Here is a 115,343-nt window from a genome sequence, read left to right on the forward strand (position 1 = left end):
TGAGTTCGAGTTTAGCTAAAGGTGTTTTTACACCGAGATCGTTGGGTCCAAAAGATTGCGGCAACAATTGAGGAAAGTCGTAGCTTTGCTGGTTAAAGCGTACTTTTAGCTGATTTGCGTTGGCTAGCTCATTAATAAATTGGCGGCAGTAACCACAAGGCGCCGCATTGATCACCAAATCTGTTAGCTCGTCTGCCTGATGACTAAGCGCGTTGAATATGGCACTTTGCTCGGCATGTAAACTACCGGAAAGCGGGCCGTACTCTAATTCATAGTTGGCGCCTAAAAACAGCTGTTGCTGTTTATCAATGGCGATAGCACCCACCTTAAAGTCTGACTTAGGCGCGAAAGAAAAACTGGCAGCTAATGGCAGCATACGCTCTGCGAGTTCAATGGTAGTGCAATTTAAGTTGTTACATAGTGCTTTGGTTTGTTGGCTGTTAAGCATATTGGGGATTTGCTTGCTGGCTAACACAGTTTGTAGGGCAGTAATTAGCGGTAGGTCTGCTTGGGTATTTTCTGACATTTCATCCTTCCCTTAATTTTGTCGAACCTAGCAACAAATGTTGATTACTTTGCTAAGACTTCGATTATAATCCGCCTAATTGTTGTTTAGTTAAAATATATCTTTGTTTTAGCGGTTTCTGCATAGCCTGTAATTTATTGTAACTAAAGGTGTTGATAAGTGTTTTCTAAACTTGATTCTGTTCTTCAATTGGTTCGACAGTGGCAACTAAGCTCGCCACAAAACCAAGGTTTGTATACGCCACAATGGAGTGGGGCGGAATGTGTAGTTAGGGTAGATAATTTGTCTGCTCATAGTATCAGCTTAGGACAGATTGATTTGTTCGACGGCCAGCTTCCTAAAGACGCTAAATTTCACGGTGAAGGCTTTCAGATGTTAGCGCAGAATTACGGCTCTGCAGATAATATTACTGCTATTGGCCGCTGCCCGGATGCCGGAGAATATCGGCTCAGCGAAGATGCCGATCACTTCACTGCGTATAATCAACTACTTATAGAAAGTGAAGGGCATTACACCTTACTCGGCTTTAGTTCTTGCCACCGTTTTAGTGGCTATTTTAAGGTCTATCCAAGTGGTCGCTTAGTGATTGGTATAGACAGCGATACCTTGGCTATTCCTGCTCGCCATTATCTGAATAGCGAAAGTCTATTTGTAGCGTGTGGCGAAAGCCGAGAAGCAGTACTAGAACAATTTTCCGAGGCGATTGAGCAACATCATGCTAGGCTTAGTTGGCCCAGTAAACCAAATGGTTGGTGCTCGTGGTATCACTATTATGCCGATGTAACTGCCGATGATATTGAAGAGAATCTTCAGCAGCTTATTAGCCCCCATGACCATCTAGATTATTTACTGATTGACGATGGCTACCAAGAGTTTATGGGCGATTGGCTATATCCGTCTGAGCGCTTTAGCGGTGGCGTAGAAGGTTTATGTAAACGCATTAGAGAGCAGGGCAAAGAACCCGCCATTTGGGTTGCTCCATTTATCGCTCAAGCAGAGTCTCGCTTGTTTCAACAACATCCTGATTGGTTTGTGAAAGGTCAAAATGGACAGCCTTTAGCGGCTGAAGAAGTCACTTATGGAGGGTGGCGTTGCACGCCTTGGTATGTACTGGATACTACCCAAGAGCAAGTAAACCAGTATCTACATCATGTGTTTAGCCACATGTATCACCACTGGGGAGTGAAGTACTTTAAGCTCGACGCCATTTACTGGGGAACCCTAGCTAAAGGCTATCGAGCCGATCCAAATAAAACCCGTATCGAAGCCTATCGAATGGGCATGGAAACCATCAATAAGGCCTGTAATGGGGATGCTTATATACTCGGATGTAATGCCCCAATGTGGCCATCATTAGGTTTAGTTCATGGGATGCGTATTGCTGACGATGTTGAACGAAATATTGGCCGATTCAAACAAATTGCCAAAGAAACCTTTTTCCGTAACTGGCAAGACATGCGTTTGTGGCATAACGATCCAGACTGCGTCACCTTGAACAACATTGAAAATCAACACACTAGCGAGGCTGCCTATAATTGGCACCGCGTGAGCTTATTAGCCAGTAGTGGTTTGGTGTTTTCTGGTGATCGCTTAATTGAGCTTGATGCTACCCAAGCTGAAGTACTTAATGCGCTACAGAAAAACCGAGCCGATGCCGCTCGTTTTGCTGATTTTAGTTTACAGCATGCCAAGCAATATCAGGATGATCACTTAGTCCGCCAATACTGGTTTAATTGGGACGAGCACAATAGTCTGGAGATAAGGCTAAACCTAGACGCGCAGTGGCAAGTATTATGGGCCGATAGTCAGTTTACTAGTGAATCTACAAAGAATGGCTTAACTATCTGTTTAGCGCCAAATAGCGCAGTGGTATTTGAAAAGAAAGCTTAGTGATAGCAGTGGGTTTAGTATTTAAATTCTAAGCCCACTGAAAAGTTACTGTCGCCATAACCTGGGATGTCATGGCTGGAAATAATGGTACGCATCGACATGCTCTCATTGAGCGGCGCTACAAATCCTAAGCCCACCGCAATATCGGATTTATCAACCAAGTAAGACATTTGGCGCTGGCCAAGGCTATGGTAAATAGAGTCTTTATGTAGCTGGTTATACACCGAGTATTTTGGATCGTAGATGTGGCTAAACAACTCTACTCTAAAGCTGTTAAAGGGAGTTTGTACTACCGGTACGGCGACCATGTCGTAAAGTGCTGAATCGGAAAAGTAGCTGTTAGTTAAGGTAGGTGAGAAGTCAGTTTCTTGATAGGTTTTTTCGAAAATTTCGCCCAGCACGGCGAATTGTTCGGCACTGAGCCTTAACAGTGAAGAGGGACGGAGGTTTTGCAACTCGTAGGTGGCGTTACATTTGGGCGCAAAACACAATGTCATCGCCACAGCAAAGCTTGCTGCAGTCGCAATCGACAATTTGATGTGTTGGCACATTTCCATTTGTATTACTTTACCTTCCCTAAACACCGTTGATTATAACTTAGGCAGCCAAATAAAATAGTCTTTTGTTCACGTTTTAAAGGTTTTCTATGTAGTTATAGAGACTTTTTAGTATATTTGTTTTATTAGTATCATTTTGATACTCACTCATCAGCATTTCTAACTCTGGAATTACCTGAGAAACTTGCTCGGTAATTGAGGCTTGGCGATGTGCTTGCCATTGCTGCAATTCACTTTCATTTAAACATTCTGGATAGTTTCTCGCCTTGTAACGCAAAATTAATTGGTTAAGCCTTGGGTCAGCAAACTGAAACTGTTGTTTGCTAATCAAGTTAGGATCGCTAGAGCGCAAAACTTGCATCAGGTTTTTATCCGCATTTCCAATAAAACCATTGTACAAAGCCGTATCGGGGTTGCCGTCGTGGTCAAACTCACGCTCAATGGCAAATACTTGCGATAACTTTTGTTCAACTTCAGCTTTGTTTTTTGCTAGTAAGTCTAAACTTTTACGGCATTGAACTCGGTCTAAGCAGAGTTCTTCGGCTCGTTCTGGCGTAAGGGTGCTGGCCGGCGCAAGCACCGGGCACTTATTGCTGTGAATAAGCTTCACAGGAATAGGAAATTCGTCGGCGGCTAATTCACTACGCGCAGTATAGAGGCGCTGATGGATTTGCTCAGCACTAAGTGACAATAAAACACTGGCGTCTTTATTAAGATCTACCACTATCATGGCGTTTTTGTTGATTGGATGCCAAGCAATAGGCAATACCCAAGAGGCACAGCCTTGCGCTGCGCCAAACATTCCCGAGATATGTACCAAAGGTTTGTTGTTGAGTAGGTCAAATTGTTGAGCAACCGATTTTTTGTTTCGAAGATTAAGTAAATAATTAAAAAGCTTAGGTTGCTTATCTTTAATTAACTTAGCCATAGCGATGGTGGCATATACATCTGATACCGCGTCATGCGCATTGGCGTGCCTTAAGCCGTTGGCTGCGGTAAGCAATTCAAGCCTAAAGCTGACTAAGCCATCGTCATTGGTGGGCCATTCAATACCCTCTGGCCTTAGCGCGTAACAAGCGCGAACCATGTCGATTAAATCCCAACGAGAGTTACCATTCTTCCATTCACGCTCATAAGGGTCGAGAAAGTTACGGTATAAGGTATAGCGAGTAACTTCATCATCAAAACGGATGCTGTTATAGCCAACACCACAGGTACCGGCTTGGCTAAATTCATTATTGATTCGTTCAATGAAGTCACTTTCAATAAGGCCCTTTTTCATGGCCAGTTGCGGGGTAATTCCTGTTACCAAACAAGCTTGCGGGTGAGGCACATAATCATTAGGCGGCTGACAAAACAGCTCAATGGGTTTTCCTATTGGGTTTAAGTCCCAATCGGTACGTATTGCAGCAAACTGACAAGGGCGGTCTCGCCCAGGGTGTACGCCAAATGTTTCGTAATCATGAAATAAAAAAGTGTTGTCGCTCATCGCAATAATTAGTCTTATTTTTCGCTTGTTCGTTATCCTGCCTAACAATACCACATAATGGCTGAATTTCTTGGTAGCTGAAGGCTTAAACGTTTAGTTTACAGCCAGTTGTTATTGCTAGCCGATGCTATTACCTTAGTTGTGTAGTGGCGAATAAACCAATAGTGCTTCTCTACAGATACTTATTTTTAGTGCTCGAAAACTTTTCTACTACACTGAGCGTAATGCTTGAGGTAACCACGACTATAAGGACATACAATGAAAACTTTTACTCTACTGGCTGGCTTAGCGCTTTCTTTTAATATTCATGCGGCAATGGTAAGCCAAACGGTGACCCATACCATCGGTGACAAAAGCTTTGAGTCAACCTTGGTATTCGATGATAGCAAGCAGGGCTTACCCGCAGTATTAATGGTGCCAAATTGGATGGGACCAACAGAAGGTTCATTGACCAAAGCGAAGAAAATTGCCGAAATGGGCTATGCGGTAATGATGGCAGATGTCTATGGAAGCGATGTTAGACCAACTAATGGTGACGAGGCAAAGGTAGCTGCAACAGCGTTACGTAGCGATCGTCAACTATTGCGTGAAAGAACCAAAGCCGCTTTAGAGGCAATGAAAAGTAGCCTACCTAAATCAGCAGATGCTTCGAAAGTGGCAGCTATTGGGTTCTGTTTTGGCGGTGGTGCAGTACTAGAGTTAGCGCGAGCCGGTGAGGAGCTTGGCGGTGTGGTGTCATTTCATGGCAACTTAGATACGCCTAATACAGAAGATGCTAAAAATATCCAAGCGCCCATCTTAGTATTACACGGAGCCATTGACCCTTTTGTACCAGCAGAGCAAGTGAGTAACTTTGAGAAAGAAATGAACGCTGCGAGTGTAGATTGGCAGTTGATTGCTTACGGCGGAGCGGTGCATTCCTTTACCAACCCAGCGGCTAAAAGAGCCGGAAAAGCAGAGTACCATCCTAAAGTAGCAGCCCGTTCTTTTGCCGCCATGAATAGCTTTTTTAGTGAGTCTTTTTAACTAAGAAGGTCTTTAGCGCAACTTAGGCATAACGATAAACTTATCGCGAAAAGCGTCTCCTCTTAGTGGAGGCGTTTTTGTTTTATGAGGCGCAGTTATAGGTTTGAAACTAATAGAATTTTGGCTTTTAGGGCGAAGAACTGTATTTAGTGAGCATTGGGCATTATAGTTAAATCATTCAATTATAAAGCCTCGTGCTAAATGGGTTTCTCAAGGATGGTTTATGTCGGTTGAGCAGTTGTTATGGGTACTTTTGGCCTTGTTGGGCTTAATCATGCTGTTATTAAACCGACTCCGTAAAACCAACCTCGAAAACATGAGCTTACTGCTCAGTTCTAAAAAAAGTATTTTGGTGATTGTAGCAATTTGTAGCGCTGCAGTTGCTGCTATCGCAGCGATAACCGGGGTAGGCTTAAAACAACTTAAACATCACCAATTTAATCAGCTGGAAGAAGTCATTGGTTCAGTACTTGATACCGCTGATGCTGGACTCGATGAATGGAAACAGGGCTGGCAATCAAAAGTTGATGCCATCGCTTTAGATCCCGCCTTCCAACATTATTCCTATGTACTTATCGAGTCGGAACACAGTAAAGTAGGGCTGCTGGCTAACCCCGCTTTAGCGAGTTTGCGTCAATCTGTAGACAATTACAGAACAGTGTTTGATGACTTAGGCTTTTTCATCATTTCGCGCGACCGCATAAACATTGCATCTATGCGTGATGAAAACCTCGGTGAAATAAACGTTATTACTCGCCATTATCCTCATTTGCTTAATCGTGTATTCAAGGGCGAAACAGTGGTTATTCCGCCAATTCGTCCTGAAATTACCTTTGATGGTATGTTACAAAACAAAGTTAAAAATGCACATTCAACCATGTTTATTGCTGCTCCCATTAAAAATGGTGATGGATTAGTGGTGGCTATTCTTACCTTAAGAATGGATCCCGAACGAGAATTTGCCCAATTACTTAAAGGTGCTCAAATTGGTAAAACCGGCGAAACTTATCTTGTAAGTCGTTCCGGTTACATGATTTCTCCTAGTAAGTTTGAAGACGAATTAGTAGCGCTGGGATTATTGGAGCCCCAACAGTCATCAGTACTGAACATTCGATTACAAGTGCCAAGCTTTACTCGGGAACAACCAGAGTGGACGGATAGTGGCTATGCGATTATTGCTAAATCTAACGGCTCCAATTTTCAAGGCTATTTAGACTACCGAGGTGTACCTGTAGTAGGGGCGTGGCGCTGGGATAAAGAATTAGAAATTGGCTTAGTCTCTGAAATTGATCATGATGAAGTGATGCAAGGTTACTTGCAGTTTCGAGATGTAGTGCTGTTGGTGCTGGGCTCGGCCTTAGCATTCTGCATTATTTTATTTGTGTTGGTGTTTGCCTTAGTACGTAAAATTAACCTGCGATTAAGTGAATCTAAACAAGAGCTAGAGCGCGAAGTCGAACAGCGTACTAGTGAGCTTCAAGAGCGCGAAAAGACCCTTTGGGATCTGTATGAATTTGCCCCAATCGCCTATGCCTCTGTTGATAGAGAAGGGCGTTTTTTACAACATAATCTCAGCTTTTCCGAGTTAATTGAAGTAGAGCGCGAGTGCTTCGAAGAGCTGTTTTTCCATGATTTTGCGGAAAACCAAGAGCAACGTCAAAAGTCTAAAGAACTTCTAGCAGCAGCTTTTGTAGGCCAAAACTTTAACGATGAAGTACTCAGCATTTTTACTGCCAAAGGGCAGAAAAAAAACCTCAGCATCAACATTGTGCCCAGCATTGATGAAAATGGGCATATTCATCTGGTTAAAGTGTCTCTCATTGATATGACAGAGCGTTATCAGGCGCGCCTTGCTTTAGCTGATAACGAAGAGCGGATCCGTACCATCGTAGATACCATTGCCGATGGCATTATTTTAATTGAACAATCGGGTATTGTGCGTAGCTTTAGCCCCGCAGCTGAGCAAATTTTTGGTTACAGCGAAGCGGAAGTGATTGGTAAAAATGTAAAAATGCTAATGCCAAGAGACATTGGTGATCAACACGATCGCATACTCGCTGGCTATAAACCGAAAAAAGAATCTACGGTTATTGGTAACGAGCGAGAGGTATTTGGTCTTCGGAAAAATGGTGAACAATTCCCAATGGAATTGGCGGTGAAAGAGGTGTTCTTAAAAGGAAATCGCCATTTTACTGGGATAGTACGAGACATTACGGCTCGTAGAAAAGCCCAGCAAAAACTTGCTGATAGTGAACGCCAATTTAGAACCCTCACCAATAATCTGCAGTGCGTTGTTTACCGAATTCGCCTCAAAGATGGTGAGTTTCCTGAGTGGCTATATCTTAGTGAACAAATTGTGGAGCAAACCGGTTACCCGGTGAGTGATTTCCTTGGCGTAAATCCTGTTCGTCGTTACAAAGAACTGGTTCACCCAGATGATGCAGAGGAGAGTTTAGCGCGCTCTAGAGGGCTTAATCAAAAGGGCGGAGCCATTTCACAAGAATTTCGTATTATCGATGCTTCTGGCAAAACCAAACATATGTTGCAAAAAGCCTTTGTATCAATGGATGAAGAAGGGCGTCCTGCTTTCTCCGATGGTGCAATTTTTGATATTAGCGAAATCAAGCAGGTCGAAGCGCAACTGCGGGAAAGTGAAGAGCGTTTAGATTCTGCGGCTTCTGGTGCAGGTTTAGGCATGTGGGATTATTACCCGCAAGAAGATCGCATTGAAGTGAACGCCATTTATGAGAGCATGCTGGGTTATGCCAAAGGAGAGTTACGTGATGGCGATGGTCTTTGGGCTCGCTTAAAAGGTGATACCGCCACCTGGATGAAGCTAATCCACCCAACCGACGTTATTACAAACAATGAAAAGCTTGAGCAGCACTTAGCTGGAGACAACGACGTACTACGTAATGAAATTCGCTTAAGGTGCAAAAACGGCCAGTATCGCTGGATCCTCACCATTGGTCGAGTATCCGAACTAGACCAACACGGTAAGCCTCTGCGGATTAACGGTATTCATGTTGATATTGAAGAAACCAAAAAGCTAGAAGCAGCCCTTAACGAAGCTAGGTCCTTGGCCGATAGTGCAAACCAAGCTAAGAGTGATTTCTTAGCCAATATGTCGCATGAGATCCGCACTCCAATGAATGCCATTATTGGCATGTCTTACTTGGCTCTAGAAACTGAATTAGACAATAAACAACGTAATTACATTGATAAGGTCCATCGCTCCGCCGAGGCTTTATTAGGCATCATCAACGATATTCTCGACTTCTCTAAGATTGAAGCAGGTAAGCTGGATATTGAGACCATCGATTTCCGCTTAGAAGATATTCTCGACAATCTAGCCAATTTAGTGGGGTTGCGTGCTGAACAAAAAAGCTTAGAGCTATTATTTGATATTGACCCAAGCATACCAACAGCCTTAATTGGTGACCCTTTACGCCTAACCCAGATATTGGTGAATCTGTGTAATAACGCCGTGAAGTTTACCGAACAAGGCGTAGTTGTAGTGAAGATAGAAGCCAAGCAGCAAGACGACGAGCAAGTGCAGCTGTATTTCTCAGTAAGAGATACCGGTATTGGTATGACTCCAGAGCAACAAGCCAAGCTATTTAAGCCGTTCTCGCAAGCCGATAGTTCCACTACACGCAAGCATGGTGGTACCGGTTTAGGTTTAGCCATCTGTTTAAAACTCACCGAGTTAATGGGCGGAAAAATAGCTTTAAACAGTGAGTTAGGAGAGGGCAGTTGCTTTTATTTTGAATTGCCAATGCGTATTCAGAAAAATGCTCAAACGCTGCGTGATACTAATTCTGCTCAACTTAGCAGCCTTAAGGCGCTGGTGGTGGACGATAACGCCAACGCCAGAGAAATTAATCAGCAAGTGATAGCGGGCTTTGGACTGCAGGTTGAGGTGGCATCTAGCGGCAGAGAAGCGATAGCTATGATTCAAGAATATGCCCAAAACGCCGCTTTTGATATGGTGTTTATGGATTGGAAAATGCCAGAGATGGATGGCATACAAACTGTTCAGCAGATTCAGGACCAAGGCTTCGAGCTTGATGTCATCATGGTCACTGCTTTTGGTCGCGACGAGCTCACCAAAGAAGCTGAGTCTATTAATATTGATGCGGTATTAACTAAGCCTGTCACACCGTCTCATTTGTTCGATACCATTGTGCAAGTTCGCAAGATAGAAGTATTTGAACAGACTCGCCGTGAGGCTCAGCAACAGGGCTCTAACTCAGATATTGCGCAGTTGCAGGGCGCTAACATATTGGTTGCAGAGGATAACGATGTAAACCAAGAGTTGATTACCGAGCTATTAAAATCCAACGGAATCAATTGCACAGTGTGTGATGATGGCGCCCAGGCTGTTGAATACCTAAAACAAAATAACGTAGATGGGGTGCTTATGGACTGTCAAATGCCAGTTATGGATGGTTATACGGCAACCAAAGTGATCCGCCATCAACTTGGTCTTAAAGAAATGCCCGTTATAGCCCTTACCGCAAATGCTTTGGCTGGAGATAGAGAAAAAGCCATTGAAGCAGGAATGAATGACCACATTCCTAAGCCCATTAATGTGAACAGCTTGTTTAGCACAATGGCTAAATGGATTACGCCAGCTTCACCAACTGCGATAAATCAAAATGGCGAGCTTGGCCACTCGCTTAATCAGCGAGAATTAGCTTTACCGGAGCTTGATGGTTTAGATACAGAAATAGGCTTAGCCAATGCAGCCGACAACAAAGCTTTATATCTCAAATTAATTGGCAAATTTTCCAGTGAAGAAAACACTCCAATGGATGATTTAAACACGGCTTATAGTGAAAAACGTGTTGATGACTTGCAGCGCATTGCTCATACCATAAAAGGTGTTACCGCTACGCTGGGCGCGCAAGATGTGTCAGATTTGGCTGCAGTTGTAGAGCAACAAGCCGAGGATAAAGCCCTTCAGCCAAGCAGTATTGAAGCCCTAGGCGAGCAACTAATACCGCTTCAACAAGGCTTGCAAGAGTTCGTCTCCCAAAGTAAATCTTTGGAGGCAGAAGAAGAGGGAGGTTCACAAAGCGTAAGTGAAGAAGAGTTGTTGAGCTACCTAGAGCAGCTAGCGCAGTTGCTTGATGACTTTGATGGTGAGAGTAATGATTTTCTCGATAGTCATGAATGCATATTACAAACGTTCCCGGCGCAGGCGAAAAAGTTACAAACGCTAATTGAGGAATATGATTATGAATCTGCAGGAGAAATTGTCCAAGAAATGCAGCAACAAGTGACTAAAAATGCGTAGTATTTATAGGAGGCCGCAAGACTTGTCAGCCAAGTTCGGGTAGACTTTGCGCCAATTATTTATACCTACCTAGGGGATAGTTGTGACTCAAACGCTTACTATAACAAGACCGGACGATTGGCATCTTCATTTGCGCGATGGCGCCATGCTAGAGGTAGCGGCCAATGCTACCGCTAAGCACTTTTCTCGTGCCATCATCATGCCTAACCTAACCCCGCCAGTCACTCAAGTTGCTGATGCTCAAGCTTATTATCAGCGTATTAAGCAAGCTTTACCAAAGCAAAGCCAGTTTGAACCACTAATGACACTCTATTTAACTGACTCCACTACGCCAGAGATAATCGCAGAAGCAGCGGCAAGCGGAATTGTTAAAGCATGTAAATTGTATCCGGCTAATGCGACCACTAATTCTGCCCATGGCGTTACTGATGTTGGCGCACTTCGCCCAGTGTTTGAAGCTATGGCCGAACACGGCTTGTTGTTATTGGTTCACGGCGAGGTTACTCACTCTGATATCGATATTTTCGATAGAGAAGCAGCCTTTATTGATGCACACATGCGTGGTTTAGTGGAATCACTACCTAATCTTAAAATTGTGTTTGAGCATATCACTACCGCTGAAGCCGCAGAATTTGTATTAAATGCGCCAGATAATGTAGCTGCCACCATTACCCCTCAGCATTTAATGTATAACCGAAATCACCTGTTGGCCGGTGGCTTACGCCCACATAATTACTGTCTGCCAGTACTTAAACGTCAAACACACCAACAAGCCTTACAGCAAGCCGTAGCCAGTGGTACCAAAAAGATATTCTTGGGAACTGATTCTGCGCCTCATGTTCAAGGTGCTAAAGAAAGTGCTTGTGGTTGTGCCGGTTGTTACAGTGCACCTGCTGCCATTGAGTTGTATGCCGAAATTTTTGAGCAACTAGGAATATTGGACAAACTTGAAGCCTTTGCCAGTTTTAATGGTCCTGACTTTTATGGTCTGCCAAGAAACACTGACACCATTACACTGAACAAAGAAGCCTGGCAGGTGCCTGGCTCGGTTAAAGTTGAAGACGAAAACTTAGTACCATTTTTTGCCAACGAAACCTTAAACTGGCAAGTTAAATAGGCAAAAAAAGAGCCCTTTGCTCAAGAGCAAAGGGCTTGCATAATCGTGTAATGTTTACACAGCAATAGGTAACTAAACGCGTGACTGAGTTAGCGACTCAGTCGAGACAAATAATAACCACACTGGTCTAATCAGGCTATTACCCAAATGGGTGAAATTTCAAAACTAATAAATTCTTCATAATTTTTAATACCTTGCATATTGCTTACTGTTTAACAATGCAAAAAAAAGCCCTTTTACATAAGTAAAAGGGCCTGCGTAAAATTTGTGTAAAGGTTGTACACAGCAATAGGTAACTAAACGCGTGACTGAGTTAGCAACTCAATCGTGTTAAATACTATCTTCGCTGCTGCATCTGCACCATTCCCCAAATGGGTGAAATAGTCACTTTCTATATTCAAGCCACTGAAATTAAAGACAAAAAAAGACCCTTTGTATTGGATAACAAAGGGCCTGCATAAATTTGTGTAAAGATGTACACAGCAATAGGTAACTAAACGCGATGACTGAGTTAGCAGCTCAGTCGGTATAAATACTACTCCTTGGCTTTTATTCTCACCATTACCCAAATGGGTGAAATTACACTTTAGCTAGCCCAATAAAGCGCCAATGGGGTTTGCTGGAGTAATTGGCCGAGTCCAACTAAGCTAACAGTAAGGCAAATAGCAGGAGTTATGGTTATGCCTGAGAAGCTAAAAGTTCGCGATTACATGCTAATGCGTCCGGTATGCTTTACCGCAAAACAACCTATTGCAGAGGTCGTGCATAGCTTGCTTGAGCATAAGCAGCTAGGCGCACCCGTAATTGATGAGCAGAAACACGTTATTGGTTGGATCTCTGAGCAAGATTGTTTAAAGAGTCTGCTTGAAGCCACTTATCACTGTGAAACCGTCTCCTTAGTAGAAGATTTGATGCGTAGTGACGTATTAAGTGTTGGCCCTGAAACCAGCATATTAGAGCTCGCTCAAAGCATGCTAATGCAGAAGCCCAAAATGTATCCGGTCATCGAACAGGGTAAGTTACTGGGCTTAATTACTCGTGAAGAGGTGCTGGCCGGCATCGATAAACATCTACATAGTTGTTATAAGCAGGTGAGTTAGGCTTGTTTTCTCAAGGATAGTTGATAGGATTTGCGCCTCGTACGCAATCCTACGAGGCTTTTTTCTTGCAGTCGGCTCTTTCTACCTATAAACAACAAATATCATTGGCCTTAGCCAAAGACCGTTTTCGCCTCCAGCGTCAGCTTGGCAAATTAAATGCGGATGATATAAAGAACAACAGTTCGTCATTACTTAAGTTTACTCAAGCGCTTGAGCGTTCAACTGAGCTTAGCGCGCGTCGGCGTGCTGCCATCCCAAGTATTGAGTACCCTCAACAGCTACCGGTTGCTGAGCAAAAGCAAACCATATATGACGCAGTACGCGACAACCAAGTGGTTATTATTGCGGGTGAAACAGGCTCAGGTAAAACCACCCAAATCCCTAAAATTTGTTTAGAACTGGGTTTAGGAAGCCGCGGCTTTATAGGCCATACCCAGCCCCGCCGATTGGCTGCGCGTAGTGTTGCCGCTCGAATTGCAGAAGAGCTAAATACCCTAGTGGGAGAGTTAGTGGGTTATAAAATCCGCTTTAACGACCAAATCAAAAATGACAGTCTGATTAAGTTGATGACCGACGGTATGTTGCTAGCAGAGATGCAGCAAGACCGATTTTTATCGCAATATGAAGTATTGATTATTGATGAGGCGCACGAGCGCAGTTTAAATATCGACTTCATTTTAGGTGTGCTTAGGCAGTTATTACCAAAGCGACCAGATTTAAAAGTTATTATTACTTCTGCCACTATTGATCCCCAGCGTTTTGCTAAACATTTTAACGATGCTCCGGTGATTGAAGTTTCAGGGCGTACTTACCCAGTAGAAACCCGTTATCGCCCCTTAAATGAAGGCGAACAAACTAAGGATATATTGGAAGGTTTAGCTGACGCAGTGGATGAACTGTATCGAGAAAAGCCCGGCGATATCCTTATCTTCATGAACGGTGAGCGCGAAATTCGCGACGCGACCGACTACTTGCAAAAGCGCCAATTGCGCGACACCGAAGTATTGCCACTGTACTCGCGCTTATCTAATGCAGAGCAGAATAAGATATTTTCCTCTCATCGCGGCCGCCGAATCGTTCTCGCTACTAACGTTGCAGAAACCAGTTTAACCGTGCCGGGCATTCGTTACGTGATTGACCCAGGTACAGCGCGGATTAGTCGTTATAGCTATCGTTCGAAAGTGCAGCGTTTACCTATTGAAGCAATTTCGCAAGCTAGCGCGAACCAGCGTAAGGGACGTTGTGGGCGAGTGGCCGAAGGTATTTGTATTCGCTTGTACAGCGAAGAAGATTTTGAAGGGCGGGCCGAGTTTACTGATCCTGAAATTCTTCGAACCAACTTAGCGTCGGTTATTTTGCAAATGCTTGGCTTAAGACTGGGTAAACTGGAAGACTTCCCGTTTATTGATATGCCCGACCAGCGAAATATTAAAGACGGTTTAAACCTATTAGAAGAAATTGGTGCGTTAAAGCAGCAACATGGCAAACCTAGCCTGAGTGCCTTAGGGCGAGAAGTCATTAAGTTTCCTATCGATCCACGTTTAGCTCGAATGATGGTTGCCGCCAAGCAATTTGATTGTGTACAAGAAATGATGGTGATTTGTGCGGCTTTGTCGATTCAAGATCCGCGTGAGCGACCAAATGATCGCAAACAGGCGGCAGATCAAAAACATGCTCGCTTTGTTGATAAAGATTCCGACTTCTCGAGTTATTTATTGCTATGGCGCTATCTGCAAGAGCAGCAAAAAGCCTTATCGGGCAACCAGTTCAGAAAACAATGTAAGCAAGAGTTTCTGGCTTATATGCGAATTCGTGAATGGCAAGATCTGGTCTTTCAGTTGTCTACCGTGGTTAAAGAGTTGGATTACAGCGTTAATCAAAATGAAGCAGACTATGACGCGATTCACCAAGCGATTACTGCTGGCTTGCTTAGCCATCTAGGTTTTAAAGATAAAGACCGAGAGTTTTTAGGCGCACGCAATGCTCGCTTCGTAGTATTCCCAGGCTCTAGCCAAGCGAAAAAGCCACCAAAATGGGTGGTTGCTGCTGAGTTGGTAGAAACATCCCGCCTATTTGCTCGCGGCGTCGCCAAAATTCAACCTGCTTGGTTAGAAAATCAAGCCAGTCATTTAATAAAGCGTTCATACAGCGAACCTCATTGGTCAACCAAGCAACAAGCTGTAATGGCCTACGAGAGTGTCCGTTTGTACGGCGTTGCTCTGGTAAACAAACGCCTGGTTAACTACGGGAAAATAGATCCCGTAGTGGCGCGTGAGGTATTTATTCGTTCAGCCTTGGTTGAAGGGCAGTGGCAAGCAAAACATGCCTTCTTCAAACAAAATCAGCTATTACTCGACGATGCTGAAGCTTTAGAGCAAAAGCAAAGGCGCCGTGATGTTCGGGTCGATGACCAAGTGCTGTATGACTTTTACGCTGAGCGTTTACCTGCAGACATTGTATCAGCAAGTCACTTTAATCGCTGGTGGAAAGAGGCCAGTAAAAAGCAGGCCGACTTGCTGAGCTTTTCCAAGCAAATGCTTTATCAGCATGATGCTAGCCATATTACTGAAAAGCAATATCCCGATCAGTGGCAGTTTGAGCAAGTCTCAGTGGCCTTGAGTTACGTATTTGAACCTAGCCAAGCTGATGATGGTGTAAGCGCGCACATACCGCTAGCTTTGTTGAATCAATTGGATTTCTCGCGCTTTGAGTGGCAAATTCCAGCATTTCGTGAAGATTTAATTAATGCCTTAATTAAATCTCTACCTAAGCCGATTCGCCGTAACTTTGTGCCAGTACCAAACTACGTAAAAGCCTTTGTACAAGCCGTACCGCATGCTGAAGGGAGTTTGTTAGAGGTTCTCACCAAACAGCTACTAAGAATGACTGGGGTGAAGATCCCTGAAGATGCCTGGAATATAGATTCGGTGGCCGATCATCTTAAAGTTAACTTTAAAGTAATGAACGACCAAGGCAAAGTGGTCGCGCAAGGTCGTTCTTATCAAGCTTTGCAAGAGAAACTGCAAGACCAAGTAGAGCAAAGTATTGCTGAAATAGCGCCAAGCTCTTTTGCCGAGCAGGCTAAAGTTAGTGAGTGGAGTTTTGGCGAACTGCCCGAGCTGATTGAAGAGCAGCGCCAAGGTTATCAAATCACTGCTTATCCAGCCTTGGTCGACGAAGGTAAAACCGTCGCGCTGAAGTTATTCGATAAACAAGAAGAAGCAGGCTGGAGCCAAACCAGAGGCTTAAGCAAGTTACTACAGCTTAACATTCCTTCTCCTATGAGTTACTTGCAGCAGCATTTACCCAACAAAGCCAAATTGGGTTTGTACTTTAATCCTTTTGGTCGGGTGGATGTATTGCTAGACGATTGTTGCTTAGCGGTTATCGACAAGTACTCTCAATTGGAGAGTGTGAATAATCCAGCAGCATTTCAAGCCTTATGCGATAAAGTGCGGGCTGAACTTGCTACAGAAACCCTAGATGCTGTGGTTTTAGTCGAACAAATTCTTAGTTTGCATTATTCAATTAATAAGCAACTAAAGGGTAAAGTGGGTTTTGATAGAGTATTGGCGCACGCTGACATTAAGGCGCAGTTAAACGCTTTAGTGCATAAAGGCTTTGTGCGTGAAGTAGGGCTGCAACGTTTGAGTGACTTGCAACGTTACTTAAAAGCCATTGAGCGACGCCTTGAAAAGTTAGCCATTGATTCCCACAAAGACCGCTTGGCGATGCAACAAATTGAGACTGCGCAAGAGCGGTATAAAGAATTGGCCTTGCCTGTGTATGATCAACAGGGCCAAGAGTTAAGATGGATGATAGAAGAATTGCGGGTATCGCTATTTGCTCAACAATTGGGTACCAAGTATCCGGTGTCATTAAAACGGGTACTTAATCATATTAGTGAATTGCAAAAAAGGAAGTAACAGAAGTGGAACAGCAAGACACAGTATTACCCAAAGTTGAAATTTATTACTGCAGTTTATGTGGTTGGTTATTAAGAGCCTCTTGGCTTAGCCAAGAATTACTCACCACTTTTTCGCAAGAGTTATCTGAAGTGGCACTTAAACCTGCTTCAAGCGGGCGTTTTCAAATCTACCTCGATGGCCAACTCATTTGGTGCCGAAAGGCCGATAATGGTTTTCCAGAAGCCAAGATCTTAAAACAGCGGGTGCGCAACATTATCGCGCCAGACATGGACTTGGGGCATAGCGACACTAAGTAGCGTGTAGTTTAGGCATTAAAAAAGGGCGCATGTAGCGCCCTTTTTCTATATTGCTGTCACTTATGCAAAGTTTGCAGAAGCGAATTCCCAGTTTACTAATGCCCAGAAAGCATTTAGGTAATCAGGGCGAACATTGCGGTAATCAATGTAGTAAGCGTGTTCCCATAGGTCACAGGTAAGAAGCGGAGTTACGCTTTCATCTGTAAGTGGGGTAGCTGCATTGCTAGTGTTTACAATAGCTAGGCTGCCATCGGCGTTTTTAACTAACCAAGTCCAGCTTGAACCAAAGTTGTTAATCGCGCTGTCAGTGAACTTTGCTTTAAACTCTTCAAAAGAACCGAAGCTTGCATCAATAGCAGCTGCTAGAGCGCCGCTTGGTTGGCCGCCAGCGTTTGGTGCTAAACAGTTCCAGTAGAAGGTGTGGTTCCAAACTTGTGCAGCGTTGTTGAATACGCCACCAGTAGAAGATTTAACAATCTCTTCTAAGCTTTTTTCTGCTAGGTCTGTGCCTTCAATTAAACCGTTTAGTTTTACTACGTAAGTATTGTGGTGCTTGCCGTAGTGGAAAGACAAAGTTTCAGCTGAGATGTGTGGCTCAAGTGCGTCTTGTGCGTATGGTAATTCAGGTAATGTAAATGCCATGTGTTTCTCTCCTTGTAATAATTGGCTTTATTAGCGCAATCTTTTATATAGTAAAAACTTTACAAAAGAGTTTAGCACTAGTGCTTTATGAGGCAAAGCAAAAATACTAAAAAAAATTGATCTAGAGCAAAGTGGTGAAATTGGCAACTATTGTTGCTAGGATACGCCCAACACCTAGAATAGACTTAGTGCAAAAATTAGAGAAGTTTAAAATGGAAACGATTGAAAAAATCAAACAGCAAATCGCTGAAAACCCAATTCTACTTTATATGAAAGGCTCGCCTAAATTCCCAAGCTGTGGTTTCTCTGCTCAAACAGTAGAAGCGGTAATGCAGTGCGGTGAGCGCTTTGCTTATGTAGATATTCTGCAAAATCCAGACATTCGCGCTGAGCTACCAAACTACGCTGATTGGCCAACCTTCCCACAACTATGGGTTGAAGGTGAATTAGTAGGCGGCTGTGACATTGTAATGGAAATGTTCCGCAGTGGTGAGCTACAACCTTTAATCAAAGAAACTGCAGCTAAGCACCCAGAGCCTGAAGCAGAGTAAATTTTTCTTCTATACTAAAGAAAATAAGCCGCTCACTAGAGCGGTTTTTTATTGGCCCATATCAAGATGGTCAATGTTTTTCTATAAAAAGCTAAAATCAATGAGACTTTTTGTGATCAAAAGCGTATAGTGCGCATCCTTTAAATAATTGTGGGCCAAATATGACCGAATCCAGCAGTTCAAGTTTTGAGCAATTCGCTCTACCTGAAACGATTTTAAACGCTATTTCCGAGATCGGATTTGAGACGCCGTCTCCAATTCAGGAAAAGACCATTCCGTTACTGCTGGAAGGACATGATGTACTTGGCTTGGCACAAACTGGTACCGGTAAAACGGCCGCGTTTTCTCTTCCTTTAATAGCCAAACTTGATCCAAAGCTTAATGCGCCGCAAATGTTGGTTCTTGCACCAACTCGCGAACTGGCTAATCAAGTTGCCGATGCAATTAAAGACTTTAGCCGCAATATTCCCGGCTTACGCGTATTGGCTATTTACGGTGGTGCCGATTACGGTCAGCAAATTAAAGAACTTCGTCGTGGTCCGCAAATTGTTGTAGGTACGCCTGGTCGTACTATTGATCACTTAGACCGTGGCAAGTTAAAACTAGACCAGCTTAAAGCGCTAGTATTAGACGAAGCAGATGAAATGCTACGTATGGGCTTTATTGATGATGTTGAGCGCATTATGCGTGATATGCCAAAAGAGCGCCAAACAGCTTTGTTCTCGGCAACCATGCCACCGGCAATTAAAAACATCACCAAAAACTACATGTCTGAGCCAAAAGAAGTAAAAATTGCGGCGAAGACTCAAACGGTTTCAAATATCGACCAGTTCTACTGGCATGTTGCAGGTTTAAACAAGATAGAAGCGTTGGCCCGCATTCTAGAAGTTAACTGCGATAGCGCTTCAATTATTTTCGCTCGTACTAAAACCTCTACTACCGATATTGCAGAGCGTTTAGAAGCGAAAGGCTTTAGTGTTGCAGCCTTAAACGGCGACATGAACCAAAGCATGCGTGAACGCACTATCACACGCTTAAAATCTGGCAAGTTAGATATCGTGGTTGCAACCGACGTAGCTGCGCGTGGCTTAGACGTAGAACGTATTGGTTTAGTCGTTAACTTCGACATCCCTTACGACGCCGAAGCTTACGTTCACCGTATTGGACGTACTGGCCGTGCAGGTCGTAGCGGTAAAGCGGTTATGTTTGTTGGTTACCGTGAGCAACGCTTGTTACGCAATATTGAGCGTGTAACTCGCCACAAAATTGAACAAATGCAGCTACCTACTCGTGAAGAAATCGAGAAGAAGCGTGTTTCTAGCTTCCAAGACAAGCTAGCCGCAGCTGTTGAAAACGCCAAGCTTGAAGATTACCAAAGCATCGCGTCTGAATTGGCCAGCAACCTAGGCATGAGCGAACTTGAACTCGCGACTGCTTTGTTGTTCCAAGCGCAAACCGCGCGCCCGTTCAAACTACCTGCTGATCCAGAGCCACGCTCTGCGCGCTTTAGCAAAGACAAAGAGCGCGGCCACCGAGGCCAACGCGGCGAGCGCAGTGAACGTGGTGAACGCAACCACCGTGGTCAACGTGGAGGTGAGCGCGATAGCCGTGGTGAAGGTGGCGCTAAACGCAAACGCCGCACTGCAGACGTAGAAATGAATACCTACCGCGTTGACGCTGGTAAAGAACACGGCGTGCAAACCAAACATATTGTTGGTGCTATTGCTAACGAAGCAAACATTAGCAGTGACTACATTGGTAGCGTTAAGTTGTTCGATAGCTACTCAACCGTAGAGTTACCGAGTGGTATGCCTGAGAAGACATTTAATCACTTAAAGCGCAGCTTTGTACGCCAACGTGCAATGCGCTTAGAGTTAATTGCCCAATAGGCAGTAAACTGATTAAAGAAAAGGTGAACTTAGGTTCACCTTTTTTTATATACTCGGCATATTGTTTATTAGAGTTTGGCAATTATGCGGGCTATTGTTAGATCTTCAATCTTCCTTTCCATCTTCCTTAAATCATTTGTTGCACATGCTATCGTCGAGCCCCCAGGTGCTTTGATTAGTTATGTTAGCCCAGACAGTTCGCAACACGGCGATATACTGCTAACACCCGCAAGTACCCTAAAAGTTGTCACTGCAACCGCTGCCTTAAAACAGTTAGGTAAAGACTATCGCTATACCACCTCGCTCAGTGTTAAACCCAGTGAACAAGGAATGCATATTCGCTTGCATATGCGTGGTGACCCAAGCTTTACTAGCCAAGACTTAGTTGCGCTATTGAACCAAGCTAAAACGCAATTGGGCAGCAAAGTAGCTTCTGTTCAAGTTGATGATGGCGAGTTTACTGGCCATAGCCGAAGCCAAGGACAGGTGTGGAATGACATCGGTATTTGTTTTGCCGCACCAGCCAGCTCCCTAAACATCGACAACAATTGTGTTAACGGAAATTTAAAGCCGGGCAAAGCAGGGCAGTTAAGTCGCTTACATGTGAGCGATTCAGGCTTAATCAATATCGATAATCAAATAGTTACCGTGAGTCCAAACCACCCTAGTTGCGAACAAAATTTGGTGGTGGGGGAGCATAACCAGTATTCACTAGAAGGATGTATAAAAGCTGACCGCTCTATGATGCCGCTACGTTTTTCGATTAATGATGAACATCGTTATTTTAGTACTAAACTAAAGCGCGGTTTGGCAAGAGCAGGCTTAAGCTATAAAGGCAGCATTGCTTACCAACAACAGCTCAGCTTATACCCAGAGCGTTTTAGCCACCAATCTGCTCCTTTGTTGGACTTGTTAGAGTATATGCTGGTTGAGTCTGACAATTTAACTGCCGACAGCATTTTTAAAACCTTGGCCAGAGAGCAGCAACGTGCAGGGACTTTTCAGCAAGCCAGCGAAATAGTAGTAGAGCAACTAAACGATATGGGCTTAGATCTCAATCGCGCTCAAATCCGCGATGGCTCGGGTTTATCTAGAGAAAACCTGATTAGCGCAAACCTGTTGTATCAGATTATGCAGCTATGGCAATCAGATCCACAGTTAAAAGCGCTGGTTGAGCGGCTGCCACTTGCTGGAGAAACTGGCACCTTAAAGTATCGTCGTAGTGTTACTAGAGCGCCTTTAAAAAAGCAGATTAGAGCAAAAAGTGGTTATGTAAACGGGGTTATAAACTTAGTCGGCTTTATCAAAAAAGGTGGGCAGTTAAGGCCATTTGTTCTTATGGCTAATGGTGTTTCTTTGAACGAAGCCGAAGCAACAGCAGTAAGGAAAAGACAAACCTTGCATCCCGTACTACGCTATGAAAAAGAATGGTTAGAGCAACAATGGCAAATGCTTAATTGATATTTCATGCAATAGTTAAGAATGGCTATTCAGTGTTTAACACCTACTGTTGAGCTATTTGTAGATTGCTTGTGCCGATTGACCGCATAATTTCAGCATAAAGATTCATTTTGGCTGTAAATCTCCTTTTGTTTATGCTTATATTGGCGGCCTAAAATCATGGACGCACTTAGCAAACACAATATAAAAGAGAAAATCATGAGTAATAACACTTCAGTGAGCAATCGCTGGTCAAGTAACTTTGCTTACATTTTGGCTGCCACCGGCGCCGCAGTAGGCTTGGGTAACATCTGGAAATTCCCGTATATTATGGGCGAGAACGGCGGCGGTGCCTTTGTTCTTGTTTATCTTCTTTGTATTCTATTCATTGGTATTCCAGTGATGATGGCTGAAGTTTACTTAGGTAAACAAGGTCGCTCGACTCCTGCCAACGCAGTTGCAAAAGTTGCTTTAGAAAATGGCCGTTCGAAGAACTGGGCATTTATTGGTGGCATGGGCGTATTAGCTGGCTTTTTGGTTTTAAGCTTTTACATTGTTATTGCCGGTTGGGCAGTTGCGTATATATTCAAATCAGCTGGTGGTGATATTACTGCCGCAGCGGGTGACGCAAAGCAAATCGGCGCTTTATTTGGCGACTTGACTTCAGATCCTAAGCAGCTGGTACTATGGGCGACTTTAGTTATTGTAGGCACTGTGGTTGTTTTGGCCAAGGGTGTCACCAAAGGCCTGGAGCGCATTGTTACTTTACTAATGCCTGCCTTATTTGTATTGCTGACTATCATCATGATTTACGCAGCAGTAACCGGTGATTTTGCTGCTGCAGTAAGCTTTATGTTCAGCCCTGATTTCTCGAAGTTAACCATTAACGGCGTGCTTATGGCGCTGGGTCATGCTTTCTTCACCTTGAGTTTATCATCAGGCATTATGATGGTTTACGGCGCTTACCTTCCAGAAGGCGCTTCTATCGCTAAAACCTCTATTTACATCGCAATTGCAGATACTGTTGTAGCCTTAATGGCCGGTTTAGCAATTTACCCAATTGTATTTGCTAACGGTATTGAGCCAAGCGCTGGTCCAGGTTTGCTGTTTGTATCGCTGCCAATTGCCTTTGGTACTATGCCACTAGGTGGCGTGATATCTACAGTATTCTTTGTGATGGTAACCGTTGCCGCCTTTACTTCAGCTTTAGCTTTGCTTGAGTCAACTTCAGCTTACTTGGTTGAGCGTAAAGGTTTCCGCCGTAACGTTGCTGCAATTGTTTCTGGTAGTGCGGTTTGGTTATTAAGCCTAGGTACTATTGGCTCATTTGCTGGTTGGGAATTCCTCCAGTTTGAAGAAAGCCCAATGGGTAAAAACTTCTTTGAAGTTCTAGATTACATTACTGCTAACATTCTATTGCCCTTGGGCGGATTGTTTATTGCTGTATTTGTAGGTTGGATTGTTCAATCAGATAAAGTTAAGCAGGGCATGGGCTTAGAAAGCCAAGCATTTGAGATGTTCTCGAAGAGTGTTCGCTTTATTTCTCCAATTGCCATTGCGGTAGTTTTCTTAAACGCTATTGGTTTAATATCGCTTTAAAACCAATGCGTATAAAAAGCCGGCTGATGCCGGCTTTTTTGTTTTTAAAGCAGCCACAAAGCGTTAGCTGCTGATACTAATATCTTTTACAATACAGAACTGCTTATACGTTTTGTTCGTTTCTCAAATAAGGAAGTGTCATGGCCGACTCATCAGCTCAACCCATCGCCAAGTATCGTTCAGATTATCAAGCGCCAGATTACACCATTGAAAATGTTTCCCTAGAGTTTGATTTAGATGCCACGGCTACCAAGGTGGTGGCGGTATCTACGGTTGTTAGACAGGCTAATGAGAGTGCCGACTTAATACTTGATGGCGAAAAACTAGAGTTGCTGAGCATTTCGGTAAACCAACAGGCTCACCAAGCTTATCAACTTAGCGATGGCCAGTTGGTCATTAGTGATTTACCAGAACGCTTTGAGTTAAAGATTGAGACCCAACTTAACCCTAAAGAAAATAAAGCCTTCGAAGGCCTGTATCAGTCAGGGGAGGCGTTTTGTACTCAGTGCGAAGCTGAAGGCTTTCGCCGCATTACCTACTTCTTAGACAGACCCGATGTGCTGGCCACATACACCACCAAGATTATTGCCGATAAAGCCCAATATCCGTTTTTACTGTCGAATGGTAACAAAGTAGATCAAGGTGACCTAGCAAACGGAAAACACTGGGTAAGCTGGCAGGACCCTTTCCCAAAACCGAGTTATTTATTTGCTTTAGTGGCCGGAGATTTTGACTTATTAGAAGACAACTTTGTTACTAAAACCGGTAGAACCATTGCCCTAGAATTGTTTGTAGATAAAGGCAATTTGGATCGCACAGAACATGCCATGGCTTCATTAAAAGAAGCCATGCGCTGGGATGAACAACGCTTTGGTTTAGAGTACGACCTCGATATTTATATGATTGTTGCCGTTGATTTCTTCAACATGGGAGCGATGGAAAACAAAGGCTTAAATGTATTTAACTCTAAATATGTATTAGCTAATAAACAAAGTGCTACCGACAATGATTTCCTAGGCATTGAAGCGGTAATTGGTCATGAATATTTCCATAACTGGACCGGCAATCGCATCACCTGTCGTGATTGGTTCCAGTTGTCGCTCAAAGAGGGCTTAACGGTTTTCCGTGATCAAGAATTTAGCTCTGATCTCGGCTCTCGGGCTGTTAACCGAATTAAAAACGTTCGCTTGTTACGCAGTCATCAGTTTGCAGAAGATGCAGGCCCAATGGCGCATCCTATTCGCCCAGATAAAGTTATTGAGATGAATAACTTTTATACCTTAACGGTGTATGAGAAAGGCGCGGAAGTGATTCGGATGTTGCATACCTTGCTAGGCGAGCAGAGCTTTCAAGCGGGCATGAAAACCTACGTGGAGCGCCACGATGGGCAAGCAGCCACTTGCGATGATTTTGTGAATGCGATGCAAGATGCCAGCGGTAAAGACTTAAGCTTATTTAAACGTTGGTATAGCCAGTCAGGTACTCCGGTACTTAAGGTGCAAACTCACTACGACCAAAATAAACAACAATTTTCGTTAACTATGGTGCAGCATACACCGGCTACTGCTGAGCAAGAAGATAAGCAAGCGTTGCATATTCCTGTTTCTGTTGAATTGTTAGCTAGTGATGGCAGCAGTTTAGCCTTACAGATTAAGGGAGAGTCTGTCTCGTCGGTACTGGAGCTAACTGAATCCGAGCAAACTTGGCTGTTTGAAGGTATTGGTGAACAACCTACTTTGGTGATGCTACAAGAGTTCTCTGCGCCAGTGAAATTAGAGATGGACTATAGCTCAGAGCAGTTGCTACTAATTATCAATAATGCCAGCAACACCTTTGCGCGTTGGGATGGTATGCAAAAGCTTGTGAGCATTTGGATGAAACAAGCTGTCGCGCAAGTTCAAGCGGGTAACAATCTGCAATTGGAAGAGGCGATAGTTAATACCTTTAAGCTGCTATTAGAAGATAGCGCCATTGATAAGGGCCTATTGGCTGAGTTACTTACCATTAGTAGTGAGAATGAAATTGCCGATGGTTTTGCCCATGTAGATATTGATGCGATTGCTCAAGCTCGAGACTTCTTCATTCGAAGCCTAGCACTCGCATTGCCTGAGCAATTTGCTGCCTTAGAGCAGGCTTGCGCAAAAGCTGATAAACAAAGCTTGGCACACGATGACATTAATCTACGTTCGCTACGTGCAGCGTGTTTGCAGTATGTGGCTCATAGCCAGCCAGAGTTGGTTGCAGCAGCCTATTTTGATAGCCCAACCATGACTAATAAACTGGCTGCAATGTCGGCGGCTAACAATGCCGATATCGAACAGCGAGCGGCAATGTTTAGAGACTACGAGCAAAATTGGCAACACGATGGTTTAGTGATGGATAAGTGGTTTGCCTTAGAGGCTAGTTATGCCAAAGAGGGCAGTTTAGCAAGAGTACAAGCCTTAGCTGAGCACCCAAGTTTTAGTATGGAAAACCCTAACCGAGTTCGCTCTTTGGTTGGCAGTTTTGCCAATAACAATGCCCGTCATTTCCATGCAAAAGATGGTTCGGGTTACCGTTACTTAGGCGAGATTTTGCGGGTATTGAATACCCAAAATCCACAGGTAGCATCACGTTTGATTACCCCATTGATTCAAACCGTGAAACTTGATGCCGAGCGTAAAGCGCTTATTATTGAGCAATTACAAGCTTTAGCTGAGCTTGAGGACTTAAGTAAAGATCTATTTGAGAAGGTAACTAACGGCTTGCAACAACTTCAGGCCTAGGCACAGTTAAGCAATGAAGCAGTACTTTTTTAACATCCATATTTCTTATCAAGAGTTTGAGCGGGTTTATCGAGGTACGGCCCGCTCAATTATTGCTACCGACAGTAATGGCATGCGCATTCAGATCCCTGCTTTGCGCTTTTTGCCTTTTTTAGACCGCAGTGGAATAAATGGTCGTTTTGTCCTGTCTACTGATAGCAATAATAAATTCCTATCACTTCAAAAAGTCTAGTTATCTATGTTGTAAATATGTAAAAACATGGTTTAATTGTTTGCAAGGTGAAAGTGGTTGTTTTGTCGATTATTTTGTAAAGCCAACTACACTGAAATAAACAATAAGCCATTGTTTTAAACAATAATAATATTACTCTACTAGGATAAGGAATGCGTTATGACAAGAGCGCAGCAACATGCCTCCGTACTGCTTAAAAAAGTCTATCAAATTGTAAATCAAAAGCTGGATAAAACGGCTGCTCCTTTGGCCGAAGAATTTCTCTCTCGACTGTTTTCTGGCATGGGCAGTGACGATTTAGCAAACCGTAGTGACAGCGATTTATATGGAGTAGGAGTGGGGCTTTGGAATGCCCTAAACCATACTGCCACCTGCGAACGCCACATAAAAGTTTATAATCCTGAGCTTAGCCGACATGGTTGGCAATCTAGCCACACTATTATTGAAATAGTGGTTCCAGATTCTCCTTTCTTGGTTGATTCTACCCGCATGGCCCTGGGGCGTAGCGGCATTAATACCCACTTGCTAATGCATCAGCCAATGCGCCTAGAGCGAGATAGCAACAATAAGATTACTGCGGTTCAAGACGTAGAACATGCTCAGCTAGGCAACCAAACTGTATTCATGATTGAGATTGATCGCCAAAGTGATGAAAAGGCTTTGCGTCGTCTTAATAAAGAACTAAACACCGTTCTAGATGAAGTTAACGTTGTAGTGAATGACTGGCAACCAATGCTAGAGAAGCTTAAATCGGTAGCTGAAGAACTGGCGATTAGCGAAGGTGTAAAAGATGACCAGTGTGTAGCGCAAAGTACTGCATTTTTGTCTTGGATGTCTGACAACAATTTTACCCTGATGGGTTACCGACATTATTCGCTTAAACAGCTAAAAGGCGACTTACAGCTAATACCGGATGAAACTGGCAGCTTGGGTCTGTATCGCGAATATGTCACCAGTCAGGTAGTATCTTTATCTAGTTATACCTCAGCCGGTAGAGACTTAGCCACTAACAATGTTCCACTGGTACTTAATAAGAGTAATCACAAATCGCGAGTGCATCGTCCAGCTTATATTGACCATGTTGGCGTTAAGATTTTTGATAACAAAGGCAAGGTAATTGGTGAGCATCGCTTTATAGGTTTGTATGCCTCATCTATCTATAACCGCAGCGCCTTAGAGATCCCATTAATCAACCAAAAATTGGCGAAGATAATGGTTAACTCAGACTTACCCGCAGGCTCTCACGCTTATAAGTCTTTGTTAAACATAATGGAAACCTATCCGCGCGATGAGCTTATTCAAGCTACCGAAGACGAGTTATTACATATCGGTTTGGGTGTAGAGCAAATTCAAGAACGCGATTTAGTGAAGCTATTTGTGCGTAAAGACATTTATGGGCGTTTTTATTCCTGCTTGGTCTATACCACTAAAGAGCGTTACAACACTGCGCTAAGGATCCATAGTCAGCAAATACTTAAAGACCACTTCAAATCGAAAGAAGAGGTTGAGTTTTCCACCTATTTCACTGAAGGACAAATGGCGCGCACTCATTACTTAGTGCGGGTAGAGAACAACGATCAGGAGTTTGATTTGAGCGACTTACAAACCAATCTTATTGAAGCCGCAAGAACTTGGGAAGATCGCTTAGTTGATTCATTGATTTCGAATTTTGGTGAAGAACGCGCTATTCAACTTAGCAATAAGTATCAAACGGCTTTTCCTCGCTCCTATAAAGAGAATGTACTACCAGGCTCCGCAGTGGCCGACATTATACAGTTTGAAGATTTAGGCGATGAAAATCAGCTTGGTATGTTGTTCTATCGACCACAAGAAGAAAACATCAATAGCAACCATGTGCGGTTAAAGCTGTTTCACTTAAACGAGCCGTTGCATCTGTCTGACATACTACCGATGTTGGAAAACATGGGCTTAAGGGTAATTGGCGAAACGCCTTATCGCTTAACCACTAGTGACGGAAAAGTATATTGGTTGCTTGATTTTGCCATGACCTTTGTTGCATCCACTGACTTAGATATTGAAAAGAACCGGGATAACTTCCAGCAAGCTTTGGCGCAAATTTGGTCTGGCGATTTGGAAGACGACGGCTTTAACCGCTTGGTATTAGCGGCTCAAGCTTCGGGCAGAGATGTTGCACTGCTGCGTGCTTACGCAAAATATATGCGCCAAATTGGCAGTAACTTTAGTCAAAGCTACATTGAAGAAACCTTTGCCAGTTACCCCGACATATCGGTGCTGCTATTAGAGCTGTTCCGACGTCGCTTTAACCCAAGCCTTAAACGCTCGGATAAAACTGAAGAAAAAATTGAAGCTAAGTTAATTTCTTTGTTAGACGCAGTAGAAAACCTCGATGACGATAGAATTATTCGTCGCTACTTAGAAATGATTAAGGCCACCTTACGCACTAACTTTTATCAGCTAAACCAAGATAAGCAGGTAAAAGATTATATCTCCTTCAAAATGAATCCGAGCGCAATATCAGAGATGCCTCAACCGGTTCCTATGTTTGAGATTTTTGTCTATTCACCACGAGTAGAAGGGGTGCACCTGCGTGGTGGTAAAGTGGCGCGTGGTGGTTTGCGTTGGTCCGATCGCCGTGAAGACTTTAGAACCGAAGTGCTTGGCTTGGTAAAAGCCCAGCAAGTTAAAAATACTGTGATCGTGCCAGTAGGCGCAAAAGGTGGTTTTGTATGTAAACGCCTGCCAAGCCCAAGTGATAGAGATGCCTGGCTAACAGAAGGCAAAGAGTGCTATCGCACCTTTATTCGCGGCTTACTGGACATTACCGATAACAACGTTAAAGGTGAGGTTGTGCCGCCTACCCAGGTGGTGCGTCGCGATGAAGACGACCCTTATTTGGTCGTCGCTGCCGATAAAGGCACGGCAACTTTCTCCGATATCGCTAACAAGTTGAGCGAAGAGTATCAATTTTGGATGGGCGATGCCTTTGCCTCTGGAGGCAGCAATGGTTATGACCACAAAGGAATGGGCATTACCGCGCGTGGTGCATGGGAGTCGGTTAAGCGGCACTTCCGCGAAATCGGTATCGATTGCCAAACCACAGATTTCAGCTGTGTGGCTGTAGGTGACATGGCGGGTGATGTATTTGGTAACGGCATGTTGTTATCTGAGCATACTTGCTTGGTGGCTGCATTCAACCATATGCACATTATCATAGACCCAACGCCTGATTCTGCCTCTTCCTATAAAGAGCGCAAACGTTTGTTTGAACTACCACGTTCATCGTGGACTGATTACGACAAGAGTTTGATCAGTGAAGGAGGAGGGATCTTCCTGCGCAGTGCTAAGTCGATTGCCTTAACGCCACAGATTCAAAAACTGCTTAATACCAAAGAAAAGAGTGTTACTCCCAATGCACTTATTAAGCTTATTTTGTGCTCCTCTGTGGATTTATTCTGGAACGGCGGCATCGGCACGTATGTAAAAGCCACCTCGGAATCAGATTCAGAAGTGGGAGATAGAGCCAATGATGCTGTTCGTATTAATGGCAATCAGCTTGGCGCCAAAATTGTTGGTGAAGGCGGTAACTTAGGCATCACACAATTGGGTCGGATTGAAATAGCAGCCAACGGCGGTCGAATCAATACTGATTTCACCGATAATGTGGGTGGAGTAGATTGCTCAGATAACGAAGTTAACATCAAAATCTTGCTAAATGGCCTAGTAAGCAATGGGGATTTAACCGAGAAGCAACGCAACAAGTTGCTGGTGGATATGACCGAAAATGTCAGCGAAATTGTATTAAACAACGCGTATCGTCAAGGTCAATCTATTAGCATCTCTGAGCAATTAGGAGCTGCTACGGTTAAAGAAGTGATTCGCTTTATGCATGCCTTAGAGCGAGATAAGTTGCTAGACAGAGACCTTGAGTTCTTGCCGAGTGACGAAGAGCTAACTGAACGTCAATCTAATGGCCAAGGTTTAACTCGACCAGAGCTCGCGGTGCTGGTTGCTTACGGGAAAATGGTACTCAAAGAGTGGTTTAACGTTGAAGAAGTAACTGAAGACCCTTATTTGAGTCAAACTTTAATCACCTCATTTCCACTTTTGTTACAAGAACGCTATGTGGCCGAGATGAACCAGCATCCACTTAAACAAGAAATTGTTGCTACCCGTTTAGCAAACAAGGTGGTGGACGATGTGGGCTTTAATTTTGTCACTCGATTAGTTGAAGAAACTGGCGCAAGTCCTGCTGAGATTTGTAACTGTTACGTCACTGCCTGTGAAGTATTTGGTGTCTGGGACTTGTTTGACAAAATTGAGGGCTTGGATAATAAAATTAGCGCCCAGCTACAATTGAAGATGATGGACAATTTACGTCGTATTATTCGTCGTGCTACACGCCGCTTCTTAACCTTGCGTGATCGTTCACTAGGCATCGCTCAGCAAATCGAGCGTTATCAGCCAAGTTATTTACAGCTACAAAAAAATCTCATGGATGTGTTGGCTGCCGAAGAAGTTAAGCTGGTTAACGATGAGTCAAAGCTCTTACAAGAACAGCAAGTACCGGCCGACATTGCCTGTGCAATGGCTAAAATGAACTCGCTTTACTCGGTGTTAGACCTAAGCGAGGTAGCAGAGCAAGCCGAACAAGACATTGTGTCGGTGGCGAAGTTGTACTTTAACCTAGGCACTAACATTGGTTTGCACTGGTTCTTAGATCAAATCAATCAGCAAAGTGTTGATAACCATTGGCAGGCTTTAGCTCGTTCGTCCTTTAGAGAAGATCTAGATTGGCAACAACGTCAGCTTACGGTGAGTGCATTGAAGTGGGCCAGTAAAATGGAAAGTAAGGATCCATTAGATGATTGGTTGGCCGCACATGAGCCTTTGTTAGACCGTTGGAACCACATGTTGGCTGACTTTAAGACCGGCAATACCCATGAGTTTGCAAAATTTTCGGTTTTATTGAGGGAATTGAACCTATTAAATTTAAATTGCTCCGTAAATTAGTATAAAATACTGCCCCCGAAGCCCTGCATCTTCGGGGGTCTTATACTAGGAGTTCAAATGTATTACCCACTCGCTCGAAAACTTATCTTTCAACTTGATCCAGAACGCGCCCACGATCTTACTATTGAGATGTTCAAACGTACTGGTGGCACCTTATTAGATCGTGTTTACCGCCAAAACATAGCGCCTAATCCGGTTGAATTAATGGGCTTAACTTTTCCTAATCCTGTAGGTTTGGCGGCCGGTTTAGATAAAAACGGTGAGTGTATTAAAGCCTTTGACGCGATGGGCTTTGGTTTTGTAGAGGTTGGCACTGTAACACCTCGCCCGCAATCGGGTAATGACAAGCCGAGAATTTTCCGAGTATTGGATGCCGAAGGTATTATTAACCGCATGGGTTTTAATAACTTAGGGATCGATAACTTAATTAATAATGTTGAACAAAGCCAATATAAAGGGATCCTTGGGATCAACATAGGTAAAAACTTTGATACTCCGGTAGAAAAGGGTAAAGATGATTATTTAATAGGCATGAATAAAGCTTTTCCACATGCCTCTTATATTGCGGTTAATATTTCTAGCCCAAATACTCCAGGTTTAAGGTCTCTTCAATACGGAGAAGCATTAGAAGATCTATTAAAGGATCTAACTGAGCGTAAAGATCAGCTTTCTCAGCAATATAATAAACATGTTCCTTTATTGATCAAAATAGCACCAGATTTATCTGAGTCTGAAATAGAACAAATTAGTGATTCTTTATTAAAGTATAAACTTGATGGTGTAATTGCTACTAACACAACGCTAGAGCGTTCAATGGTAGAAGGGATGAACCATGCCAGTGAAGCAGGTGGTTTAAGTGGCCGCCCATTGCAGTTAAAGTCCACAGAAGTTATTCGAAAATTAGATCATTATTTAAAATCTGAGATCCCAATTATTGGGGTCGGTGGAATTGATTCAGCAATGGCTGCAAAAGAAAAGATGGATGCCGGAGCTAAATTGGTTCAAGTATATAGTGGTTTTATTTATAAAGGCCCAGAATTAATTAAGCAAATAGCCAAGGCTATATAATATTTAATTAAATATATTTGTCTTTGTTGAGTTCTCGTAGTACATTTGTTTAATAAGTGAGCTCAACATGGACAGTTTTTCTTTTAAGCAATGTTAATTCAACCTAATAAACAATGGCACTGGGTATTTGATACTGACAAGGGAGTAATGACTCTTGAGCTAGGCGAAAATATGTTGTTTGTGTCTAAGTTGTGTAAAAAGCGTTGCGTTCAACATGCTCAAGAAGATAGCCCGTTCACTACCGAACATACCCAACTGTATTATCAATTCCTCGAGCAGCTAGAGCCCTTTAATTGGTCCGATCCGATTAAAGTACAGATTTGTTTAAATGCTGTAGCCTCTGCCCAGTTTTTAAAGCCCTTAATGCCGCAAAGTTGGTTTTTTAATACCAGCGCTTGTATTCAGCAAGAGCCTTTACAAGTAGGCGAGTTAGCTGTACTACAAACCGAAAGTGGTCAAGCACGCTGCGTCATTGTTGAGGTGAGCGAACAAAGCTATACCTTAATGGCGATTGAAGGTGGCCTGAAGCTAGATGAGCGCAAGTCACTGAGTCAATTCGAAGCCATTAAAGTGATGCAAGATAGGGTTATTCCGCTTTCTATGTTGCTACACAACCCTAATGGCTTGGCTCAAACGGGTTAGCCTGCCTTAATCAATTCTTTTAGTTGTTCTCTCATTTTCTGGCTAATAAGCGGCTGTGCTTGTTGGTTTGGATGTATTCCATCATTTTGCATTAATGACGAATTGGTCGCGATGTCTTCTATGAAGAAGGGTAAGTAACTAACTTGCTGCTGCTCAGCAATTTTGGGGTATAAACCTTCAAAAGCTTGGCGGTAACGCTTGCCGTAATTGGGTGGGATGCGAATTTGCATTAAGGCTATCTTAATGTCGTTTTGCTTAGCCAAGGCAATAATCGCGTTTAGATTATTTTCGATGTTGGTAGTTGGGTGGCCTTGTAAGCCATCGTTCCCGCCTAACTCAATCAATAACCAATCAATCTTATGCTCTTGAATCAACGAAGGTAATCGCCTTAAACCTCCGGCTGTTGTTTCACCACTTATACTGGCATTAATGAGATCGATAGCTTGCTCGGTTTCGTTGTAGTATTGCTGGGTTAAGGAAACCCAAGCTTGTTCTATTGGCATGCCATAGCCGGCGCTTAAGCTATCCCCGAGAATAAGAATAGATTTGGTGTTTGCAAAAGCCTTTGAACTCAATGTAAAAAAGAGTAAAACAGATAGTGTTAATAGCGTTAAAACTTTATTTTTGTGTCTAACCATCATTTTTGAGCACCTACTTTATGCCAACAGCCAATTCAGATTCAGCGACTAACATAATCATAAACGCCCGCGGACTCAATCATCATGTTGTCACTCCCGGTGGAAATTTAGATTTGCTGAATGATATTCACCTAAGTGTGCAAGAGGGTGAATCATTGGCGATAGTGGGAGCTTCAGGTTCAGGTAAAACCACTTTATTAAGTATTTTAGCGGGCTTAGATAGCGCCAGCGAGGGCAGCGTGGAGCTTTGCTCGAAGAAACTTGAAGAACTAGACGAAGAGCAGCGTGCGAGTTTACGACGAGACAATGTAGGCTTTATTTTTCAACAGTTTTTGCTGGTACCTGCCTTAAGTGCTTTGGAAAATGTCATGTTACCCGCTGAACTCAAAGGCTTACCCAACGCCAAAGAGTTGGCTGAAGAGTGGCTAGCTAAAGTTGGTTTAGCTGAGCGACACAACCACTATCCAAACCAACTCTCAGGCGGCGAGCAGCAGCGTGTTGCTATTGCCCGAGCATTTATCTGCCAACCTAAAGTATTGTTTGCTGATGAACCATCGGCAAACCTCGATAACAACAACGGCCAAATTATCGAAGATTTATTGTTTGAGCTTAACCAGCAATCGGGCACAACCTTGGTATTGGTGACTCATGAACAAAAACTGGCCGCGCGCTGTTTAAGGCAAATTACATTGCAAGCTGGTCGAATCATTCAGTCTTAAGGAGCCAAGGATGAAGAGTTTAATTTGGCGTTTATTCAAGGCTGAGCTAAAGCGTGGTGAGTTAACCATTATTTCCGCCGCTATTGTGTTGGCGGTAAGTTCGGTGTGGCTATTTACTAGCATTACCGATCGTATGGAGCAGGCCATTTTTAATAAAAGTGGCGATTTTATTGCCGCTGACCGGGTAGTACGAAGTGCCCATCCGGTTGATTTACCCTTAGCGGCTCAAGCTGAATCCTTAGAGTTAGCTTATGCCGAGCAGCTATTGTTCCCTTCCATGGTGTATGGCAACGACAATCTGGTACTCGCGAGTGTTAAGTCGGTTTCTCAAGACTATCCGCTTAAAGGGCGTTTACGAATAAGCCCCGATAAAACAGGGATAACCGCTGAATCCGCCAAAGGCATTCCGCAAGGAGAGGCGTGGATAGCAGAGCGTTTGTTCTATCAATTAAATATTGATATTGGCGATTTGATTGAAATCGGCGAAGCCGAGTTCAAGGTTACCGGACGCATTGTTACCGAGCCTGATGCCCCATTTAGTGTGTTTATGACAGCACCTCGGGTGATTATTCATATTGATGATGTGGCAAAAACAGAAGTGGTGCAGCCGGGCAGTCGTTTAGGTTATCGCTACATGTTTGCCGGAGAGAATAAGCAGTTAGATGCACTAGAAAGCTGGGTAAAGCCAAAACTTGCCGATAACCAGCGCTTGGTCACCGTGCGTAGTGGTAACTCTCCCTTAGCGGGTGCTCTAGAGCGGGCGCAGCAATTTTTGTTGCTAGCAGGATTGATTGGCATTTTATTGGCCAGCGCAGCGATTGCCGTTGCTAGTAGACTTTATTGCCAGCGTCACTACGACACAGTGGCAATGTTTAAGGTGCTTGGTGCTAGTAAACCGCAGATTCGTACTATCTATTTAGGGCATTTGTTTACAGTTGTACTGGTGTCAATTGTTATAGGTATTTTGCTTGCCATGTTTGTGCAATGGCCGGTTAGTCACTACGTGGAACAATTACTTAATATTGAGCTGCCAAGTGCTGGGGCAACACCTTATTTAATGGCAGCAGGCAGTGGCCTGATTTGCGGAATAGCTTTTACGCTACCAACCTTAGCTCAACTGTTTAACATTGCGCCGATGCGTGTAATTCGACGCAATAGCGATGATGCGGTGGTTAAGCCGGTGTGGGTAGCATTATGGATGTTAGTTAGTGTATTTGCCTTGTTGCTTCTATATAGCGGCTCGCTAACGCTAAGCGTTATTTTACTAGGAGTGGGTTTAGCGGCTGTAGCAGTTTTGCTAGTGGTGAGCCAATTGCTGCTGTGGGGCAGTAAAAAACAAGCGGAGAAGCTCAAGAGCCTTAGTTTAAAAATCGCGATTTCTTCTCTGTATAAACGTGCGAAACAAAATCGGGTTCAGCTGATTGGTTTTACCGTAGCAATTAAGTTGGCCTTAGTTGTCTGGGTTATTCAGCAAGATTTAATTAGCGAGTGGCAACAGCAACTGCCAGAAGGCGCGCCTAACCACTTTATGTACAATATCTCAGAGCAGCAAAAACCAGAACTGACAGAGCGGTTTAGTGGTGAACAGCTTGAGCTAACCACCATGTTTCCTATGTTACGTGGTCGTTTGGTGGCGATTAACCAAGAAGCCGTTAGCCAAGAGCGAGAAGGGGAGTATTCAGAGAAAACATCTTCTCGGCGCAGAGGTGCGGGTCGCGAGCTAAATTTAAGCAGTGTATTAGAGCTTCCTTATCGAAATGAGTTGGTGGCCGGAGAGTGGCTTACTGCTAGTAGTAAGGTTGAGGCATCGGTAGACGAAGAATTTGCCGAGCGATTAGACATTAAGCTTAACGACACCCTTGAATTTATGATTGGCGCCAGTCGATTTGAAGTTAGGGTAACCAGCTTACGTAGTATCGATTGGAATACTATGCAGCCTAACTTTTACGTATTACTCAGCCCAGATATTTTGCAAGATTTTCCAACGGGCTATTTAACTTCCTTTAATTTGCCTGAGGATAAAGCCGCTTGGATGGCGCAAACAATGGCCAGCTTTCCTACTTTGGTGCTGATTAACGTAAAAGCTTTGATTGAGCAATTGTCGCAGGTTGTTGATCAAGTGGCTCTAGCGCTGAGGTTGGTGTTAATCGTGGTGTTATTGGCCAGTAGCCTAGTGTTGTATGCACAAGTTCAAAGTTCCTTAGAAGAGCGCAGGCGGCAAACGGTTATCCTTAGAACTTTAGGTGCTAGTGCAAAGTTGCTACGCAACGCGGTGATTTATGAGTTTGTGATACTAGGTTTTTTAGCTGGTTTCATTGCAGCTAGTGCTGCGCAAACGATTTTAGTTTTGCTGCAGGTATTCGTGTTCGATATTAGTGCGTCTATTAATATCGGTTTGTGGCTGCTTGGGCCATTGCTCGGCACTCTGCTGGTTGCGTTAATGGGCGCTGGGGCAACCCTGCGTTTGTTAAAACAAAACTCTGCACAATTGGTAAGAAATTTGAACTGATCGGCGCTTAGTAAATATCTACGATAAAGACGTTTCAATATCTCTATCATTGATTATATACTTATGAAAAAATGTAATAAGAACTCGCTAACAGGATTGTTAGCGCTATAGTTTTTTCGCGCCAGAGAAATCAACTACATGAAATTGCAGCAGTTACGTTATATCGTCGAAGTAGTAAACAACAACCTCAATGTGTCGGCTACTGCGGAGAGTTTATATACTTCGCAGCCCGGCATTAGTAAGCAAATACGTTTACTGGAGGATGAGTTAGGCGTTCAGATATTCAAGCGTAGCGGCAAACACCTTAGCCAAGTCACACCAGCGGGTAAAGAGATCATTCGCATAAGCAATGAAATCATGGCTAAGGTAGAAAGCATTAAAGCGGTGGCTAATCAGCACACTCACCCCGACCAAGGCTCACTTAATATTTCAACCACCCATACTCAAGCTCGCTATGCCTTGCCCGAGGTGATTCAAGGCTTTATTCATCGTTACCCTAATGTTTCACTAAACATGCATCAGGGTACACCTAATCAAATTAACGAAGCTGTGGCTAAAGGCAGTGCCGATTTCGCCATTGCGACCGAAGCGCTACACATCTTTTCAGATTTAGTAATGCTGCCTTGTTACCACTGGAATCGCAGTATCTTGGTTCCTAAAGAGCATGAACTAGCGAAAAAGCACTTAAACGGTGAAGTTGTTACCATTAACGATTTGGCAAAGCATTCTATTGTTACTTATATCTTTGGCTTTACGGGACGCTCGGATTTAGACGATGCCTTTGGACGCGCGGGTAAGGTGCCTAAAATTGTCTTTACCGCAACCGATGCCGACGTGATCAAAACCTATGTTCGAATGGGAATTGGTGTGGGTGTATTGGCGAGTATGGCTATCGACAAGCAACAAGACCAAGATTTAGTGGCTATTGATGCTAGCCATTTATTTAGAGCAAGCACCACCAAGATTTGCTTTAGAAAAGGCACGTTCTTACGTACTTACATGTATGACTTTATTGAGCGATTTGCGCCGCATTTAACGCGAGATATTGTTGATAGAGCGGTGCAAGCTAAATCTTTAGATGAAGTGGAAGAGCTCTTCAAAAATATTGATTTACCGGTTATGTAGTTCTACCTTTCAAAGCAGCCACTTGGCTGCTTTTTTAGTTGGCTATTTGCTTCTCCATTGTTAACAAACTTAACTATAATTGTTGTCTAGAAGCCATTGTGGCGCGGGTTTAGGTAGTAGTGCGCTTAGTTGGCAACACCAGATTATTTGTAATAAATAATACTCAACTTGATGATAATTCACTAATTAGAGGCTGATTCATAGACTTCTTTAGTGTTTATCTTTAAGCTTCTAATAAGTGGTTAATGTTTTGTTACAGGGCTGTACGAACATTAGAAGCAAAAAAACTACTCCGATATCGCAAGGAAAGGCGGCCTACGTAAAACCAACATGATTAAATATTTTTTGCGCTGTTTAGGCAAAACTCAACTCGCTTTGGCCTTGGTTTTGTTTTCTGTTTATACCATCTCAGTTGCTCAAGCTGAGAGCTTAAGTGCTTTGCACGTAAATGGCTTAGAAGATGGTATAAGACTGGGCGAGCATTTTCAGGTTTGGCATGATGTAGAGGGTAAGGCTGATTTAGCTGATGCTATCGCCGCTTACAGGCTAAATAAGTTCTCCCGCCTACCGAGTAAAGGTTCCACAGGGCTGCAACCTGGGGCTTTCTGGAGTGTATTTTATCTGCATAATGATAGCGATAAACCAATTACGCTGAACTTAGAATATGTTGACCACCAACTTATTTATTTAAATGCTTACCAACGAAATACCAATGATCCAAGCTTTTTAGAAATTGCTGATCTTGCCTTGAATCACCCCTTCTCAGAGCGCTTAGTGAGCCACCAACGATTTGTTGTACCGGTGGAATTAGCGGCGGGGGAAACGCATCAATTTTATTTTCGCTTTGGCTCCGACGAAAAAGGCTTCGTATTTCCAGATTTAAGAATTTGGCAGCCCGACAAAATGCACTATGTGCAGAGCATAGAACTAGGCAGCATCGCCTTTTTAGTGGGCGGCCTAGCCTTAATGTCGATCATCTCCCTAGTCACCGGAATTGCGACCAATGATAAAACCTATTATGCCTATTTCGTTTACGCGGCCACTAAGTTAGCCACTTGGCCAACCATTTTGGGTTTTACCCATATGTTCTTTATTCGCGAAGATTTTCATTGGAGCTATATGTCCCTAACTGGGGCAATGTCGATAATGACTGGGGTAATCTTTGCCCGTATTTTCTTACAAACCAAAGTGAATACGCCTCGCTTAGATTATGTTTTGCGCTTCATGATTCTGAATGCAGCCTTACTTGCTTTAGCAGCATTAACCAGAGAAACCGTATTCTCAGTGGTTCTGATCACTATTGCTCTGTTGCTTTACCCGGTGTTAGCGATAGCCAGTTTAATTCGCTGGTACCAAGGCTCTAGAGAATCAGCAGTTTACACCCTAGGCTGGACAGTGTTGATTATAGGGTTGTTTAGCCAAGCACTACGAGACTTAGGTTTAGTAGAGCACACCTTTGTAACTTATTACTGGCCGGTGGTTGCTTCATACAGTGAGATGATGGTGATCATGGTCGCGATGGGTATTCACTTATTTAGATTACGTCGCCTTAAAGAACAAGCTGAGTTGCGCTATCGCAGCCAACTTGAGCGCGCTAAACAAGAATTAGAAATATTAGTATCAGAACGTACTCATGCTCTCGAGCTGGCCAAATCAGAGGCAGAACGAGAAGCGCGCACAGACCCGCTTACCGGTATAAACAATCGACGTAGCTTTATGGCAAAAGCAGAAGCTATGTTTGATAGTTGCCGTAATCGCTCTCACCCAATGACCATGTTAATGTTTGATATTGACCACTTTAAGAAAATTAACGACAACCACGGTCATGCAGCAGGCGATAAGGCATTGAAAAAGTTTGCAAGCACCCTAGAAAATGAAATTCGTGATGGCGATGTATTAGGTCGTTTGGGTGGTGAAGAATTTGGCTTAGCCTTATATGCCGATTTAGAAACCGCTAAACATACTGCAGAGCGCTTACGTTCGGCAGTTGAACGCATTTTTGTGAACACTGGAGTGGTGCAAATACGTTTTACCACCAGTATTGGTATTGCCTTAATGCAATCAGAAGAGAATATTGAGCAGCTGATGAGTTTAGCCGACCATGCCTTATACGAAGCTAAAGACAGTGGGCGTAACAAAGCGGTTGTGGCTAAGGTCGCTTAATCTGGAAAGCCAGGGTATTGTTTTAGTTTATCGATATCCTGATACCATTCGGCTTTTTCTTTTGTGAAGATATGATCTTGTGGCTTTAAACTAGGGCTGCTGTTCAAGCCACCTGCAGGTACAATTACCCATTGCTTGCTGCTCGATAAATAGGGCACTGCGCTGCCACATTGCTGACAAAAAGCATTAGAAATGCTTCGTTCAGGTACATCGTATCGACTAACTAACTCTTCTCCAGCTAACCAATTAAAATAGTCAGGTTTGATGAACAAATTTGATACATGCGCGCTGCCCGAGATTTTCTTACATTGGTCGCAATGACAAAGGTGAAACTGTTGAAACTTGTCCTCGGTCTCAAATTGCACTTTGTTGCATAAACAACTGCCTTTAATGTTAGTCATTTCCCGCCTCTTTGTTGTTAACCAGCTAATCGCGTGTTTGGTTTTTATATCACAATGGTATAACCAGTTGAATGTCGATATGATGAGTTGTTATCAATGTGCTAATTTTTTTTGCTGTTCACATCTTGATACAGCATCTGTTTAGCAAAATGTAGCGCCAAAGCAGTAATTTATCTGTGTTTGTGATATTCCTATTAGCAGTGATAACTTACCAAACCTAAACTGTTGTTGTTAACAACTAACTAGCAATATTCAAAAGCTATAAGAGTCTCCTTAAGTGTACTCTTGCATTTGGTTATAAGGCAAAGGATTTGCCGTTTTTAAGTAGGGACACAAATTGAATAAATGTACTTACCGCATATTCGGCTATGTTTTGCCAGTATACATTATTGCTGGTTGTAGCCAGCAGCTTAACCAAACGGACTCCGCTTACCAGCAGGCAGTTAAACATGCAGCTTTTCCTCAAGCGCAAGATGTAAGCACCAGTTTGTTTGCAATTAACGCTAACAATGAACTATTGCAATGGAATGAACAAGGCGACAAGTTGCTGGTACTCACGTGGAAAAGCCAGAATGCAATCGACAAATTCATTTTGCCAAATAGCCATAGTTCTACCAACCCAAACTATCCGATATGGGTGAGCCTTGCTCCGCAACTTCAACAGTTTTGCAGTCAGTACTTGGCAGATAACAAATCTGCATTACAAAGTGATCTTGAGCTGCGTTTAAAACAATACCTAGGTTTAGACCCAAGCTGGAATTACGATGCTTTTGTTGAGCTGTATGTGGCGCCGGAAGATCTGTTTAGGCCCTGCGTTGACCCAGAAGTTGATGACAATAGCTGTAATTTAGATGCTAGCCAAATAGCCAGTGAAGTTAAGGGCATTAACAACTATCAAGGATTCTATCAGACTTTATACTTCAAGAGTTTTCGAGAGTCTGCCGGTGTTCCCTGGACTGGCTTAGGTTACACCTATGATTGGGGAAACCCACAGTCTAGACAAGGTGCTAGCGAGTACATCATTGCACCGGGGGCTGAGTATAAAGTGCATGCTGTTATCCCTACGGAGCAGTATTGCCGATGATAATGCCCGAAAAGCTGCAAGTCTTAAGTCAGTTTTTAAAAAGTAATCCTGCTTTTTCGGGCTGCCAAAAAGAAGATTTAGCCAGGTTATTGGCTAATATTTCTGTCGTAAAGCTAGCACCTGGCGAGGTTGTTTGTCGCTCGGGTGAAGACGCTAACAATCTTTACTACTTGCTGGAAGGTGAGTTGCAAACCACCAATAAAGATCAGATTAAAGGGCCTATCAGCGGTTTTTTTGGTGAAGAGTCGGCACTGGGTATGCGCAGTTATATCTACGATATTGAAGTGGTGGAGAGCGCCGAGCTGGTGGTACTGCCGCTAGAAGCGATTGTTACTCTTGAAGCTTACAGCAGTTTCAAACAGTCACTGCTCGACAGTTTTCATTCTCGCCTGGCTGGACAAACTCATATTGAAGTCGATTTAAGCCCTAAACGCGAGGTTGAAGTAGGCTATCGCCAGATCATTGGCTGGTTGTTTGCGATTATCACTCCTTTAATGATTTATTGGGGTTTAATACTTAGCCAGCAACCACTGCATCAAGATGCAATCTACTTTGCATCAATACTTGGTATTTGTTCGGTGATGTGGATCTTTCGCTTGCTCCCAGATTATGTGCCCGGGCTATTTGCGGTATTAAGCGCAGTATTGTTAGGGATCACCACCAGCGAGTCGGCTTTTTCTGGCTTCTCGAGCAACAGCTTTTTTATGGCTTTGAGCATACTTGGTTTGAGCGCAGTAATCCGTTCATCGGGTTTAAGCTATCGGATGTTGTTACATTTATTGTTAATTGGGCCTGCTTCCAAAATTTGGTACAACATCAGCTTCTTTAGTGTTGGCGCCCTGCTTACACCGGTTGTACCTACCGTTAATGGTAGGGTAACCATTGTAGCGCCGTTCTTAAAAGATTTGTTGAGTGGTGCCAGTAAAGAAGCGCGCGAGCAAGAAGGCCCAAGGTTAAAGGCGAGCCTACTATTTGGTGCAAGCTTATTGTCGCCAATATTTGTTAGTAGTAAGTCGGTTAACTTTATCGTTCTTGGTATGTTGCCACAGCAAGTTCAACAGTATTTTCAGTGGCTAGATTGGCTACTTGCCGCATTAGTGTGTGGCATGGTGTTATTGGCACTTTACGCAGTTTCTCTGTGTTGGGTTTATCGCAATAAACAAAGTTTAAAGCTGCCAAAAACCACAAGTTTACAGCAACTTAAAACCCTCGGGTCGCTAAACCCCGCCGAATGGTCGTCAATACTAGGCCTAATCGTGCTTATATCGGCCCTGCTATTTGCCAATATCCACCGTATCGAAGTTGCTTGGGTTGCCTTAGCTATTCTGTTTTATTTAATGATGTTTGGCTTTTTAAATCCCAATCAGTTTAGAACCAAAATTGATTGGAGCTTTTTAGTGTTCTTGGGCTCATTGATTGGTGTGGTCGATATTATCCATCAAGTAGAACTAGATACTTGGCTTACAGGAAAAATTTATTGGTTAGCTGCTTACATGCAACAAAGCTTGCCGCTTTTTGTGGTGTTGTTAGCGGTAATTGTGAGCCTTATTCGTTTAATATTGCCGATTAATGCAACGGTGATCATTCTAGCCACCTTGCTTATCCCTGCATCAATAGAAGTGGGGGTGAACCCTTGGGTGATTGGTTTCCTAATCCTGTTCCTTTCAGAAAGCTTTTTTTGGCCGTTTCAAGCCTCCTATTACATGCAGTTTTTGAGCTTAACCACCGGCATTGTGACTAACGATGAAGCTAAGTTGATGAGAATAAATGTACTGATATACCTGTTCAAACTTGTGGCGGTTTACCTCAGCATTCCTTATTGGCAAAGCATGGGGCTTATCTAATGAAAAAGTTATTGTTAAGCGTCATTATGTTGAGCTTTTTAGTTGCCACTATTGGCGTGATAGTGGTGGAAGGCGCCTCAAGGCCAAGAATTTTGATTCTGCATAGCTACGAAACCGACTATGCATGGACCCGAACAGTTAACGAGGGTATAGACAGAGCCAAGCGCGCCCACATGAATATTGATATTCGCTATCACTACATGAATACCAAAAATCAGTCTAGCGAAACTGCCAAAAAACGCGCAGCAACAGTTGCTAAACGGGTAGTTGATAGTTACCACCCCAATGTATTGCTGGTTATCGATGATGATGCACAGCGCTTAGTTGCCACCGACTATATTGGCAACCAAGCGATTCAGATTGTTTTTGCCGGGGTAAATGCTGAGCTTGAAGCCTATGGTTATCAGGATGCTGATAATGTAACAGGCATTCTTGAACGCAAATCGGTTTCAGCAATTAAAGAAGTATTGAGATTGTTAGTCGAAAGTCAGCCTCGACTTGGTAGCCTCAAAGGGAGTGTTGTTTACCTCTCGGATAGCTCAACCTCGGCCAAGCTAGATGCTGATTACCTCGCAAGGCAAGAATGGGCGCCACTTGAATACCAAGGACACGTTGGGGTTAAAAGCTTTGAGCAGTGGAAGCAAGAAGTTAATAGGCTTAACGGTCAATACCAATTTTTGCTAGTTGGCGGCTACCGAAAACTGTTTAGTGAAGATAGCGAAAGCTTTGTCTCTGCCGAAGAAGTAGCGCAATGGACCGAAGCAAATTCAACCTTGGCGATTGTTGGCATTAATGCCTTTAACTCTGAAGACGGGGTGATGTTATCGATTGGGGCATCGCCCTTTGAGCAGGGAGAGATAGCTTTCGAGCGAGCTATTCGCTTAGTCGAAGATCCCACGAGTTTGTCACAGATGCCGGTAACTATATCGAAACAATACGTGGTAGCTCTGCGTCATCAAGCTTTAGAAAATCGCGATATCCGCGTGCCAAAAGTATTAGAAGCTTTTGCCCGCGCCACCAATAACTATTTTGAATAAAACCGTTAAGGAAGACTGTTTTGGCCATTAAATGGAATTTACGTAGACGCATACTTGCACTTGCTTGTTTATGTGTTGTCGCAAGCGCCTTAGTAACCAGTTTTGAGCACTTGCAGCGGTGGGTAAACGACAGTGGAACAAATAGTTTAATACTGGCTGTGGTTGGGCCTATGTCGGGCAAAGAAGCTGATAAAGGCCTATCAATGGTTCACGGCGCACAGCTTTATGCCGATTTGCATAATAGCCAACGCCAAGATAACCAAGTGGCCATTGTTGTTCAGCAATATGATGATGCTAATGACAAAAACAAAGCGCTGTTAATTGCTAAGCAACTCGCTGCAACTAACAATGTAGTCGCCGTATTAGGGCATCGAGCTTCAGCTACCTCGATTAAGGCCGCCAGTATTTATCAGCGTGCAGGCTTGCCAATAGTTGGGGGCTCAGCCACCGCAACCGAGATCACTCAGAATAATGATTGGGCATTTAGGGTTATTCCAGATAACCAACTACAAGGTAAGTTTGTTGCTGACTACGTTGCGAGTTTAGCTAAAGACAAAGCTGTATTAATTTATAGCCAAGATAAATTTGGTGAGTCATTGGCTGATTCTTTTCTTAACCGGGCCGAAGTGTTAGCCATTCAATCTTTGAGTCTAGGTGTGGATTTAAAGAAAGACATCGCTAAACAAGCAGAAGTAATAAGCCAAAAAATTAGTGAATTTAGTCACACTGGAGCGGTGTTCTTAGCTGTGCACGATGTTGAAGGCGAAACACTGGTTAGCCACTTAAAACAGCAACATCCAAATTGGTTGTTTATCGGCAGTTCTTCTATTGGTAAACAAAGCTTCCCAGAGCGTTTTAAACATCGAAGCCAAGAGCGAGAAGTCTCTGGTTACTATACCAATGGGGTGTTCGCGGTTAGCCCTATCTTGTTTGATGTAGCCAGTGAATCAACTCAACTGTTTTACCAAAGCTTTCTAAAAGATTTTGCTTATGAACCTAGTGGTGTATCAGCGGCTTATTATGATGCGGCAACTATCGTATCAGCCGCAATAGATGCAGCAAGCGGTGAGGTAGGCGGGGCTGATGAGTTTAGCGAACTTAATGTGGCGAGCCAAAGGGCGGCAGTTAAAAATCACTTGGCCAGTTTCAATTCACCCAACAGTGCTGTTCAGGGTTTAACCCACTCAATGTATTTTGATTCGCAAGGCAATGTATTGCGCCCGATGCAAGTAGGCTTGTTTAGTGGAGGAGCCTTTGTTTCTGCGCCGATCCAACTGCAAGATGTGAGTGATGATAATTTAATGCGCCGTACCGATGTGGTGTATACCGGTATTGAAATGCAAAACATTAGTGAATTCTCCACCCTAGATTTGACCTTTAAAGCCAAGTTTAATCTTTGGTTTAGAAGCACGCCTGGGGTAAACGCAGAAGATATCGTGTTTTTAAACTCGGTGGGTGATTTAAGTTTACAAGAACCAATAGAGTCAAACTTTACTAGCCAAAGCACCTATCAGCTTTATCAAGTAGAGGGCACCTTTTTAGCAGATGCAAAACCCGGCAGAGCTGCCTTTGGTGAATACCAACTGGGAGTGAGCTTTAGGCATGCAACATTACCGAGAAGTGAGCTAATTTATGTATCCGACATTGTTGGGCTAGGCCAAACCAGCTTACATAAAAACCAAGCTAATCGTCATAAAGTGCAGTTTGATACCAGCCAGTGGCGCCAAAGCAGTACTTTGTCGTTTCAAGATACCCTACGCAAGCGTAGCTTAGGCGATCCCAAGTATTTGCATTCAGACAGACAAGCGGTGGAGTTCTCTCGGTTTAACTCACTAACGCCGGTACAAGAAAATGTACTAAGCCTAAGAGGGCGCATTCCAGCACAATGGCAGCAGATTATCTTTTATAGCAGCGTGCTCGCGTGGCTGTTCTACGCTTTGATATTGGACTTTAAACTACTAGGCCAGCTATCCAGAGCTTACGGACTAGGCAACAAAATCCTATATGCCTTGTTTATAGCTTCGGCTGAGCCTCTGTTTTTAGATTGGTTAGCACAAGCCTATCCAAATACTAATCAGTTGTTTGCCAGTAATTGTTTCGATGTATTGTGGTGGCTATTGTTTGCCTCAACCTTAGCCTTATTGATTGACGTAATTCTGTGGGATCCCATAGAAAAACGCAGCGGCCGACAAGTTCCGCGAATTATGCGTCACTTAACTCGTGGATTGGCTTACATTGGAGCAATATTTGCGATTCTGTCTTTTGTTTATCAACGCGAGCTAACCAGCCTATTGGCGACATCGGGATTAGTGGCAATGATCTTAGGTTTGGCTTTGCAGTCAAACCTTGTAAATATATTTTCAGGTATTGCGATTAGCTTAGAGAAGCCCTTTAAACTTGGCGATTGGATCAGCTTAGGTAGTTATGGTGGCCCAATTGTTGGGGAAGTCATCGATATGAACTGGCGTACCACCAAGGTTAAAACCGCCGATAATACTTTGTATTCCATACCCAACAATACACTTGCAAACGCCAACTTAAACAATGTGAGCAGCAGTGGACAAATTGTTACCGGGGGCTTTTCAGCCTCTGTGAATAAGCAGCTAGAGCCATTACAGGTGATCCCGCGCTTAGAAGCCGCACTTATGGCCATTGAAGCGGTTAATCGGGTTTATATCGATGTAGATAGCATCGGTTCTGATAACGTAGATTATAAAATTAAGCTGGTGCATGGGGTAGATGATACCGCCACCACTACCGATTTAGTTTGGCAGGCTATTTGGCGCTTGGATGCTGAAATTAAGCAGGAGCTTGACGAGCAAGAACCAGAGCTAGAAAGCCCTTTACTTAATGATGCTTAGTGCGGTTTGTTCAGCTGGCTTAGTTTGCTAAGCTGAGGCAAACTAAAACTAGGAGCTGCAGATGCAATTACACATTACCAATGGCGATAGCGTTGGTGACATGCTTAGTGAGTCACAGCAAGTTCAAGGGGAAATACTGTGCTGGCGAGATGTGTTGCATGATGGGCCAATTATAGCAGCCGAAGGGCAAGCTTACCTAAAGGCTAGGGCAAGTTATATTTATGAGACTATGTGCTTGCCCAGCCCTTTACCCGCGATAGAAATCAGTGAACAGCAGATCTTAGAGGGTTTTGCTCAACGCCAAGCTATCTTGGATAACTTGAATCAATACAATGAAATTGTATTGTGGTTTGAACACGATCTCTACGATCAGCTACAGTTGGCAGAATGTTTATATCATCTAGCTAAACACCAAGATCAAGTTAAGCAATTTTACCTTATTTGTATTGGCGAGCACGATGATGTTGATTATTTCCATGGCTTAGGAAACTTGTCGATTAGCCAGCTTGAGGTGCTATACCCACAGCGCCAAAGGCTTAGTATCGAACAGCTCGACTTAGGTAAAACCGTGTGGCAGGCCATCGCGGCTAACACTCCAGAACCTCTCAACCAGCTACTTTCCAAACCTTTAATTTCTCTACCATTTATGGCAAATGCTTTAACCCGTTTTGCCCAAGAGTATCCGTGGCTAGATAATGGATTAAGCCTCACTCAAACGCTTATTCTGAAATCCTTGGCGGAGCCAAAAACAGAGCTGCCCATTTTGTTAAGTAACCTTCGCCAACAAGCTCAATATCAGGGTGAGGACCTATCGTTGGCCGAGCAACGCTATCAGCAAATCATGGCCAAAGCTGAAATCAAATTAGGCCGACTATTCACTAATTTGCAAAGCATAGAAGAAGCACCATTTCTCGGTGACATCTGGTTAACTAAAGAGCTGCATTACCTTTCAACACATAGCCCTGCTTACCTAAACATTGATTACCAAGGTAGTGAGAGTTGGGACATGCAGGCTAGCTATCAAATTAGTGAAGCTGGCCTTAAAGCGTTGCAAGGAGTGTTAGTTCCCGAAGAAAAACAAAAACCAAGCCTCTGGCGAGGTGGGGTACATATCACGGCCGAAAACTACTGGTGTTGGGATAAGCAAAAACGCCAGTTAGTTAAGCAACATTGAATAATAAAAAACCACGCTTAGCGCGGGCTATTAAGTCAAACTGTGGCTACTCATCAATATGAGTGGCCACTTTTGCTTCTAAAGCCTTGTAATTAAAGGGAGGGCTTTTGTTTCAGTTTCATAAAAATCCTACGAGGAACACAATAAATTCAATTGCTTAGCTATTAATTCCCACCTTTTAATACCATAAATATGTATGCTGCGGCAACAGAACTGCTTGCTGCAACCAACCAAGAAACAAGCGTTGGCCAAACTCTTTGAAAGAAATTAGGCTTATTTTCTTGCATATAAATTAGTGTGTTAGGAATTATTTTTGCATGGACAAAAAGTAAAATATTTAGCAGGAGAAAAACGACCAATACGAAAATAGCTCTATTCTCAATCGTCACTATTTCTGGAATGACAACTAACATTGAGAAAAATATTATTCCATTTAAATTCAACCCATATTTTTTGTATGTTGTGACAAAGTGGTTTTGTTTAGGTTTTAAAGTTTGATAAATTGATTCCGCCTTACCTAATACCCAAGACTCGTTAATTCCAGAGACTCTAATTTCACTAATGCCGGACACGAACAATTCAACAACAGCAACTCGGTTTATTCCATGTGCTTCAGGCTCCTGAACTACGGCTTTGAAGTAATTTAATTCATTTAGCTCATCAGAGTCATTTAGAAAGTCATCAGCAAACTTAGTTAGCTCTGAACCTCTTTGAGAATAGGTTACGATAACTCTACCTTCAACAAAGTCTTTTTTCATAAAGCTAATCAAATTAATAATATCTTCTTTAAACAACCTAAGTGAACCTATAGAAATAGTCTTATTAAATATTTGTTCAGGAATATCGCTTTTGCTTTGTTTATCATCTAAATTATGAGGAAATATATTGAACGTTCCAGCAGTTCCTATCTCTGAAGACCAATCACCTGTTAATCTTCCGTCTTGCTTGATAAAAGCTAAGATAGTGACTTCTCCAAGCTCCATACCTTCAACCATCGCAGATGGTTCGCAACAAAGTGTAATTTCACCTTCCGAAATAGTTCCATTACACGAGTATTCCGATACGCCAAAAATATCATCCATAATCTTTAGAGTGCCAGATAATGTACTTTCATCTTGATTAAGCTCTAAAAAGACATTGCCAGTATTTGTGCCATAAATTTTTCCAGCCCATCGATTTGCCAGTTTCAACATTTCCTTTTGTCCTCGATTATTAGTACTTATTGTTAAATTCACTTTGTCAACATTTATTGTTGATCACAAGTGAATAGTGTTACTGATATGTGACCACGCATAATGCTTGAGACTGTCTCATCTGTTGAAGTGCTACAACACTGACTTTTAACGAGACTGAAAACTCCGATTTTTACTTTTTCTGTCACATTATCTGAGGTTCAGTCAGTCGAATAGGGTCTCAAAAGTGCCAACAACAGACATTGGCACAATAAAAGCTAATGTAGATTTATCAACGTTTAATTCTATTAGCAATGAACAAACCAGTAGAAATCATCATAACAATCACAGTTAATACTGGTGGCTTTGACTGAAATGGTAAAACTTCAGCAGGAACACTGGGTGATAAATGCACAAATATAGCAACAGACATAATAACTAATGTTAAAAAAGTCGCGCCATTAAAAGCTAGCTCTGCTATTTTAGTCGATATCAATTTACCTTTCGTCAATACCAGTAAATACATAATACCTGCGGTTATTTCTCCCATTTGTCCTGCAAATTTGGCAAGTGTTGGAAAAGGTAATCCACTCAACTCAATTTGAGCGGCAAACATGTCGGAAAATGGCAGGAAAAATTTTGCGCTACCACCTAACACCATAAAACCACCGAGTAATGCAATGATAAAGGCTTGAAGTTTGTTGCTCTCACTGTCCTTTGAGCGGATAAAATAGACAATCGTCACTAAAGCCATTGCGCTAATCATACTAACTTCCAAGAGAATTTGAGTGCTCATAATATTGACCTCTGCTAATTGAATTTTAAAAGCTTAGGCTTCTTCTGGTTGTAATAAAAACTTGGTTACAAATAATCGAACTGTAGGCGCGACCACAGCCAGAAGCAGCAGTGCAGGCGGAACAACTTGCGCTATTGCCGCACCCCAAGCACTCAGAAAATCACCGCCAAGTGGTAAGTTGCGGTAAGCCATAATGCCTGACATGCCAAATAACATTGTAGGTAGCACCATTGACACCATTAAAGGGTATTGAAATTTACGTGGGAACTTTTTCATTTAATCACTCCAAATCTATTTACGTATTTAGCCAATGCGACTAATCAATGAGGTTATTTTAAACGCTCGCTATGGATTCAAAAATAGACAATAATGCACTTTAAGGATACATATATGTACCTATGAATTGAGAGGTATGAAGGTTAATGCATGATAAACAGTAAACAAATGACTAATTTATATTGGTTTTGCCTGTCAGTTGAATGTGGTGGCTTTGCTGCTGCTAGCATTAAAGCAAAAACGTCAGCACCAACAGTTTCACGTGCTGTCGCTCATTTAGAAGCGCAATTGAATGAAAAACTACTTCATCGTGATGCTAAAAATTTCAGACTTACCAATGCAGGTGAAGAAGTTTATAGCAAATTCTCTGGGGTATTTGCCCAACTTGATGAGCAGTGGCTCAGCTTATCTAATAGCCAAGGAGAGTTAACAGGCGATATCCACATTTCTTGCCCAGAGCCGTTTGCTGATTTCTTTTTGCAGCCGCTGGCAATCGAATTTATGAAAATGCACCCTCAGGTTAATATTTTTGTCCATTTCGCTTCAGATGCAGCAAACTTTATTGATGAGCAAATGGATCTAGCCATTGTAACAATACCTGCAACAGCGCCTAACTTAATTCAAAAACGACTATTTGAAGCCGAACTGGCGCTTGCCGCATCACCAGACTATCTAAAGCAACATCAAGCGCCTGTATCGACAGAAGAATTATTAAAACACCGACTACTGGCAGGCAATAATTTTCCTTACTGGGCGTTAAAAGAAGGTGGTAAATCATTCAAGTTACCGGTAAAACCCAAGTATGCGATAAATAGTTTGCGCTTAAATATTCAGGCGGCTATTGCAGGGGCTGGCATATGCTTATTGCCAAAGACAGCCTTAGAGCGGCTAACGGAGAAAAATAAATTAGTGCCTGTTTTACCTAGTGTGGAGTGCCCTAAAGGCACCGCTTATCTGGTGTGGACAGACCGAAAAATGATAGCTTCACGCGTGGTTGCGTTTAGAGATGCCATTTTTGCAAATATGAATAAGGGTGCAGAAAACCTTTGGGGAGCGATGTTCCAATAAATATTGCTGATAGCAGTAGTAATGACTTGATATGAGAAACCGACCAATTAAATGGTCGGTCTATCTCTATTAAGTTACGGTATAGAAAACTTTTTCTAAAGCCGCTTCGAGTTTATCTTCACTCGCTCTAAATCTGACGTCTTCAGATTGGTCTATCCACTGAACAATACCATTTTCGTCGATTAATAAAGTCGTTGGGATCGCCATCGGTTTATATTTCATCACCATAGGAAACGGCAAGCCAAAAATCGTCTTGCTCGATGTGCTATCACCACCTAAGGCTTTGTGATGCTCTACACCAAATTGACGTATAACCTTTAATTGAGGATCAGACAGTAACGTATGAGTTAAGTGATCTCTTTGTTGGTGCTTACTCGCGGATACGTGATCGTCATTAGATAACGCAACCACCTTTACTTGGTATGAATCAAAGAGTGGTTTCATTTCTTCAAACATCTTTAACTCAGTACTGCAATAAGGGCACCATGAGCCTCTAAAAAACTTCAATAATACGCGTTGACCATTTAGCAATTCAGAGTTGAATATCGAACCATCTGTGCGAGTTGTTACAAATGGCGCTAACTTATCACCTACCTTTACTTGTATATTGCCAAGTGGTGGTTTCGACTCTTTAAATGTAACAACAAATACAGCCGTCATTATTAACGGCATACTCGACATCAACACAACGGCTAAAGACCAAATTGTGAATGTTGTAAACGTTATATAAAGTGCAGCAATACTTAATAGCGAGGCAATCATAAGCGCACTTACAAACATTACTGGTCGTTTTGGTGTTTGTCTTTGCTTCACTTTTGCAAAATAATGGCTGGCACCAATAACGGTAATAAGCAGTGCACTCAGACTTAAGTAAAAATCTAATGACATACAACTATATTCCTGCTTGTGCTAGTTGCTCTAGCAATACCTGCTTAAAGTTTTCTTGTGGTTGAGCACCTGTTAATGCACTACTGCGATTAAAAATAACTGTTGGTACACCGTTAACACCTAGTTGCTGCCACTGCGCTTCGAGCGACCTAACTTTTTGTTTGATTTCATCATTGTTCAGTGCCGCTAATGCTTGCTCAGTCGAAATACCTACAGCGTTTGCCTCTTCAATTAATACCTTTTGATTTGAGACATCTTTTTGCTCACTAAAAAATGCAGAAAATAAACGCATTTTCAACGCCATTTGCTTATCTACTGAGTGGGCATAATCGAGCAACACATGGGCATTAAAGGTGTTAACCATTTTCATCTGGTCAAAATAGTTAAACTCAAACCCATAGTTGGCACCGGCTTGGGTAATATTTGCTCTTGCGCGATCACTGTCTTCCCGTGAAGAGCCGTATTTTCTGGCAACGTGTGCGCGTAATTCTTCACCTTCAGGTGGCATATCCGGGTTTAGTTCAAATGGTTGCCATTGTATTTCAACTTTATCCTGTATACCCAACTCTTCAATGGCCGCATTTAAATGGTTAAAACCTACTATGCACCAAGGGCAAACAACATCAGAAATGATGTCGAGTTTAATTTTTTTATTCATCATTCAGTTCCAAGAATAAAGCTTGCGTGGCGCAAGCTTTAATTAAAAAGAAGACCTATAGTCGTTTGGCGTCCAACGCACCGTTTAAGATTTTTTGCATGGCTATTGCCATCATTTTACGTGGTGTCAAATTTGCCATAAATGCCATGATATTGTTGCGCATGCCCGGTACGGTCAAAACGCGTTTACCCAAACCTTGCAAACCGACCTTCGCTACTTTTTCTGGTGATCTTGCTGCCATCGGCACTTTTTTCCAATTAACGCCTGTACTTGTAGCCATAGGAGTTTTCGTTAAGCCGGGTGATAAAATACTGACATCAACCCCTTTGGATTTCAGCTCGCCATAAAGTGATTGACCAAAATTAATCACAAACGCTTTAGATCCGGCATAAGTTGAAAAGTAAGGAGAAGCCATTTGGCCAAACATACTGGCAACAAGTAAAATGCCCCCTTTACCGCGATCAATCATGGTATTGCTAAAGTGATGGCTTAATTCCATTACCGAATTCACATTCACGTGCAACAGGCGACGTTCAGCTTCTAAGTCCAGCTTTTCAAATGCACCGTTGGTTTCAAGGCCAGCAGATAAGGCGATTAAGCCAATATCGTGCTGTGTCGCTTTGATTTTATCGACGCCATTTAGGGTAGAAAGATCTGCCACGATAATATCAGTATCAACTGAATACTGGGTTGCCAGTAATTGAGCATAATCCTTTAACTCTTGTTCACGACGAGCCACTAAAACGAGGTTCATGCCATCTTCGGCTAGTTGCTTCGCCATTTCCTGACCAATACCAGAGGTTGCTCCTGTTACTAGTGCCCAACCACCATATTTTTGTTTAAAGTTAAAAGACATATTCATACTCCTACTGGGCCAGCCAGATTCAACTGAAATTACATTAAGGGATTTAGATCAATTATGCTTTTTTAGTCCAAGCAAATTGTTCAAAAAGCGGGCCTACAGGTGTTTTTGCAACGTGATTTACGTAGTTACTAATCACCTTTTGCGATAAACCAAGGATGATCTCAATCACTTGTTGCTGGCCATAACCTGCTGCAAAAAATGCTTCCATTTGCTCGTCTGATACGTTGCCTCGCTCACGTACCATAGCTAATGTAAAATCATGTAAAGCTTGTAATTTAGCTGTAGGCATTGGCTCGCTGTTACGTAATGCCTCAGTTAATGCTGGGTCAACTTTCATAGAGTGTGCAATTGCAGTGTGAGCTGGTACACAGAAAGTACATTCATGCTCGACATTAATGGTTTGCCAAACAACAGTTAACTCTTCTTCATTAAATGAAGTTGACATAAACAACTGGTGTAACTGTTGGTAAGCTTTTAATGTTTCAGGTGACTCTGCCATAGCTGCGTACAAACCCGGTACAGCACCCATCTGCTTAACTGCACCTTCTAACATTGCTTTGCTTTTCTCTGGTGCTGTTTCTACTGTGTGAAATGTAAATTTGCTCATTTTATTTGCTCCAATTATTTTGGGTTATTGCCTAACCCGTATGTCATGTATATGTGGCGTTTCTATATCAAATATTGCTAATGCGCCTCGTCGATGTGGTGTACTTTAAACCAACCTGAACGATCGTTCAAGTGATTTATTGAGCGATCGTTCAAATATTTATTGTTTTGATCCTATCTTTCTGAATTAATTAAAAATAAAAAATATAAAAATTTTCAGACAATTCCTTGGTGCGTTATTACTCAAATATCGCTTTACCTTAGCTAGATAGAAACCTATAATTGAACGATTGTTCAAGAAGTCTTTATAGGTAGATGCAATGGCAAAGACAGCAAAATTTGATCGCCAAGAGGTGATAGACAAAGCAACTAATCTTTATTGGAAGAAGGGTTTTCACGCTACTTCAATGCGCAATTTACAAGATGAGATTGATATGCGTCCCGGTAGCATATATTCAGCATTTGGCAGTAAGGATGGCTTGTTTAAAGAAGCATTAAGAAATTATACCGATATGGGATTGGCTCAAATGCAAAGCTTTGCAGAGCAAAATAGCTCGCCCATAGATACGCTTAAAGCATTTGTTAAAGCGCAAGTAATTGATACACAGACTAATGCGCCAAATGGTATATGCATGCTATCTAAAACCTTAGGTGAATTGACCGAAGAAAATCAAGAGCTTATTGATGTGACTAAAAACCATCTTGGTGAAATAGCTGATAAAATGGTTGCTTTAATTGAGCAAGCTAAAGCTGGTGGTGAAGTCAGTGAAGATAAAGATTCACAGTCACTTGTTCAACACATACAGATTCAGATCGCAGGTTTACGCACATTTGCGAAAATGAATAGTGATAAGCAGTTATTAGACGAAAAAATAGAAGCGATATTTAGCAACTACCCATTTTAGTACTTTATTATTTCCTAGGAAGTGAGCATGCCGCAACAAATTATCTTGTTTGATATCAATGAGACTATCTTAAATTTAGGGCAATTAAAGCCTAAGTTTAAGCAGTACTTTGGCAATGAACTATTCTTGGATACTTGGTTTTCAATGCTACTGCATTCATCTACAGTATGTTTAACAACCAAGGTGGAAACGAACTTTAAAGACTTAGCTTTGGCGAATTTAAATACACTCGCGGGTCGATTGGATAAATCGTTAACTACCGAGCAACGTAGCGACATTATATCTTCGCTAGCAAACTTACCTGCCCATGATGATATTAAGCCTGCATTGGTTTTATTAAGGAGTGAGGGTTTCAAACTTGTTGCTTTCTCAAATTCATCTGAAACTTTACTTAGATCTCAGTTAAACAATGCTGGATTAACCGATTATTTCGATAACGCAATTTCAGTTGAAAGCGCAAAGACTTTTAAGCCATCCCAAGATGCATATCAGTTTGCGATTAAAAAGTTAAATACTGCTTCGCATGACGTGACATTAGTGGCAGCCCATGACTGGGATACTCATGGTGCTTTATGCGCTGGATTAAGTGCCGCTTTCATAGATAGATTCAATGCTCAATATAATCCTACTTATAAAGAGCCAGAAATTATTGGCAATACGATGGGGGAAGTTGCAGTTAAGTTGATTGAGTCAAAGCGACCTAATTTAACGTCCGAAAATCGCTCATAGAGGACTTAAGTAAATTTCATTTGTTTACTGGTAATCTCAAGCAATATGCGTGGTCACAGATAAAAAGTAACCTTTATTCATTGTAAGCAAGGTATTCACGATTGAAGCTAAAGCTTAAAATATCCTGTGCGGAATATACTTCATCAGCAATCCCAATACGTTGAGCGGATGTTGTCGGTATATCATCAATGCGCTTATTTTTTAGAGACTTTTCATTAGTACGACAAAAGTTATTGTATACACGCATAATCTCAATTAGCTTGCACATCCAAGTAGGATTATAACCAGCATATGCGTTCCATCGCTTTGAGTTTGTAGCACTGGTTACAGGTCTTTCAAGCATATTCACCAATCGACGTAGCACTTGAAACCAGTTATCCACGCCATTAAGTGATGTAGACTGTAAGATCATTGATGCCTGCTCTATTGAGTCTGCATCAATACCAGTTAATGGCTGAACGGCCACAAATCGAGAATTAGGGTTAGGGTTAACTAGCCACTCAGAGCGTTTACCCGGCTGTGTTACTGGTCGTTCAAACTGTGTTTTCCACATACGCTGCCATAGCTGTTTTTCAGACTCTTCTGGATATTGCTCTTTCAATGCTAAGGCTCTGGTTTTTAGTTCTTCAGCCATCCCCGCATCTAGTAAGTTTGCACCGCCATTTTTGGCGGTAGTAACGACGTAAGCATAAAGCCTATCCTGTGAAATCAGGTCGTGAAAAACTGATGGAAAACCTAGCCTGAACCCACTATCGTTATCTAAGAAGAAGACAAAACTGGGGCAGTCAGCTAACAAGCTTTTAACTTTTTCAAAGTGAGCCAACGAGCTATAGGTTTGATGAACCAGCAGCCCACGGCGAGGTATCTGCAATGGGACGTTGATAAAGTTATTATCTGTTGGGGCCTCAATGTCGTCATCTGAAAGTACGTACTGTCCAAATCGTCTGTAATATCTCGGCTTTTCACCTTCTCGTTTACGATCAAATTCAGCTTTTATATAATTTGAATCGGATGTTGAGTCAAAATTCAGCGTTGCCTCTAAAATGTATCCTGACAGGTTATCTACTGTTGAGGTGTTAACAATCCTAGAAGGCATTGGAGTGTGAGTGTCATTCCAATTTGACAGGTAATACTGTCGGTCACAACTTAACACCGGAGTGTAGTCAGCAAAACGGCGCTTTAATGACACTTCGTGAAATCGACTGAATAGCAAAGATTGTTGATAAAAGAAATCAATTTTATCGTAAACCGTTTGAGGGTTTAAATCGAGTAAATCTACTTGCCGATTGATGATGCCTTTATTAACGAAAGCTAGATACAGTGGCTCATTGACATCTCTACGATAGTGTTTTTGCTGAGGGTCTAATGCTACAGAAAAGTTTTTGCCACATGATTTGCACTGGTAGCGCTGCGAACCGTACATAGGTTGCATATCTATAGTGATTTTAGGCTTTTGATTGTTACTGCCTTTTTTCACCGCTGGGATTGCCCAGTTTCTGGTTTTACGTGTGAAACCGTTTTTCTTATAGGCATTAGGGTGGCTGTATATTCCCAACCCAGCATTACTGCAATTTTCAAGACTATTTGTACATGTTGGTTCAACAGGGATACCAATTGATGCCAAACGCATGCTTTCCTGAACATGCGCACGGTTGTTTATAAGCATAGAGCTTTCATTACATAGCTTGCATGTTAGTAAGTGCCCCTTGATATGGCTACTGTACGTTAGCTTATATTCATTTCCTAAACCACGTTTAGGAGTTTTATCTGGGTTTAGCGCTGGGTTTCTAGCGGGTACTCCAAAATTGGCGCAATCTGCATTCTTACAAAAATTCAGCTGTACCATTATGCCAGTTTTAGGATGCCTAAAGGCACGGGGGATAGATATAGCTTTAGGTGCTCGATGTTTTGCTTGCTGCGGGGTTCGAGCTAGTGGTTTAATTGAACTGTCGGTCAGCTTAAAATATAAAGCAGCAGTCAAGCTTGCATCAATATACGCACCGTGGTTCTGTCTAGAAGATAGGTCAATTGAATAACGGAGACAGGCATTATCTAAAGAAATTTTGTTCACGCCAAGCACCTGCTTAGCTAATTCCATTGCGCAAGTGATCTTCTTGCAATGATTAACTAAAGAAACGTTCTCACCCATGTGGCGAAATTCTGATTCAATAAAGCCAATATCAAATGATTTATTGTAGATAACTAAATGTGCACCTTTTAAAAAGGTCAGTAGGTTATCCGAAATATCTTTAAATTTAGGCTTGCCGATACGACTTATATCTGTAATACCATGAACTTTCAGAGCGCCTTTGGTCGAAGGCTTACCATCGCCGTTAAGGATTGTTTGAAGAACTGAGCCAGTTGGGGAGCCTGAAGCATATTCAATGCAAGCAATATCAATTATTCTATGATTGCCTTTTTGCGGGTCTACGCCAGTAGTCTCGGTGTCTAGAAAGACGATACGCTCATTATTCATCTATACCTCTCTTATTCTGAGTATAGCGAATAGCAGCAAAAAACACACTTAACCTACTGTTTTATTTATATTCCTCGTATGATTTATTGAAATCACATTCGGCTACAGCCCTTTGTTTTTATATAGAAATAATAAAAAAAGGCTGTTCAATGTCTTGAACAGCCACAGTTTGACTTAATAGCCCGCGCTTAGCGTGGTTTTTTAATGTTACTTACAGTTGCTGTTTAAGCTTTCGCCGTCAATGGGTTCGGCGTATCGGTCAAAACAGCGAGGCAGAGGCCAGGTTGGTTTGCTCACTACTAAACCTTGCTGTGGATCGCAGCTTTCACCTTCCTCGGCTAAGCACCAAGAGCTAGGCTCTGGAGTGGCAGCTTTGTTTTGCTGGTGGCGGTATTTAGAAACCGCTTGATAGACCACTCGTCGGGCTTTGTTTAAGCTGCTTAGCGGCTCCCAGCCTTCCACTGCTCGCCAAGGGTTCATAGAGATGTTTTCACAAAACTGTTGCTGTTGCTCGCTATACAAATGCTGTGGAGGAATGTTAATGGTGGCAATGGTGATAAACGGTGAGGCCTTTTCTGACCAAATCGCGGTTGCGTCATCTACTGGCATGTAATAGCCGGGAAGCTTTTCTTGCACCATAAATTCAAAACAAGCACCGCCATTTGCCAACTGAGTCTCTAATTGTCTACTTAAGTAATCAGGATTTGATTTATCCACCTTGTTGGCAAAAGTCATTCCTGCGCATGGCTTAGTGGAAAACTTAATGGTGTTATGACCTAAGCGGTAAGGCAGCATTGAAAAGTATTGCGCTTCTAGAGGCGTATCAATAACTGACGAGACCGTTTGAATCGCTCGGTAGAACTGTTTCGGGTGCAACCTTGGCGGGAACAAACTAATGAACCATTTGGTACGCTGAAACTTAGCCAGATAGGTCATGTCGTCGGCATAATCGAATATATTGCGGTTAAAGAAGGCGGGGGTATTGGTCATAATAAAATCTTGGTTATGACTTTCGCCTAACTCTGGGGCTATGGGTTTACCAGGCACATTCATCACTTTTACTGCCATACCTCGAGCATCGCCTTTGCTATCAGCTTGTACCAACATGTCTCCGTTTGAGAAACGGATCCACGCTTGGTACTGGTGATTATCTTGAGCAAACAGACCGGCTTTAAAACGTTCTGGTATATCCGGGTTTACCGAAAAAGTAGCGCGAGCACAGCCGGTTGCTTTGGCGTGTGCATCACGGCGATAGGGTAAACCATTATATTGTTCAGCACGCTTGGAAATTTCACGCGCTGAGTTTATCGCCGACATGATGGCTTCTTGCTCGGGCTTTGTGATGCCCATTTCCTTATACAAGTCGTTGGCATTGGCGGTGTTTATGCTTAAACCAAACAAGCAAGCGACTAAAGGTGATTTAGTAAGTACGTTTTTCATCTTAGTGCACCTTTGCTGGATTACGTTTAGCGGTATCAAAGCTGTCTAAACAAGCTTGCTGTTCAGAACCAAATAGTGGCGCTTGAGTATATTGAGACCAATCAAGCGGGTCGCCGCCAAGTTTTTCGGTGAACTCTGGGTTACCCATTACTTTTAAGTATTCAAGCAGGGCTGCACGTTCTTCTGCACTGAGCAAACGGCCAATTCGACCTGGCATATCTACATCGGTAAATAGGTGACCTTGGTTACCATTGCCCTTAATGCTGGTGTCGTGTTTGAAGCTACCCGGGCGCTGCTCGGTAATAAAACCTAAACGCTCTGGGTTGTACTCACGGTTGCCAACATAAAACTGTTTTGGACGTTCGCGTAGCGGTGAAAGCAGGGCATACAAACTTGGTACAGAACCATTGTGTAAAAATGGTGGCGTTGCCCAAACGCCATGCAGTGGACGGGGTTTATAAGCGCGCATGTTGGCGATTCTAAAAGGCACATTTAAGCCATCGTAATCAGCAATTAGGGCTTTATCGATGCCGTTATCTTGATAAAGCTTAGGCACCAATCGGTTTAGCAATATTTGCAAACCATCTCCTGCGTTTACTGGGTCAGAGCCCGGGATAATTTTGCTACCGTCGTAACGGTGATCCATGTAGTTATCTGCAGCAGTAGGGTCGGTGCCAATTACCGAAGTTTTAACCCACGGCATTGCCCAAATCACCTCGCGCCAATCTTCGCGTACCGCTTGTTGCCCCACAAAGCTGATGTCTCCATCCATGTCCCATTGCCAATTAACATCAATTTGATTGTCGGGGTTTTCACCGGCTTTGCTGGCTACTTTCCATTGATAAGGTTTAACTTGATGCGGGCCATGACAGGCTTGGCATTGGTCTAAGAACAAATCTTTACCGTGGGTGGCAAGTGGCAGGTTTATCTCACCTAAAATAGCTTCTGGCCAACGAGGAGGCTCAAGCGAGCGAAGGGTGCCTTCAACACAATGCATGCCAGCTAGGTCGATAACTGATTCACCAAACTCTTCAGAAGTTAATAGCTCGCCATCATCGTTAACTAGTTTAATTGGCGATAGAACACCCAAGCTCTCGCCTACATTTCGAGCCATTGCTTGGTTAGTAAACCCGGTGTATTGCACCCAGTCAAAGCGCCAAATATCCCACAAGAAAGGATAACTTACTGGTGCATCGGCAACGCGATAGTTAGCTGGCTCGTCCAAGTCGTATCCAAATACTACATTGGCAATGCGACCTACTGCATCGGTGCGGCCTCGGCCTTCTTCAACAGGGTAGTATTTTGGTGCGCCTGCGCCAGAAACAAACTGTTTAATATTGCCTAAGAAGCCCCAAATTTGCTTGCGCAGCGCTTTACGTTTAGCAGGATCTTGTCCTGCTACGCGGTCAGCAAATCGGCTCCACTTACTTGGGTTAACTAGGGTTGCTACCACTGATGCTGCCAAGGTAGTAATAAACTCGCCACGTTTTGCGTTAGATATGCTTTGTACCGCTTGGCCGCCATCAATGCGCAGTGCATTACCTTGATAGTGAAGCTCGCCGGTGTGACACATTGCACAGGTTAAATCTAAGCGTTCCTTGCCAGACTTAGGATCAATGTGTCGGCCCAAACCAACCGGCAGGTTGCCTGGGTTTAAAGTGCTAGGCTGTTGGCCTGGGGTTACGATGAAGCCCCAGCCGCGCATATTGTCTGGGCTAGTTAATAGGTCTTTCGATAGTGGTAACTCGAGGTTAATAAACCAGTCGTACTCTAAGCCAAGTAACTCGGTACCTTGGGGCGTGTAATAAAAACGCTCGCGCTGCTCGTCTGTCCAGCCTTTATTGAGGTAGTGAACTTGATTGACGGTTTCGATGGTTAAGTTTGGTTTGAGGAAGGCTTTTAAGCCCAAATATCCTGCAGTAAGCAAGGCTATTCCAAGAAAAGAATAACGTAACCAGCGAGGACCGAGTGCTAGCCAAACGTGCCAAATTGCTTTGAGTAAACCCCATATCCAATTAAGCAAATGGGTAGTGGCTTTAATCAGTAGTTTAAAGGGCAGCAAGACAATTTTTAAGATGAGCAAAAGTAGCCCGAAGAGGAGCTGTTTTAGCATAGTTTCAAATCCATTTGTAAGAATGCAATCGGCCTGCGTGTTGCAGGCCGTTAATGTTGTTTAAATGTTATAGGTATTTAAAGTGAATTGCACTTAACTATTACTAAAACAAAGAGATAGCTCTAGTAACAGACTATTTACACTTAGCAATCACTTAACATTCGATAATGTTTACTGCTAAGCCACCGCGAGCAGTTTCCTTATACTTGCTCTTCATATCGCAACCGGTTTCCCACATGGTTTTGATTGCCTTGTCTAAGGATACCTTATGCTCACCACTGCCTCTTAGCGCTAGTCGTGCAGCGTTAATCGCCTTGAGTGCACCCATGGCGTTACGCTCAATGCAGGGTACTTGAACTAAGCCACCGATAGGATCGCAAGTTAAGCCAAGGTTGTGTTCAATGCCAATTTCAGCGGCGTTCTCGATTTGTTCTGGATTACCACCAAATACTGCTACTAAACCTGCTGCAGCCATAGAACAGGCTACGCCCACTTCGCCTTGGCAGCCTACTTCGGCGCCAGAAATAGACGCATTGGTTTTGTATAAAGAGCCAATTGCTGTAGCGGTGAGAAAGAATTGATTAATGGAATCTTGGTCAAGCGCCTGCACGTGGTGATGATAGTAGTGCAATACTGCTGGAATGATCCCCGCTGCGCCGTTGGTTGGTGCGGTAACCACACGACCACCGCCGGCATTTTCTTCGCTCACGGCAAGGGCATACAGGTTAACCCAATCCATAACATTAAGTGGATCAGAGCTGAGGTTACTTTGGGAGGATAACTGGCGCTTTAAAGTAGGTGCGCGTCGCGCCAGTTTTAAGCCGCCGGGCAAGATACCTTCTTCACTAATACCACGGTTTACACAGGCTTGCATCGTCTGCCAAATTTGTTGGGTGTACTGGCTAATAGTGCGGGTAGAGCAATGTACTTGTTCGTTGGCCGACACCACTGCAGCAATGCTTTTTCCACTTTCTTTACAGCGTTGCAATAAGCTTTCGGCATTTTCAAAGGGGTAGGGGTAGTTGTGGCTTACTGTGTCGTTGGTTTGGCCGTCTTCTATAATGTAACCGCCACCAATTGAGTAATAAGTTGCAGAGATGCACTTGCCATTATCTAGATGTGCATGAAAGCTTAAAGCGTTGCTATGCGTTGGCAGTTGTTTACGACGATGAAATACAATAGCACCGGTTTTTGGGAAGTTAACCGTTTTTTTTGCCAGCAAAGCCAACTCTTGAGTTTGCTCTACTGTTAGCAGCATTTGATCAACGGTATCAACGTCTACCGACTCAGGCGATTCGCCCAGCAAACCAAGTATTACTGCCTTGCCGGTGCCATGGCCTTTACCCGTAGCGCCTAGAGAGCCGAACAATTCCACTTTAATATGATCAACCCGATTGAGCTCGGCATTGTTGTCTAAACGCTCGGCAAAAAGCTTAGCTGCTTTCATCGGGCCTACGGTGTGAGAGCTTGAAGGGCCGATACCTATTGAGAATAGGTCAAATATACTTACCATTTTTATTCCTAGCTAAAGCTACTAAAGTTTCTTGAGCTATTAAGTTGTTAATTCTGAGGTTATAAGTATATTTAGTTATCTGCAACAATGAGAAGCGAAATCACGCAATATTTTAGCGGTAGCTCCCCATATCACATGTTTTTCTACTTCTATGAAGTAGACTTCCTCGAGTTTTCCTCTGCGTTTGAATTGATAAGCATGGTAATTATCTAGCTGTAAAAAAGGCAGCAATGGCAATACCATCACTTGGGCCACTTCATCATAGTTGAGTTTAAAAGACAGTGAATCGCTGGTGGTAGCGATAAATGGCCGCACTGAAAAGTTACTGACCGTGGTTTGTTTAGGTAACTGACCGTGTATGGTGAAAGCGTTGGGGTGGATGCCTATTTCTTCGTAGGTTTCTCTAAGCGCTGTGTGGCTCAGGTTAATATCTTCTGGGTCATGTTTGCCACCCGGTAAGCTAATTTGTGAAGGGTGATGACGGAGATGAGCGCTGCGTTGGGTGAGTACAATTTGTTCTGGTTCACCGGGCTTTGCGATAATTGGTAGTAACACCGCAGCAGCATGTTTAGCGGTGCGAGGTGAATCTTGTTTAGCAAGTTGCAGGAGAAAGCGCTGTAAATAATGCGTGGTTTCTTGGTGGGGCAAACCTTTCCTCCTACTAACTATTATTCAAGAACAGGTAAAATGCGGCTTAGCTTGTCGAATGTTTCTTGGTATTCGGCTTCTACTTTGGAATCCGTGACGACTCCGCCACCTGCCCAGCTGTAAATTTTTTGGTCTTCACATACCAAGGTGCGAATGGTGATGTTGGTATCCATATCGCCGTTACTCGATATATAGCCAATTGCTCCACAATAAGCGCTGCGGCGGCTCTCTTCAAGCTCTTCTATAATCTGCATGGCTCTTATTTTTGGGGCACCGGTGATTGACCCTCCAGGGAAACACGCTGCCAACAGTTGCTCGGCAGAATATTGCGGAGCTAAGTTTGCTCGAATCGTACTCACTAGGTGATGCACTGCCGGGAAAGATTCGATGGCAAATAATTTAGGTACCTCAACCGTGCCTGGGCTGGCTACTCTGCCAATATCATTACGCAGCAAGTCTACAATCATCAAGTTTTCGGCTTGGTCTTTTTCAGCCTTAAGTAGCTCGTTAGCTAATTGCTGATCTATGTGTTTATCGCTGCTTCTTGGGCGAGTGCCTTTAATCGGCTTAGTTTCAATCTCACCTTGCTTAAGGCTAATGAAACGCTCTGGTGATACGCTAAGAATACAACTAGTTGGTAAGCGCATAAAAGCTGAAAAGGGAGCTTGATTAGCTGATAGCAAACGCTGATAAGCTTCAGCTTCGTTTCCTTGATAGCTTGCCTCAAAGCGCTGAGCGAGATTGATTTGATAGCAATCGCCACTGAGTAAGTATTCTTGAACTTGCTTAAACTTCTCAGTGTAGCTAGCTTGGCTCATGTTACTTTGCCATTCACTAGTAAGTTTAAACGCTTCGACTTCTTGAGTGCTTTGTATATTTAGCCAAAGCGCTCGTTGTTCTAAGCGCTCTAGCGCTAGAGCTTCTTCGCCTACCTGATGCCATTGAATAAGCGTTGTCTGCTTGCTGTGGTGATCATAAATTAGCGCCCAGTCGTAAAAGCCTACAGCCATATCTGGGGTGTTTAAATCTTGGCTTAATTGTTCAGGTAATACTTCCAGGCTTCTGCCCAAGTCATAAGACCATAGGCCCAGCGCACCTCCTTCAAAAGGAAAATGAGAAGTACCTGTTTGAGAGTCTGGGAACAGTTGTTTACGCAGTGATTCGAGTAACTCAAAAGGTGGCTGTTGGCTGTGGTAATGGTCCACTCCCACGGTTACATCAGCGGTTTGCTCACTGTAACTAATAGTGGCAATGGGATCGGCAACCAAAATATCAAAATGATTATTTTCGTGAGAGTCGGCGGCCGATTGCAAAAAGCTGCACCAGTTTTGTTGAGCTAATTGCTCAAATAGTTGAGCGGGAGAAGTAGAAAAAGTTTTACTAACAATCATATAGGCAGTTTTGGATGACCATTCACTAAACAGAATTGAAGATGTAGATAAATTGTAAAAACTTAGCTTTAGGTTATAGCAGGCTTTGAGGCGCAAGGGTATCATAGGCGCTGAAGGATAACGACAACAACCCTAACAGCCAATTAAACAGCAACTATAAAAGCTGTTGATAATTAAAGGCAATAATAAGGAAACGTGGAGACTTTATGACCATCATCCGTAAACAGGACTTTATTGACAGTGTCGCAGAATCGCTGCAATTCATTTCTTACTACCATCCCATCGATTTTGTTACTGCAATGGCCGAAGCCTACGAAAAAGAGCAAAGCATTGCAGCTAAAGATGCCATCGCCCAAATCTTAATTAACTCTCGCATGTGTGCTCAAGGTTTACGTCCTATTTGTCAGGACACTGGGATTATCACAGCTTTTGTAAAAGTGGGAATGAATGTGCAATGGGACAGTGACTTAACTGTTCAAGAAATGGTGGATGAAGGAGTACGCAGAGCTTACACCAATCCAGATAATCCGTTACGTGCTTCTATTGTTGCCGACCCAAATGGTGCGCGTAAAAACACTAAAGATAATACACCAGCGGTGGTTCATATTGACCTAGTGGCTGGTGACAAAGTAGAAATCATGGTTGCAGCTAAAGGCGGCGGCAGTGAAAACAAATCAAAGATGGTGATGCTTAACCCGTCAGACTCAGTAGCCGAGTGGGTATTAAAAACCTTGCCTACCATGGGTGCGGGTTGGTGCCCACCAGGCATGGTTGGCATTGGTATTGGCGGCACTGCTGAAAAAGCTGCGGTTATGGCCAAAGAATCGCTAATGGATCCGGTCGATATTCAAGACCTAATGGCTAAAGGCGCAGAGAATGCTGATGAAGAGCTGCGTTTAGAGCTGATGGACGGCATTAATAAATTGGGTATAGGTGCTCAGGGTTTAGGTGGTTTAACCACGGTACTTGATGTAAAAGTTAAGTCTTGCCCAACTCATGCTGCGTCTAAACCAGTAGTGATGATCCCGAACTGTGCAGCAACCCGCCACGCACATTTCCACTTAGATGGCAGCGGTCCTGCAGTGCTTACTCCACCTAAGTTAGAAGACTGGCCAGAGATTACCTGGGATGTTGGCGATAATGTTCGTCGCGTAGATGTAAATAAGGTGACTAAAGAAGAAGTTGCTACCTGGAAAATGGGTGAAACGGTATTGCTTAACGGCAAGATTCTTACTGGTCGCGATGCCGCACACAAGCGTATTAAAGAATACTTAGAGCAAGGCAAACCATTCCCTAATGGCGTAGATTTTAATGGTCGCTTTATTTACTACGTTGGCCCTGTAGATGCAGTACGTGACGAAGCGGTAGGCCCTGCCGGCCCTACAACTTCAACCCGTATGGATAAATTCACCGATATGATGCTAGAAGAAACTGGCTTAATGGGGATGATTGGTAAAGCTGAGCGTGGCCCCGCAACCGTTGACTCCATTGCCAAGCACCAATCGGTATATTTAATGGCGGTAGGTGGCGCAGCGTATTTGGTGTCTAAAGCAATTAAGAATGCCAAGGTGGTGGCGTTTGAAGATCTAGGTATGGAAGCTATCTACGAGTTTGAAGTAGAAGATATGCCTGTCACGGTGGCGGTAGATGCTGATGGTAACTCGGCTCACCAGCAAGGACCGGCGATTTGGAAAGCTAAAATTGAAGAATTAGATGCAAAACTAAGCAAGTAATTCACTTAGCTTTGCAGAATAAAGCGGCTTAGGCCGCTTTTTTTTGTGCCATTTTTTTGTTTAACAGGTAATCAATTGAAAATGGACCAGCACCCCAAATGACATTAATCAATAGCATTAAACCCCAAAGCTGGTGGTCATAAAAACCGCCTGGCCACAACACCGGGTAAGAAACCACGGCAATAATATTAAACAAGAACAGCTTTAAGGCGAAAATACGGGTAAATAAACCAAGTACCAGAAATACTGGCAGGATTAGTTCAGCAGCGGTGCCTAGATAGGCTGCTAGTTCCCAGGGTAAAATAGGCACTTGGTACTCAAGCTCAAATAGATAAAGTGTTGAATCCCAGCTCGTAAGTTTTAAGTATCCTGAACGGAAGAATACGATGGCCACCCATATTCGTGTAAAGGTGAGTAGCAGTGGGATAAGCACAAACTGCATTAGCTCCACGGCTTTTAGGTACATATTATAAAGTGGCATCATGGGATTCTCCTCTCTCTGATGCAAAACTAAAATGGGATAAACGTTGCTGTTGAATTGATTCGCCGAGCAGTGGCTCTAGCTCCGCTAAGCAGTGTTGAGGTAACTCGCCTAAAGGACGTTGCTGCTGGCAATGACTAAGAAACTCGTAACTCACCGTGGATATTTGCTCTAGCTGCACTTCAAAATTTGGCTGCTTGCTGAATAACACAAAATCTTGCTCATCTAATTCAATAGCTTCAACTTGATCTTGCTGAACCATTTGGTAAATCGCGAATACAGGGTATTGGCTGGCTAACAAGGACTGATGTGGAGCCAAATGCAGTACTACATCTCCCAGTTGTTCTACGGGTATAGATTGCAGAGCTTCTACAGTGAAATATTGACTTGGCAAGGCTTGGCCAGCGGTTTGTTCAATGAGCCAATCTAGCTGAGCGATATCCGCTAAATAGGGGAGTTGAGCTAAGGCATCTTGTTGCTGCAAAAACTGATTAAAGCCATGGCCAAACAAGTTAAGATCACCTTGATTATGGCCATGCTGCAAAATGAAACTTTTGGCGACAAACTTAAAATAGTCTTCACCTACCAACTTCTGCACTGTGGGGTAGGTGGCGCTTAAGGCCTCGCTTAAGCTTAGTAGATAATTGTTTTGGTAGATTTGCATTGATTCATCAGGGCTAAGCGCGTTGTTGGCTAAACGTGCTTCAACACTCGTATTAGTCTGATTTAGCGAGTCTGAAAACTCTTGCTGCAATTGCTTAAGCACAATTCACCTCGCTTGTTTCTAAGTCGATGTGTTTGGCTTGTAAGACTTCTTCTACTAGCACATCTAAGCTAGGGAAATCACTGTCCCATTCAATAAGGGTAGGGATGTTGTTGGCATAGTACTGTTGGAACTGTCGATACAACTGCCAAACTGGTTCGCTTACCTTTTGGTTGTGGCTGTCAATTAGCACGGTTTTATTGTCGAGTTGCTTCTCGGTATAACCGGCTAAGTGGATCTCCTTCACAGCATCTAAATTTAGTGTTTCTAAGTAGGCTTGGTTATCCCAGCCTAAGTTATAGCCGCTGACATACACATTGTTTATATCCAGTAACAATCCGCAGCCTGTTGCATCAACTAATTGGTTAAGAAAGTCTGGCTCATGGATATGGCTTTCATGATAGGCCAAATAGGCAGAGGGGTTTTCGATAAGCACTTGTCTGCCTAAAAAGTCTTGTGCTTGGTTAACGTGCTCTATAAATACTCTCAAGCATTCTTCAGTGTAAGGTAAGGGCAGTAAATCGTTATAAAAGCGACCGTTAATGCTGCTCCAACTTAAATGCTCAGAGACTATAAAAGGATTAACATCATCAATTAATGCTTTTAGCTTCTCTAAATGTGGCTTGCTTAAGGCGTCGAATGAACCTAGTGATAAACCCACTCCGTGAACACTAATCGGACTATGCTCAGCGATTTGCTTAAGCAGATGATAGTCGTATGAGTGTGGGTTAAAGTAGTTCTCTGCGTGGATCTCTAGCCAATCAAGTTGCTGATGTTTGTTTAGCAACTGTTCTGCATAAGCTGAGCGCAGACCAAGCCCGTATTGTTTTTTTGTCATAGTGGTGTTCATTTGTACGAGGGAGAAGGGAGGCTGCCGAACCAAATCATCTTGGCTCGGCAGTTACAAATTAACTAGATTGTTTGCTACCACCAGTTAGTTTGTCACATAAGCCTTTTGGCAATACTACGAAAGCATCTGACTGGTTGTCAGCGGTAGCAGTACCTGCACATGAACTATTTTTAGTTGCACAGTCGTTTTTACCCGCTTTAGACACGCCGTAACACTTCTCTTTACCTGCAGCAACTGCTGGAGTAGCGGTAAGAGTACCCAATGCGATTAAACCAGTAACTGCTGTAGCGATTGCAATGTTTGAACCTTTCATAATATTTCCTTTATCAAATTGTGTCGTGTTAAGTACAACTTGTTCACTTAGTTGTAGCTAAAGAAACCGCATTACTACAGAAAAAATTTCGCAAGTTGTGAAAAAATATCAACAAATAAACAAAGGATTTTACATTTTTGTGCTTTAAGGCTTTTTGCTGAGGCCTGATGTACTGTGGCTTAAGCCTTGATTTTAATCGCCTTAAAATTGGCCTTTCTTTTTTTTGATTTTCTAGCGAATTTATATGTTGGCGAAATGTAAATGTTTGTTCGAATAAGCGGGGCTTAATATGTTTTAGGAAAATGCTGGTCCTTTTTGCTGCTTAAAGGCTTTGATATTTTGCTTGAGCGTTTTAAACGGGGCTTAAAAAAGCAGAGTATTAGCTAAATAAGGAAACTTCTTCTTCGAAAGCTTGTCTAGAAAGGACTTGTTACAAATACGTGCTTTTTCCTACTAATTAGTTAATCATATCAATACATTGTTTAAACAGGTTGAATTTATGAAACAAGTTATCTTGGCAAGTGCCTTGACACTATTGGCTAGCGCATGCACAACGGTTGTTGATGAAGAGCAAACTCAGCGCAAAGAACAGCAATATCGCGATACCATTATAGTTAGTGCAGAGCCCGGATTTACTGTGTTTAAACAGCAAACAGTTTGTAGTCATCCGCTATTAGAAGAAGCTCTGCGCAACCCACAACGCTCTGATGTGCAAGCTTACGATGCGTTTCATAAAGCCTTTGAACAAAAATTTGAAGACCTAGGCATTCACTATTTATCTCAAGCTGATGATAGTTGCGATTACTGGATGGCTTTTGCATTGCCCACCAGTCAAAAACTGAGTGATGAGCAATTGATGACCTTGTTTGGGGTGTCGCCAGGATTAGCTGATGACGGCAACCAAGGCTTTCAACGTGCCACCTTAATGATGAGTTTGTATACCGCGCAATCTAATTACAAAATGTGGCAGGTTAGCCTACAAGCCTTTGCGGAAGTAGAAACTGATGAAATGGGGCGTCGCCAAATAGCCATTAAGCCAGAGGGAGTAGAGTACGCGGTGAATCGTGTATTTGCTTACCTTAACGTGAAAGACGCTTCGTAAATTGCAGGCAAAAAAAAGCCCAGCTACAGGGGGCGCTGGGCGTTCAATTTAAGTATTTAATTGCAGTGGCATAGATTAAGACCCGGCGTTTTCGAGAAAGTTTCAAAAATCTTCTTTTTTTTCTTAAAAAAATCCGAGCTCAGCTCTCGTTTTTAGTTTCACCCGCAAATTATGCCCAGCGAATGATTGACATCTGAAGGCCTTAAACGTAGATTTTAAACAGGTGTTTTATTTTTAAGGTGTCATAGTGAGACAAGGAACTAAAAGTAAGATCCTCGATGCAGCCGAACGTTTATTCGCTGAACGAGGATTTGCCGATACCTCGTTGAGGTTAATTACTTCTCATGCCGAGGTTAATCTAGCCTCGGTAAATTACCATTTTGGTTCAAAAAAAGAACTTATCCAAGCTGTTCTTATGCGTTACCTAGAGCAGTTCATGCCCTTAGTAGATAAGGCCATGTTAGAGCACATAGAAGGCGACACTCCGCCTAATCTGGATCAGGTGTTCTCTTCGTTTATCGATCCCTTGCTTGAAATGAACCAAGTGAAGAAACACGGTACTGCGATGTTCCTACTATTATTAGGACGAGGATATACCGACAGCCAAGGGCACCTGCGTAAATTTATTACTCATCACTTTGGAGAAGTGCTCAGCCGTTTTCAAGATGCGGTGAGATTGGCTTATCCCGAGTTATCAGACAGCGATATATTTTGGCGTTTGCACTTCACCTTAGGAACAGTGGTGTTCACCATGGCATCTAGCACTGCTCTTAAAGATATTGCCAGTGCCGACTTTAATGAAGATTTAAATACCGAAGGATTGATCAGAAAAGTAATCCCCTATTTGGCAGCCGGTGTGGGTGCGCCAACTTAAAAAATAAAAACTATAAAGTACGTGAAATAAGGAATTGACCATGACTATTTTGTTGATGTTAGTGACCGCGGCGGTGGTGCTGTTATGCATACCCGATACGCGCAAAAAGCTGGTAACGCGACCTGCTTTTAGAGTGTTTAAGAAAATTCTTCCGCCCCTGTCTCAAACCGAGAAAGAGGCAATGGAAGCGGGTTCAGTTTGGTGGGACGGTGAGCTATTTGGTGGTAAGCCAGATTGGAATAAACTTCACAGTTACCCAAAAGCTACCTTAAGCGAAGACGAGCAAGCCTTTATGGATGTTCAAGTTGCTACGCTATTAGACATGCTTGATGATTTTGATATTGTGCAAAATCAACGTGACCTTCCTAAACAAGTATGGGATTACCTAAAAGCAGAAGGCTTTTTCGCACTTATTATTCCTAAAGCCTATGGCGGTAGAGAATTTTCGGCCATCGCTAACTCTACCATCGTAAGTACTATTGCTACCCGCAGTCTATCTGCCGCGGTAACAGTAATGGTACCAAACTCTTTAGGCCCAGGTGAGCTACTGCTTCACTATGGTACCCAAGAGCAAAAAGATCATTGGTTACCTGGCTTGGCAGACGGTACACACGTACCTTGTTTTGCCTTAACTGGCCCTGAAGCGGGTTCAGACGCTGGCGCAATTCCAGACAAAGGCATTATTTGTAAAGGTGAGTTTAACGGCGAAGAAGTGGTTGGTATTCGCTTAAACTGGAACAAACGCTACATTACCTTAGCCCCGGTAGCTACGGTATTGGGTTTGGCCTTTAAGCTTTACGATCCAGAAGGTTTGCTGGGTGAGCAAGAAGAGTTAGGTATTACTTGTGCCCTAATCCCAACTGACCATCCTGGTGTGCGCACTGGCGATCGCCACTTCCCACTTGGTTTAGCCTTTATGAATGGCCCAACCTTCGGTGAAGATGTATTTATTCCTCTAGATTGGATTATTGGTGGAGCTGATTACGCAGGTAAAGGTTGGCGTATGTTGGTTGAGTGTTTATCAGCTGGCCGTGGTATTTCATTACCTGCTCTAGGCACTGCTGTTGGCCATATGAGCTCACGCACAACCAGTGCTTACGCCTATGTTCGTAAACAATTTGGTCTATCAATTGGCCGATTTGAAGGTGTAGAGGAAGCGTTAGCAAGAATTGGTGGTATGACTTACCAGTTAGAAGCAGCTCGTCGCTTAACCGCTGGCGCCTTAGATTTAGACCAAAGCCCAGCCATTGTTACTGCCATTGCTAAATACCACATGACCGAAATGGCGCGTACCGTGTTAGATGACGCCATGGATATCCACTCTGGTCGAGCAATTCAGCTTGGCGCCATGAACTATCTAGGCCACGCCTATAACGGCGTACCTGTTGCTATCACGGTGGAAGGTGCGAATATTCTAACCCGTAACTTGATGATCTTTGGTCAAGGTGCAACACGTTGTCACCCTTATGTACTTAAAGAGCTACAAGCAGCAGCCAACCCAGATGAAGAAGCAGGTTTAGCTGAATTTGATAGCTTACTAATTAAGCATATTGGTTTTGGCGTAGGTAACTTTGCGGGCAGTTTATTCCAAGGTTTAACTGGTGCAGCGTTTAACTCTAGTCCAGTGTCTGGTGAAACAGCGGTTTACTATCGCCAGTTAACCCGCATGAGCCGTGGATTAGCACTGTGTGCCGATATGTCGATGCTAATTCTAGGTGGTGATCTTAAACGTAAAGAGCGAATCTCGGCGCGTTTAGGCGATGTATTAAGTAACCTTTACTTAGCATCTGCTACTTTGAAGCACTATGAAGACCAAGGCCGACCAGCAGAAGACTTACCTTTTGTTAAATGGGCAGTAGAACGTAACCTGCATGAAATTGGTATTGCCTTTGAAGGCTTCTTCCAAAACTTCTCAAACCGCGTTGTTGCTCGAGTGCTAAAAACCGTCGTGTTCCCATTTGGAAATCGCTTTAAGTTAGCAGAAGATAAGGTAAGTCATCAGATTTGTGAAACCATGATGACACCAGGCGCTGCACGAGAACGCCTAAGCCACTTATGTGTAACTAACGGTGGTGAAGGTGATGCGGTAGCAATTATTGAGCAAGCATTTTTGGCAATGTACAAGGTCCGTCCTTTAGAGCGTAAAATTGCTAAAGCGCAAAAAGCTGGCCAACTGCCACGTAAAGTGGCCTTAGATGAGATTGTAGATAAAGCCTTAGAGCAAGATATTCTCACCCAAGAAGAGGCTACAAACTTGCTTGAGGCGGATAAACTGCGTTACCAAGCCATCCAAGTTGACCACTTCGAACCTGGAGTGTTAGAGGCAAAAAATGCTCCAATAGAATCTGAAGTGAATGTCGCTTAGTCACTAATTTTCTAAGCAAAAAGGATGCTTTTAGCATCCTTTTTTATTGCCCGTTGCTTGTCCTAAGTAAGATGAGACAAAGCTATTAAGTGGTGAATAGCGCAATACTAGGTTTTTAGCGAGCTGAAGGGGAAACAGTGGTAAGAGGGCATTAAAAAAGCCAGCGTTCGCTGGCTTTAAAGTTTGTTGTTACAGCGACTTATCCGTACGCGAGTCTTTAAGGCTTTGTTTAACTTTACGTAGATTCTCGCGGAACTTCTCGCCTCGGCGTAAGGTAAAGCCGGTAGCTAGTACGTCAATTAATGCCATCTGTGCAATTCGAGAAGCCATTGGCATATATACATCAGTATCTTCTGGCACGTCCATCGACAAGACTAAGTTACATTCTTTAGCTAACGGAGAGTCTTTACTGGTAATGCCGATAACCGTTGAATCGTTTTGTTGGGCTAGCACTGCAATATCAATCATTGCTTTGGTGCGGCCGGTATGTGAAATCAAAATAATCACATCTTCTTCGGTAGCCACAATACAACTCATGCGCATCATTACTACATCGTCAAAATAACTCACGGGCACATTAAAGCGGAAGAACTTGTTTAATGCGTCTTGAGCAACCGATGCAGAAGCACCTAAACCAAAGAAAGAGATTTTCTTGGCTTGGGTCAATAAATCTACAGCGCGGTTTACCGCATTAGGGTCTAAACTGTTTTTTGCTGCTTCTAGGCTAGCCATAGACGATTCAAAAATCTTAGAAGTATAGGCTTCTGGGCCATCTTCTTCGTCAACATGGCGGTTAACGTAAGGCGTACCATTGGCTAAGCTTTGTGCTAGGTGCAGTTTAAAATCTGGGAAACCTTTAGTGTCTAAGCGCCGACAAAAGCGGTTTACTGTCGGTTCACTTACGTCAGCGAGTTTTGCTAATGCAGCAATACTTGAATGAATCGCCGTTTGAGGGGAGGCGATAATAACCTCAGCAACCTTACGTTCTGATTTGCTGAAGTTTTCTAAATTTTTAGTTATTTTTTCAAGCGTATTCATAATATCCGTTATTTTTAGCGCATTTGTTATGTCGACGTTGTCAAATGTAATAATTTTTCAACAAAATTATATGTCATACAATTACACAGACACTTTAGTAAAACAAGCTGAATTATGAGCAATCATAGACCAGGGAGGGATTTTATAGTTTGAGCTAGGTCTAATATCTTTGAAAATGAGTATGCAATTAGTAATTTACTAACGAAATTCTAGAACAAAAGCGGTAAAATTTGACGACATAAATATAGTACAGCCATCTTAATCACAGTTTGTTAGGATGCGTAATAATATTTTTCTATTTTTTGAACTTGGTATGAAGGAAAACAAAATGGCCGGTTTTGGTTTAATCGCCGACGTAGGTGGTACAAATATTCGCTTAGCTCTAGTTGAACTTAAAACAGGTGAAATAGGGCGTTTAAAAAAGTATTTATGTGCTGACTACCCAAGCATCGCTGACGTGATTTCCCTGTACCTAAAAGAACAGCAAGAAACAGTAACCCAAGCTTGTGTCGCCATTGCTTGTCCTACCGATAAAGATTGGATCGCAATGACCAATCACAGCTGGGCATTCTCTAAGAAAGAAGTACAAGAACAATTAGGCTTCGAAGGATTCCACGTAATTAACGATTACACTGGCATCGCGATGTCTATCCCAACTTTGACCGACGAGCAAAAGATTCAAGTTGGCGGTGGCGAAGCTAAAACAGGTGCGCCAATTGCCGTTTACGGTCCAGGCACAGGTTTAGGTGTTGCTCACTTAATCCATCACGACAGCGAGTATGTATGTATTCCGGGCGAGGGCGGCCATGTAGAGTTTGCTGCTAACGACGAGAAAGAAGCGCACGTATTGGCCTTTTTACAAAAACGTTTAGGTCATGTATCGGCAGAGCGTTTGTTGTCAGGCCCTGGCTTAGTAAACATTTACGAAGGCTTAATGGACATGCACGGTAAAACGGCTGAAACATTTGAGCCTTCAGACGTGACTACTCGTGGACTTGACGGCAGCTGCCCAGTTTGTGTTGAAGCAATGGAAGTATTCTGCCGTGCTTTAGGCTCGTTTGGCGGTAACCTAGCGCTTAACATGTCTACCTTTGGCGGCGTATATATTGCCGGTGGCATCATTACTCGCTTTATGGATTTCTTCAATAACAGCGATTTCCGCAAGCGTTTTGAAGATAAAGGTCGCTTTGTAGATTTTGTCGCCAAAGTACCGGTTTATATTATTACCGAAGAGCAACCAGGCTTACAGGGCGCTGCTGCTTACTTACGCCAAAGTAACGGCTACCGTATTTAGGCTTTATAGCGGTTTAAAGAAAAAGAAGCTTCGGCTTCTTTTTTTGTTTGAGTCAGCAAAAATTGTTTAAGAACTCGGCAGTTGCCAGTATTTAGCCAAAAAGTTATTGACCCAAACTTAAGTGATCCGTAATCTAGCGCCTCATTATTGCTAAGCGCAATAAGTCAAAAAAAGGTGACGTGTCCGAGTGGCTGAAGGAGCACGCCTGGAAAGTGTGTAAGGGGCAACCCTTCGAGAGTTCGAATCTCTCCGTCACCGCCATCTTCAAGTTTAAAGACGTCCAAGGACGTCTTTTTTCTTTTCTGAAATAAATTACCAACATTATTTACCTTGCTTTTATTGGCTAATTCAATCTGTAAAACTTTTGCTGCCCGCTTAACTTAAGGCCGCAGAGTAAGCAGACAGTGCTTTGAAAGTTCATGATGGATCCGGTCCATCAATGGTGAGTAACGCTGTCAAATCCTCTTGATTAATATGCCTGCATCGCAACAGGGCGATATTAACTAGAGGTAGGTATGTTTCAATCATTTATTCAATTTGGACAGCAAGTTTGCGTATCTGCAACACTTGCTTGTTTAAGTAAAAACGCGGGAGGTGCGCTATGAGCATCGCCCAACAATTAATCCAAAGCTCTCCGTATATTGCTTTGTTCGTCACTTTGGCGCTTGGCTATTTGATAGGTAAGATCACCATTGGTCGCTTTGTACTAGGCGGCGTTGCCGGTACTTTATTAATGGGTGTAGTCGTTGGTCAACTTGGTGTTGATATTGACCCTGGTGTAAAAAGTATTTTCTTTGCATTGTTTATTTATGCAGTAGGTTTTCAAGGTGGTCCTCAGTTCTTTGGCGCGTTAAACCGCAAAACCGTTAACGTTATTTTGTCAGCCGTTGTTATGACAAGCGTTGGTTTATTTGTGGTGTTAGGTGCTGCTTGGATGTTTGACCTTGACCGTGGAACGGCAGCTGGTTTAGCAGCTGGTGGTTTAACTCAATCTGCCATTATTGGTACCGCTGGAGATGCCATTGGCAAACTAGGTGGTATTACTGAAGAAGCCAAAGCCTTAATGCAAACTAACGTGGCTGTAGGTTATGCAGTAACTTACATCTTTGGTTCACTTGGTCCAATTTTGATGGTGACGTGGATTATCCCAACATTGATGAGGTGGGACATTCGTAAAGAAGCTATAGAACTTGCCGAGAAACAAAACGATGGTAAAACCGCGTTGTCGGCTGGTGAATTTAACGCGATTACAGCCTTAGACTCACGTGCTTATCGTATCGATGGTAATAGCGCGCTATTACATAAAACCATCGCTCAAGCTAACGATAGCTTGATTGATACAGCAATCGAGTTAGTGCAGCGTGAAGGTGAGGCGCTAGCTTCAAATGAGGTCACTTTTAGAGAGAATGATGTAGTAATAGTGACTGGTCGACGCTCTGCAGTTAAGCAGCAGGCAAGCTTGTTAGGTGAAGAAATTGATATTCCTAGTTCGGTAGAATTAGTTGAAGAAAATCGCCAACTTATTGCTACTAACTCTAAGCTAATCGGTAAAACTCTTGGACAAATTAAACAGCTAGCGCAAAAGTCGTTAACTCGTGGGGTGTACATCACTGATGTAAATCGTGGCGGAACTAGCCTAGAGGTAAATGCTGATCTAGTCATTGAAAAACACGATATTGTGCAAATTACCGGTAAAGCGGCAGACTTAAACCGTGTTGCAAATAACATTGGCCAACGTTTAGGTTCTGCCTATGTGACAGACTTTGTATTGTTTGGTCTTGGTATGGTTGTTGGTTTACTTATTGGTTTAATCAACTTCAAAATTGCTGGTATTCCCGTAACTATTGGTTCTGGCGCAGGCTGTTTGATATCGGGTCTAATGGTTGGCTGGTTACGCAGTAAAAACCCTAAAGTTGCTTCGTTCCCAATGGGTGCATCAAACTTTATTCGCGACTTTGGTTTGGCAGTGTTCGTGGGCATTGTTGGCCTGCAGGCTGGTCCTCAAGCAATTGACGCCATCCGTGAGCACGGCTTAACCTTACTTATGCTAGGTGTAGGTGTTACCTTAATTCCGCAAATTGTGGCTTTCTTCTTCTCTTATTATGTATTGCGAGTAAGAAACCCTATTGAGGCGCTAGGTGCTATAGCCGGTGGTAGAAGTGCTAACCCAGCGTTCGCAGCTTTGTTAGAAAAAGCTGGCAACGCAACTCCAGTATTCTCGTTCACGGTTACCTACGCAATTGCAAACGTATTGCTTACATTGTGGGGCCCAATCATTATCGGGATAATTACCACTAACGTTGGCTAATACGCTAACGCTAATTAAAGGGGCTCACTCATGTTTGCCTCTTTGATGCGGCAAGTAGACTGCCCTTAATAAATTACCCAGCAGCAAGTTCCTCACGGAGCTTGCTGCTTTTGCGTTTTAGCTGCTAATCATTATGCATTGCTTACATTGGCGGTTATTTTTTTGCGCTGAAAACAATGCTTGTGTGATTCTAATATAAAGTTACCAGCGATTAACCAGCTGCGGTTTAGCGCTTAACTGCCAAGCACTTACTCGAAAGGCGTTCGTCTTTCCTCTTTGTTTTAAATACGATTTTAATCAATGCTTTAGCTATCTAATATTTAAGCTGATTTAGAGCTTACAAAGTAGAATAAGCCTGGTTTTGTGGAGTTGATGGATCTGATCCTTCATTGGCGATTAACTCGATTTTTCTCTGTTACTTAATATACCTCCATCGCCAAGGCAGTTGCCTAGTGGACGAAAAGTAAACACTTAATCAGAAGGTATATAAAACATGTTAAACATCGATTTCTCTCAATTTGCAGACTTAAGCCCATTTGAATTAAAAGACAAATTGATCGATCTTGCTAACACCGTTCCAGATCGTGCATTGCTAGACGCAGGCCGTGGTAACCCTAACTTTTTAGCAACTCTTCCACGTAAAGCATTTTTGCGTTTAGGTGACTTCTCTGTTGAAGAAGCGGAACGTAACTACGCTTACCTAGATGGCGGCTTCGGTGGCATTCCTAATGGAGAAGGCATTGTTGAACGTTTTGATACCTTTGCAAAGCAATATGGTGATAAAGAGGGCGTTCAGTTTATTCAAAAAGCACTAAGCTACGCTAAAGATCGCTTAGGCATTGAAAAGCATGATTTTCTTAACGAGTTAGTATTGGCGTTCTTGGGTTGTAACTACCCAGTACCTTCTCGCATGCTAAGAAACATTGAAAAAGTAGTTAAGCAATACATTGGCGAAGAAATGTATGGTTCTATGCCAATGACCACTAACTTTGATTTGTTTGCCACAGAAGGTGGTACTGCATCAATGACTTACACCTTCGCCACAATGTTTAATAATGGTTTATTGAAAAAAGGTGACAAAGTTGCGCTTATCACACCTATTTTCACCCCTTACTTAGAGATTCCAGAGCTTGCTGAATACGAACTTGAAATTGTTGAGCTACGCCTAGATGAAACTACCTGGCAGCTTCCTGAGTCTGAGATTAACAAGTTAGCCGATACCGACATTAAATTACTTTGTGTAGTTAACCCAGCTAACCCTGCATCAGTTAAAATGTCTGATGAAACGCTAACCTTGCTATCTAACTTTGTTAATAGCCAACGTAAAGATCTGTTTATTATTACAGATGACGTATACGGCACATTTGCTGATGACTTTGTGTCGTTATTCGCAACACTGCCTTACAACACCTTGTGTGTTTACTCATTCTCTAAATACTTTGGTGCAACTGGCTGGCGCTTAGGCACTATTGGTATTCACGAATCAAATGTATTTGACGATGCGATGCGCGCACTACCAGAGCAGCACCAACTCGCTCTAGATGATCGTTACAAAACGCTAACGCCAACTCCACGTGATATTAAATTTATTGACCGTATCGTAGCAGACAGCCGCGCAGTAGCTCTAAACCACACTGCAGGTTTAGCCTTGCCTCAACAAGTACAGATGGCGCTATTTTCATTAACTTGCTTAATGGACATGGAAGACAACTACAAAGCGGCTTGTAAGCGCATTATCCGTGAGCGTTACCAAACTTTATACGGCGCAATGGGTGTAGCAGTTGAAGAAGATAAAGACCGTGTTGATTACTACACACTACTAGAGCTAGACACTATTGGTGGCAAGCTTTATGGCGACGAATTTGTTCGCTGGTTTAAAGAAAGTGGTAAAGGTCAATACTTCCTGTTCCGTTTAGCCCAGTCTACCGGAGTAATTTTACTTCCAGGTAAAGGCTTCGACACCGTGCACGCTTCTGTACGTGTTTCATTGGCTAACCTAACTCATCATGAGTACGAGTTAATTGGTCGTGAAACTCGCAAAGTACTAGACGAGCATTACGCTGAATTTAAAGCGCAATAAGCCCTGCTAAGGAGGCGCGATATCGCGCCTCTACCTTTTTTAGTCAAGTAGAGAAGTCGCATCATGAAAGGCATTATTTCTGTTCAATCCCATGTAGTTTATGGTCACGCTGGAAACAGCTCTGCAGTATTTCCACTACAGCGTATGGGCTTTGAAGTTTGGCCCGTTCATACGGTTCAATTTTCTAATCATACCCAATACCGTCAAGGTTGGACCGGTCAAAGTTTTCCAGCCAACGAAATCACCGATTTAGTTAAAGGCATTGACGCAATTGGTCAGTTAAACCAATGCCAAGCTTTAGTATCTGGATATCTAGGAAGTGCTGCTCAGGCTGAGTCTTTACTGGCTGCTGTTGCTGCAGTTAAACAGGCTAACCCTAAAGCTATGTATGTTTGTGATCCTGTAATGGGGGACCCAGATAAAGGTTGCATTTTAGCCGAGGGGATTAGCGAATACTTAGTTGAAAATGTAATGCCAAAAGCAGATGTGATTGTGCCTAATCAATTTGAACTGAGTCGTTTTGTAGGCATGCAGATTACTAATCTACAAGATGCCATTGATGGGTGTAACCAAGCCTTAGCTAAAGGTCCAAAAGTAGTTTTGGTTAAACATCTTCATAGTTTAACTAATGGGCAGTTTAGCATGATGATGGCCGACGCCAGCGGATGTTATTTAGTTAAGCGTCCTCAATTGGAATTTGAAAAAGCACCAGTAGGCGTAGGCGATTTAATCTCAGCCTTATTCACCGGAGGTTTATTGAAAGGTTGGCCGCCAGTTATGGCTTTAGAGCACGCTAATAATGCTAGTTATGGTGTTCTAAAAGCAACCCAACATAATGGCGAGTGGGAATTACAAACCATTTTGGCACAAGACCAGCTCAGCGAGCCTCACTACAGCTTTTCAGCAGCAAAAGTGGCTTAAGGAAACCTAATGTTGAACTTATACAAATTAACATCAGTGTTACTGCTAGCTACAGTGCTAAGCGCTTGCTCGTCTAGCCACGGCTTAGATAAACGGGTGAGTGAACTTAACTATCAGCAAGTTGAGCTAACTGGCGATACTTCCTCTAAGGAACCACTGCGTTTTTGGGGAAATCAAGCACCAGACTTTCTTTACGATGAAGTCACCAAAACAACGGTACTAAGTTCAGATTCTGATTCATTGAATATTCTTGCTTTATCTGGCGGAGGCGCAAATGGTGCATTTGGAGCGGGAGTCGTCAACGGTATGTATCAAACTGGAAATTTGCCCGACTTTAGCATCGTAACTGGCGTAAGTGCCGGTGCACTGATTGCGCCTTTTGTATTTGTTGGAGGCGACGAGATAGAAGTAATGAAGCAAGTCATGCTGGGTATTAGCGATAAAGCTATCCTAGCCAATCGAAATTACTTAAATGCCATTTTTAAAGATGGTATAAGCACAGGCAAGGGCCTTAATAGCTTTATTGAGGCTACGTTTGATGAGCAAATGATCGCCAAGATCGCCGCTAAACATAACAGTGGTAAGCGTTTGTTTATCGGCACTACGCATTTTGACTCAGGTAAGCAAGTGGTGTGGAACCTGGGGCAAATTGCTGCAAGTAATCATCCTCAAAAAGACCTGCTCATTCACCAAGTTCTGGCTGCCAGTTCGTCTATACCAGGGGTTTTTCCTCCGCAATTTGTTGATGTAAGCATAAACGGGGAAGCGTTAGAAGAAATGCATGTAGATGGTGGTCTAAGTGCTCAAATGTTTGCCGACCCTGCAGGTTTTGATTACGGCAAAATTGCCCAAGCTTTAGGCATCAATAGCTCGCCAAATATTTATATAGTGCGTAATGGCCGGTTAGATTTACCTTACCAAACACTAAAAGACAAGGGTGTTCAGCTACTAGGGCGCAGTGTGCAAAGCTTAACCTTGAATCAAAACCGCGGAGATCTGTATCGGATTTTGTATTTTAGTGAGAAACACAACTTTGATGCTAAGTTCACCTACGTAAGCGAAGATTTTACCAAAGTTAAAAGTACTAAAAAGATGTTCGACCAAGACTATATGCAGGCCTTGTATAACTACGGTTATCAAAAAGCAATTAAGCAACAGTGGTATACCGAGTTGCCTTAAGGTTTATCTCTAAGTACTAAGCTGCTGTGTGGGTAAGGCTGGTTGGCTTAACTTGTTTTGCCCAATTCCTTGGCAGGATACCGCTCACCTGTTAACCGCAGCATTGCTCTATTTATTGAAGCTAAGGGGTCGGCTCTATTCGGTTAGTACCCGGTTAATAAACGAAACGCTTGCCGATGAACGGCTAGGGATGCCAATTGGTCGATTTCACCTTACTGAATAATTTTTAGTCCATTCGGGTAATAAAGGTTTGCTCGTCATCCACAAATGCCACAAAGCCGCCGTGATAGATAAACACTCTGCCTCTACCCTCAACCAGGCAGGCGAGCTGTGGATTCAAATCTTCTTCGTTATCCTGACTTTGAAAAGTGCCGGTATCGGTGATTATGCCGCTGAGTGTAGGCAAATACCCATAAGTACGCTTGGCTTGATCAATCAGGTTCAATTCGCTAGTGGTAGAGAAACAAGAGGGAATCGCGCCGGCTTCTTCGATAAATAGTGTTTTCAGTTCTTCAAAAGCTGTAATCACCAGCCAGTCGATGCCATTTACATGATGGATAAACATAGAGTTTCTCGGTAATTCTGATGCTGAGATTTTATCACTATCAGAGGAGAACGTAGTAGTGATTTAGTGACTAAAAGGCAGTAATGCTGTGCGAATACCTGCCTTCACTGGACCTACTTGAAACACGTTTTTTGTCCAAAAAGAAGATAGTATTATGCTTACTTTCGAGCTGTATTAAGACTCGTTACTTTGTAAGTTATTTATATTTATTACTTCAGTCTTCTTTCGTTTATGTAGTCGACGACTAATGATTCAATTTCTTTCTTAATTTCTACTACCGCTTTCGAGCGCGGCGCCCAAAGCGCAATTGGAAAGCGAAAATCCTCTTTTACTTCTTCTAAGTTTAGTTTTTGCAATTGTAGTAAATCGCCAAGACCTTCAATGGTTACTCTAGGCAATAATGCCCAGCCCACACCTTGTTGAACCAAGCTAAGTAATAATGAGTAGTCTTCGATAACTTCATAGTCGGAGGAGAGTAAGATTTTTCTTGATATATCGTCATCTAAATAAGCTTTCAAAATTAATTGTTTACTGGTCTTTAGCGTACTAAATAACTGATTGCTAGGCAGCGATGTTAGTGGACTGGTTTTAGCAGCATATAATCCAAAGGTAAGGTAGCAAAGAAAGGTGATATCGAAGCTAGTAATAGGGGTTCGTTGGTCTACGTTTACAAAGCCGATTTGTATAGAGTCATCCTCTATCCCGGCTTTTATTTCATCTTTGGTTTTTATTAGAAAGTTAACGGTCATGGCTGGATATTTTTCTAATAGCAGCTGACGAATGTTAACTAATAGTTCGCTGGGGATAAGGCTGGTATAGCCAATCGTAAGGCTTTCGAGTTGGCCATAAGACAAGCTAAGGGCAATTTTATTAAAGGATTTAGCTTGCTCTATGGTTACTTTGGCGTAGCTATATAGCATTTGCCCTTCGCTGGTTGGGTTGGCGCTTCTGCCAACCCTTTCAAATAACTCAACTGCCAGTTGATCTTCAAGGTTGGTGATCACTTGCCCAATGGTGGTTCTATGTTTGTTGAGTTTTACTGCCGCTTCGCTAAACGAGCCTTTTTCATAAACCGCTACAAAGGCAGCAAGTTGCTCCAAGCTAAAATGCATGAGGATTTGATCCTTCAATTCCGATTATCTCTGAAGAAAGCATAGCACTATTCTAGGCAGCAATATAAATACCACTTGTGCTGTTAAAGAGTGAGCTCATGACAACTAAACCTAGTTTTACCCGCAGCGCACTAATGGCTAACGTTGGTGCGGTGGCTACGTCTTTGCGTATAGCGTCTAAGCAAGAAGCGCTATACCTTGAGCAAAGGTATAGTCAAATGATTACACCAGGCGCAGAACCTTTACTGCCGGTATCTGCTGCATTAAAGGGGTTTTCAGTAGAGCAGTATAGGCAAGCACATAAAAACTTTAGTCCCAATCATTTTTTAATGGGGGGAGACGACGCTCTTATTTACAACTCGCATCTCAATCATTTTTTGCCTTCATCAAGCGCTAAACCACACCAAGTAGGCGACTCACTGCCGAGAAACATCAAGCCTTTGATTGGGGACTTAAGCATTAGCGGCGAGCAAACACCCGCAAGCAGTTTAAATGACTACATCTACCTGGCGGATAGCCGAGTACAGGGCTTAATTATTGTTCAAGCCGGCGAGGTGGTATTTGAACGGTATCCGGGTATGACCGCGGAACAAAATCATGTTTGGATGGGGCTATCTAGTTTGGCGATTAGCCTAGTGTTTGCACTACTTATCACAGAAGGAAAAATAGATGTAGACCGTTCTGTAAGCGTTTATTTGCCGGAGTTACGCTGCACTGCTTGGGATGGAGTAACTATTCGACAGGCGCTTAACGGAAACACTGGCCTAGACTTATCGCCGACACAGCATGCTTTGTTTGACCCAAAGTCTTATATTTCGCGCTTTATCGCCGCTGAGTTTGGACGAGCAAATAGCTACCCAGGGCATCAAGAAAGCTGGTTAGATGTGGTTAAGCAAATCAAAAAGTTCACTGGCGTTAGCTCCCATAGTCAACAAGGCATTAGCCCTGTAAGCCAAACTATTCTGGCCTATATTGCAGAAACCATAGACCAGCTTCCTTGGACGCAACTTTTTGAAAACCGCGTATGGGGCAGAGTTAAGGCCAAGGCGCCGATACTAGTGACTTTAGCGCCAGATGGAACCGCTTTATGTCATGATTTCATATTGTCTACGCTAGAAGATGCTGCGCGTATGGGAATGTTGCTATGCCCCAGTGGTTCAACAATATCTGCTAGTCCAGTATTACCTAGCAGCGTAATAAAAAGCTTCAGAACATCTAGCAAAATCGCTCGAAATAGCGCCTTGCATGCCTTTAAGTTCGACAAATGTTACGACGACGGCTCTCGCTATCTACAAGGCAGCTTTGGGCAGGGCATGTATATCGATGCTAAGCGTGATTTTGTTGCTGTGTATTTCTCTTCCAAGCCCTTTGAACCATTGGATAAGCCCAGTTGTTTGATGGAGTATTTACGCGCTGTTTCACAGCAGTTTCATTAGTGCTGAGGACTTGATCCTTCATTGGCGATTAACCATTAAAGTGTGGTGGCTTTAAGCTTTCTGCAATCCTTTCAACACGAAGACTTAACTATGTTCCATGAATATTTACCTAAAGAAATTGTGGTTGGAGAGATTTACTTTCCACCACTACTGATTGCGTTTGGTGTCGCCTATTTAGCTGCAAACTTCACTATGGCCTTGATTGGCCGTTTGGGAGGAATGAAGTACTTATATGTGCCGGCGCTGGTTGAGTTGTCACTACTAGTGATCTACACGGTAGCTCTTAGCCGCTACGTTTTTCCTGCTTAATAACAAGGCCTTTTCATGAAAACTAAAATACTAACGATATTGCTAATGGTTCTAGCTGCCACCTTAGCTGGTTTAAAGTATCAGCATTACTTGTCTAACCCTTGGACTCGTGATGCGCTAGTAAGAGCCAATATTGTGGAGATCACGCCTCGTGTTACTGGGCCAGTAACGTCTATATATATATCTGACAACCAACGGGTTAAGCGCGGTGAACTGCTGTTTGAGATCGATGACAGTGTTTATAAAACAGCAAGCCAGCAAGCCAGTGCAAATTTAGCACAGGCAGAAGCAGTGTTAGCTAGAGCAAACAACGAGCAACATAGAATGAGTGCCTTAGAAAAGCGCACTCCGGGCTCGGTACCAGTAATAACCTTAAACAACTTACAAAATGATGTACTGTCTGCACAGGCAAATGTTAAGGCTGCTTCTGCAGCGCTAGAAGCTGCGAAACTCAATTTAGGTTTTACCAAAATTTACGCCAGTAAAGATGGCTATATAACTAACTTTAATTTGGCTGAAGGGGCACATGTTGTTGCGAACCAACCGGTAGTGGCCTTAATTGATGAAACAAGCTTTTGGATTGAGGGATTTTTTAAAGAAACCGACATACAAGCTATGCAGCAGGGTAACCTAGCGCAGATCACCCTAATGAGTTACCCCGATACTCCACTAACAGGCCAAGTGACTAGCATTGGTTACGGTATTGCTCAGGCTGATGGCACTACCAGCACTCATATGTTGCCAAGCGTAAATCCAAACTTTGAATGGATACGCCTTGCACAGCGCCTTCCAGTTAAGATCACTGTCACGGAGTTACCCGCTAATGTGCAACTAAGGGTAGGTACTACTGCTTCGGTAATGATTAATAAGCAGGTAAACGCTAATGAACGCAGCTAGCATTAAAGCCATAAAGGTAGCTGCTAGTTTAAGCTTAACCATTGTTCTTGCATTAAGCTTTGGTTGGGAGAAGCCCTACTGGGGAGCGATTGCAGTAATAGTAATGGCTACAACAGAGAGTTATAGCCATGCCTTACATAAGGCAAGGCAACGTGTAATAGGCACAGCAAGTGGTGTAGTACTAGGTTTTACTTTATTAGCGTTATTTGGACAACAGCGAGAACTGTTTCTGCTTAGTGAGCTGGTACTTGGAGGCCTTGCTGCTTACATGTCTGCGCGCTCTCGTTATGCCTACGTATATAAAATGTCGTTTATAGTGGCAATTATTGTTGCTTTGGCCAGTGGTTTAAGTGAGAGCCTAAGCTTTAGTCTAGCGGTGCTTAGAGTGCAAGAAACCTTGTTGGGGGTGGTATGTTATTCGCTAGTCTTTAGCTTACTGTGGCCAGAGCTTAAAGATCCTAAAGCTCTCCCTAAGCAAGTTATTCGAACCAAGCAAGAGGGTGGATTACGGGCGTTTAAGTTTGTAGCAGTAACATTAGTCAGTTGGTCTTTATGGATTTACTTGCCAATACCAGGCGGATTTATGTTTCCGCTAATTGCTGCAACCTTGGGGCTTAGTCTGATTGAGTTTCCTTACCATTATCTTAATAAAATTTTGGGCTTGGTATATGTTTGGTCAGCTGTAGTGCTTAGTCAATATGTATTTGTGTTACCACTTTTAGATAGTGTGTGGCAGCTAGGGGCATTTTACTTTGTGAATGTGTTTCTTGTATGGCATTTTTTCCCTAAGGAAAACCAACTGCCAATGCGTATTCTGGGTGGTCAATTTTTGGTGCTACTAACGATGAACGCACAGCATTTAAGGCCAATATTTGACATTAACTCGTCTTTGCAAATGTTGTTGTTTCTAAGTCTAATTTTAATCACCGTTCGCTTTGTTGTTCATCTGGTTGAAACTTTTATGGCTAGCGACGCAGAGCTTCTTCATGAGTGAACTCATTACCAGCTTTATATTCCTTTAGGCGGTGTTCGAACCGCTTAGCTTTGTCTTGGTGTTTATCGAGTCGCTGATAAACACCTCATCCCCTAAAGCACCAAACAGCTATGAGAGCAAGGCTGGTGGCGGGCTAATACCAGATATTTTCACCAAGAACAGTGCACTTAGCAGCGTTGTTGTTTATTTCAACTTGTCTTTTGGGTTAGCGATTGTTCCGGCCAAAAACAAACTGAGGATTCGATCCATCAATGCTGATTAACGCCTTAAAGCTCCTTCTTTTATTCTACGCCCATTAACAGAGCGGGGAGTAGTTGCCAGCTCTATTCATTGGTCGACCTAACGTAATAGTTAGATATGGACGTTTGCTTATTCGTTTCGTTGATAAAACTTTTTGAGTTTTTCAATTTGGAACTGTAATGACAGCACTTAATAACACAACTTCTCGTTCTTGGCTTAAAGCAGCTTTGGTATCTAGTTTATTTTTTTCTACTAGTGCATTGGCTGAACATCAAGATACTTCTGACTTAGACAATGCAGCAGAATTTGCTGAGTTGCGAGATCTAAATATTCCTGAACATCTTCCAGGTCTAGCTTTGAGTGATTTAGGCCAAACGGATCACTTTGTAGAGCATGTTACTAAGAGCTTTACAGGCAAACACGGCACCGAAGCTACCGAATACTTTTTAGTGCACAGTACTGACCTTAAAGGAAGAATGAGCTTAAATATTCGTTACAAAGAAGAGAGCTTAAAACACCGCAAAGGTTTGCTTAAAGATATCGAAAAGCTTGCGATGACAGAATACAAGTTACGCCAATATGCCAGTACTTACGACAAAAGCTCCTTGCAGGTAGACCAGCAAGAAGATGGTAGTGCGACTGTGCGCTTTAACTTTTCTAAGTTTGCCTTACCACAGGATTTAGCGTTTTTCCGTTTTATGCAGGTAGAGATGACGGTGAGAAATGGCCTAGTTAAACAGATGGTGATTACCAACAGCGAACCCTTCAAACATGACTTAGGAAAGGTAAATGAGTATCGCCAAACCTTGAAGCTAGAAGTGCTAAATACTGGCGAGTACGTGATTAAGCATAAAACGGTTAATGCTAAAGGTGTATGTAAGGGCCACGACTGTGAACTAGACATGGAAATTAAACCGGTTGCTTTTTACGATGACGCTGCTGGCGCAATTATTAAAGATCAACAGTTGCTTTCTGAGATGTCTGATCCTCGAGTACGCGAAGAAAATGTGAAACTAGACAGGGTATTCCCTATTTTTGGCGACACCCTGCGTCGGAAAGGCATCGACTTACCAAAGCCTTTCGGCTTTTCTATGGCTTACCGTAGCCAAGAAACTGATTTTGATTTTACCAGCTTTAGCGTATTTGGCATTGATCCTGATATTTTAGGGATGTTTTTCGACCCAGAACAATCACATGCAGTGGTGAATACCGAGAGTTTTACCTTGCGTGGTGACGCCTACATATTGCCTTTTTGGAATGTATTTGGCTTCGTTGGAAAACTAGATGTAGACGCCGATGTTCTGGCCCACTTTAACGGGATTGACCTTTGTCTTGGTGTGGAAATTGGCGATAAGTGTATTGGTGAGCAAATCCAAGTTCCATCAGGTGACTTTCATGTACCTTTGCATCTTGAGTATGACTTACTAGGTGTAGGTACCACATTATCTGTTGGTTATAAGAATTTATTTGCCTCGGTAACGGGTTCATTAACTAAAACAAAAATGAAGGGTGCTGACGAATGGAGCGACGGTATTGTTACCGTGCAACCAATGTTGGGTTACCAGTTTCAACAACAGCGAGCACAGGTGTTTGTTGGTGCAGAGTACCAAGGTTATGACGATAACATGACCGGCACAGTGCGTTTTCAAGATATAGAAATGGATTATGACGTGGGTATTCGTAGTCAACGTTGGGCTGGCTTAATTGGTTTTAACAAAGAGCTAGGCCAAAACTACAATATCACTGGCCTTGTTAGTATAGGTAAAGACCGTAGCGCAGCAACCCTTAACTTTGGTTACCGATTCTAGTGGCTTATGGGCAAGGATGCCCATTTAGCAATCTTTCTCTCTATTTCTCATCTAGGTTTCCTTATGCATTTTGTTAAACAAATTGTAGCACTGCTGCTGCCTGAGTTTCGCCGTGGTCAACCTCTGGTATTACTTGGTTTATTTAGTTTACTGGTTGCTTGCTCCAGTGCTCCCCCGCCAATTAACCATGATCTAACAGCAAACTGGCAGCCTGAGACTGTTCCAGCTCAAGTGTATTTAATTCCTAATGGAAAAGAGGCTTTAGCTCATCGTGTTAATGCTGTTCGCCGGGCCAAGGCTTACGTTTTACTAGAGTATTTTACTTGGGACCATGACCTTAGTGGAGCTTACCTATACCGCGAGCTTAGAATGGCTGCTGATCGCGGCGTAAAGGTAAAACTAGTGCTTGATGACCTGCTTGAGTTTAATGATAAGTGGTTAAAAGTGTTAGCTGCGCACCCAAATATAGAAGTACGTATTTTTAATCCTTTTGAAGGGCGTGAACTTGGTTGGTTTAGCCGGATGTTTGATTTTCAGATCCATAAAAATAAACGTAATCATCGCTTACATGAAAAGCTATTGCTGGTGGATGGCGAGTTAATGATTACTGGTGGACGTAATATCGGCGATAGCTATTTTGAATACAGCAATAAAGCGAACTTTTTTGATTTGGATTTGTTAGTAAAGGGGGAAGTACTCGCAGCTTTTGAACAAAACTTTGAGGCGCTGTTTACTAGTGAGCAGGTTGTTGATGTAGAGATTTTACTTGGAAAGTTAGGGCAGGGAGAGCGTGATTATTTATTGGCTGATTTTGCAAAATTAGCAAAGAAACAGCCGCTACAGTTAAAGGAGATTGCCAATAGCGTCCAGTTACTCGCTGAGCCACAATTTATGCCTGTGGAGGCTACTGCATTATTCGACTCGCTGGAGAAAATGAATGATAAGCAGCCTTATCACCGTGTTCGTTTGTCTAAAGTCATTCAACAAAAACATGAGAAAGTTAAACATCTAACCGTCTCTACACCGTATTTGCTGCCTAAGGCTGTTGGGGAAAGTGATATCCAAGAATTTAGCCAACAAGGCGCTGAGGTGACAGCTGTGACGGCCGGTAAAACTGGCAGTGATTCAGCGTTTGTTGGTGCTTATTACTCGCCTTATCGTAAGCAGCTACTAGAAAAAGGCGTAACGGTTTATGAGTTTTCGCCAGAAAAGCACAAGGGTCAATCTAAGAGTTATTATCATGTGAAAGCATTGATTGTGAATAAACAATGTAGCTATGTTGGTTCTTCTAACTTTGATCCGAGATCTGATCATTTAAACCTGGAATTCGGTTTGTACCTATGCGGAGAGGCGTTTGCTGAGCAGTTAGAAGACTATTTGTTTAAAGATCGCGATAGTTATTTATGGCGCGTCAGCATAAACGAAAATGGCAAAACCGTTTGGCAGCAAGGCAAGCAGGAGAGGCTTAAATCACCAGGAAGAAAAAGCTCCGCAGCTATTGGTGATGCAATATACCGTTCGCTGGGTTTAGTTTACGACTTATAAGTTACCGGGCTTGTCGTTGCAGTTCTTCTAGCCAATGCTGATGATAATTGTTGATGTGCTTGGGAAGAAAAAACTTGGTGAACCAGCTTATGCCATTGCGTTGAGTTGTTTCTGTAATGATTGAACAGCCGCTGTCTTGGCAGTCGAGTTTCCAGGCATGATACATGTCGATGCTGCCAGATTTACCTTTCCATGCAATTTTTTTATTGGGAACAAACTCCACTACTGTGCATTTAAATTGGAGTTTTTTAGTTTTCCAAAGAAACACAGTGCCTTTTTCTAGCTCAAGTCCATTGCCGTTTAATAGTTGAACCGAGGTTGCTTTGTTTTCCCAGCTTGGCCAGCAGGGCGCTCGCACTAAACAAGCCCATACTTGCTCAGCGGGAACTCTAATAGGCACAGCGTTTTTAACGTGAATTTGTGCATGTTTGGGATGGTAGTACTCTGGCCAATCGATTTGAGTATTCACTTGCATGTAAGCTACCTGTTTAAAAGTCTATCGTTAACTCAATAATTATAGCGCTTAGTTGCTAGGCTTATTTTTCTGCTTACTCTGAAAAGACTCGCTAGACGTATTAGGTGGATACTAGCCAAATTCCAACACCTATCATTAAGGTTCCAGATATGCGATTTAATAACCTTACATTGCCACTTTTGTTCAAAAACAACCTTAAGGTTTTTCCACCGGTTGCATAAAGTGTCATACACACAAACTCAGAAATTAGAATGATGCCAACCAATACGGTTAATTGCAGGGGCAGGGCTTTATCCGCTTGGATGAAAGGTGGCAGTAAGGAGATCATAAAAGCCCAGCCTTTAGGGTTTGCAATGGCTGTAATAAAACCTTGAGTGGCTAATTGCCAATGGCCAACTTGTGCTTGCTGTTCGATTTTTTCGGGTATGGCCATTTTTCCGCGAGAGCGCCACATTTGGATACCTAGGTAGGCTAGGTAACCTCCGCCGATCCATTTAAGTAAGGTAAACACATCTGGGTAGCGCAGCATAATTGCGGCAACCCCAAGTACTGCCAACACAGCAACAATGCCTACTCCCACCATTTCACCGAGCATCATCCAAAATGTGCGGCGCAGGCCTATGGTCATGCCTAAGGTCATCGCTAGCGTCATACACATGCCGGGTGTGATTGAAACGAAGAAGAAAGTAGGGATAAAGATAAGTAGGGTAGACAGATCCATGGCTTAACCAACAGCATTTTTCAAAGGCTACAGTGTACTCTTTTTATGCTTGGATAAAAGGCATAGGAACCATGGTGGAAGGTTTTGTTAAATGAATCCTAGATAGTAATTTTGTTTCCTAAGCTTTAGAATTGCTCCGATAGCAGAGCTCTGCAAAATTTTTAACCAAGGAATCTTGAATGATCATTGCAAAAGACGACGTTGCCGTTTTTGAATACACCGTAACCGCTAATGGCGAACAACTTGATACTTCTGAAGGCAAAGAGCCTTTGGCAATTATTGTTGGTCACGGTCAGTTAGTACCTGGCTTAGAGCAAGCGCTTGTTGGTAAACAGGTTGGCGACAAGTTTGATGCAGATATTGCTGCCGAAAATGCTTATGGTGAGCGTAACGATAACCTTGTTCAAGCAGTGCCTAAGAGCATGTTTGGCGATGTTGAAGTGGAAGTAGGCATGCAGTTTCGCGCTACTACCGACGAAGGCGAGCAGTCGGTCATTATTATCGGCATGGAAGAAGACGAAGTGATTGTTGATGGCAACCACCCATTAGCTGGAATTGATTTGGCTTTCTCAATTGAAGTGACCGAAGTTCGTAAAGCAACTGAAGAAGAGTTAGCTCACGGCCACGTTCATGCAGAAGGCGGATGTGGCCACCACCACTAAGCTATTTATAGTTGGTCTTCTATTGGTAGAAGGCCAACTATCCAAGCCTGGAACTTTCGCCACGCACTGGCTTTAGGCTCGCTAGAGTAACGTATTTCCTCTTGGCCCCGCAAAGACTCTACCCATTCTAATTGCTGTTTTTGGTCCAGCTCAAGCAAATAGCTTTTATAGGGTAGTTCTTCATGCACGCCGCTAAATACTCGTTCTGCTAAGTTCGGGCAGGTAAGTAACAAACCCATTTCGGTATTTAGGTTGATGGAGCGAGGATCCCAGTTAAACGAGCCGATAAACAGCTTCTCTTCATCAATTACAAACATTTTGCTGTGCAAGCTTGCGCGAGAGGCGCCTTTACCAAAAAAAGCTAAGCGTTGCTTTTGCGAGGCATCGGGCTTAATTTCATAAACAAATACATTAGCCTCAACCAAGCGCTTGCGATATTTTTTATAGCCAGAGTGCACTGCAGCAACGTCGGTGGCAGCAAGCGAATTGGTTATTACGCTAACATCAATCCCTTTGTTGGAAAGCTCTATAAGCGCTTCGCTTCCTTCTTCTCCAGGTACAAAGTAGGGTGAACTCAGCAAAATGCTTTGTGTTGCGTCTAGCATTGCTTCCCCTAGATTTGTTGCAACATTTTGGGTGAAGCCGAAGTCCTTGTTGGGGTGGTCTACTAATAAGCGACCATCACACCAATATAAGAAATCGCGAAAGGATTTATCTTCGATGAGCTTGGCATAACGTCTATGGGCTTTGATAAAGGATTTGACGCTATGTTTGAAAATTTGCTGTTCTAAACGCCTATGCTGAGCTTGAATATCTACCTCTTTTGGATTTAAGGCTTCCATAGGGTAGCTTCTAATGTCGTTCCAATATAAGTCAAAGGCTTGGTTTACTTCGTCAACCACTGGGCCTAAAGCGATGGCGTCAATGTCTGCAAATTCAAGGTCGTCTTTTGCGCTAAAGTATTCGTCGCCAATGTTTCTGCCTCCTACCACGGTAATGAGACCGTCGATAGTAAGTGACTTGTTGTGCATGCGGCTGTTTAGCCGATTAAAATCACCGACCATATTGGTGGCGCGAAAGGTACGATCGTAGAATGGATTAAATACTCTTACTTCAACGTTGTCGTGCAGAGCTAGAGCTTTTAGTACATCGTCATAATTTGAGGTATTAATGTCGTCGATTAACAGCCTAACTCTCACCCCTCGGTCTGCGGCCAATAACAAATGGCCCAAGAATAATGCGCCGGTCATATCCTCTTTAATCATGTAGTACTGGGCGTCAATACTTAACTCAGCTTCTTCGATTAATGCAATTCTTGCTGCGAAGGCGCTTAAACCATCGGACAAAATAGCTATGCCATTTTTACCCGGTTGATATTGAGCAATTTGATTAACTTTAAACTGATTAAGGGAAGATGCATTAGGCTTAAGTGTGTAGCTTGCTTGCTTATGTTGTTGTATCAGTTCTTCTGGTGGGCGTTGGGCGCAGGCAAATAACAACTGACTTACTAAAAAGATAAGTAATAAATGAGGCAGGGGGCGTGGCAATTCCATTTGCATCTTCAATAAGTAACTTGCTAAATATTAAAAGAAATTTTAGATGAATTAGCGTCTTTTCGCTAGTGAGTTAAGCCAGCTTTACGCAGTAATTGTTAACTTGCTGTTAATCCGTTTCCTCGAGACTCAAATAACGTATATAATGTCGCGCTTGATTTTACGAGACCAATTTTTATGCAAACAGCGCCAAATCTATTTAAACCTGAAACTTGCGTGAATCGCCAGCGAGCCGCTGCGCCATTCTTGCCTATGTCACGTAAGGAAATGAAAACCTTAGGTTGGGATAGCTGTGACATTATTTTGGTAACTGGTGACGCTTACGTTGACCACCCAAGCTTTGGTATGGCGGTCATTGGCCGTATGTTAGAAGCCAAAGGCTTTAGAGTGGGAATAATTGCACAGCCCGAATGGACCAGCAAAGATGCCTTTATGAAGCTTGGCAAACCCAATCTATTTTTTGGGGTAACCGCTGGCAACATGGACTCGATGATCAACCGTTACACCGCGGATAGAAAGCTGCGCCATGATGACGCCTACACGCCTAATAATGAAGGCGGAAAGCGACCTGATCGCGCAGTAATTGTCTATTCGCAGCGTTGTAAAGAAGCCTATAAAGATGTGCCTGTAGTCCTAGGTGGCATAGAAGCGAGCCTGCGCCGTATTGCTCACTATGATTACTGGTCTGATAAAGTGCGTCGCTCAGTGCTGTTTGATGCTAAAGCTGAATTGCTGATCTATGGCAACGCCGAGCGACCATTGGTTGAAGTTGCTTACCGCCTTAGCGAAGGTGAAGACATTAGTGAGCTAAATGACGTTCGTGGAACGGCGATTATACGTAAAGAAGCTCTACCAGGCTGGAGTGGTTTAGATTCAAGCCACTTAGATAAGCCTGGCAAAATTGACCCTATTCCTAGCCCATACGCTGAAATAGAAGAAAGCTGTGCCAGCAACGAAGCTGAGACTTTTGATCCGAAAGAAGCAGAAAAAGCCAAACCCATTGTTGTGCAATTGGAAAAGAAACGCCCATGGGAAAATGTGTACATTAATTTGCCGGCTTTTGAGCAAGTTAAAGTTAACCAAGTGCTGTATGCTCATGCGTCTCGAATTTTTCACTTAGAAACCAACCCTGGTTGTGCTCGCGCTTTAGCACAGCGCCATGGCGATAGAATTGTTTGGCTTAATCCTCCTGCCTTGCCATTAAGCACAGAAGATATGGATGGCGTGTTTGGTTTGCCTTATCAGCGGGTTCCGCATCCAAGTTATGGCAAGGCAAAAATACCTGCCTACGACATGATTAAGTTTTCGATAAACATTATGCGTGGTTGTTACGGCGGTTGTACTTTCTGTTCTATTACCGAGCACGAAGGGCGAATTATTCAAAGCCGCTCGGAAGATTCAATCATTAACGAGATCGAGCAGATCAGAGATCAAGTTCCTGGATTTACAGGCATTATTTCAGATTTAGGTGGCCCAACGGCCAACATGTATCGCCTCAATTGTAAAAGCCCTAAGGCCGAAGAAACCTGTCGTCGCCTATCTTGTGTGTATCCGAGTATTTGTCATCATATGGATACAGACCATACGCCTACTATCGATTTATACCGCCGTGCGCGTAAAGTTGAGGGCATTAAGAAGATCTTAATTGCCTCTGGCGTGCGATATGATTTAGCCATTGAAGACCCGCGCTACGTAAAAGAACTGGCTTTACACCATGTGGGTGGGTATTTAAAAATTGCACCAGAGCACACCGAAGAAGGCCCATTGTCTAAGATGATGAAACCGGGCATGGGCACTTATCACAAGTTTAAAGAGCTGTTTGATAAGTACTCAAAAGAAGCGGGTAAAAAGCAGTATTTGATCCCTTACTTTATCTCGGCTCATCCCGGTACTAAAGATGAAGATATGGTGACACTTGCGCTGTGGTTAAAGAAGAACAAGTTTAGACTTGATCAGGTGCAGAACTTCTATCCTTCACCGCTTGCTAACGCGACTACTATGTATCACACCGAGCGTAACCCGCTGCACAAAGTGAGTCACACTAGCGAGCGAGTTTCTGTTGCCAAGAAGGGCCGTCAGCGTCGCTTGCATAAAGCTTTACTGCGTTATCATGATGAGAAAAACTGGCCAATTATTCGTGAAGGCTTAACCAATATGGGCCTAACTAAGCTCATTGGTAGTGGCTTGCATCACTTAGTGCCTGCAGATAATAAGCGCGGCGGTCGTGGAGCTGGTAATCGTGGTTACAAAGGGGCGAAGAACAGTAACTTTGCCGCAACTCGTTTTACTAACAAACAGTTCAAGCAAAAGCGTTAATAATATAAGCGGCGTAAGCCGCTTTTTTTATATCAAATGTCTGAGCAGGTCTAAGGCTACGCAAAAGACTAGTGCGTAAACTGCCCATCTAATCAGTGAATACTCGTCGGCATTTAAGTTGTTAACAGGTTTAAAAAAAATACGTAATGGGTTTAACCAGTCTTGGTGGCGCTTTGCGTGTAAAAACACTGCCCTTAAAGCGAAGCTCATTGCCAGAATTAGGCATGCGGCTTCGCTTATAAGCAACACATCACTCATGGTAATTAGGCGATATGCTCTAGGTACATCACAGTGAGTTCTACGCGTGATTTCGCATTAAGCTTGCGCAATAAACTCTTCACATGCACCTTTACCGTTCCTTCGGTAATTTTAAGCGTTGATGCAACTTCGCGGTTACTGGCGCCTTTAGCGATTTCGTTAAGGGTTTGTAATTCACGTTTGGTAACGGATTCTAACTTTTCTGCAAATTCGTCAGTTTCGTGCAAGCAGCTAAGGAAGGGCATTAACTCTTCGCTTAGTACTTGTTTACCTGCTGCAGCTTGTTTTAGTTGTTCATGTAACTGCTCTGGTTCCATATCTTTAAGCAGGTAGCCATCGGCCCCGGCGTTAATCAGTTTGATTACGTCTTGCTTAGAATCTGACACAGTGAGAATAATGATGGTAGAGCTAACTTGTTTTTCACGCAGTAGCTTTAAAGTATCTAAGCCAGATAGACCCTTCATGTTCAAGTCTAACAGCACCACGTCGGGTTCAAGTTCGCTGCAAATCTCTACAGCTTGCGCACCACTGCCTGCTTCAGCAACAACGTTAAACTCAGGTTCGATGCTCAAAAACTGCACAATGCCTTTACGCATTAATGGGTGGTCATCTACAACAAGAATGTTGATTGGGTCGCTCATAGCTTGCAGGATCCTTAATTACTCTTTCTTGGAAAGGTTAGTTTAACCGAAACACCACCGGACAACGATTGCTCAAAACGAATATCTCCATCTAAACGCTGAGCACGTTCTTGCATAATTTGCAGTCCGTAATGGTCGTTAACTTGTTTTAGTTTGCCGCCCTGTAAGCCGTTATCCGCTACTTCAACAGAAATTAACTCAGAGTCGCCAATACATTTAACCGAAATTTTATCACAGTCAGCATGTTTTAAAGCGTTTATGATCGCTTCTCGAACAATTTGTATTATGTGAATTTGCTTATCTGCTTCCACCATATCGTTTGAGATGTTGGTTTCAAGTTCAATGGCTTGAGCGTGCTGGGTATTTAGTTCTTCTACTAATACTTGCAGCGATTCAACTAGCAGTGCGTTCTTGATGGTTAATCTAAAGGTTGAGAGTAGCTCGCGCAATTGTATGTAGGCGGCACTTAGTACTGACTGGATTTCTTGACTAATGGCTAAGCTTTGTTCGCTATCACTTGGATTCTGTTTAAGCTGGCGCTGCAATAGGCTTGTTTGAATTTTTAAGTACGATAAAGATTGAGCTAATGAGTCATGTAACTCTCGAGCAATGGTGGCACGCTCTTCCATTAAGAGCAGTTTTTGCTTTTGTAACAAGCTTTGTTCAAATCGCAGTACTTTAGTTACCGTGCGGCAATAACTGGTGACAATGGCTGCTCTATCTTGTGGAACGGTTGGCAACTGCAAAGAACCATATTGCTCTTGATTAAGTTGTAGTGATATGGGCTCTTCAAATTGCACCGGTTGTTGCCCTAACTCTACCTCTATGTCCAACTTGTCGATATATAGTTTGGCACTGTCTATTCCTAGGGTTTCGCAAAGAAGCTTTAGCGACTGATCCAGGTGTTCTTCATTTAGGGTGCTGTTAAACAGAGTTTGCTCTAGGTTGTATAAGAAGTTTAGGTCACGGTTGGCCCGACGCAGCTCTTTGGTTTTAGCTTTAACTTGATTTTCAAGGGTTTGGTAAGAGTGCTCTAAGTCCTGCGACATAGACATGATCCCCTTGGCCAAGGTTTCCATTTCAATACTCGCATAGCGAGTTGGTACAGAAATTTTAAAGTCACCCTGTTGCACTTGTTTGGCTGCTTCTACCAATCGATAAATGGGTTTGGAAATATTACGTTGAATGTACCAAAGCGTATAAACTGCGATAAAAGTGATGATGGCAAAAGCGATTAATTGAAGCAGGGTAAGGGAGAATACTTTGGATTCTGAGTTATATTGAGTTTCTGCAACAAATTGGTCGATTAGGTCGACAAATCCCACGATCTGACGGTCAAATTCTTCGATATTCCTTTCGATAACAAAAGGCTTTAATTGTACCCACCGTTGTTTTACTTCTAGGTAGCGCTGTGCGATGACATCGTTATGTTTAGCCGCTTTAGTTAAAGCGTCACTGTTTAGCGAGGTTTCAAATTGCAATATTTTTCGTTCTACTTGTTGGTCGTAAACGTTTAACGCGTGTGCCATTCGATAACTTTGCATACGTAAAGAGCCGGCAATGTTAATCGCTTCTGCATCGTTTAGGCTGTTTACTAAGGTAGTTAATGAGCCAATGGCCACTAGGGCAAATAGAAACATCATCACACTTAACAAGCGGATTACCGCTGTACCAATCGAGCGTTTACCAAAAAAACGTTTCAAAAATAAGTCCTTTTAATTCAACAAGGTTAACCGACAAGTATCACAAACCCAGTGTAACCGTTTAAGAAAGCACTTAACAAATTAAGATTTATTGCTTAGCATTAAAGTATCACCGAAGTCTAAATCGACCTAAGTCACAATGATATGGCGTTTAGACCCTTAGCATCGACTAAGCAGGGTAGAGTGCAGAAATGACTTTGCCTCCCGCATTTGGAAAGGTTGATTTATGTTATCGGATTCATTTTCCCGAAAATTTTTCTATTTGCGTTTGTCGCTTACCGACGAATGTAACTTCAAGTGTAACTATTGCTTACCTGATGGTTATCACTGCGAAACGCCCCATAGTAATCTCAATTTATCCGAGATAGCCCAAATTGCGCAATGCTTTGCAAAATTAGGCACCAACAAGATTCGCCTCACCGGCGGCGAGCCAAGCCTAAGAAAAGATTTAGTCGATATCATGGAAGTATGCGCAAATACGCCTGGTATTAAACAACTCGCGATGACCACTAACGGCTTCAAATTAGCCAATCATGCCAAGCGTTGGAAAGACGCTGGCCTAAGTCATATTAATGTGAGTGTAGATAGCTTAGATCCTCGTCAGTTCGAATTAATCACCGGCACTAAAACCTTTACTAAGGTAATGGCCGGGATTGATGCGGCACTTGAACAAGACTTTGCTGCGGTAAAGCTTAATGCCGTGCTTATTAAGCAAATGGCTCAGCAAAATTTTCGCAAGTATTTAGAGTGGATTAAAGACCGCCCGGTTGAAGTTCGCTTTATCGAGTTAATGCAAATGGGTGATCAACCTGATTATTTCCATAAACATCATATCGCTGGTTCCGGTTTTAAGCAGCTTTTGTTGAACGAAGGCTGGGAGCAGCAAATCCGCGCGCACAATGCTGGTCCGGCGCAAGTTTTCCAGCACCCCGATTACGCAGGGAAGATCGGCCTTATCATGCCGTATTCAAAAGACTTCTGCGCTACCTGTAATCGCCTACGAATTTCTTCGCAAGGTAAACTGCATTTATGTTTATTTGGAGAGGAGGGAGTAGAGCTACGTGATCTTTTGCAAGACCCTTCTCAATTAGCGCCTTTAAGCCAGCGAATTGAAGACGCATTACAAACCAAAAAAGTTAGTCATTTCCTCCACGACGGTAATACCGGCGCTACTCCTCATCTCGCATCAATAGGCGGATAAGTTTTAGTGCGTGATAGAAATCACGCACTATACTTGATCTAAATCAATCATTTAGACAAACACCCCTTAAGGGGTATGTTTTTGATTGTTAATAAAATTTACGCTTAACACCAAGAAATTTAGGGTGGTTTTACCAGTAATGTTAAAGCCTGATTTCGTAAGGAAAATTGATGTCTGTAGACCTGTCTAAACGTCGTATGTTTAGCACTAGCAAAGCGATTCGCAGTAAACAACATCACTCTCTACCTTGGCTACAGCAGACTATTGAGTCTGGCTGTACTCAATGTGGAGAATGCATCAAAGCTTGCCCAGAGCAGATTATTGTTAAGGGCAATGGCGGTTTTCCAGCGGTTGATTTCACTAAAGGTGAGTGCACGTTTTGTTATGAGTGTGCCGCATCTTGCCCCGAGTCTTTGTTTCACCCGAAGCAGCAACCTGCTTGGTCTAATTCTGTTGACGTTAATGCTTCAAAGTGTCTGGCACAAAATGGTGTTTATTGCCGTACGTGTAGCGATACCTGTGAGCAAAGAGCAATCAGTATTAAGCCACTATTAGCGGGAAAAGCAGAGGTACACATTAATTCTGAGCACTGTAATAGTTGCGGCGCTTGTATTTCAGTATGTCCAAGCCAAGCCATTGAAATAAAGGAAGTTGGATGAACGAAGAGTACCATATTAGTAGTGCGGTGGTGTTGTGCCAACCCGACCGTATTAAAGAAGTCATTGACCAAATTAGTGATCTGGAAGGACTAGAAGTACACGGTTTTAACCCCGAGGGAAAAATTGTGGTTTCTATCGAAAGTCAGACACGCAATAACATCGTCACCACCCTAGAAGACATCGGAAAATTGGAAGCAGTACTGAGCAGCAACCTAGTATTTCACCAATTTGAACCAGCTAATGAGGAAGTATCATGAAATGGACTCGCCGACAGTTTGTTAAAGCGAATGCGGTAAGTGCCGCAGCCACCGTTGCCGGTATTAGTTTGCCAGCAAGTGCCACCAACCTAATTACTTCGTCAGAAGAAACTAAAGTGAAATGGGATAAAGCTCCCTGTCGTTTTTGTGGTACTGGCTGTAGCGTATTAGTGGGTTCTCAAAACGGCAAAGTGGTTGCCACCCAGGGTGACCCAGAATCTCCAGTAAACAAAGGCCTTAACTGTATTAAGGGTTACTTCCTTTCTAAGATCATGTACGGCAAAGACCGCTTAACAACGCCTTTGTTACGTATGAAAGACGGCAAGTTCGATAAAAATGGCGAATTTGCGCCGGTATCTTGGGATCAAGCCTTTGACATCATGGCTGAGAAGTGGAAAAAAGCTTTAGCCGATAAAGGTCCAACATCTGTAGGTATGTTTGGCTCTGGTCAATGGACAGTATGGGAAGGCTATGCTGCAGCCAAGTTGCATAAAGCAGGCTTTTTAACGAACAACATCGATCCAAATGCTCGCCACTGTATGGCTTCTGCTGTTGGTGGCTTTATGCGTACCTTTGGTATTGATGAGCCGATGGGTTGTTATGATGATTTAGAAGCCGCAGATTCGTTTGTGTTGTGGGGCTCTAACATGGCTGAGATGCACCCAATTTTGTGGTCTCGCTTAACCGATCGCCGTTTATCTGCGCCGCACGTTAAAGTGCATGTGCTTTCTACTTTTGAGCACCGCAGTTTTGAGCTGGCTGACAACGGCATGGTATTTACACCACAAACCGATTTAGCCATTCTGAACTACATCGCACACTACATCATCGAAAATGACAAAGTTAACTGGGACTTTGTAAACAAACATACTCACTTTAAGCGTGGCGAAACCGATATTGGTTATGGCCTGCGCCCAGAGCATCCATTACAGAAAGCTGCTGCCAACCCCGATTCTGGCAAAATGACCGATATGAGTTTTGATGAATATCGCGAGTTTTTACAAGATTACAATGTTGAAGCTGTTGCTAAACTTTCTGGCGTTCCCGCTGAGAAACTAGAAGCACTAGCTAAAGATTACGCCGATCCAAATGTGAAAGTGACTTCATACTGGACCATGGGCTTTAACCAGCACACTCGTGGCGTATGGGCAAATAACTCGGTTTACAACATTCACTTGTTAACCGGTAAAATCTCAGAGCCAGGTAACAGTCCGTTCTCGTTAACTGGTCAGCCTTCTGCGTGTGGTACAGCTCGTGAAGTAGGTACCTTCTCTCACCGTTTACCCGCGGATATGGTAGTTGCTAACCCTAAACACCGTAAAATAGCCGAAGATATTTGGAAGCTACCGGAGGGTACTATTCCTCCTAAGCCTGGTTATCACGCTGTATTACAAAACCGTATGTTGAAGGACGGTAAGCTAAATGCTTACTGGGTAATGTGTAATAACAACATGCAGGCTGCGCCAAACATCAATGAAGAAGGCTTACCGGGTTACCGTAATCCAGAAAACTTTATTGTTGTATCAGACCCATACCCAACGGTTACTGCTCAAGCTGCCGACCTTATTTTGCCAACAGCAATGTGGGTAGAAAAAGAGGGAGCTTACGGTAACGCTGAGCGTCGTACTCAGTTCTGGCACCAGCAAGTATCTGCACCGGGTGAAGCTAAATCTGATTTGTGGCAATTGGTAGAGTTTTCTAAGCGCTTTAAAGTGGAAGAAGTGTGGCCAGCTGAATTACTGGCTAAGAAGCCAGAGTATAAAGGCAAAACCTTATACGACATTTTGTATCGCAATGGTGTAGTAGATCAGTTCCCGGTTGAACAGGTAGATGCAGAACTTAACGATGAAGCAAAAGACTTCGGCTTCTACGTTCAAAAAGGCTTGTTTGAAGAATACGCAGAGTTTGGTCGCGACCATGGTCACGATCTAGCGCCTTTCGATACCTACCATAAAGTTCGCGGTTTACGCTGGCCGGTAGTAAATGGAGAAGAAACTCGCTGGCGTTTCCGAGAAGGTTCAGATCCATACGTGAAAGCGGGTGAGGAAGTAAACTTCTACGGCAAACCAGATGGCAAAGCGTTAATTATTGCTACGCCATTCGAACCTGCAGCTGAATCTCCAGATGAAGAATACGATCTTTGGTTGAGCACTGGCCGAGTGCTAGAGCATTGGCATTCGGGCTCGATGACTCGTCGTGTACCAGAGCTATATCGCGCCTTCCCGGATGCGGTGTTGTTTATTCACCCTGAAGACGCCAAACAGCGCGGATTTAAACGTGGTGATGAAGTGATGATTCAATCTCGTCGCGGCGAAGTTAAATCACGAATTGAAACTCGCGGCCGTAACCGTCCACCTAAGGGCTTGGTATATATGCCTTGGTTTGACGCTAAGCAGCTCACCAATAAGCTAACCCTAGATGCAACAGATCCTCTTTCCAAAGAGACTGACTTTAAAAAGTGTGCGGTTAAGTTAGCCAAGGTTTAACGCTATTAAAAGTATTGAAAGCAAAGTGCTTTCAATACTTCGCTAAAAATATTTGCCAAGGTGGCGGAGAGAGTATTATGAAAATGCGAGTTGTAATATCTGGTCTACTAAGCAGCTTATTGCTTTGCGGAGTAGTAGTCGCAAATGACTACGTAAGTAATGGTGGTGTTGCCTCTTTACGTGGCGACACTGAACTAAACACTCAAAACTCAGCAGCTGGCTTAAAGTCAGTTGTGGAGCAAGAAAAACCTTATGATGCCGATTATGTGTTTCAACCACCGTTGATCCCACATCAAATTCGTCATTATGAGATGAGCTTAAATGCTAATAAGTGTTTATCTTGTCATAGCTGGAAAAACGCCCGAGAAAGTGGCGCGACTAAAATTAGTGTAACTCACTATGAAGCGCGCGATGGGCAAGTATTGGCGGATGTGTCACCTCGCCGTTACTTCTGTTTACAATGCCACGTGCCTCAAAATGAAGCGGCCCCGTTGATTGAAAACGAATACGAACGCGTAGAGTCTTTACGCTAAGCATTAGTTTAACCAGAGGCTAAATTATGAAGTTATTGAAGGCATTTTGGCGCAAACTCAGTACTCCCAGCAAAGCTGCTGTGGGTGTTGTACTAGCGCTTGGTTTTACTGGCGGTATTCTATTCTGGGGTGCGTTTAACACCGGTATGGAAGCAACCAATACAGAAGCATTCTGTTCTGGTTGTCATGCTCCAATCGTAGCAGAGATACAAGAAACTATTCACTACTCAAACCGCTCAGGTGTTCGGGCTATTTGTTCTGACTGTCACGTTCCACATAATTGGACAGACAAAATTGTGCGCAAGGTGCAGGCCAGTAAAGAGTTGGTTGCGTTTGCCATGGGAACCATTAGCACTCAAGAGAAATTTGAAGCACGACGTAAGCACCTCGCTGAACGTGAATGGCATCGTATGAGCCAAAACGATTCTCAGGAGTGTCGCAACTGTCACGAGTTTGAGTTTATGGATTTCTCAGAGCAACGTCCTCGCAGTGTTGCACAACACTCTGATGCGTTAGCGAGTGGAGAAAAAACCTGTGTTGATTGTCACAAAGGCATCGCTCACCGCCTACCAGATATGAGTGGCGTTGAAGGCTGGTAGTAAAATAAGGAAAACACATGAGTACTTTGGAATCAGTTTTTTGGCATGTCTTAGGTTACGCAGCTATGCCAACCATTTTTGTAATGGGATTCATTGGTGTAGCAGTGGTTTCTTTGGCGATTTTATCCAAGTGGGATAAAGACCAATAAGTTAGCACAATAAATCTTTTCATCTAAACGCTTAGTAGGCATTATTAGCCTACTAAGTCGTTCAAACCATTAAACTAATGCAATCAAATTCCCTCGCTAAACTAACCGGAGTTGTTCTCGCTGGCGGTAAATCTCAGAGAATGGGCACCGACAAAGCTGCACTTCAATGGCAGGGAAGTAGTTTACTTAAATCTAGGTTTACGCTGCTCGAAACAGCACTAAATACAGAATGTTATGTGAGTGGACATTATCCCGGCTTTCGCCACATTAAAGATTCAAATGAATCAATGGGCCCTTTGTCTGGTTTACATTCCTGCCTTCAAGCGCTTCCAGAACAGTTTTGTTTATTTGTCCCTGTCGACATGCCGTTGCTTAACGAGCCAGTACTGGACTTTATGATTAATCACCATCGAATTAAGCCTGGCAACTATTACTGTTCAAACAGCGTATTTCCTATAATCGTGGAAGCGAACGAAAATAACCTGCGCTGTTTAAGCGAAGTATTGTCATTGCCTGTAGCAAAACAGCGTTCGATAAAAGCCTTTTTGAACCTTATTCAAGCCACTGAACTCGACCTGCCTAAAGAGTTTGAGTCTGCTTTGGTCAATACCAATACTCCCGAGCAGTGGCAATCTATAAAAGATAAAGTTGGAGAACAACAATGAGCCATTTGGCCAATGATACACAAACCTTTTTAAATATTGCGGTGTTAACCGTATCGGACACTCGCAACGAAGATACTGATACCTCAGGTCGTTATCTAGCAGAGGCTTTAACTGAAGCTGGTCATACACTTGGCGATAAGCAAATTGTTATTGATGACGTTTATCAAATTCGAGCCATATTAAGCAAGTGGATTGCCGATCCATCAATAGATTGTGTTATCTCAACAGGTGGTACTGGTTTTACCGCAAGAGACAATACACCAGAAGCGGTAAACGTATTATTTGATAAAGACATCGAAGGATTCGGAGAGTTGTTCCGCCATATTTCCTACACTGAGATTGGTACTTCAACCGTTCAAAGTCGTGCCTTAGGCGGCTTTGCTAACAAAACCGTTATTTTTTGTGTGCCTGGTTCCACCAATGCTTGTAAAACTGCTTGGAAAAAAATCCTTTTAGAACAACTTAACAGCACTCATAGGCCTTGTAACTTTGTACCGCATATAGGCCAAAAATAATGAGCGACTTTACGCATATTAATGCTTCTGGCGAAGCGATTATGGTGGATGTGTCGGAGAAGACAGAGACTAGCCGAATAGCAAAAGCGCAAGCATTGGTGCAAGTAAACCAGAAAACCGTAGAAAGTTTGGTGAATGGTGAGCAGCATAAAGGTGATGTATTTGCCTGTGCCCGCATTGCGGGGATTCAAGCGGCTAAGAAAACTTCAGAGTTGATCCCATTATGCCATCCTTTAATGTTAAGTAAGGTGACTATCGAGCTTAACTTAGACGAAGCTTCAGGCCTTATTACGGTAGTTAGTACCGTCAAGCTAAAAGGCCAAACTGGTGTAGAAATGGAAGCACTTACCGCAGCAAGTGTTGCCGCTCTTACCATTTATGATATGTGTAAAGCGATTCAAAAAGACATTATCATCAATGATGTAAAACTACTCGAGAAGCATGGCGGAAAATCGGGCTCGTTCAGCGCCGAATGAACAGGATGTTTAGATGATTATTAAAGTACTTTTCTTCGCTCGTTTAAAAGAGCAATTAGGCGAAAATACTATGAGTGTAGAGCTGCCAGCAGGCAGTGATACTGATGTGCTAAAGCTGCAGTTGCTTGCCAAGGGTGAGCAATGGCAAGTACTAAATGATGAGTCGATTTTGATGGCTCTTAATCAACAACACCTTAGCCAAACTGCAATGTTGAGCGATGGCGACGAAGTTGCATTTTTCCCGCCAGTTACGGGTGGTTAGATGATTAGAGTACAACAAGAAGACTTTGATGTTGGAGAGGAATACCAACAGCTGCGTAATCGTGCAAGCGCCGGCGCAATCGTTTTTTTTGTGGGTTTAGTGAGAGACATAAATTTAAACCAACAGGTTAAAGGTTTATCGCTTGAGCACTACCCTGGAATGACCGAAACGCAGCTGAATGACATTCTTGAAGAAGCAAAAAGTCGTTGGCCTATACAAGATGCGAGCATTGTGCATAGAGTGGGTGACCTTGATGTTAGCGATCAGATAGTTTTTGTTGGGGTAAATAGCGCCCACAGGGAAGCCTCCTTCGAAGCCTGCCATTTCATTATGGATTACCTTAAAACTCAAGCTACCTTTTGGAAAAAAGAGCGTACTTTGGAAGGTGAGGTATGGCTTGACGCGCGCGAGTCTGACCTTAAAGCGAAGAATAAATGGTAGTTCGCTTAGCTTGTGCTCTTGCCGTGTTCTTTAACTCTTTAGCTTTTGCTAAGCCTGTTACCATCGCGGTTGCCGCTAATTTTAAGCACACATTGGAACTATTAGCAGCAGACTTTCAACGCCAGACACCGCAATTTAATTACCGTATTTCCAGCGCTTCTACCGGGATCTTATATAACCAGATAACCCATGGAGCGCCATTTGATTTGTTTTTCTCCGCAGATGATGTGAGACCGAAGCAGTTGTTGGCAGCAGAATTTGCTAAACAAGAAATGGCCTATGCTGTAGGGCAGTTGGTATTTTGGGCGCCGAGTTATGTTGACGCGAATGGCCAAAAAGTTACACATCGTGCGCTATGGGACAATTGGCAACAAATGTATGCCTATGCTAACCCAAAACTTGCTCCCTATGGTTTCGCAGCTCAGCAGCTGGCTGAACATAAAGATAGTGATGCTAAAGTAGTGGTGGCAAACAATGTATCGCAAGTCTTTCAGTTTGTAAGTACCGGCAATATAGCTGCTGGTTTTGTGGCTCGCTCCATTCAAACTGATTTTGAGGGCTCTTATTGGTTGGTGCCGCAAGGTCTGCACGATGGTGTAGTGCAACACGTTGCCTTGTTGAGTGACCAAGCCCAAGCTATTGAATTCTATAAGTACTTGTTAAGTATTAATGCGCAAACTATTATCACTGAAAATGGATATTTGTTACCTAAAACATGACTGATGCTGAATACCAAGCAATATTACTTTCTATAAAATTGGCAACGTTGAGTTGCCTAATTTTATTGGTGCTAGGTACGCCATTAGCGTGGTGGTTAGCTCGTAGCCAATCAAAACTCAAACATATTGTAGAAGCTGTTGTCGCATTACCTATTGTGCTTCCTCCCACTGTTTTAGGCTTTTATCTACTGATTGGTTTTGCTCCTAATAGCTTTTTAGGCAAGTGGTGGCTAGCCATTACTGGCAGCCAACTGGCGTTTAGCTTTTCGGGCTTGGTATTTGCCTCTTGTTTGTATTCCTTGCCGTTTGTCGTTCAGCCTATACAAAGTGCTTTTAAACAAATTGAGCCAGGCATTTTGGATGCTGCAAAAGTGCTAAGAATGCCTAGATGGAAACAACTACTCTCAGTTGAACTGCCTTTAGCGAAAAGTGGTTTTATAGTGGCAATGGTGCTTGGTTTTGCACACACCTTAGGAGAGTTTGGTGTAGTGTTAATGATCGGCGGTAATATTCCTGGTGAAACCCAAGTGATCGCAATAGCGCTGTTCGACCATGTTGAAAGCCTAAACTTTGCCGCAGCACACCGTTTAGCGTTGGTGTTGTTGGGTTTCTCTTTTGTAGCTTTATTGCTTACTTATGGTTTTTCAGGCGCTAAAAGGCGAGTAGGGAGTGTGGGTGTTAAGTTTTAATCTACATTACCAAAGAGATGATTTTACATTAGATGTAAGGCCGCTCACCTTACCTTTGTTAACTGGTGTATTCGGGCCTTCTGGGATAGGTAAATCCAGCTTGCTTCGACTACTAGCCGGACTAGAAACGCCCTTATCCGGAAATATTCAATACCAACAGCAAGTTTGGTTTGATGATAAAAAGCACTTAGCTTCTTTTAACCGGCCTTTAGCCTTTGTTACCCAAGGCAGCCATCTTTTTCCCCACCTAAGCGTGGCGCAAAACATTAAATTATCTCAACGTTTAGATGATCAAGCTTTAGCCGAGCTAATAGAAAGCTTCGGTATTAAAGCACTGCTTACTAAAAACGCTCAACAGCTTTCGGGAGGGCAAGCTCAAAGAGTCGCTTTAGTCAGAGCTTTGGCCACTCAGCCAAAAGTACTTTTACTTGATGAGGCTTTTTCAGCATTAGATAGACAAACGGCTATTCACTTATTAAAAGTGCTAAAAAAGTGGTTGAATGAGCATGCGATTTGTACTTTGATGATTTCGCATAACCCAGAAGACTTAGTATTTTTTAGCGACAAAGTACTACTGATAGAAGACAGCCAACAGCTTGAATTAGGTAACAGCTTAGAGCTAATCAATCAATATAATGGTAAATCGAAACAAGCAATGGTGCTGAATGTTGAGCGAAGTGACCGTAAGGCCGATAAGGGTTGGCGCTGGTTTAAATTTGGTGAGCAGTATTTGTTGGCAGAAAGCCCAGAATCCCTAGATGAGGGCGTACATCTAGTGAGTATTTCACCTAGTAACATAGTTTTGTCTAAACACTTTGTAGAGCACTGTAGTGCACAAAATCAGTGGCAAGCTGAAGTATTATTGATAAATGCTGTTGCAGGAACATGTTATGTTGATGTGCGTTTAGAAGGAGTGGTTATAAAGGTGCCTATCTCTCCGCAAGCACAACAAGCTTTGGCATTAAAATCCGGCGAAACCGTATTTTTAATGCACAAAGCTGTGAAACTACATAACCAATTCTAACTATAGAATGGGTTCTGCAAACATTTCAATGGTGACCATTTCACCTGCGCTTACCCGACCTCTGTCTTGTTCAAGCACTACAAAGCAGTTTGCCTGAGTTAGGCTCGTAAATATCGCACTACCTTGCGCGCCCGTTGAGCTTACTTGAAGTTGACCACTTTGGTTTATGCTAGCCAGGCCGCGTTGGTAATCTGTTCTACCTGGCGATTTCTTGAAGTCTTGTAGAGATATGGCTTGCACCTGTAATGGCTCGTCATAAGCCCATCCACAGGCTTTGCTAATAACCAGCATTGCCAGTTTATAGAATGTGACATAAGCAGAAACGGGGTTGCCGGGCAAACCAATAAAGTAGGAGCTAGGTAGCTGACCAAACGCAAAAGGCTTTCCTGGCTTAATGGCTAACTTCCAAAAGTTGATATCGCCAATTTCGTCTAAGACAAGTTTAGTGTAATCCGCTTCACCCACCGATACTCCGCCACTGCATATCACTATGTCGGCCATTTTATCTGCCTTAACGAAAGCGTCGCTAACCAGTTGCTTGTCGTCTGCTATAACGCCTAAGTCAATAATCTCTACCGGTAACTTAGCTAGAAGGGCACGTATTGCAAAACGGTTGCTGTCGTAGATTTGCCCATGCTTTAAAGGTTTGCCTGGTTGAATTAATTCATCGCCGCTGGAAAATAGCGCCACCTTCAATAAACTTTGCACTGCTATTGTGTTAATACCAAGTGTGGCAAGTAAACCAATGTGGCTAGAGTTAAGTCGGGTATTGGCAGGGATGACAACTTGACCTTGTTTAACATCTTCACCTTTTAATCGAACGTTCTTGCCTTTATTAATTGGCTGCTTAAAAGTAATCTCTTGTTCTTCGCCTTCGCTTGCCTCAGTATTTTCCTGCATTTCTACTGCATCACAACCTGGAGGTAAGGGAGCGCCAGTCATAATTCTCACGCAGTGACCAGGTTCTAAAGCTATTTGCTGGGTATCACCAGCGAATACTTTATGGCTTAGCGGAAGGGTGTTGTTGTTTGGCATTTGCTCTGCACAAATGGCATAGCCGTCCATCGCGCTGTTATCAAAAGGAGGGATATTAATAGGTGATACAATATCTTCGGCCAATACTCTATTAAGAGCATCTTCTAAACTCACTGTCTGTATTTGGGTTTTAAGCTCGGTGCTATCGCGTAATATAGATTTAGCCTGTTCGATAGGCATTAAGCCAGGTTGGCTACAGCAGTCCATGGTTCTTCCTATAGTGTACGGAATTTTATATTGCCTCAGATTATCGCATTTATGGGTTTGTTTATCAGTGATTACCTGCAATTTGTCGGCTAGCGATAATTCCTTAATAAAGACTGAGTTTTGTATGGTTTTGTCAGCAAGGAGAGGTCAATCTAGTGAATAACTTCGTTTGTTTGGTGCGTTAGTATTTTTTATGCTGTAAGCAATACCTTGCGCGGTGAAAGTAAGGCGCTTGTTTCTGTGAACAATGCTTTTAACTTAAAGTTATTGTGTGTAACATGTTATTCACAACTGGTTATCGGTCACAGTTTTAGTACTTATCAAGGGAGTTGATATGTCAAGCGAAGCGACACCTAATTTGGTGGTTCGTTCTATATCTAGTATTGAGCTTTATCAGTTCTGTGAATTACTAATGGAAGCGGCAAGTTGGTTCGAATCAAGAGGCGAACCGCTTTGGAAATTTCATCAAATTACCCCACATTCCTTACTTGCAAATCATCGCTTAGATGAAATGTATATGGGATACATTGCGGGTAAACCCGTGGCAGCTATGATTCTAAATAATCGCAGTGGAGCCATAGAAGTAGAACCTGAAGTAAAACGCGAAAGTTTGTTCATGCATAAACTTACAGTTAACAGAGATTTTGCTGGCAAAGGTTTAGCCAAGTTAATGGTAGATTGGGCAAGGTGTTACGCCCTTAATCAAGGCTTTACTTTGCTTAGCCTAATTTGTAACTGTAGAGATGAGCGTTTACGTTGGACACTTAGCCAGTTTGGCTTCAACGAAGTTGAGCAGCTTAATGCCCAGTATCAATTACAACGTTATTTCTGTTTAGATCTTGATCGTTGCAGCGTGCCCTTAGAAAACGTGCCCGTAGAGAATATTGGTTTCGAATTTACCGGTCTTAATGAAGTTAAACCCTTGATGGGATGAACCATCATGTTTCGTTTAAAAGCTTTAGCAAAAGGTAAGGTGCAGGGTGTCGGTTATCGATACCATACTCAAGTTAAAGCGCTAAGTTTAGATCTTGTAGGTTATGCGAAGAACTTGAGTTCCGGTGATGTAGAAGTTGTTGCAGAAGGTGAAGAAGCACAACTACTTGAACTGCTGTCGTTTCTTCATCATTCATCACCCTATGCAGTAGTGAAGAATGTTGAAACGCTCGAATTGTTAGCCATAGAGCAACACAGTTTCTCAGGTTTTAACGCTTACTAACAATGAAAAAAGGCGCCTATTGGCGCCTTTCTGTTTTACATTACTCGCATTCCTGGCTGTGCCCCATCTCCTGGGCTCAAAATCCAAAGATCTTTTCCACCGGGTCCGGCGGCAAGCACCATACCTTGAGATTCACCGAAGCGCATCTTACGTGGCGCTAGGTTTGCCACCATAACGGTAAGTTTGCCTTCTAAGTCTTCAGGCGCATAAGCTGACTTAATACCCGCAAATACTTGGCGAGTTTCAGTACCAATATCTAACTCGAGTCGAAGTAGCTTTTCAGCTTTTTCAACATGTTCTGCTTTTACAATCTTAGCAATACGTAAGTCGATTTTAGCGAACTCATCAAAACTGATAGTGTCGGCAATCGGCTCTATGTCACTTTGTGTTTTTTCTGCTGATTTTTTATCTTCTTTTTTAGCGGCTGGAGCGGCCACTAAGTTGTCTTTTGATGCATCTACCATTGCTTCAACATGCTTCATGTCAATGCGCTGCATTAGGGCTTTAAAGTTTTGGATTTCATGACTCACTAAGGTGTTACTAATATCAGTCCACTTAAGTTCAACATTTAAGAATTGTTCAACTTTTTCAGCGAGCTTTGGTAATACCGGCTTTAAGTAAGTAATCAATACGCGGAATAAATGAATACCCATTGAACACACTTGGTGAGCACGCTCTAAAGTATCTTCATTTTTAGCCAACTGCCAAGGCGCTTCTTCAGCAATGTATTGGTTAGCTTTGTCAGCTAAGGCCATAATCTCGCGCATGGCTTTGCCAAACTCACGACCTTCGTACAGAGCAGCAATGCTAGCTTCTGCAGCGACAAACTCGTCTAGCAAGACTTGGTTGCTTACTACAGGAGACAATGTTGCGTTAAAGCGTTTACTAATAAACCCAGCTGTACGGCTAGCAATGTTAATCACTTTACCAACTAGGTCTGAGTTAACCCGTTGTGTAAAATCTTCCAAGTTTAAATCTAGATCATCAATTCTGTTATTTAGCTTAGCAGCGTAATAGTAACGTAAGTACTCGGGGTCTAAGTGATCAAGATAAGTTCGGGCCTTAATAAATGTGCCGCGAGACTTAGACATTTTGGCGCCGTTTACCGTTACATAGCCGTGAGCATAAACGCTAGTAGGTTTGCGGAAACCCGCACCTTCTAACATAGCTGGCCAAAACAAACTGTGGAAGTAAATAATGTCTTTACCGATGAAGTGATAAACCTCAGCGTCTGAGTCCTTGTTCCAGTAGTCGTCAAAGTTTAAGTCGTCGCGTTTGTCACAAAGATTCTTAAAGCTGCCCATGTAACCAATTGGGGCATCCAGCCAAACATAAAAATATTTGTCTTCAGTACCAGGGATCTTAAATCCGAAGTAAGGGGCGTCACGGCTAATGTCCCACTGTTGTAAACCTTGTTCAAACCACTCATTTAGCTTGTTAGACATTTCTTCTTGCAGCGAGCCAGAAATCGTCCAGTCTTTCAGCATTTTTTGAAAGGCAGGTAAATCGAAGAAGTAGTGCTC

95 protein-coding genes, 1 tRNA gene and 1 riboswitch (2 of these 97 cut by a window edge) are annotated in these 115,343 nt (G+C 43.0%); of the genes, 63 read left to right on the forward strand and 33 right to left on the reverse strand.

Annotation, left to right across the window (positions count from 1 at the left end; genetic code table 11):
- A protein-coding gene (gene cdd, locus G6R11_RS13510; RefSeq protein ID WP_163133599.1) for a cytidine deaminase crosses the window boundary here: on the reverse strand, positions 1-526 show its 5' portion. The gene continues 320 nt to the left of window position 1, outside the view; only the first 526 of its 846 coding nucleotides appear in the window; it begins with the start codon at positions 524-526; its stop codon lies beyond the left edge, outside the window.
- A 159-nt stretch (positions 527-685) separates the two neighbouring features.
- Here cdd and G6R11_RS13515 point away from each other — a divergent pair, with 159 nt between their 5' ends.
- A complete protein-coding gene (locus G6R11_RS13515; protein ID WP_163133600.1) occupies positions 686-2,416 on the forward strand; it encodes a glycoside hydrolase family 36 protein in 1,731 nt (576 codons plus the stop codon).
- A 14-nt stretch (positions 2,417-2,430) separates the two neighbouring features.
- On the opposite strand, the gene G6R11_RS13520 is transcribed toward G6R11_RS13515, so the two are convergent.
- Positions 2,431-2,973 carry a hypothetical protein gene (locus G6R11_RS13520; RefSeq protein ID WP_163133601.1) on the reverse strand — a complete coding sequence of 181 codons (543 nt, stop codon included), beginning with the start codon at positions 2,971-2,973 and terminating at the stop codon, positions 2,431-2,433.
- A gap of 76 nt (positions 2,974-3,049) precedes the next feature.
- Entirely contained in the window at positions 3,050-4,462 is a 1,413-nt protein-coding gene (sbcB, locus tag G6R11_RS13525) for an exodeoxyribonuclease I (protein WP_163133602.1), read from the reverse strand.
- Between the two features lie 258 nt (positions 4,463-4,720).
- On the opposite strand from sbcB, the gene G6R11_RS13530 reads away from it, so the two are divergent.
- The 6 genes from G6R11_RS13530 (at position 4,721) to G6R11_RS13555 (ending at position 17,232) form a co-directional block, all read left to right on the forward strand.
- Entirely contained in the window at positions 4,721-5,488 is a 768-nt protein-coding gene (locus G6R11_RS13530; protein ID WP_163133603.1) for a dienelactone hydrolase family protein, read from the forward strand.
- A gap of 223 nt (positions 5,489-5,711) precedes the next feature.
- Positions 5,712-10,790: a PAS domain S-box protein gene (locus G6R11_RS13535; RefSeq protein WP_163133604.1), complete on the forward strand. Its 5,079-nt coding sequence runs from the start codon at positions 5,712-5,714 to the stop codon at positions 10,788-10,790.
- 82 nt (positions 10,791-10,872) lie between these two features.
- Positions 10,873-11,907, forward strand: a complete 1,035-nt coding sequence (gene pyrC / locus G6R11_RS13540) for a dihydroorotase (protein WP_163133605.1) — start codon at positions 10,873-10,875, stop codon at positions 11,905-11,907.
- Positions 11,908-12,587: 680 nt separating this feature from the next.
- Positions 12,588-13,007, forward strand: a complete 420-nt coding sequence (locus tag G6R11_RS13545; RefSeq protein WP_163133606.1) for a CBS domain-containing protein — start codon at positions 12,588-12,590, stop codon at positions 13,005-13,007.
- Positions 13,008-13,072: 65 nt separating this feature from the next.
- A complete protein-coding gene (hrpA, locus tag G6R11_RS13550; RefSeq protein WP_163133607.1) occupies positions 13,073-16,933 on the forward strand; it encodes an ATP-dependent RNA helicase HrpA in 3,861 nt (1,286 codons plus the stop codon).
- Between the two features lie 5 nt (positions 16,934-16,938).
- The gene (locus G6R11_RS13555) at positions 16,939-17,232 is read left to right on the forward strand and encodes a SelT/SelW/SelH family protein (RefSeq protein WP_163133608.1); all 294 of its coding nucleotides are present in this window, start codon (positions 16,939-16,941) and stop codon (positions 17,230-17,232) included.
- A gap of 60 nt (positions 17,233-17,292) precedes the next feature.
- Here G6R11_RS13555 and sodB read toward each other — a convergent pair whose 3' ends face one another.
- Positions 17,293-17,874, reverse strand: a complete 582-nt coding sequence (gene sodB, locus G6R11_RS13560; RefSeq protein ID WP_163133609.1) for a superoxide dismutase [Fe] — start codon at positions 17,872-17,874, stop codon at positions 17,293-17,295.
- 212 nt (positions 17,875-18,086) lie between these two features.
- Between sodB and G6R11_RS13565 the strand changes: the two genes are divergently transcribed.
- The 9 genes from G6R11_RS13565 (at position 18,087) to G6R11_RS13605 (ending at position 33,052) form a co-directional block, all read left to right on the forward strand.
- Complete coding sequence (locus G6R11_RS13565; RefSeq protein WP_163133610.1) at positions 18,087-18,425, forward strand: Grx4 family monothiol glutaredoxin; 339 nt, start codon at positions 18,087-18,089, stop codon at positions 18,423-18,425.
- A 161-nt stretch (positions 18,426-18,586) separates the two neighbouring features.
- Entirely contained in the window at positions 18,587-20,314 is a 1,728-nt protein-coding gene (locus G6R11_RS13570; protein ID WP_205472818.1) for a DEAD/DEAH box helicase, read from the forward strand.
- Positions 20,315-20,485: 171 nt separating this feature from the next.
- Positions 20,486-21,775 (forward strand): D-alanyl-D-alanine carboxypeptidase/D-alanyl-D-alanine-endopeptidase, encoded by a 1,290-nt coding sequence (gene dacB / locus G6R11_RS13575; RefSeq protein WP_163133611.1) that lies wholly within the window; start codon positions 20,486-20,488, stop codon positions 21,773-21,775.
- Between the two features lie 198 nt (positions 21,776-21,973).
- Positions 21,974-23,353: a sodium-dependent transporter gene (locus G6R11_RS13580; protein ID WP_163133612.1), complete on the forward strand. Its 1,380-nt coding sequence runs from the start codon at positions 21,974-21,976 to the stop codon at positions 23,351-23,353.
- A gap of 140 nt (positions 23,354-23,493) precedes the next feature.
- A complete protein-coding gene (gene pepN / locus G6R11_RS13585; RefSeq protein ID WP_163133613.1) occupies positions 23,494-26,118 on the forward strand; it encodes an aminopeptidase N in 2,625 nt (874 codons plus the stop codon).
- A 13-nt stretch (positions 26,119-26,131) separates the two neighbouring features.
- Positions 26,132-26,350: a DUF2835 domain-containing protein gene (locus G6R11_RS13590; RefSeq protein WP_016401874.1), complete on the forward strand. Its 219-nt coding sequence runs from the start codon at positions 26,132-26,134 to the stop codon at positions 26,348-26,350.
- Between the two features lie 159 nt (positions 26,351-26,509).
- Entirely contained in the window at positions 26,510-31,342 is a 4,833-nt protein-coding gene (locus G6R11_RS13595) for an NAD-glutamate dehydrogenase (RefSeq protein ID WP_163133614.1), read from the forward strand.
- A 57-nt stretch (positions 31,343-31,399) separates the two neighbouring features.
- Positions 31,400-32,410 carry a quinone-dependent dihydroorotate dehydrogenase gene (pyrD, locus tag G6R11_RS13600; protein WP_163133615.1) on the forward strand — a complete coding sequence of 337 codons (1,011 nt, stop codon included), beginning with the start codon at positions 31,400-31,402 and terminating at the stop codon, positions 32,408-32,410.
- Positions 32,411-32,500: 90 nt separating this feature from the next.
- Positions 32,501-33,052, forward strand: coding sequence for a cell division protein ZapC domain-containing protein (locus G6R11_RS13605; RefSeq protein ID WP_163133616.1), 552 nt, complete (start codon positions 32,501-32,503; stop codon positions 33,050-33,052).
- Here G6R11_RS13605 and G6R11_RS13610 read toward each other — a convergent pair.
- Positions 33,049-33,693 carry an arylesterase gene (locus G6R11_RS13610; RefSeq protein WP_205472819.1) on the reverse strand — a complete coding sequence of 215 codons (645 nt, stop codon included), beginning with the start codon at positions 33,691-33,693 and terminating at the stop codon, positions 33,049-33,051. The two genes, G6R11_RS13605 and G6R11_RS13610, sit on opposite strands and share 4 nt — an antisense overlap.
- Before the next feature lie 17 nt (positions 33,694-33,710).
- Here G6R11_RS13610 and G6R11_RS13615 point away from each other — a divergent pair, with 17 nt between their 5' ends.
- The 4 genes from G6R11_RS13615 (at position 33,711) to G6R11_RS13630 (ending at position 40,206) form a co-directional block, all read left to right on the forward strand.
- Entirely contained in the window at positions 33,711-34,409 is a 699-nt protein-coding gene (locus G6R11_RS13615) for an ABC transporter ATP-binding protein (RefSeq protein WP_205472821.1), read from the forward strand.
- 10 nt (positions 34,410-34,419) lie between these two features.
- Positions 34,420-36,918 (forward strand): ABC transporter permease, encoded by a 2,499-nt coding sequence (locus G6R11_RS13620; RefSeq protein WP_163133617.1) that lies wholly within the window; start codon positions 34,420-34,422, stop codon positions 36,916-36,918.
- A 138-nt stretch (positions 36,919-37,056) separates the two neighbouring features.
- Positions 37,057-38,043, forward strand: coding sequence for an HTH-type transcriptional regulator CysB (cysB, locus tag G6R11_RS13625; protein WP_016401866.1), 987 nt, complete (start codon positions 37,057-37,059; stop codon positions 38,041-38,043).
- A gap of 330 nt (positions 38,044-38,373) precedes the next feature.
- Positions 38,374-40,206 (forward strand): diguanylate cyclase, encoded by a 1,833-nt coding sequence (locus tag G6R11_RS13630; protein ID WP_163133618.1) that lies wholly within the window; start codon positions 38,374-38,376, stop codon positions 40,204-40,206.
- Here the strand turns inward: G6R11_RS13630 and G6R11_RS13635 are convergent.
- The gene (locus G6R11_RS13635; protein WP_163133619.1) at positions 40,203-40,607 is read right to left on the reverse strand and encodes a GFA family protein; all 405 of its coding nucleotides are present in this window, start codon (positions 40,605-40,607) and stop codon (positions 40,203-40,205) included. The genes G6R11_RS13630 and G6R11_RS13635 overlap by 4 nt on opposite strands.
- 337 nt (positions 40,608-40,944) lie before the next feature.
- Here G6R11_RS13635 and G6R11_RS13640 point away from each other — a divergent pair, with 337 nt between their 5' ends.
- The 5 genes from G6R11_RS13640 to G6R11_RS13660 all read left to right on the forward strand — a co-directional run bounded on the left by G6R11_RS13640 (position 40,945) and on the right by G6R11_RS13660 (position 48,607).
- Positions 40,945-41,691, forward strand: a complete 747-nt coding sequence (locus G6R11_RS13640) for a hypothetical protein (protein WP_163133620.1) — start codon at positions 40,945-40,947, stop codon at positions 41,689-41,691.
- Positions 41,688-43,535, forward strand: coding sequence for an SLC13 family permease (locus tag G6R11_RS13645; protein WP_240352477.1), 1,848 nt, complete (start codon positions 41,688-41,690; stop codon positions 43,533-43,535). The genes G6R11_RS13640 and G6R11_RS13645 overlap by 4 nt, the downstream gene beginning before the upstream one ends.
- On the forward strand, positions 43,535-44,572 hold the full coding sequence (locus tag G6R11_RS13650) for an ABC transporter substrate-binding protein (RefSeq protein WP_163133622.1): 1,038 nt from the start codon (positions 43,535-43,537) through the stop codon (positions 44,570-44,572). The genes G6R11_RS13645 and G6R11_RS13650 overlap by 1 nt, the downstream gene beginning before the upstream one ends.
- A gap of 20 nt (positions 44,573-44,592) precedes the next feature.
- Complete coding sequence (locus tag G6R11_RS13655) at positions 44,593-47,433, forward strand: ABC transporter substrate-binding protein (RefSeq protein WP_163133623.1); 2,841 nt, start codon at positions 44,593-44,595, stop codon at positions 47,431-47,433.
- 61 nt (positions 47,434-47,494) lie between these two features.
- Positions 47,495-48,607, forward strand: coding sequence for a DUF1835 domain-containing protein (locus G6R11_RS13660; protein WP_163133624.1), 1,113 nt, complete (start codon positions 47,495-47,497; stop codon positions 48,605-48,607).
- A gap of 164 nt (positions 48,608-48,771) precedes the next feature.
- Here G6R11_RS13660 and G6R11_RS13665 read toward each other — a convergent pair whose 3' ends face one another.
- The 3 genes from G6R11_RS13665 to G6R11_RS13675 form a co-directional block, all read right to left on the reverse strand.
- Positions 48,772-49,800 carry a hypothetical protein gene (locus tag G6R11_RS13665; protein ID WP_163133625.1) on the reverse strand — a complete coding sequence of 343 codons (1,029 nt, stop codon included), beginning with the start codon at positions 49,798-49,800 and terminating at the stop codon, positions 48,772-48,774.
- A 271-nt stretch (positions 49,801-50,071) separates the two neighbouring features.
- Complete coding sequence (locus G6R11_RS13670) at positions 50,072-50,575, reverse strand: hypothetical protein (RefSeq protein ID WP_163133626.1); 504 nt, start codon at positions 50,573-50,575, stop codon at positions 50,072-50,074.
- A 33-nt stretch (positions 50,576-50,608) separates the two neighbouring features.
- Positions 50,609-50,851 (reverse strand): DUF2798 domain-containing protein, encoded by a 243-nt coding sequence (locus G6R11_RS13675; RefSeq protein ID WP_163133627.1) that lies wholly within the window; start codon positions 50,849-50,851, stop codon positions 50,609-50,611.
- Between the two features lie 150 nt (positions 50,852-51,001).
- Between G6R11_RS13675 and G6R11_RS13680 the strand changes: the two genes are divergently transcribed.
- Positions 51,002-51,919, forward strand: coding sequence for a LysR family transcriptional regulator (locus G6R11_RS13680; RefSeq protein WP_163133628.1), 918 nt, complete (start codon positions 51,002-51,004; stop codon positions 51,917-51,919).
- A gap of 69 nt (positions 51,920-51,988) precedes the next feature.
- Here the strand turns inward: G6R11_RS13680 and G6R11_RS13685 are convergent, their stop codons facing one another.
- From G6R11_RS13685 to G6R11_RS13700, 4 genes are all read right to left on the reverse strand, one after another.
- Entirely contained in the window at positions 51,989-52,807 is an 819-nt protein-coding gene (locus tag G6R11_RS13685) for a peroxiredoxin family protein (protein ID WP_163133629.1), read from the reverse strand.
- A gap of 4 nt (positions 52,808-52,811) precedes the next feature.
- Positions 52,812-53,468, reverse strand: coding sequence for a DsbA family oxidoreductase (locus G6R11_RS13690; RefSeq protein WP_240352471.1), 657 nt, complete (start codon positions 53,466-53,468; stop codon positions 52,812-52,814).
- A 52-nt stretch (positions 53,469-53,520) separates the two neighbouring features.
- Positions 53,521-54,321: an SDR family oxidoreductase gene (locus G6R11_RS13695; RefSeq protein ID WP_163133630.1), complete on the reverse strand. Its 801-nt coding sequence runs from the start codon at positions 54,319-54,321 to the stop codon at positions 53,521-53,523.
- A 61-nt stretch (positions 54,322-54,382) separates the two neighbouring features.
- Positions 54,383-54,937 carry a carboxymuconolactone decarboxylase family protein gene (locus tag G6R11_RS13700; RefSeq protein ID WP_163133631.1) on the reverse strand — a complete coding sequence of 185 codons (555 nt, stop codon included), beginning with the start codon at positions 54,935-54,937 and terminating at the stop codon, positions 54,383-54,385.
- Between the two features lie 319 nt (positions 54,938-55,256).
- Between G6R11_RS13700 and G6R11_RS13705 the strand changes: the two genes are divergently transcribed.
- Positions 55,257-55,841 carry a TetR/AcrR family transcriptional regulator gene (locus G6R11_RS13705; RefSeq protein ID WP_163133632.1) on the forward strand — a complete coding sequence of 195 codons (585 nt, stop codon included), beginning with the start codon at positions 55,257-55,259 and terminating at the stop codon, positions 55,839-55,841.
- Positions 55,842-55,868: 27 nt separating this feature from the next.
- The gene (locus G6R11_RS13710; RefSeq protein ID WP_163133633.1) at positions 55,869-56,570 is read left to right on the forward strand and encodes a haloacid dehalogenase type II; all 702 of its coding nucleotides are present in this window, start codon (positions 55,869-55,871) and stop codon (positions 56,568-56,570) included.
- 73 nt (positions 56,571-56,643) lie between these two features.
- Here G6R11_RS13710 and G6R11_RS13715 read toward each other — a convergent pair whose 3' ends face one another.
- The 6 genes from G6R11_RS13715 to pabB form a co-directional block, all read right to left on the reverse strand.
- The gene (locus G6R11_RS13715; protein ID WP_163133634.1) at positions 56,644-59,046 is read right to left on the reverse strand and encodes an exonuclease domain-containing protein; all 2,403 of its coding nucleotides are present in this window, start codon (positions 59,044-59,046) and stop codon (positions 56,644-56,646) included.
- Between the two features lie 207 nt (positions 59,047-59,253).
- On the reverse strand, positions 59,254-60,486 hold the full coding sequence (locus G6R11_RS13720) for a catalase (RefSeq protein WP_163133635.1): 1,233 nt from the start codon (positions 60,484-60,486) through the stop codon (positions 59,254-59,256).
- A gap of 1 nt (position 60,487) precedes the next feature.
- Positions 60,488-62,599 (reverse strand): di-heme-cytochrome C peroxidase, encoded by a 2,112-nt coding sequence (locus G6R11_RS13725; RefSeq protein ID WP_240352472.1) that lies wholly within the window; start codon positions 62,597-62,599, stop codon positions 60,488-60,490.
- Positions 62,600-62,753: 154 nt separating this feature from the next.
- A complete protein-coding gene (locus G6R11_RS13730) occupies positions 62,754-64,112 on the reverse strand; it encodes an L-serine ammonia-lyase (protein ID WP_163133636.1) in 1,359 nt (452 codons plus the stop codon).
- 75 nt (positions 64,113-64,187) lie between these two features.
- On the reverse strand, positions 64,188-64,760 hold the full coding sequence (locus G6R11_RS13735) for a CoA pyrophosphatase (RefSeq protein WP_163133637.1): 573 nt from the start codon (positions 64,758-64,760) through the stop codon (positions 64,188-64,190).
- 20 nt (positions 64,761-64,780) lie between these two features.
- Positions 64,781-66,151, reverse strand: coding sequence for an aminodeoxychorismate synthase component I (gene pabB, locus G6R11_RS13740; RefSeq protein ID WP_163133638.1), 1,371 nt, complete (start codon positions 66,149-66,151; stop codon positions 64,781-64,783).
- A gap of 206 nt (positions 66,152-66,357) precedes the next feature.
- On the opposite strand from pabB, the gene G6R11_RS13745 reads away from it, so the two are divergent.
- Positions 66,358-67,884, forward strand: coding sequence for a fumarate hydratase (locus G6R11_RS13745; protein WP_163133639.1), 1,527 nt, complete (start codon positions 66,358-66,360; stop codon positions 67,882-67,884).
- A 28-nt stretch (positions 67,885-67,912) separates the two neighbouring features.
- On the opposite strand, the gene G6R11_RS13750 is transcribed toward G6R11_RS13745, so the two are convergent.
- The 4 genes from G6R11_RS13750 to G6R11_RS13765 all read right to left on the reverse strand — a co-directional run bounded on the left by G6R11_RS13750 (position 67,913) and on the right by G6R11_RS13765 (position 70,291).
- Positions 67,913-68,368 (reverse strand): DoxX family protein, encoded by a 456-nt coding sequence (locus G6R11_RS13750; protein ID WP_240352473.1) that lies wholly within the window; start codon positions 68,366-68,368, stop codon positions 67,913-67,915.
- A complete protein-coding gene (locus G6R11_RS13755) occupies positions 68,352-69,131 on the reverse strand; it encodes a DNA-binding domain-containing protein (RefSeq protein WP_163133640.1) in 780 nt (259 codons plus the stop codon). Before G6R11_RS13755 ends, G6R11_RS13750 begins: the two co-directional genes overlap by 17 nt.
- On the reverse strand, positions 69,124-69,966 hold the full coding sequence (locus G6R11_RS13760) for a DUF692 family multinuclear iron-containing protein (RefSeq protein WP_163133641.1): 843 nt from the start codon (positions 69,964-69,966) through the stop codon (positions 69,124-69,126). The genes G6R11_RS13755 and G6R11_RS13760 overlap by 8 nt, the downstream gene beginning before the upstream one ends.
- Before the next feature lie 70 nt (positions 69,967-70,036).
- Positions 70,037-70,291 (reverse strand): DUF2282 domain-containing protein, encoded by a 255-nt coding sequence (locus G6R11_RS13765; protein WP_163133642.1) that lies wholly within the window; start codon positions 70,289-70,291, stop codon positions 70,037-70,039.
- A gap of 499 nt (positions 70,292-70,790) precedes the next feature.
- Between G6R11_RS13765 and G6R11_RS13770 the strand changes: the two genes are divergently transcribed.
- The 3 genes from G6R11_RS13770 (at position 70,791) to G6R11_RS13780 (ending at position 74,632) form a co-directional block, all read left to right on the forward strand.
- Positions 70,791-71,393, forward strand: a complete 603-nt coding sequence (locus G6R11_RS13770; protein ID WP_163133643.1) for a hypothetical protein — start codon at positions 70,791-70,793, stop codon at positions 71,391-71,393.
- Between the two features lie 247 nt (positions 71,394-71,640).
- Complete coding sequence (locus tag G6R11_RS13775; RefSeq protein ID WP_205472823.1) at positions 71,641-72,267, forward strand: TetR/AcrR family transcriptional regulator; 627 nt, start codon at positions 71,641-71,643, stop codon at positions 72,265-72,267.
- Positions 72,268-72,307: 40 nt separating this feature from the next.
- Positions 72,308-74,632, forward strand: coding sequence for an acyl-CoA dehydrogenase (locus G6R11_RS13780; RefSeq protein WP_163133644.1), 2,325 nt, complete (start codon positions 72,308-72,310; stop codon positions 74,630-74,632).
- Between the two features lie 189 nt (positions 74,633-74,821).
- Here G6R11_RS13780 and G6R11_RS13785 read toward each other — a convergent pair whose 3' ends face one another.
- Positions 74,822-75,670, reverse strand: coding sequence for a MurR/RpiR family transcriptional regulator (locus G6R11_RS13785; protein ID WP_016401844.1), 849 nt, complete (start codon positions 75,668-75,670; stop codon positions 74,822-74,824).
- Between the two features lie 313 nt (positions 75,671-75,983).
- Between G6R11_RS13785 and G6R11_RS13790 the strand changes: the two genes are divergently transcribed.
- The 6 genes from G6R11_RS13790 (at position 75,984) to G6R11_RS13815 (ending at position 83,452) form a co-directional block, all read left to right on the forward strand.
- A complete protein-coding gene (locus tag G6R11_RS13790) occupies positions 75,984-76,964 on the forward strand; it encodes a glucokinase (protein ID WP_304503127.1) in 981 nt (326 codons plus the stop codon).
- A 173-nt stretch (positions 76,965-77,137) separates the two neighbouring features.
- Positions 77,138-77,225 (forward strand) — tRNA-Ser (locus G6R11_RS13795).
- A gap of 340 nt (positions 77,226-77,565) precedes the next feature.
- Positions 77,566-79,272, forward strand: coding sequence for an aspartate-alanine antiporter (aspT, locus tag G6R11_RS13800; RefSeq protein WP_163133645.1), 1,707 nt, complete (start codon positions 77,566-77,568; stop codon positions 79,270-79,272).
- Between the two features lie 493 nt (positions 79,273-79,765).
- The gene (locus G6R11_RS13805) at positions 79,766-81,352 is read left to right on the forward strand and encodes a bifunctional aspartate transaminase/aspartate 4-decarboxylase (RefSeq protein ID WP_163133646.1); all 1,587 of its coding nucleotides are present in this window, start codon (positions 79,766-79,768) and stop codon (positions 81,350-81,352) included.
- A gap of 63 nt (positions 81,353-81,415) precedes the next feature.
- A complete protein-coding gene (gene pdxY / locus G6R11_RS13810) occupies positions 81,416-82,273 on the forward strand; it encodes a pyridoxal kinase PdxY (RefSeq protein WP_163133647.1) in 858 nt (285 codons plus the stop codon).
- A 9-nt stretch (positions 82,274-82,282) separates the two neighbouring features.
- On the forward strand, positions 82,283-83,452 hold the full coding sequence (locus tag G6R11_RS13815) for a patatin-like phospholipase family protein (RefSeq protein ID WP_163133648.1): 1,170 nt from the start codon (positions 82,283-82,285) through the stop codon (positions 83,450-83,452).
- Between the two features lie 226 nt (positions 83,453-83,678).
- On the opposite strand, the gene G6R11_RS13820 is transcribed toward G6R11_RS13815, so the two are convergent.
- Both G6R11_RS13820 and G6R11_RS13825 read right to left on the reverse strand, forming a co-directional pair.
- The gene (locus G6R11_RS13820; RefSeq protein WP_163133649.1) at positions 83,679-84,017 is read right to left on the reverse strand and encodes a cytosolic protein; all 339 of its coding nucleotides are present in this window, start codon (positions 84,015-84,017) and stop codon (positions 83,679-83,681) included.
- 209 nt (positions 84,018-84,226) lie between these two features.
- The gene (locus G6R11_RS13825) at positions 84,227-85,129 is read right to left on the reverse strand and encodes a LysR family transcriptional regulator (protein WP_163133650.1); all 903 of its coding nucleotides are present in this window, start codon (positions 85,127-85,129) and stop codon (positions 84,227-84,229) included.
- Between the two features lie 98 nt (positions 85,130-85,227).
- On the opposite strand from G6R11_RS13825, the gene G6R11_RS13830 reads away from it, so the two are divergent.
- From G6R11_RS13830 to G6R11_RS13855, 6 genes are all read left to right on the forward strand, one after another.
- Entirely contained in the window at positions 85,228-86,565 is a 1,338-nt protein-coding gene (locus G6R11_RS13830; RefSeq protein WP_163133651.1) for a serine hydrolase domain-containing protein, read from the forward strand.
- Between the two features lie 90 nt (positions 86,566-86,655).
- The gene (locus tag G6R11_RS13835) at positions 86,656-86,874 is read left to right on the forward strand and encodes a DUF1656 domain-containing protein (RefSeq protein WP_163133652.1); all 219 of its coding nucleotides are present in this window, start codon (positions 86,656-86,658) and stop codon (positions 86,872-86,874) included.
- Between the two features lie 15 nt (positions 86,875-86,889).
- Positions 86,890-87,771: an HlyD family secretion protein gene (locus G6R11_RS13840; RefSeq protein WP_163133653.1), complete on the forward strand. Its 882-nt coding sequence runs from the start codon at positions 86,890-86,892 to the stop codon at positions 87,769-87,771.
- A complete protein-coding gene (locus tag G6R11_RS13845; RefSeq protein ID WP_163133654.1) occupies positions 87,758-88,765 on the forward strand; it encodes an FUSC family protein in 1,008 nt (335 codons plus the stop codon). Before G6R11_RS13840 ends, G6R11_RS13845 begins: the two co-directional genes overlap by 14 nt.
- 419 nt (positions 88,766-89,184) lie before the next feature.
- Complete coding sequence (locus G6R11_RS13850) at positions 89,185-90,813, forward strand: hypothetical protein (RefSeq protein WP_163133655.1); 1,629 nt, start codon at positions 89,185-89,187, stop codon at positions 90,811-90,813.
- A gap of 63 nt (positions 90,814-90,876) precedes the next feature.
- Entirely contained in the window at positions 90,877-92,358 is a 1,482-nt protein-coding gene (locus G6R11_RS13855) for a phosphatidylserine/phosphatidylglycerophosphate/cardiolipin synthase family protein (RefSeq protein WP_163133656.1), read from the forward strand.
- A gap of 1 nt (position 92,359) precedes the next feature.
- On the opposite strand, the gene G6R11_RS13860 is transcribed toward G6R11_RS13855, so the two are convergent.
- Together G6R11_RS13860 and G6R11_RS13865 are read right to left on the reverse strand one after the other, a co-directional pair.
- A complete protein-coding gene (locus G6R11_RS13860) occupies positions 92,360-92,833 on the reverse strand; it encodes an SRPBCC domain-containing protein (protein WP_163133657.1) in 474 nt (157 codons plus the stop codon).
- Between the two features lie 100 nt (positions 92,834-92,933).
- Entirely contained in the window at positions 92,934-93,554 is a 621-nt protein-coding gene (locus G6R11_RS13865) for a LysE family translocator (RefSeq protein WP_163133658.1), read from the reverse strand.
- A gap of 179 nt (positions 93,555-93,733) precedes the next feature.
- Between G6R11_RS13865 and G6R11_RS13870 the strand changes: the two genes are divergently transcribed.
- The gene (locus G6R11_RS13870; RefSeq protein ID WP_163133659.1) at positions 93,734-94,216 is read left to right on the forward strand and encodes a peptidylprolyl isomerase; all 483 of its coding nucleotides are present in this window, start codon (positions 93,734-93,736) and stop codon (positions 94,214-94,216) included.
- A 5-nt stretch (positions 94,217-94,221) separates the two neighbouring features.
- Here G6R11_RS13870 and G6R11_RS13875 read toward each other — a convergent pair whose 3' ends face one another.
- A complete protein-coding gene (locus tag G6R11_RS13875; RefSeq protein WP_163133660.1) occupies positions 94,222-95,769 on the reverse strand; it encodes a phospholipase D family protein in 1,548 nt (515 codons plus the stop codon).
- 177 nt (positions 95,770-95,946) lie between these two features.
- Here G6R11_RS13875 and G6R11_RS13880 point away from each other — a divergent pair, with 177 nt between their 5' ends.
- A complete protein-coding gene (locus G6R11_RS13880; protein WP_163133661.1) occupies positions 95,947-98,085 on the forward strand; it encodes a YgiQ family radical SAM protein in 2,139 nt (712 codons plus the stop codon).
- Between the two features lie 263 nt (positions 98,086-98,348).
- Here the strand turns inward: G6R11_RS13880 and narL are convergent, their stop codons facing one another.
- Together narL and G6R11_RS13890 are read right to left on the reverse strand one after the other, a co-directional pair.
- The gene (gene narL, locus G6R11_RS13885; protein WP_163133662.1) at positions 98,349-98,984 is read right to left on the reverse strand and encodes a two-component system response regulator NarL; all 636 of its coding nucleotides are present in this window, start codon (positions 98,982-98,984) and stop codon (positions 98,349-98,351) included.
- Positions 98,985-98,998: 14 nt separating this feature from the next.
- Positions 98,999-100,687 carry a histidine kinase gene (locus G6R11_RS13890; protein ID WP_163133663.1) on the reverse strand — a complete coding sequence of 563 codons (1,689 nt, stop codon included), beginning with the start codon at positions 100,685-100,687 and terminating at the stop codon, positions 98,999-99,001.
- Between the two features lie 98 nt (positions 100,688-100,785).
- A riboswitch (molybdenum cofactor riboswitch) is annotated at positions 100,786-100,924 on the forward strand.
- On the opposite strand from G6R11_RS13890, the gene moaA reads away from it, so the two are divergent.
- The 15 genes from moaA (at position 100,914) to G6R11_RS13965 (ending at position 111,362) form a co-directional block, all read left to right on the forward strand.
- Positions 100,914-101,888, forward strand: coding sequence for a GTP 3',8-cyclase MoaA (gene moaA / locus G6R11_RS13895; protein ID WP_163133664.1), 975 nt, complete (start codon positions 100,914-100,916; stop codon positions 101,886-101,888). It overlaps the preceding riboswitch by 11 nt.
- A 170-nt stretch (positions 101,889-102,058) precedes the next feature.
- Complete coding sequence (gene napF / locus G6R11_RS13900) at positions 102,059-102,547, forward strand: ferredoxin-type protein NapF (RefSeq protein WP_163133665.1); 489 nt, start codon at positions 102,059-102,061, stop codon at positions 102,545-102,547.
- Positions 102,544-102,804: a chaperone NapD gene (locus G6R11_RS13905; protein WP_163133666.1), complete on the forward strand. Its 261-nt coding sequence runs from the start codon at positions 102,544-102,546 to the stop codon at positions 102,802-102,804. Before napF ends, G6R11_RS13905 begins: the two co-directional genes overlap by 4 nt.
- Positions 102,801-105,290 (forward strand): periplasmic nitrate reductase subunit alpha, encoded by a 2,490-nt coding sequence (gene napA / locus G6R11_RS13910; RefSeq protein ID WP_163133667.1) that lies wholly within the window; start codon positions 102,801-102,803, stop codon positions 105,288-105,290. Before G6R11_RS13905 ends, napA begins: the two co-directional genes overlap by 4 nt.
- Before the next feature lie 83 nt (positions 105,291-105,373).
- A complete protein-coding gene (locus G6R11_RS13915) occupies positions 105,374-105,823 on the forward strand; it encodes a nitrate reductase cytochrome c-type subunit (RefSeq protein ID WP_163133668.1) in 450 nt (149 codons plus the stop codon).
- 26 nt (positions 105,824-105,849) lie between these two features.
- Complete coding sequence (locus G6R11_RS13920) at positions 105,850-106,422, forward strand: NapC/NirT family cytochrome c (protein ID WP_163133669.1); 573 nt, start codon at positions 105,850-105,852, stop codon at positions 106,420-106,422.
- Between the two features lie 17 nt (positions 106,423-106,439).
- Positions 106,440-106,571, forward strand: a complete 132-nt coding sequence (locus tag G6R11_RS13925) for a TIGR02808 family protein (RefSeq protein ID WP_163133670.1) — start codon at positions 106,440-106,442, stop codon at positions 106,569-106,571.
- 77 nt (positions 106,572-106,648) lie between these two features.
- Positions 106,649-107,236, forward strand: coding sequence for a molybdenum cofactor guanylyltransferase (locus G6R11_RS13930; protein ID WP_163133671.1), 588 nt, complete (start codon positions 106,649-106,651; stop codon positions 107,234-107,236).
- Complete coding sequence (moaB, locus tag G6R11_RS13935) at positions 107,233-107,751, forward strand: molybdenum cofactor biosynthesis protein B (RefSeq protein WP_163133672.1); 519 nt, start codon at positions 107,233-107,235, stop codon at positions 107,749-107,751. Before G6R11_RS13930 ends, moaB begins: the two co-directional genes overlap by 4 nt.
- Positions 107,748-108,227 carry a cyclic pyranopterin monophosphate synthase MoaC gene (gene moaC, locus G6R11_RS13940; protein ID WP_205472826.1) on the forward strand — a complete coding sequence of 160 codons (480 nt, stop codon included), beginning with the start codon at positions 107,748-107,750 and terminating at the stop codon, positions 108,225-108,227. Before moaB ends, moaC begins: the two co-directional genes overlap by 4 nt.
- 13 nt (positions 108,228-108,240) lie before the next feature.
- Complete coding sequence (gene moaD / locus G6R11_RS13945; protein WP_240352474.1) at positions 108,241-108,489, forward strand: molybdopterin converting factor subunit 1; 249 nt, start codon at positions 108,241-108,243, stop codon at positions 108,487-108,489.
- Entirely contained in the window at positions 108,490-108,930 is a 441-nt protein-coding gene (moaE, locus tag G6R11_RS13950; protein ID WP_163133674.1) for a molybdopterin synthase catalytic subunit MoaE, read from the forward strand.
- Entirely contained in the window at positions 108,924-109,649 is a 726-nt protein-coding gene (gene modA / locus G6R11_RS13955; RefSeq protein WP_163133675.1) for a molybdate ABC transporter substrate-binding protein, read from the forward strand. The genes moaE and modA overlap by 7 nt, the downstream gene beginning before the upstream one ends.
- Positions 109,646-110,338, forward strand: coding sequence for a molybdate ABC transporter permease subunit (gene modB, locus G6R11_RS13960; RefSeq protein ID WP_163133676.1), 693 nt, complete (start codon positions 109,646-109,648; stop codon positions 110,336-110,338). The genes modA and modB overlap by 4 nt, the downstream gene beginning before the upstream one ends.
- A complete protein-coding gene (locus tag G6R11_RS13965) occupies positions 110,325-111,362 on the forward strand; it encodes an ATP-binding cassette domain-containing protein (RefSeq protein ID WP_163133677.1) in 1,038 nt (345 codons plus the stop codon). The genes modB and G6R11_RS13965 overlap by 14 nt, the downstream gene beginning before the upstream one ends.
- Here the strand turns inward: G6R11_RS13965 and moeA are convergent, their stop codons facing one another.
- On the reverse strand, positions 111,363-112,604 hold the full coding sequence (moeA, locus tag G6R11_RS13970; RefSeq protein ID WP_163133678.1) for a molybdopterin molybdotransferase MoeA: 1,242 nt from the start codon (positions 112,602-112,604) through the stop codon (positions 111,363-111,365).
- A gap of 334 nt (positions 112,605-112,938) precedes the next feature.
- Between moeA and G6R11_RS13975 the strand changes: the two genes are divergently transcribed.
- Positions 112,939-113,538, forward strand: coding sequence for a GNAT family N-acetyltransferase (locus G6R11_RS13975; RefSeq protein ID WP_163133679.1), 600 nt, complete (start codon positions 112,939-112,941; stop codon positions 113,536-113,538).
- Positions 113,539-113,544: 6 nt separating this feature from the next.
- Positions 113,545-113,820, forward strand: coding sequence for an acylphosphatase (locus tag G6R11_RS13980; protein ID WP_163133680.1), 276 nt, complete (start codon positions 113,545-113,547; stop codon positions 113,818-113,820).
- Between the two features lie 35 nt (positions 113,821-113,855).
- Here the strand turns inward: G6R11_RS13980 and metG are convergent, their stop codons facing one another.
- On the reverse strand, positions 113,856-115,343 hold the 3' portion of the coding sequence (metG, locus tag G6R11_RS13985) for a methionine--tRNA ligase (RefSeq protein WP_163133681.1). 564 nt of this gene lie beyond the right edge of the window; only the last 1,488 of its 2,052 coding nucleotides appear in the window; the start codon falls outside the window, past its right edge — the gene reads right to left on this strand; the stop codon is at positions 113,856-113,858.

This window comes from Agarivorans sp. Alg241-V36 (assembly GCF_900537085.1).
Classification (GTDB): domain Bacteria; phylum Pseudomonadota; class Gammaproteobacteria; order Enterobacterales; family Celerinatantimonadaceae; genus Agarivorans.

Bases quoted from the DNA above. Each gene is read 5' to 3' on its own strand.
- G6R11_RS13850 (WP_163133655.1), top strand. From the start codon at position 89,185: ATGACAGCACTTAATAACACAACTTCTCGTTCTTGGCTTAAAGCAGCT.
- G6R11_RS13705 (WP_163133632.1), top strand. From the start codon at position 55,257: ATGGCAAAGACAGCAAAATTTGATCGCCAAGAGGTGATAGACAAAGCA.
- narL (WP_163133662.1), bottom strand. From the start codon at position 98,984: ATGAGCGACCCAATCAACATTCTTGTTGTAGATGACCACCCATTAATG.
- G6R11_RS13675 (WP_163133627.1), bottom strand. From the start codon at position 50,851: ATGAAAAAGTTCCCACGTAAATTTCAATACCCTTTAATGGTGTCAATG.
- G6R11_RS13780 (WP_163133644.1), top strand. From the start codon at position 72,308: ATGACTATTTTGTTGATGTTAGTGACCGCGGCGGTGGTGCTGTTATGC.
- G6R11_RS13840 (WP_163133653.1), top strand. From the start codon at position 86,890: ATGAAAACTAAAATACTAACGATATTGCTAATGGTTCTAGCTGCCACC.
- G6R11_RS13720 (WP_163133635.1), bottom strand. From the start codon at position 60,486: ATGAAAAACGTACTTACTAAATCACCTTTAGTCGCTTGCTTGTTTGGT.
- G6R11_RS13820 (WP_163133649.1), bottom strand. From the start codon at position 84,017: ATGTTTATCCATCATGTAAATGGCATCGACTGGCTGGTGATTACAGCT.
- moaE (WP_163133674.1), top strand. From the start codon at position 108,490: ATGATTAGAGTACAACAAGAAGACTTTGATGTTGGAGAGGAATACCAA.
- G6R11_RS13725 (WP_240352472.1), bottom strand. From the start codon at position 62,599: ATGCTAAAACAGCTCCTCTTCGGGCTACTTTTGCTCATCTTAAAAATT.
- sodB (WP_163133609.1), bottom strand. From the start codon at position 17,874: ATGGCATTTACATTACCTGAATTACCATACGCACAAGACGCACTTGAG.
- aspT (WP_163133645.1), top strand. From the start codon at position 77,566: ATGAGCATCGCCCAACAATTAATCCAAAGCTCTCCGTATATTGCTTTG.
- G6R11_RS13700 (WP_163133631.1), bottom strand. From the start codon at position 54,937: ATGAGCAAATTTACATTTCACACAGTAGAAACAGCACCAGAGAAAAGC.
- pepN (WP_163133613.1), top strand. From the start codon at position 23,494: ATGGCCGACTCATCAGCTCAACCCATCGCCAAGTATCGTTCAGATTAT.
- G6R11_RS13565 (WP_163133610.1), top strand. From the start codon at position 18,087: ATGGAAACGATTGAAAAAATCAAACAGCAAATCGCTGAAAACCCAATT.
- G6R11_RS13580 (WP_163133612.1), top strand. From the start codon at position 21,974: ATGAGTAATAACACTTCAGTGAGCAATCGCTGGTCAAGTAACTTTGCT.
- G6R11_RS13870 (WP_163133659.1), top strand. From the start codon at position 93,734: ATGATCATTGCAAAAGACGACGTTGCCGTTTTTGAATACACCGTAACC.
- G6R11_RS13830 (WP_163133651.1), top strand. From the start codon at position 85,228: ATGACAACTAAACCTAGTTTTACCCGCAGCGCACTAATGGCTAACGTT.
- G6R11_RS13930 (WP_163133671.1), top strand. From the start codon at position 106,649: ATGCAATCAAATTCCCTCGCTAAACTAACCGGAGTTGTTCTCGCTGGC.
- G6R11_RS13825 (WP_163133650.1), bottom strand. From the start codon at position 85,129: ATGCATTTTAGCTTGGAGCAACTTGCTGCCTTTGTAGCGGTTTATGAA.
- G6R11_RS13670 (WP_163133626.1), bottom strand. From the start codon at position 50,575: ATGAGCACTCAAATTCTCTTGGAAGTTAGTATGATTAGCGCAATGGCT.
- G6R11_RS13730 (WP_163133636.1), bottom strand. From the start codon at position 64,112: ATGGTAAGTATATTTGACCTATTCTCAATAGGTATCGGCCCTTCAAGC.
- G6R11_RS13860 (WP_163133657.1), bottom strand. From the start codon at position 92,833: ATGCAAGTGAATACTCAAATCGATTGGCCAGAGTACTACCATCCCAAA.
- pdxY (WP_163133647.1), top strand. From the start codon at position 81,416: ATGAAAGGCATTATTTCTGTTCAATCCCATGTAGTTTATGGTCACGCT.
- G6R11_RS13695 (WP_163133630.1), bottom strand. From the start codon at position 54,321: ATGTCTTTTAACTTTAAACAAAAATATGGTGGTTGGGCACTAGTAACA.
- G6R11_RS13865 (WP_163133658.1), bottom strand. From the start codon at position 93,554: ATGGATCTGTCTACCCTACTTATCTTTATCCCTACTTTCTTCTTCGTT.
- napA (WP_163133667.1), top strand. From the start codon at position 102,801: ATGAAATGGACTCGCCGACAGTTTGTTAAAGCGAATGCGGTAAGTGCC.
- G6R11_RS13605 (WP_163133616.1), top strand. From the start codon at position 32,501: ATGTTAATTCAACCTAATAAACAATGGCACTGGGTATTTGATACTGAC.
- G6R11_RS13620 (WP_163133617.1), top strand. From the start codon at position 34,420: ATGAAGAGTTTAATTTGGCGTTTATTCAAGGCTGAGCTAAAGCGTGGT.
- G6R11_RS13680 (WP_163133628.1), top strand. From the start codon at position 51,002: ATGATAAACAGTAAACAAATGACTAATTTATATTGGTTTTGCCTGTCA.
- G6R11_RS13590 (WP_016401874.1), top strand. From the start codon at position 26,132: ATGAAGCAGTACTTTTTTAACATCCATATTTCTTATCAAGAGTTTGAG.
- G6R11_RS13660 (WP_163133624.1), top strand. From the start codon at position 47,495: ATGCAATTACACATTACCAATGGCGATAGCGTTGGTGACATGCTTAGT.
- G6R11_RS13630 (WP_163133618.1), top strand. From the start codon at position 38,374: ATGATTAAATATTTTTTGCGCTGTTTAGGCAAAACTCAACTCGCTTTG.
- moeA (WP_163133678.1), bottom strand. From the start codon at position 112,604: ATGGACTGCTGTAGCCAACCTGGCTTAATGCCTATCGAACAGGCTAAA.
- G6R11_RS13650 (WP_163133622.1), top strand. From the start codon at position 43,535: ATGAAAAAGTTATTGTTAAGCGTCATTATGTTGAGCTTTTTAGTTGCC.
- G6R11_RS13975 (WP_163133679.1), top strand. From the start codon at position 112,939: ATGTCAAGCGAAGCGACACCTAATTTGGTGGTTCGTTCTATATCTAGT.
- modB (WP_163133676.1), top strand. From the start codon at position 109,646: ATGACTGATGCTGAATACCAAGCAATATTACTTTCTATAAAATTGGCA.
- modA (WP_163133675.1), top strand. From the start codon at position 108,924: ATGGTAGTTCGCTTAGCTTGTGCTCTTGCCGTGTTCTTTAACTCTTTA.
- G6R11_RS13835 (WP_163133652.1), top strand. From the start codon at position 86,656: ATGTTCCATGAATATTTACCTAAAGAAATTGTGGTTGGAGAGATTTAC.
- moaD (WP_240352474.1), top strand. From the start codon at position 108,241: ATGATTATTAAAGTACTTTTCTTCGCTCGTTTAAAAGAGCAATTAGGC.
- G6R11_RS13645 (WP_240352477.1), top strand. From the start codon at position 41,688: ATGATAATGCCCGAAAAGCTGCAAGTCTTAAGTCAGTTTTTAAAAAGT.
- pyrD (WP_163133615.1), top strand. From the start codon at position 31,400: ATGTATTACCCACTCGCTCGAAAACTTATCTTTCAACTTGATCCAGAA.
- cysB (WP_016401866.1), top strand. From the start codon at position 37,057: ATGAAATTGCAGCAGTTACGTTATATCGTCGAAGTAGTAAACAACAAC.
- G6R11_RS13715 (WP_163133634.1), bottom strand. From the start codon at position 59,046: ATGAATAATGAGCGTATCGTCTTTCTAGACACCGAGACTACTGGCGTA.
- G6R11_RS13925 (WP_163133670.1), top strand. From the start codon at position 106,440: ATGAGTACTTTGGAATCAGTTTTTTGGCATGTCTTAGGTTACGCAGCT.
- G6R11_RS13805 (WP_163133646.1), top strand. From the start codon at position 79,766: ATGTTAAACATCGATTTCTCTCAATTTGCAGACTTAAGCCCATTTGAA.
- G6R11_RS13920 (WP_163133669.1), top strand. From the start codon at position 105,850: ATGAAGTTATTGAAGGCATTTTGGCGCAAACTCAGTACTCCCAGCAAA.
- G6R11_RS13845 (WP_163133654.1), top strand. From the start codon at position 87,758: ATGAACGCAGCTAGCATTAAAGCCATAAAGGTAGCTGCTAGTTTAAGC.
- pabB (WP_163133638.1), bottom strand. From the start codon at position 66,151: ATGATTGTTAGTAAAACTTTTTCTACTTCTCCCGCTCAACTATTTGAG.
- G6R11_RS13980 (WP_163133680.1), top strand. From the start codon at position 113,545: ATGTTTCGTTTAAAAGCTTTAGCAAAAGGTAAGGTGCAGGGTGTCGGT.
- G6R11_RS13595 (WP_163133614.1), top strand. From the start codon at position 26,510: ATGACAAGAGCGCAGCAACATGCCTCCGTACTGCTTAAAAAAGTCTAT.
- G6R11_RS13635 (WP_163133619.1), bottom strand. From the start codon at position 40,607: ATGACTAACATTAAAGGCAGTTGTTTATGCAACAAAGTGCAATTTGAG.
- sbcB (WP_163133602.1), bottom strand. From the start codon at position 4,462: ATGAGCGACAACACTTTTTTATTTCATGATTACGAAACATTTGGCGTA.
- G6R11_RS13615 (WP_205472821.1), top strand. From the start codon at position 33,711: ATGCCAACAGCCAATTCAGATTCAGCGACTAACATAATCATAAACGCC.
- G6R11_RS13685 (WP_163133629.1), bottom strand. From the start codon at position 52,807: ATGTCATTAGATTTTTACTTAAGTCTGAGTGCACTGCTTATTACCGTT.
- G6R11_RS13905 (WP_163133666.1), top strand. From the start codon at position 102,544: ATGAACGAAGAGTACCATATTAGTAGTGCGGTGGTGTTGTGCCAACCC.
- G6R11_RS13760 (WP_163133641.1), bottom strand. From the start codon at position 69,966: ATGACAAAAAAACAATACGGGCTTGGTCTGCGCTCAGCTTATGCAGAA.
- G6R11_RS13520 (WP_163133601.1), bottom strand. From the start codon at position 2,973: ATGGAAATGTGCCAACACATCAAATTGTCGATTGCGACTGCAGCAAGC.
- G6R11_RS13745 (WP_163133639.1), top strand. From the start codon at position 66,358: ATGACCATCATCCGTAAACAGGACTTTATTGACAGTGTCGCAGAATCG.
- G6R11_RS13875 (WP_163133660.1), bottom strand. From the start codon at position 95,769: ATGGAATTGCCACGCCCCCTGCCTCATTTATTACTTATCTTTTTAGTA.
- G6R11_RS13765 (WP_163133642.1), bottom strand. From the start codon at position 70,291: ATGAAAGGTTCAAACATTGCAATCGCTACAGCAGTTACTGGTTTAATC.
- G6R11_RS13790 (WP_304503127.1), top strand. From the start codon at position 75,984: ATGAAGGAAAACAAAATGGCCGGTTTTGGTTTAATCGCCGACGTAGGT.
- G6R11_RS13545 (WP_163133606.1), top strand. From the start codon at position 12,588: ATGCCTGAGAAGCTAAAAGTTCGCGATTACATGCTAATGCGTCCGGTA.
- G6R11_RS13770 (WP_163133643.1), top strand. From the start codon at position 70,791: ATGAAACAAGTTATCTTGGCAAGTGCCTTGACACTATTGGCTAGCGCA.
- G6R11_RS13880 (WP_163133661.1), top strand. From the start codon at position 95,947: ATGCAAACAGCGCCAAATCTATTTAAACCTGAAACTTGCGTGAATCGC.
- napF (WP_163133665.1), top strand. From the start codon at position 102,059: ATGTCTGTAGACCTGTCTAAACGTCGTATGTTTAGCACTAGCAAAGCG.
- G6R11_RS13610 (WP_205472819.1), bottom strand. From the start codon at position 33,693: ATGATGGTTAGACACAAAAATAAAGTTTTAACGCTATTAACACTATCT.
- G6R11_RS13690 (WP_240352471.1), bottom strand. From the start codon at position 53,468: ATGATGAATAAAAAAATTAAACTCGACATCATTTCTGATGTTGTTTGC.
- G6R11_RS13530 (WP_163133603.1), top strand. From the start codon at position 4,721: ATGAAAACTTTTACTCTACTGGCTGGCTTAGCGCTTTCTTTTAATATT.
- G6R11_RS13855 (WP_163133656.1), top strand. From the start codon at position 90,877: ATGCATTTTGTTAAACAAATTGTAGCACTGCTGCTGCCTGAGTTTCGC.
- G6R11_RS13785 (WP_016401844.1), bottom strand. From the start codon at position 75,670: ATGAATACGCTTGAAAAAATAACTAAAAATTTAGAAAACTTCAGCAAA.
- G6R11_RS13750 (WP_240352473.1), bottom strand. From the start codon at position 68,368: ATGATGCCACTTTATAATATGTACCTAAAAGCCGTGGAGCTAATGCAG.
- G6R11_RS13915 (WP_163133668.1), top strand. From the start codon at position 105,374: ATGCGAGTTGTAATATCTGGTCTACTAAGCAGCTTATTGCTTTGCGGA.
- G6R11_RS13710 (WP_163133633.1), top strand. From the start codon at position 55,869: ATGCCGCAACAAATTATCTTGTTTGATATCAATGAGACTATCTTAAAT.
- G6R11_RS13535 (WP_163133604.1), top strand. From the start codon at position 5,712: ATGTCGGTTGAGCAGTTGTTATGGGTACTTTTGGCCTTGTTGGGCTTA.
- moaB (WP_163133672.1), top strand. From the start codon at position 107,233: ATGAGCCATTTGGCCAATGATACACAAACCTTTTTAAATATTGCGGTG.
- G6R11_RS13815 (WP_163133648.1), top strand. From the start codon at position 82,283: ATGTTGAACTTATACAAATTAACATCAGTGTTACTGCTAGCTACAGTG.
- G6R11_RS13570 (WP_205472818.1), top strand. From the start codon at position 18,587: ATGACCGAATCCAGCAGTTCAAGTTTTGAGCAATTCGCTCTACCTGAA.
- moaA (WP_163133664.1), top strand. From the start codon at position 100,914: ATGTTATCGGATTCATTTTCCCGAAAATTTTTCTATTTGCGTTTGTCG.
- G6R11_RS13665 (WP_163133625.1), bottom strand. From the start codon at position 49,800: ATGTTGAAACTGGCAAATCGATGGGCTGGAAAAATTTATGGCACAAAT.